The organism is Mycobacterium sp. MUNTM1, assembly GCF_054660795.1.
Map to the genome: position 1 here is coordinate 1 of NZ_BAAGDE010000018.1, position 98,738 is coordinate 98,738.

The 98,738-nt window shown below is 67.4% G+C and carries 100 protein-coding genes and 2 pseudogenes; 39 read left to right on the plus strand and 63 right to left on the minus strand.

What is annotated here, in order from left to right:
* Positions 1-225: 225 nt before the first annotated feature.
* Positions 226-1,821, minus strand: coding sequence for a fatty-acid--CoA ligase FadD5 (fadD5, locus tag ACYQ8K_RS12495; RefSeq protein ID WP_459969491.1), 1,596 nt, complete (start codon positions 1,819-1,821; stop codon positions 226-228).
* A 184-nt stretch (positions 1,822-2,005) separates the two neighbouring features.
* On the opposite strand from fadD5, the gene ACYQ8K_RS12500 reads away from it, so the two are divergent.
* Positions 2,006-2,686, plus strand: coding sequence for a GntR family transcriptional regulator (locus ACYQ8K_RS12500; RefSeq protein ID WP_459969332.1), 681 nt, complete (start codon positions 2,006-2,008; stop codon positions 2,684-2,686).
* A gap of 52 nt (positions 2,687-2,738) precedes the next feature.
* Here the strand turns inward: ACYQ8K_RS12500 and ACYQ8K_RS12505 are convergent, their stop codons facing one another.
* Both ACYQ8K_RS12505 and ACYQ8K_RS12510 read right to left on the minus strand, forming a co-directional pair.
* Positions 2,739-3,179 carry an SRPBCC family protein gene (locus tag ACYQ8K_RS12505; protein ID WP_064884258.1) on the minus strand — a complete coding sequence of 147 codons (441 nt, stop codon included), beginning with the start codon at positions 3,177-3,179 and terminating at the stop codon, positions 2,739-2,741.
* Between the two features lie 96 nt (positions 3,180-3,275).
* A complete protein-coding gene (locus tag ACYQ8K_RS12510; protein ID WP_459969334.1) occupies positions 3,276-3,752 on the minus strand; it encodes an acyl-CoA thioesterase in 477 nt (158 codons plus the stop codon).
* A 14-nt stretch (positions 3,753-3,766) separates the two neighbouring features.
* On the opposite strand from ACYQ8K_RS12510, the gene ACYQ8K_RS12515 reads away from it, so the two are divergent.
* A complete protein-coding gene (locus tag ACYQ8K_RS12515; protein ID WP_459969335.1) occupies positions 3,767-4,879 on the plus strand; it encodes an alcohol dehydrogenase catalytic domain-containing protein in 1,113 nt (370 codons plus the stop codon).
* Here ACYQ8K_RS12515 and ACYQ8K_RS12520 read toward each other — a convergent pair.
* The 10 genes from ACYQ8K_RS12520 to ACYQ8K_RS12565 all read right to left on the minus strand — a co-directional run bounded on the left by ACYQ8K_RS12520 (position 4,876) and on the right by ACYQ8K_RS12565 (position 13,994).
* Positions 4,876-5,814, minus strand: coding sequence for an alpha/beta hydrolase (locus tag ACYQ8K_RS12520; RefSeq protein WP_459969336.1), 939 nt, complete (start codon positions 5,812-5,814; stop codon positions 4,876-4,878). The genes ACYQ8K_RS12515 and ACYQ8K_RS12520 overlap by 4 nt on opposite strands.
* Positions 5,811-7,322: a flavin-containing monooxygenase gene (locus ACYQ8K_RS12525; protein WP_459969338.1), complete on the minus strand. Its 1,512-nt coding sequence runs from the start codon at positions 7,320-7,322 to the stop codon at positions 5,811-5,813. Before ACYQ8K_RS12525 ends, ACYQ8K_RS12520 begins: the two co-directional genes overlap by 4 nt.
* Positions 7,304-8,032 carry an SDR family NAD(P)-dependent oxidoreductase gene (locus ACYQ8K_RS12530; RefSeq protein ID WP_459969339.1) on the minus strand — a complete coding sequence of 243 codons (729 nt, stop codon included), beginning with the start codon at positions 8,030-8,032 and terminating at the stop codon, positions 7,304-7,306. The genes ACYQ8K_RS12525 and ACYQ8K_RS12530 overlap by 19 nt, the downstream gene beginning before the upstream one ends.
* Positions 8,029-8,427, minus strand: coding sequence for a nuclear transport factor 2 family protein (locus ACYQ8K_RS12535; protein WP_459969341.1), 399 nt, complete (start codon positions 8,425-8,427; stop codon positions 8,029-8,031). Before ACYQ8K_RS12535 ends, ACYQ8K_RS12530 begins: the two co-directional genes overlap by 4 nt.
* Positions 8,424-9,176: an HpcH/HpaI aldolase family protein gene (locus ACYQ8K_RS12540; RefSeq protein ID WP_459969343.1), complete on the minus strand. Its 753-nt coding sequence runs from the start codon at positions 9,174-9,176 to the stop codon at positions 8,424-8,426. The genes ACYQ8K_RS12535 and ACYQ8K_RS12540 overlap by 4 nt, the downstream gene beginning before the upstream one ends.
* A 7-nt stretch (positions 9,177-9,183) precedes the next feature.
* Positions 9,184-10,152, minus strand: a complete 969-nt coding sequence (locus ACYQ8K_RS12545) for a zinc-binding dehydrogenase (RefSeq protein WP_459969345.1) — start codon at positions 10,150-10,152, stop codon at positions 9,184-9,186.
* A 1-nt stretch (position 10,153) separates the two neighbouring features.
* A complete protein-coding gene (locus ACYQ8K_RS12550) occupies positions 10,154-11,329 on the minus strand; it encodes a cytochrome P450 (RefSeq protein WP_459969493.1) in 1,176 nt (391 codons plus the stop codon).
* Between the two features lie 62 nt (positions 11,330-11,391).
* Complete coding sequence (locus ACYQ8K_RS12555; protein WP_459969346.1) at positions 11,392-12,096, minus strand: NIPSNAP family protein; 705 nt, start codon at positions 12,094-12,096, stop codon at positions 11,392-11,394.
* 3 nt (positions 12,097-12,099) lie between these two features.
* A complete protein-coding gene (locus tag ACYQ8K_RS12560) occupies positions 12,100-12,663 on the minus strand; it encodes a hypothetical protein (protein ID WP_459969348.1) in 564 nt (187 codons plus the stop codon).
* 161 nt (positions 12,664-12,824) lie between these two features.
* Positions 12,825-13,994 (minus strand): CaiB/BaiF CoA transferase family protein, encoded by a 1,170-nt coding sequence (locus ACYQ8K_RS12565; protein ID WP_459969349.1) that lies wholly within the window; start codon positions 13,992-13,994, stop codon positions 12,825-12,827.
* A gap of 113 nt (positions 13,995-14,107) precedes the next feature.
* Here ACYQ8K_RS12565 and ACYQ8K_RS12570 point away from each other — a divergent pair, with 113 nt between their 5' ends.
* A complete protein-coding gene (locus ACYQ8K_RS12570) occupies positions 14,108-14,794 on the plus strand; it encodes a DUF427 domain-containing protein (RefSeq protein ID WP_459969351.1) in 687 nt (228 codons plus the stop codon).
* On the opposite strand, the gene ACYQ8K_RS12575 is transcribed toward ACYQ8K_RS12570, so the two are convergent.
* The 3 genes from ACYQ8K_RS12575 to ACYQ8K_RS12585 are packed head-to-tail and all read right to left on the minus strand — an operon-like array spanning position 14,778 to position 17,788.
* Entirely contained in the window at positions 14,778-15,953 is a 1,176-nt protein-coding gene (locus ACYQ8K_RS12575; protein ID WP_459969353.1) for an acyl-CoA dehydrogenase family protein, read from the minus strand. The genes ACYQ8K_RS12570 and ACYQ8K_RS12575 overlap by 17 nt on opposite strands.
* 18 nt (positions 15,954-15,971) lie before the next feature.
* Positions 15,972-16,892 carry an LLM class F420-dependent oxidoreductase gene (locus ACYQ8K_RS12580; protein ID WP_459969354.1) on the minus strand — a complete coding sequence of 307 codons (921 nt, stop codon included), beginning with the start codon at positions 16,890-16,892 and terminating at the stop codon, positions 15,972-15,974.
* Between the two features lie 5 nt (positions 16,893-16,897).
* Positions 16,898-17,788, minus strand: coding sequence for an acyl-CoA thioesterase (locus tag ACYQ8K_RS12585; RefSeq protein ID WP_459969356.1), 891 nt, complete (start codon positions 17,786-17,788; stop codon positions 16,898-16,900).
* 131 nt (positions 17,789-17,919) lie between these two features.
* On the opposite strand from ACYQ8K_RS12585, the gene ACYQ8K_RS12590 reads away from it, so the two are divergent.
* The 4 genes from ACYQ8K_RS12590 (at position 17,920) to ACYQ8K_RS12605 (ending at position 20,741) form a co-directional block, all read left to right on the plus strand.
* Positions 17,920-18,405 carry an SRPBCC family protein gene (locus ACYQ8K_RS12590; RefSeq protein ID WP_459969357.1) on the plus strand — a complete coding sequence of 162 codons (486 nt, stop codon included), beginning with the start codon at positions 17,920-17,922 and terminating at the stop codon, positions 18,403-18,405.
* 73 nt (positions 18,406-18,478) lie between these two features.
* Positions 18,479-19,297 (plus strand): SMP-30/gluconolactonase/LRE family protein, encoded by an 819-nt coding sequence (locus ACYQ8K_RS12595; RefSeq protein ID WP_459969359.1) that lies wholly within the window; start codon positions 18,479-18,481, stop codon positions 19,295-19,297.
* A 15-nt stretch (positions 19,298-19,312) separates the two neighbouring features.
* A complete protein-coding gene (locus tag ACYQ8K_RS12600; RefSeq protein ID WP_459969360.1) occupies positions 19,313-20,143 on the plus strand; it encodes a thioesterase family protein in 831 nt (276 codons plus the stop codon).
* Positions 20,144-20,195: 52 nt separating this feature from the next.
* Entirely contained in the window at positions 20,196-20,741 is a 546-nt protein-coding gene (locus ACYQ8K_RS12605) for a TetR/AcrR family transcriptional regulator (RefSeq protein WP_065056844.1), read from the plus strand.
* 93 nt (positions 20,742-20,834) lie between these two features.
* On the opposite strand, the gene ACYQ8K_RS12610 is transcribed toward ACYQ8K_RS12605, so the two are convergent.
* The 3 genes from ACYQ8K_RS12610 to ACYQ8K_RS12620 all read right to left on the minus strand — a co-directional run bounded on the left by ACYQ8K_RS12610 (position 20,835) and on the right by ACYQ8K_RS12620 (position 24,130).
* The gene (locus ACYQ8K_RS12610; RefSeq protein ID WP_459969362.1) at positions 20,835-22,175 is read right to left on the minus strand and encodes an FAD-binding oxidoreductase; all 1,341 of its coding nucleotides are present in this window, start codon (positions 22,173-22,175) and stop codon (positions 20,835-20,837) included.
* Positions 22,176-22,271: 96 nt separating this feature from the next.
* Complete coding sequence (locus ACYQ8K_RS12615; protein ID WP_459969364.1) at positions 22,272-23,012, minus strand: glucose 1-dehydrogenase; 741 nt, start codon at positions 23,010-23,012, stop codon at positions 22,272-22,274.
* A gap of 17 nt (positions 23,013-23,029) precedes the next feature.
* Positions 23,030-24,130, minus strand: coding sequence for an NAD(P)H-dependent amine dehydrogenase family protein (locus ACYQ8K_RS12620; RefSeq protein WP_459969366.1), 1,101 nt, complete (start codon positions 24,128-24,130; stop codon positions 23,030-23,032).
* Positions 24,131-24,243: 113 nt separating this feature from the next.
* On the opposite strand from ACYQ8K_RS12620, the gene ACYQ8K_RS12625 reads away from it, so the two are divergent.
* Positions 24,244-25,134, plus strand: a complete 891-nt coding sequence (locus ACYQ8K_RS12625) for an alpha/beta hydrolase (protein ID WP_459969368.1) — start codon at positions 24,244-24,246, stop codon at positions 25,132-25,134.
* On the opposite strand, the gene ACYQ8K_RS12630 is transcribed toward ACYQ8K_RS12625, so the two are convergent.
* Positions 25,131-25,766: a TetR/AcrR family transcriptional regulator gene (locus tag ACYQ8K_RS12630; protein ID WP_459969370.1), complete on the minus strand. Its 636-nt coding sequence runs from the start codon at positions 25,764-25,766 to the stop codon at positions 25,131-25,133. The two genes, ACYQ8K_RS12625 and ACYQ8K_RS12630, sit on opposite strands and share 4 nt — an antisense overlap.
* Before the next feature lie 158 nt (positions 25,767-25,924).
* On the opposite strand from ACYQ8K_RS12630, the gene ACYQ8K_RS12635 reads away from it, so the two are divergent.
* On the plus strand, positions 25,925-26,050 hold the full coding sequence (locus ACYQ8K_RS12635; RefSeq protein ID WP_003874194.1) for a hypothetical protein: 126 nt from the start codon (positions 25,925-25,927) through the stop codon (positions 26,048-26,050).
* Positions 26,051-26,077: 27 nt separating this feature from the next.
* On the opposite strand, the gene ACYQ8K_RS12640 is transcribed toward ACYQ8K_RS12635, so the two are convergent.
* From ACYQ8K_RS12640 to ACYQ8K_RS12655, 4 genes are all read right to left on the minus strand, one after another.
* The gene (locus ACYQ8K_RS12640; RefSeq protein WP_459969372.1) at positions 26,078-27,502 is read right to left on the minus strand and encodes an NAD(P)(+) transhydrogenase (Re/Si-specific) subunit beta; all 1,425 of its coding nucleotides are present in this window, start codon (positions 27,500-27,502) and stop codon (positions 26,078-26,080) included.
* Complete coding sequence (locus ACYQ8K_RS12645; protein WP_064950966.1) at positions 27,499-27,828, minus strand: NAD(P) transhydrogenase subunit alpha part 2; 330 nt, start codon at positions 27,826-27,828, stop codon at positions 27,499-27,501. Before ACYQ8K_RS12645 ends, ACYQ8K_RS12640 begins: the two co-directional genes overlap by 4 nt.
* Positions 27,829-28,917 (minus strand): Re/Si-specific NAD(P)(+) transhydrogenase subunit alpha, encoded by a 1,089-nt coding sequence (locus ACYQ8K_RS12650; RefSeq protein ID WP_459969375.1) that lies wholly within the window; start codon positions 28,915-28,917, stop codon positions 27,829-27,831.
* 245 nt (positions 28,918-29,162) lie between these two features.
* On the minus strand, positions 29,163-29,624 hold the full coding sequence (locus ACYQ8K_RS12655) for a nuclear transport factor 2 family protein (RefSeq protein WP_459969377.1): 462 nt from the start codon (positions 29,622-29,624) through the stop codon (positions 29,163-29,165).
* Between the two features lie 115 nt (positions 29,625-29,739).
* On the opposite strand from ACYQ8K_RS12655, the gene ACYQ8K_RS12660 reads away from it, so the two are divergent.
* Both ACYQ8K_RS12660 and ACYQ8K_RS12665 read left to right on the plus strand, forming a co-directional pair.
* Complete coding sequence (locus tag ACYQ8K_RS12660) at positions 29,740-30,960, plus strand: acyl-CoA dehydrogenase family protein (RefSeq protein WP_459969495.1); 1,221 nt, start codon at positions 29,740-29,742, stop codon at positions 30,958-30,960.
* Positions 30,953-31,777 (plus strand): tyrosine-protein phosphatase, encoded by an 825-nt coding sequence (locus tag ACYQ8K_RS12665; protein ID WP_459969379.1) that lies wholly within the window; start codon positions 30,953-30,955, stop codon positions 31,775-31,777. The genes ACYQ8K_RS12660 and ACYQ8K_RS12665 overlap by 8 nt, the downstream gene beginning before the upstream one ends.
* Before the next feature lie 27 nt (positions 31,778-31,804).
* Here the strand turns inward: ACYQ8K_RS12665 and ACYQ8K_RS12670 are convergent, their stop codons facing one another.
* The 9 genes from ACYQ8K_RS12670 to ACYQ8K_RS12710 all read right to left on the minus strand — a co-directional run bounded on the left by ACYQ8K_RS12670 (position 31,805) and on the right by ACYQ8K_RS12710 (position 41,234).
* Positions 31,805-32,668 carry an SDR family oxidoreductase gene (locus tag ACYQ8K_RS12670; RefSeq protein ID WP_459969381.1) on the minus strand — a complete coding sequence of 288 codons (864 nt, stop codon included), beginning with the start codon at positions 32,666-32,668 and terminating at the stop codon, positions 31,805-31,807.
* A 55-nt stretch (positions 32,669-32,723) separates the two neighbouring features.
* The gene (locus ACYQ8K_RS12675; RefSeq protein WP_459969383.1) at positions 32,724-34,148 is read right to left on the minus strand and encodes an aldehyde dehydrogenase family protein; all 1,425 of its coding nucleotides are present in this window, start codon (positions 34,146-34,148) and stop codon (positions 32,724-32,726) included.
* Between the two features lie 107 nt (positions 34,149-34,255).
* Positions 34,256-35,818, minus strand: a complete 1,563-nt coding sequence (locus tag ACYQ8K_RS12680; protein ID WP_459969384.1) for an LCP family protein — start codon at positions 35,816-35,818, stop codon at positions 34,256-34,258.
* Positions 35,819-35,925: 107 nt separating this feature from the next.
* Positions 35,926-36,867, minus strand: coding sequence for a class I SAM-dependent methyltransferase (locus ACYQ8K_RS12685; RefSeq protein ID WP_459969385.1), 942 nt, complete (start codon positions 36,865-36,867; stop codon positions 35,926-35,928).
* Between the two features lie 24 nt (positions 36,868-36,891).
* A complete protein-coding gene (locus ACYQ8K_RS12690) occupies positions 36,892-37,833 on the minus strand; it encodes a class I SAM-dependent methyltransferase (RefSeq protein WP_459969387.1) in 942 nt (313 codons plus the stop codon).
* A 73-nt stretch (positions 37,834-37,906) separates the two neighbouring features.
* On the minus strand, positions 37,907-38,542 hold the full coding sequence (locus ACYQ8K_RS12695) for a TetR/AcrR family transcriptional regulator (RefSeq protein WP_459969389.1): 636 nt from the start codon (positions 38,540-38,542) through the stop codon (positions 37,907-37,909).
* Positions 38,543-38,544: 2 nt separating this feature from the next.
* Positions 38,545-39,537, minus strand: a complete 993-nt coding sequence (locus tag ACYQ8K_RS12700) for a pirin family protein (RefSeq protein WP_459969391.1) — start codon at positions 39,535-39,537, stop codon at positions 38,545-38,547.
* A 148-nt stretch (positions 39,538-39,685) separates the two neighbouring features.
* Positions 39,686-40,234 (minus strand): Dps family protein, encoded by a 549-nt coding sequence (locus ACYQ8K_RS12705; RefSeq protein ID WP_459969393.1) that lies wholly within the window; start codon positions 40,232-40,234, stop codon positions 39,686-39,688.
* 88 nt (positions 40,235-40,322) lie between these two features.
* Positions 40,323-41,234, minus strand: coding sequence for a DNA-3-methyladenine glycosylase family protein (locus ACYQ8K_RS12710; RefSeq protein ID WP_459969395.1), 912 nt, complete (start codon positions 41,232-41,234; stop codon positions 40,323-40,325).
* A gap of 60 nt (positions 41,235-41,294) precedes the next feature.
* Between ACYQ8K_RS12710 and ACYQ8K_RS12715 the strand changes: the two genes are divergently transcribed.
* Positions 41,295-41,696, plus strand: coding sequence for a nuclear transport factor 2 family protein (locus tag ACYQ8K_RS12715; protein WP_459969397.1), 402 nt, complete (start codon positions 41,295-41,297; stop codon positions 41,694-41,696).
* On the opposite strand, the gene ACYQ8K_RS12720 is transcribed toward ACYQ8K_RS12715, so the two are convergent.
* From ACYQ8K_RS12720 to ACYQ8K_RS12735, 4 genes are all read right to left on the minus strand, one after another.
* Positions 41,690-42,070, minus strand: coding sequence for a DUF427 domain-containing protein (locus ACYQ8K_RS12720; protein WP_459969399.1), 381 nt, complete (start codon positions 42,068-42,070; stop codon positions 41,690-41,692). The genes ACYQ8K_RS12715 and ACYQ8K_RS12720 overlap by 7 nt on opposite strands.
* Positions 42,071-42,117: 47 nt before the next feature.
* Positions 42,118-42,912 (minus strand): class I SAM-dependent methyltransferase, encoded by a 795-nt coding sequence (locus ACYQ8K_RS12725; RefSeq protein WP_459969497.1) that lies wholly within the window; start codon positions 42,910-42,912, stop codon positions 42,118-42,120.
* Between the two features lie 111 nt (positions 42,913-43,023).
* Positions 43,024-44,043, minus strand: coding sequence for an NAD-dependent epimerase/dehydratase family protein (locus ACYQ8K_RS12730; RefSeq protein ID WP_459969401.1), 1,020 nt, complete (start codon positions 44,041-44,043; stop codon positions 43,024-43,026).
* Complete coding sequence (locus ACYQ8K_RS12735; protein WP_459969403.1) at positions 44,040-44,546, minus strand: nuclear transport factor 2 family protein; 507 nt, start codon at positions 44,544-44,546, stop codon at positions 44,040-44,042. Before ACYQ8K_RS12735 ends, ACYQ8K_RS12730 begins: the two co-directional genes overlap by 4 nt.
* Before the next feature lie 128 nt (positions 44,547-44,674).
* On the opposite strand from ACYQ8K_RS12735, the gene msrA reads away from it, so the two are divergent.
* Entirely contained in the window at positions 44,675-45,190 is a 516-nt protein-coding gene (gene msrA / locus ACYQ8K_RS12740) for a peptide-methionine (S)-S-oxide reductase MsrA (RefSeq protein ID WP_459969405.1), read from the plus strand.
* Positions 45,191-45,674: 484 nt separating this feature from the next.
* Positions 45,675-46,652: a quinone oxidoreductase family protein gene (locus ACYQ8K_RS12745; protein ID WP_459969407.1), complete on the plus strand. Its 978-nt coding sequence runs from the start codon at positions 45,675-45,677 to the stop codon at positions 46,650-46,652.
* On the opposite strand, the gene ACYQ8K_RS12750 is transcribed toward ACYQ8K_RS12745, so the two are convergent.
* The 4 genes from ACYQ8K_RS12750 to ACYQ8K_RS12765 all read right to left on the minus strand — a co-directional run bounded on the left by ACYQ8K_RS12750 (position 46,641) and on the right by ACYQ8K_RS12765 (position 51,627).
* On the minus strand, positions 46,641-46,853 hold the full coding sequence (locus ACYQ8K_RS12750; protein WP_459969409.1) for a hypothetical protein: 213 nt from the start codon (positions 46,851-46,853) through the stop codon (positions 46,641-46,643). The two genes, ACYQ8K_RS12745 and ACYQ8K_RS12750, sit on opposite strands and share 12 nt — an antisense overlap.
* 381 nt (positions 46,854-47,234) lie before the next feature.
* A complete protein-coding gene (locus tag ACYQ8K_RS12755; protein ID WP_459969411.1) occupies positions 47,235-49,097 on the minus strand; it encodes an FAD-binding oxidoreductase in 1,863 nt (620 codons plus the stop codon).
* Positions 49,098-49,142: 45 nt separating this feature from the next.
* Positions 49,143-50,759: a benzoylformate decarboxylase gene (mdlC, locus tag ACYQ8K_RS12760; RefSeq protein ID WP_459969412.1), complete on the minus strand. Its 1,617-nt coding sequence runs from the start codon at positions 50,757-50,759 to the stop codon at positions 49,143-49,145.
* 40 nt (positions 50,760-50,799) lie between these two features.
* Entirely contained in the window at positions 50,800-51,627 is an 828-nt protein-coding gene (locus ACYQ8K_RS12765) for an alpha/beta hydrolase (protein ID WP_459969414.1), read from the minus strand.
* 176 nt (positions 51,628-51,803) lie between these two features.
* On the opposite strand from ACYQ8K_RS12765, the gene ACYQ8K_RS12770 reads away from it, so the two are divergent.
* Positions 51,804-52,928: a PucR family transcriptional regulator gene (locus ACYQ8K_RS12770; protein WP_459969416.1), complete on the plus strand. Its 1,125-nt coding sequence runs from the start codon at positions 51,804-51,806 to the stop codon at positions 52,926-52,928.
* Between the two features lie 84 nt (positions 52,929-53,012).
* Positions 53,013-54,314, plus strand: coding sequence for a cytochrome P450 (locus ACYQ8K_RS12775; protein ID WP_459969417.1), 1,302 nt, complete (start codon positions 53,013-53,015; stop codon positions 54,312-54,314).
* Here ACYQ8K_RS12775 and ACYQ8K_RS12780 read toward each other — a convergent pair.
* Positions 54,289-54,537: a hypothetical protein gene (locus ACYQ8K_RS12780; protein ID WP_459969419.1), complete on the minus strand. Its 249-nt coding sequence runs from the start codon at positions 54,535-54,537 to the stop codon at positions 54,289-54,291. The two genes, ACYQ8K_RS12775 and ACYQ8K_RS12780, sit on opposite strands and share 26 nt — an antisense overlap.
* Before the next feature lie 53 nt (positions 54,538-54,590).
* On the opposite strand from ACYQ8K_RS12780, the gene ACYQ8K_RS12785 reads away from it, so the two are divergent.
* The gene (locus tag ACYQ8K_RS12785; RefSeq protein WP_459969420.1) at positions 54,591-55,550 is read left to right on the plus strand and encodes a 2-hydroxyacid dehydrogenase; all 960 of its coding nucleotides are present in this window, start codon (positions 54,591-54,593) and stop codon (positions 55,548-55,550) included.
* Positions 55,551-55,700: 150 nt separating this feature from the next.
* On the opposite strand, the gene ACYQ8K_RS12790 is transcribed toward ACYQ8K_RS12785, so the two are convergent.
* Positions 55,701-57,026, minus strand: coding sequence for a cytochrome P450 (locus ACYQ8K_RS12790; protein ID WP_459969422.1), 1,326 nt, complete (start codon positions 57,024-57,026; stop codon positions 55,701-55,703).
* Between the two features lie 143 nt (positions 57,027-57,169).
* On the opposite strand from ACYQ8K_RS12790, the gene ACYQ8K_RS12795 reads away from it, so the two are divergent.
* Entirely contained in the window at positions 57,170-57,775 is a 606-nt protein-coding gene (locus tag ACYQ8K_RS12795) for a TetR/AcrR family transcriptional regulator (RefSeq protein WP_459969424.1), read from the plus strand.
* 105 nt (positions 57,776-57,880) lie between these two features.
* On the plus strand, positions 57,881-58,093 hold the full coding sequence (locus ACYQ8K_RS12800) for a TOBE domain-containing protein (protein ID WP_067834587.1): 213 nt from the start codon (positions 57,881-57,883) through the stop codon (positions 58,091-58,093).
* Positions 58,094-58,115: 22 nt separating this feature from the next.
* Here the strand turns inward: ACYQ8K_RS12800 and ACYQ8K_RS12805 are convergent, their stop codons facing one another.
* Together ACYQ8K_RS12805 and ACYQ8K_RS12810 are read right to left on the minus strand one after the other, a co-directional pair.
* Positions 58,116-59,003 (minus strand): alpha/beta fold hydrolase, encoded by an 888-nt coding sequence (locus tag ACYQ8K_RS12805; protein WP_459969425.1) that lies wholly within the window; start codon positions 59,001-59,003, stop codon positions 58,116-58,118.
* A 29-nt stretch (positions 59,004-59,032) separates the two neighbouring features.
* Positions 59,033-60,262: a sulfotransferase family protein gene (locus ACYQ8K_RS12810; protein ID WP_459969427.1), complete on the minus strand. Its 1,230-nt coding sequence runs from the start codon at positions 60,260-60,262 to the stop codon at positions 59,033-59,035.
* 28 nt (positions 60,263-60,290) lie between these two features.
* Between ACYQ8K_RS12810 and ACYQ8K_RS12815 the strand changes: the two genes are divergently transcribed.
* Both ACYQ8K_RS12815 and ACYQ8K_RS12820 read left to right on the plus strand, forming a co-directional pair.
* Positions 60,291-60,866 carry a TetR/AcrR family transcriptional regulator gene (locus ACYQ8K_RS12815; protein ID WP_459969429.1) on the plus strand — a complete coding sequence of 192 codons (576 nt, stop codon included), beginning with the start codon at positions 60,291-60,293 and terminating at the stop codon, positions 60,864-60,866.
* The gene (locus tag ACYQ8K_RS12820) at positions 60,863-61,966 is read left to right on the plus strand and encodes a DUF1214 domain-containing protein (protein WP_459969431.1); all 1,104 of its coding nucleotides are present in this window, start codon (positions 60,863-60,865) and stop codon (positions 61,964-61,966) included. The genes ACYQ8K_RS12815 and ACYQ8K_RS12820 overlap by 4 nt, the downstream gene beginning before the upstream one ends.
* A gap of 52 nt (positions 61,967-62,018) precedes the next feature.
* On the opposite strand, the gene ACYQ8K_RS12825 is transcribed toward ACYQ8K_RS12820, so the two are convergent.
* Genes ACYQ8K_RS12825 through ACYQ8K_RS12840 form a run of 4 tightly spaced genes read right to left on the minus strand, consistent with a single transcriptional unit; the run spans position 62,019 to position 65,891 of the window.
* On the minus strand, positions 62,019-63,065 hold the full coding sequence (locus tag ACYQ8K_RS12825) for an LLM class flavin-dependent oxidoreductase (protein ID WP_459969433.1): 1,047 nt from the start codon (positions 63,063-63,065) through the stop codon (positions 62,019-62,021).
* The gene (locus ACYQ8K_RS12830) at positions 63,065-63,589 is read right to left on the minus strand and encodes an SRPBCC family protein (RefSeq protein ID WP_459969435.1); all 525 of its coding nucleotides are present in this window, start codon (positions 63,587-63,589) and stop codon (positions 63,065-63,067) included. The genes ACYQ8K_RS12825 and ACYQ8K_RS12830 overlap by 1 nt, the downstream gene beginning before the upstream one ends.
* A gap of 44 nt (positions 63,590-63,633) precedes the next feature.
* Positions 63,634-64,749 (minus strand): fatty acid desaturase family protein, encoded by a 1,116-nt coding sequence (locus ACYQ8K_RS12835; RefSeq protein ID WP_459969436.1) that lies wholly within the window; start codon positions 64,747-64,749, stop codon positions 63,634-63,636.
* 38 nt (positions 64,750-64,787) lie between these two features.
* Positions 64,788-65,891 (minus strand): ferredoxin reductase, encoded by a 1,104-nt coding sequence (locus tag ACYQ8K_RS12840; RefSeq protein WP_459969438.1) that lies wholly within the window; start codon positions 65,889-65,891, stop codon positions 64,788-64,790.
* A gap of 70 nt (positions 65,892-65,961) precedes the next feature.
* Between ACYQ8K_RS12840 and ACYQ8K_RS12845 the strand changes: the two genes are divergently transcribed.
* Positions 65,962-66,636, plus strand: coding sequence for a TetR family transcriptional regulator (locus ACYQ8K_RS12845; RefSeq protein WP_459969440.1), 675 nt, complete (start codon positions 65,962-65,964; stop codon positions 66,634-66,636).
* A gap of 34 nt (positions 66,637-66,670) precedes the next feature.
* On the opposite strand, the gene ACYQ8K_RS12850 is transcribed toward ACYQ8K_RS12845, so the two are convergent.
* Entirely contained in the window at positions 66,671-67,024 is a 354-nt protein-coding gene (locus ACYQ8K_RS12850) for a hypothetical protein (protein WP_459969442.1), read from the minus strand.
* A 64-nt stretch (positions 67,025-67,088) separates the two neighbouring features.
* Positions 67,089-67,694 (minus strand): GNAT family N-acetyltransferase, encoded by a 606-nt coding sequence (locus ACYQ8K_RS12855; RefSeq protein ID WP_459969444.1) that lies wholly within the window; start codon positions 67,692-67,694, stop codon positions 67,089-67,091.
* Between the two features lie 51 nt (positions 67,695-67,745).
* Between ACYQ8K_RS12855 and ACYQ8K_RS12860 the strand changes: the two genes are divergently transcribed.
* From ACYQ8K_RS12860 to ACYQ8K_RS12870, 3 genes are all read left to right on the plus strand, one after another.
* Complete coding sequence (locus ACYQ8K_RS12860) at positions 67,746-68,840, plus strand: F420-dependent hydroxymycolic acid dehydrogenase (protein WP_459969445.1); 1,095 nt, start codon at positions 67,746-67,748, stop codon at positions 68,838-68,840.
* A 53-nt stretch (positions 68,841-68,893) separates the two neighbouring features.
* A complete protein-coding gene (locus tag ACYQ8K_RS12865; protein ID WP_459969447.1) occupies positions 68,894-69,595 on the plus strand; it encodes a GAF and ANTAR domain-containing protein in 702 nt (233 codons plus the stop codon).
* A gap of 96 nt (positions 69,596-69,691) precedes the next feature.
* On the plus strand, positions 69,692-70,984 hold the full coding sequence (locus tag ACYQ8K_RS12870) for an acyl-CoA dehydrogenase family protein (protein ID WP_459969499.1): 1,293 nt from the start codon (positions 69,692-69,694) through the stop codon (positions 70,982-70,984).
* A 10-nt stretch (positions 70,985-70,994) separates the two neighbouring features.
* Here ACYQ8K_RS12870 and ACYQ8K_RS12875 read toward each other — a convergent pair whose 3' ends face one another.
* Positions 70,995-71,450, minus strand: coding sequence for a MaoC family dehydratase (locus ACYQ8K_RS12875; protein ID WP_459969449.1), 456 nt, complete (start codon positions 71,448-71,450; stop codon positions 70,995-70,997).
* Positions 71,451-71,598: 148 nt separating this feature from the next.
* On the opposite strand from ACYQ8K_RS12875, the pseudogene ACYQ8K_RS12880 reads away from it, so the two are divergent.
* Both ACYQ8K_RS12880 and ACYQ8K_RS12885 read left to right on the plus strand, forming a co-directional pair.
* Positions 71,599-71,715 (plus strand): annotated as a pseudogene (locus ACYQ8K_RS12880) (alpha/beta hydrolase); the annotation flags it as partial.
* Positions 71,716-71,797: 82 nt separating this feature from the next.
* Positions 71,798-71,968: a hypothetical protein gene (locus tag ACYQ8K_RS12885; protein ID WP_459969451.1), complete on the plus strand. Its 171-nt coding sequence runs from the start codon at positions 71,798-71,800 to the stop codon at positions 71,966-71,968.
* Positions 71,969-71,995: 27 nt separating this feature from the next.
* Here ACYQ8K_RS12885 and ACYQ8K_RS12890 read toward each other — a convergent pair whose 3' ends face one another.
* The 3 genes from ACYQ8K_RS12890 to ACYQ8K_RS12900 are packed head-to-tail and all read right to left on the minus strand — an operon-like array spanning position 71,996 to position 73,421.
* Positions 71,996-72,397: a DUF302 domain-containing protein gene (locus tag ACYQ8K_RS12890; protein ID WP_459969501.1), complete on the minus strand. Its 402-nt coding sequence runs from the start codon at positions 72,395-72,397 to the stop codon at positions 71,996-71,998.
* Positions 72,398-72,454: 57 nt separating this feature from the next.
* Positions 72,455-73,069: a mycothiol-dependent nitroreductase Rv2466c family protein gene (locus ACYQ8K_RS12895; protein WP_459969453.1), complete on the minus strand. Its 615-nt coding sequence runs from the start codon at positions 73,067-73,069 to the stop codon at positions 72,455-72,457.
* A 31-nt stretch (positions 73,070-73,100) separates the two neighbouring features.
* A complete protein-coding gene (locus tag ACYQ8K_RS12900) occupies positions 73,101-73,421 on the minus strand; it encodes a metal-sensitive transcriptional regulator (protein WP_459969455.1) in 321 nt (106 codons plus the stop codon).
* Positions 73,422-73,536: 115 nt separating this feature from the next.
* Here ACYQ8K_RS12900 and ACYQ8K_RS12905 point away from each other — a divergent pair.
* The 6 genes and pseudogenes from ACYQ8K_RS12905 to ag85C all read left to right on the plus strand — a co-directional run.
* A pseudogene (locus tag ACYQ8K_RS12905) lies at positions 73,537-73,629 on the plus strand (MMPL family transporter); the annotation flags it as partial.
* A gap of 41 nt (positions 73,630-73,670) precedes the next feature.
* Entirely contained in the window at positions 73,671-74,147 is a 477-nt protein-coding gene (locus ACYQ8K_RS12910; protein WP_459969457.1) for a metallophosphoesterase family protein, read from the plus strand.
* Positions 74,148-74,202: 55 nt separating this feature from the next.
* A complete protein-coding gene (locus tag ACYQ8K_RS12915; RefSeq protein WP_459969459.1) occupies positions 74,203-74,655 on the plus strand; it encodes a MarR family winged helix-turn-helix transcriptional regulator in 453 nt (150 codons plus the stop codon).
* Positions 74,652-75,491: an ATP-binding cassette domain-containing protein gene (locus tag ACYQ8K_RS12920; protein ID WP_459969461.1), complete on the plus strand. Its 840-nt coding sequence runs from the start codon at positions 74,652-74,654 to the stop codon at positions 75,489-75,491. Before ACYQ8K_RS12915 ends, ACYQ8K_RS12920 begins: the two co-directional genes overlap by 4 nt.
* The gene (locus tag ACYQ8K_RS12925; RefSeq protein WP_459969463.1) at positions 75,481-76,299 is read left to right on the plus strand and encodes an ABC transporter permease; all 819 of its coding nucleotides are present in this window, start codon (positions 75,481-75,483) and stop codon (positions 76,297-76,299) included. Before ACYQ8K_RS12920 ends, ACYQ8K_RS12925 begins: the two co-directional genes overlap by 11 nt.
* A gap of 234 nt (positions 76,300-76,533) precedes the next feature.
* Positions 76,534-77,559, plus strand: a complete 1,026-nt coding sequence (ag85C, locus tag ACYQ8K_RS12930; protein WP_459969465.1) for a diacylglycerol acyltransferase/mycolyltransferase Ag85C — start codon at positions 76,534-76,536, stop codon at positions 77,557-77,559.
* A gap of 57 nt (positions 77,560-77,616) precedes the next feature.
* On the opposite strand, the gene ACYQ8K_RS12935 is transcribed toward ag85C, so the two are convergent.
* The 4 genes from ACYQ8K_RS12935 to ACYQ8K_RS12950 form a co-directional block, all read right to left on the minus strand.
* Positions 77,617-78,303 carry a YoaK family protein gene (locus ACYQ8K_RS12935; RefSeq protein ID WP_459969467.1) on the minus strand — a complete coding sequence of 229 codons (687 nt, stop codon included), beginning with the start codon at positions 78,301-78,303 and terminating at the stop codon, positions 77,617-77,619.
* 46 nt (positions 78,304-78,349) lie between these two features.
* On the minus strand, positions 78,350-79,699 hold the full coding sequence (locus ACYQ8K_RS12940) for a maltokinase N-terminal cap-like domain-containing protein (protein WP_459969469.1): 1,350 nt from the start codon (positions 79,697-79,699) through the stop codon (positions 78,350-78,352).
* A 55-nt stretch (positions 79,700-79,754) separates the two neighbouring features.
* Positions 79,755-81,527: a maltose alpha-D-glucosyltransferase gene (treS, locus tag ACYQ8K_RS12945; protein WP_459969470.1), complete on the minus strand. Its 1,773-nt coding sequence runs from the start codon at positions 81,525-81,527 to the stop codon at positions 79,755-79,757.
* Between the two features lie 121 nt (positions 81,528-81,648).
* The gene (locus ACYQ8K_RS12950; protein ID WP_459969472.1) at positions 81,649-82,731 is read right to left on the minus strand and encodes a S1C family serine protease; all 1,083 of its coding nucleotides are present in this window, start codon (positions 82,729-82,731) and stop codon (positions 81,649-81,651) included.
* 173 nt (positions 82,732-82,904) lie between these two features.
* On the opposite strand from ACYQ8K_RS12950, the gene ACYQ8K_RS12955 reads away from it, so the two are divergent.
* Both ACYQ8K_RS12955 and ACYQ8K_RS12960 read left to right on the plus strand, forming a co-directional pair.
* The gene (locus tag ACYQ8K_RS12955) at positions 82,905-83,321 is read left to right on the plus strand and encodes a TIGR03668 family PPOX class F420-dependent oxidoreductase (RefSeq protein WP_459969474.1); all 417 of its coding nucleotides are present in this window, start codon (positions 82,905-82,907) and stop codon (positions 83,319-83,321) included.
* A gap of 143 nt (positions 83,322-83,464) precedes the next feature.
* Positions 83,465-85,633 carry an elongation factor G-like protein EF-G2 gene (locus ACYQ8K_RS12960; RefSeq protein WP_459969476.1) on the plus strand — a complete coding sequence of 723 codons (2,169 nt, stop codon included), beginning with the start codon at positions 83,465-83,467 and terminating at the stop codon, positions 85,631-85,633.
* An 11-nt stretch (positions 85,634-85,644) separates the two neighbouring features.
* Here ACYQ8K_RS12960 and ACYQ8K_RS12965 read toward each other — a convergent pair whose 3' ends face one another.
* A complete protein-coding gene (locus tag ACYQ8K_RS12965) occupies positions 85,645-87,264 on the minus strand; it encodes a FadD7 family fatty acid--CoA ligase (protein WP_459969478.1) in 1,620 nt (539 codons plus the stop codon).
* A 240-nt stretch (positions 87,265-87,504) separates the two neighbouring features.
* Between ACYQ8K_RS12965 and oxc the strand changes: the two genes are divergently transcribed.
* Positions 87,505-89,256, plus strand: coding sequence for an oxalyl-CoA decarboxylase (oxc, locus tag ACYQ8K_RS12970; protein ID WP_459969479.1), 1,752 nt, complete (start codon positions 87,505-87,507; stop codon positions 89,254-89,256).
* On the opposite strand, the gene ACYQ8K_RS12975 is transcribed toward oxc, so the two are convergent.
* A complete protein-coding gene (locus tag ACYQ8K_RS12975) occupies positions 89,240-90,172 on the minus strand; it encodes a LysR family transcriptional regulator (RefSeq protein ID WP_459969481.1) in 933 nt (310 codons plus the stop codon). The genes oxc and ACYQ8K_RS12975 overlap by 17 nt on opposite strands.
* 387 nt (positions 90,173-90,559) lie before the next feature.
* Here ACYQ8K_RS12975 and ACYQ8K_RS12980 point away from each other — a divergent pair, with 387 nt between their 5' ends.
* Positions 90,560-91,315, plus strand: a complete 756-nt coding sequence (locus ACYQ8K_RS12980) for a L,D-transpeptidase (protein WP_459969482.1) — start codon at positions 90,560-90,562, stop codon at positions 91,313-91,315.
* 130 nt (positions 91,316-91,445) lie between these two features.
* Positions 91,446-95,027 carry a carboxylic acid reductase gene (gene car, locus ACYQ8K_RS12985; RefSeq protein ID WP_459969483.1) on the plus strand — a complete coding sequence of 1,194 codons (3,582 nt, stop codon included), beginning with the start codon at positions 91,446-91,448 and terminating at the stop codon, positions 95,025-95,027.
* A gap of 12 nt (positions 95,028-95,039) precedes the next feature.
* On the opposite strand, the gene ACYQ8K_RS12990 is transcribed toward car, so the two are convergent.
* A complete protein-coding gene (locus ACYQ8K_RS12990; protein WP_459969485.1) occupies positions 95,040-95,651 on the minus strand; it encodes a hypothetical protein in 612 nt (203 codons plus the stop codon).
* Positions 95,652-95,832: 181 nt separating this feature from the next.
* Between ACYQ8K_RS12990 and ACYQ8K_RS12995 the strand changes: the two genes are divergently transcribed.
* Positions 95,833-96,777, plus strand: a complete 945-nt coding sequence (locus tag ACYQ8K_RS12995; protein ID WP_459969486.1) for an NADP-dependent oxidoreductase — start codon at positions 95,833-95,835, stop codon at positions 96,775-96,777.
* Here ACYQ8K_RS12995 and ACYQ8K_RS13000 read toward each other — a convergent pair.
* On the minus strand, positions 96,769-98,565 hold the full coding sequence (locus ACYQ8K_RS13000; RefSeq protein WP_459969487.1) for an NRAMP family divalent metal transporter: 1,797 nt from the start codon (positions 98,563-98,565) through the stop codon (positions 96,769-96,771). The two genes, ACYQ8K_RS12995 and ACYQ8K_RS13000, sit on opposite strands and share 9 nt — an antisense overlap.
* Between the last annotated feature and the right edge of the window lie 173 nt (positions 98,566-98,738).

Consider the following 98,738-nt stretch of genomic DNA (forward strand, 5'->3'; position numbering starts at 1 on the left):
GGTCCCCCCACTGCGGCCGGGGGTGCCCCCACCTCGCCCCGGCATGATGCCTGTGACCATCGGCTCCCTACTGGCAAGTAGTAACGGAGACCACAGGAATGTACCCGATGGCCAAGCACGTGTGAACCGCATCTGCACAATTAACCCTTCGCCAACAGCTGGCAAACGTTACCGCTCCGGTGAACTTTCCTTCCTGCTCCTAAAATCTCTTGCCCTAGAATGGATTTAGTCGATTTCTCCGACGCCGTAGCGAACCCGCAGTTCAGTCTTGAGCACCTTCCCGGCCGGGTTGCGCGGCAGCGCGTCGACGATCTCGAGCGCCTTGGGGTGCTTGTACCGCGCCAGCCGCTCGGTCAGAAACTCATCGAGGTCGTCGAGCCGTAAATTGTCGCCCGCGACAGCGGCGACCGCGATCGGCACCTCACCCCACTTGTCATGGGCACGGCCGATCACGGCGACCTCGACGATGCTGGGATGGCTGGCGAGGACGTTTTCCACCTCCGCGCAGTAGATGTTCTCGCCACCGGAGATGATCATGTCCTTCTTGCGGTCGACCACCCACACGTAGCCGTCGGAGTCCATGCGGACGAGGTCGCCGGAATGGAACCAGCCGCCGGCGAACGCCTCCGCCGTGGCCTCCGGGTTGTTCCAGTAGCCGCTCATCAAAGTCGGTGCGCGGTAAACGATTTCGCCGACCTCACCGATCGGTACATCGTTCATGTTTTCGTCGACGACGCGGGCGGCCACGGTGGGGATCACCTTGCCGACCGAGCCGCGTTTACGGATGGCGTCCTCGCCCAGCAACATGCACGTGACCGGCGACATCTCCGTCTGGCCGAACGCGGCCAGGATCTGGGTGCCGGGGAACCTCGCCGACATCTCCCGCAGCAGCGCATCGGGAGCCGGCGCGGCGCCCCACGAGATGACCCGCAACTTCAGGTCACGCGGGCGGGCCTGCTGTTCGGCGCAGACCGCCTGCCACTGGGCGGGCACCAGAAAGATGCCGGTGACCTTCTCCGCCGCGAGCACGTCGAGCAGCTGCCCGGGCTCGAACGCCCCGAGCGGGTAGATCACTGTCGGGATGCCGAGCAGCACCCCGGTCAGCAGATTGCCGATGCCGGCGATGTGGAAGAACGGCACACCGATGAACCCGACGTCGTTGTTGATGTCCGCGCCGTTGGTGTACAGCCCGGTCATCGTCTGGCCGGTCAGGTTGGTGTGGGTCAGCACCGCGCCCTTCGACCGGCCGGTGGTCCCCGAGGTGTACATGATCAGCGCGGGCGAGTCGTTCGGGATGTCGACGGGCTGGTGCTGTTGGCCGGGCTCGTTGATCAGGTCCTCGTAGCCGAGCACAGTGTCGTCGGTCGGGCCGCCGGCCACCACGATGGTGGCCAGCAGCGACTCGATGTCGCGGACTCCGGTGGCCACCGGCGCCAGCACGGGTTCGGTGATGATGACGCGGGCTTCGCAATCCCGGACCAGGAACGCGATTTCGGGCGGGGTGAGCCGGAAGTTCAGCGGGACCGCGATGGCGCCCAGCATGTTGACGGCCAGCACCGATTCGACGAACTCGGTGCGGTTGAGCATCAGGATCATGACCCGATCGCCGAAGCCGACGCCCCGGCGGCTCAGCGCGTCGGCCAGCGCCGCCACCCGGTCGCGCAGGCCGCCCCACGTCGTGGTTTTGCCCAGGAAGCGCAGCGCCGTCGCCTGCGGCTGCATCAGCGCGTGCCGCTCCAGCTGGTTCACCCAGTTCTGTCGCCGGGCGAGGTACGGCTGCTCGTTCGCCTGTGTCGGATGGTTCGCCAATTGCGCGGTCAAACTCAAACACTCCCCTTCACTCGCGCACCGCTTGCGCCAGGTTGATATTTGATAAAACTTGGTGTTGTGTGGGTCACACTATGGCGTTGACGGTCTACTGACAAGTCCCGGTTAACGCCCGTCAAAACTTAAACCCCGTCCCGCCAAGCCCACGAAAGCCCTGGCAGCCCCCGTGAACGCACCGATGTCAATGCAGCCGAGGAGTCGGCGGCCGCTACGCCGGGCGCAGTTGTCCGATGAGGTGGCCGGTCATCTGCGGGCGGCGATCATGTCCGGCAGCCTGCGGCCGGGGACGTTCATCCGGCTGGACGAGACCGCGGCCGAGCTCGGGGTCAGCGTCACCCCGGTGCGCGAGGCCCTGCTGAAGCTGCGCGGTGAGGGCATGGTGCAGCTCGAACCGCACCGCGGTCACGTCGTGCTGCCGCTGACCCGGCAGGACATCGAAGACATCTTCTGGCTGCAGGCATCGATCGCCCGCGAGCTGGCGGCCGCGGCCACCGACCACATCACCGACGCCGAGATCGACGAGTTGGACCGGATCAACGACTCGCTGGCCGCCGCCGTCGGATCCGGCGACGCGGAGACCATCGCGGGCATCGAGTTCGCGTTCCACCGCGTCTTCAACCAGGCCAGCGGCCGGATCAAGCTGGCATGGTTCCTGCTCAACGCCGCGCGCTACATGCCGGTGCTGGTCTACGCCGCCGACCCGCAATGGGGAGAGGCGGCGGTGGACAACCACCGCCAGCTGATCGCCGCGCTGCGCCGCCACGACACCGCCGCGGTGATCGAGCACACCGTGTGGCAGTTCACCGACGCGGCGACCCGGCTGACCGAGATGCGCGACCGCACCGGGATCTTCGAATAGCGGCGATCGCGAGCGCGGCGAAGCCGGGCGAAGCGGGTCGCCGCCATCAGGACTAGCTCGAGGCCAGCTGCTCGGCGCGCCGCTTGAGGCTTTCGGCCAGATGGTCGAGCACGTTGTTGAGGAGTTGCTTCACCATCGGCGCCGGGACCGGCATCGAGGTTTCGACGTCGAGGTCCACCGTCAGCAGGCTCGAGGCCCCCATCGACACCACGCTGAACAACTGCTCCTGCTTGGTGAACAGGTCACCCTGCTGCAGGACCGTCTGGATCTGGTTTTCGCCCGGGTAGTACACGGCCTGGATGAACATGCTCTGCATGCCTTGGTAATCGGTGTCGAGCCGCAGCTGGCTGGGGCGCCCGTCGTCATAGCGGGCAAGCACCCAGAGGCCCTTGATCTCCTCGTTCCACTGCGGGTAGGCCTCGAAGTCGCCGACGATCTTCATGATCAATGCGGCGTCGGCGTCCACCTCGACGGTCTTGCTCATGACTGGCATGCGCGAAGCATAGCCGGGCCTGCGGCGCGGCCATGCGGTGCCGTCGTGGCCCCGTTCGGTGACGAAAGCCCTGGTGCCAGGCCGTTATTGGTCGACTTATCGGTCGACGGCGGCGGTGGCCAGCAGCCCGCGGACGGCGTCGGGAATCGGGACGGACTTGCGGGTGACCCGGTCGATGTAGACGTGCACCCAGTGACCCAGCGCGGTGATGGGTTGCGCCGTGCTTTGCATGGGGTCGGTCCGGAACACGCCCAGCCGGTAGGTGACGCTGCTGCGACCCAGCCGCGTGACGGCCAAGCCCACGGTGAGGGCCTGCGGGAATTGCAGTTCGGAGAAGTAGCGGCAGCCCGATTCGGCGACGATGCCCAGCGCCGGCGTGGTGATCGGGTCCAGCCCGGTGCTGGTGTTGATCCAGGCGTTGATCGCCGTGTCGAACAGTTGGTAGTACACGGCGTTGTTGAGGTGGCCGAACATGTCGTTGTCGGCCCACCGGGTTCCGACCGGCCACAGCACCGGAAAGTCGTTGCTGGTCAGCCCGTCCGGTGCGGGCGGAACTACGGAAGCCGACGCCATGGTTGTATTCCAACATGCCTTCAATCCGGGGCGCGGTACTGGAGCACATCGGGTCACCTCGGCCCTTCGCGCAGTCGCGGCCGATCGCCGTCACCGAACTCGACCTGGCGCCCCCGGGGCGCGACGAAGTCCTGGTCCGGGTCGAGGCGGCCGGCGTCTGCCACTCCGACCTGTCGGTGGTCGACGGGAATCGGGTGCGGCCGACGCCGATGCTGCTCGGCCACGAGGCCGCCGGGATCGTCGAGCGGGTCGGTGAGGGCGTCGACGACCTGGCCGTGGGGCAGCGCGTGGTGCTGGTGTTCTTGCCGCGGTGCGGCCATTGCGCGGCGTGCGCGACCGACGGCCTGACACCGTGCGAACCGGGCAGCGCGGCGAACGGCGCGGGCACCTTGCTCGGCGGCGACATTCGGCTCAGCCGCGCCGGGCACCCGGTGTTTCACCACCTCGGCGTCTCGGGTTTCGCGACGCACGCGGTCGTCAATCGGGCCAGCGCGGTGGCGGTGCCGGGCGACGTGCCGCCCGACGTCGCCGCGCTGCTGGGCTGCGCGGTGCTCACCGGCGGTGGCGCGGTGCTCAACGTGGGACATCCGCGGCCCGGCCAGACCGTCGCCGTCGTCGGGCTCGGGGGTGTCGGGATGGCGGCGCTGCTCACCGCGCTGACCTATGACGACGTCCGTGTCATGGCCGTCGACCAGCTGCCGGAGAAGTTGGCGGCCGCCCGACGCCTGGGCGCCCATGACGCCTACACGCCGCAGCAGGCCGCCGACGCCGGGGTGAAGGCCGCGGTGGTGGTCGAGGCCGTCGGTCATCCGGCCGCGCTGGAGAGCTCGATCGGCTTGACCGCGCCCGGCGGGCGGACCATCACGGTGGGCCTGCCGCCGCCCGCCGCGCGAATCAGCGTGTCGCCGTTGGGTTTTGTGGCCGAGGGCCGGTCGTTGATCGGCAGCTACCTCGGCTCGGCGGTGCCCAGCCGGGACATTCCCCGTTTCGTCGAGCTGTGGCAGTCGGGCCGGTTGCCGGTGGAATCGCTGGTGTCGTCGACGATTTCGCTGGAGGGCATCAACGAGGCGATGGACAACCTGGCCGACGGCGTCGCCGTGCGGCAGTTGATCAGATTCGACGGTTAGACGTGGTGCAACGCGCCGGCCAGGACATGGCCCTGCAGGGCGAACAGTCGTTGCGAGCCCGCCCAATCCGGCAGCAGCGAGTCGAACCCATGACAGGCGCGCGCGAAGACGTGCAGCTCGGTCGAGACGCCGGCGCGCAATAGCCGCAGCGCGTAGTCGACCGCCTCGTCGCGAAACGGGTCGATCTCGGCGCACGTGATCAACGCCGATGGCAGTCCGGCGAATTCGTCGCGCCGGGCGGGCACCGCGGATTCGGGCGCACCGGCCGGGCCCTGGTAGTGCCGCCACATCAGATCGGCACCCTCGGCGTCGAACGCCGGGCTGGCGCGGAACTGCGCCTTCGACGGGGTGGGCCGGTCGTCGAGTACCGGTTGATGCAGCAGCTGGAACACCACCGGCGGTGCTGCCCCATCGGCGGCACGCTGCGCCAGGCCCGCGGCCAGGGCGGCGCCGGCGCTGCTGCCCGCGACCGCCAGCCGTGCCGGATCCACCTCGAGCGCAACCGCATTCGCGGCCACCCAGGCCAGCACCGCGCCGGCGTCCTCTAGCGCCGCGGGGTAGGGGTGTTCGGGGGCGAGCCGGTAGTCGACCGACACCACGGTGCACCGGCCGCGGCGCGCAAGCTCCACGCACTGCACGTGGTCGGTGTCGAGGTTACCCAGCGCAAAACCGCCGGCATGGCAGAACACCACGGCCGGCGCCGGGCCGGCGGGCCCACCGCGATAGATGCGCACCCCGACGGCACCGGATTCCGCCGGAACGCTGTCCTCGACGATCCGGACACCGTGCGCATCGGTTCGCTCGGCGGTCAGCCGGCGGCGTTCGTTGAACGGTTCCCGGGTGAGTTGGATTGCGGCAACGGAGAAATCGGTTCGCGTGGTCGCGACCTCACGCAGCGCCCGATCCAGGCGATCGGCGCCATCCAGCCCCGTCACCGCACGCCCTGCTCCGGCGCGCTGACCGTGTCGGGCACCCGGGCGACCGGCGCGGTGAACAGGAAGTCGGCTGGGGTGAATTTGCGCGTCATGTTCCAGAAGGCCCGCGCGCTGCGCGGCCACTGGGTGACCACGCGCCCATTGGGGGCGCGGAAGTAGTTGCTGCACTGGGTGGTCCACACCGTACCGACCATCCATCGATCGATCTTGGCGACGAAGTCGGCCAGCGCGGCGGGCCGCACCGCGACGTAGCGCTTGCCCTTGCGCCGCAGGTATTTCAGCGCCCGCACGATGTAGCGCGCCTGCGCCTCGAGGATGAAGATGACACTGTTGGAGCCGACATTGGTGTTGGGTCCGTACAGCATGAAGAAGTTCGGGAATCCCGGCACGGCCATGCCGAGGTAGGCGTGCGCGCCGTCTTGCCACACCTCCCGCAGGGTTATTCCCTGCTCGCCGGTCACGTCCAGCTCCGCGAGGTAGTCGGCCGCCGCGTAACCGGTGGCGCAGACCACCAGGTCCACCTCGTACGCGGTGCCGTCGTCGGTCACCAGCGATCGGCTGCGCAAGGCGCGCGCCGGGCTGGTCACCACCTCGACGTTGGGCTGGGTCAGCGCGGCCAGATAGTCCGAGGAGAACACCAGACGTTTGCAGCCCATCGGGTGCTGCGGGGTGAGCTTGCGGCGCAATTCCTCGTCGTCGACGGTCTTCTCGAGCAATCCGAGCGCGACGGCCTTGAATTGCTCGGTCTTTTGGCTGCCGTGCTCGATCACCGCGATGTTGGATTCGCTGCGCAGCCACAGCCGCGCCCGGTAGAGCTTTTTGGCGAACGGAAGGTGGGCGAACATCCAGCGTTCGCGCCGCGTGTAGTGCCGGTCCGGCTTGGGCAGGATCCAGGTCGGCGACCGTTGCACCGAATACACCCTCTCGGCAACCTTGGCCAGCTCGGGGATCAGCTGGGAGGCCGTCGAGCCGGTGCCCAGCACGGCGATCCGCTTGCCCTCCAGCGGTATCGAGTGGTCCCAGCGTGACGAGTGCATGACCGTTCCGGTGAACGGCTCCTCCTCGGTGAGGTCGGGCAGCAGCGGCCGGGTGAACAGCCCGACCGCCGACACGACGACGTTGAAGTGGTGCTGCTCGCCGGACGCGGTGGTCAGGCACCACAGCTGGCTGGCCGGATCCCATTGGGCCGCCGTGATTTCGGTGCGCAGCCGCAGGTGTGGCCGAAGGCCGTACTTGTCGGCACAGCGCTGAAAGTAGTCCAGGATCTCGGGTTGGCCCGACCACAGGCGCGACCAGTCAGCGTTCAGGTCGAACGAGTAGGAGTAGAGGTGTGATTTGACGTCGCACGCCAGGCCCGGATAGGTGTTGATTCGCCAGGTACCCCCGACCCCGTCCTCCCGGTCGAAGATGGTGAACCGGTCAAACCCGGCCCGTGACAGCATGATTCCCAGCGCCAGGCCACCCGGGCCGGCACCGATGATGCCGACGTTCATCGAATCTGCAGGCATTGGCCACCGTCGATGACGAGTTCGGAGCCGGTGATGAACGACGCCTCATCGGAGACCAAAAACGCCACGGCGTCGGCCACTTCACCGGGCTCGCCGATCCGCCCGAACGTCGACGCCTCGGCCAGCCGTGCCTGGGTCACCTCATCGAGCATCGATGTGGCGATCGGCCCGGGGAAGACGGCGTTGACCCGGATCCCGGCGGGCGCGAGTTCGGCGGCGACGGTCTGGGTCAGTCCGCGCAGCGCCCACTTGGACGCCCCGTAGGCGCTGTGCTGCGGGAAGGGGCGGATCGCACCGGTGCTGCAGATGTTGACGATGGACGCGCTCGGCGCCCTTCGTAGTTGTTCCAGCGCCGCCCGCATGCCCAGGAATGGCCCCAGACAGTTGACCCGCCAAGCAGTTTCGAAACCGTCGGTCGTCTCCTCGCCCAGCGGCGCCCGATGCAGTACGCCGGCACAGTTGACCAGTGTGCTCAGCGCCCCGAAGCGCGCGACGATCTCCGCGATCACGGAGTCCCACTGCTCCGGCGAGGTGACGTCGAGCTCGAGGGCGATCACGCCGTCGTCGCCCGCCTCGCCGACCGCGGCGCGAAGCTCGTCGATCCGCCGATCGCAGGCGGCCACCGAGAACCCCTTGCCGCGCAACCGTTTGGCGATGGCCAGGCCCTGTCCGCCGGCGGCGCCGGTCACCAGTGCGACGCGCTGGTTCATGCTGGACTCACCTCGGGACTGTTGGCCAAGCCGGCGCTGGTGACGAAGCGGCAGCGGCGCCGCGCAAAGCGCCACCGCCCGGCGGTGCGGGTCAGCTCGTCGTCGTAGATCGCGGGCCGCAGTTGCAGGTCGCCCGCGCGGACGAACAGCACCTGCGATCTGGCGGTGGCCCGCTCCCCCACGACCTCGATCCGCGCGCTGCCGTTCAGGTGCAGGCCGCGGGCCGCGGAGCGGAACATGCCCGCGATTGCGTCATGGCCGGCAAAAGTCTTGCCGTAGACCAGGAATTCGCCGTCGGGCGCGAACAGCTGCACGCACTCGTCGACGTCGCCGACGTCAAGCGCGAGGGCGTAACCGGCGAGCAGTTCGCGGATCGCGGCCTCGTCGCCCGTCATTGCGTCGCCTCACGCAGGTGCTCCGCCGCGCCGCGCCGCAGCGCCTGCGACTCCGCGGCCAGGGTGATCATGCCGAACCCCAACTGCGCCATGGCATGTCCCGTCTTGCCGTCCCCGGCGTGGATGCCGCTGATCAGGCCGGCGTCCGTCGCCGCGCGGTGGATGCGCACGATCGCCTCCAGCACATCGGGATGCCGGGTGGCGCCGACGACGCCGACGCCCAGCGAAATCGCGAGATCGGCCGGGCCGACATAGATTCCGGTGAGCCCGTCGACGGCGCAGATCTCGTGGATGCCGGCGAGCGCGGCCGCGGTCTCGATCATCGCGAATACGCCGACTCGCGACTCGTGGGCGGCGGCGTCGTGCCCCAGGCTGGCGCGCAGCGGGCCGAAGCTGCGCACGCCGCGCGGCGGGTAGCGGGTGGCGGCCACTGCCGCGGCGGCCTGGTCCGCCGACTCGATCATGGCAATGACGACGGCGTCGGCGCCGGCGTCCAGCACCCGACCGATCGGTCCCGCGTCGGCGTTGGGCAGGCGCACCACGGTGCCTACGGGCACGTGCTCGGTGCGGCGCAAGAGGTGGGCGATATCGGCGTCGTCGAGATAGCCGTGCTGCGCGTCGAAACCCACGTAATCGTAACCGGCGCGGGCGAATTCCTCGGGCCCCAGCGCCGTGGGGCCGGTGATCCAGCCGCCGAAGATCGGGGCCTTGCGGCTCAGCGCCCGCTGCAAGTTGCTCGGCGAAGTCACGGTCGACTCATTCGGCGATCGCGATCTTGATGCGTGTGGGGTCCGGCCGGCAGGCCAGCTCGAAGGCGTCCTGCACGGCGTCGATGCCGAACGTATGCGTGAGGTAGGCGCCCAGCAGCCAGGGGTGCTCGGCGGTGAACTTGCCGGCGAGCTCCAGCATCCGCCGACGGTCCAGCGTCACACCGGATTTCAGGGTCAGGTTGTTGCGCAGCATCACCCGCATGCTGATCGGATACATTTCGTCGTCGGCGACCCCGAAGTAGAACACGGTGCCGCCGGGGGCGGCGGCGTCGATGGCGTGGTTCAGGGTGGCGACCTGGTGGCCGACGGCCTCGATGACGACGTCCGCGCGGTCGCCGGGTGCGAGCTGGCTCACCCAGCGGTCGCTGGTGGCGCGCACCGGATCATCGACCCCGAATGCCCGTGCCAGATCGCGGCGATCGATCGGGTCGACTCCGGTGACGCGCCGGGCGCCCGCCGCCTTGGCGACGTAGGAGAACAACAGGCCGATCGATCCCTGGCCGATGATCGCGACGTGCCGGCCGGCCAGGTCACCGAGCTGCTCGCAGGCGTAGAGGACGCACGCCAGCGGTTGCAGCCCGACCGCCTGGGCGGGGGTCAGCGCCGGATCGTATGGCGCCAGCCCATCCCCGTTGCTGACGATGCGTTCCATCAGGCCGTCGAACCCGGACGCCCAGCCGACCACGTGGTCGCCGGGGCGGTGTGCGGGGTGCCGGCTGGCGATCACCTCACCGGCGACCTCGTGGACGGGGAAGCCGTCCTTGTCGGGTCCGCTGCGGCCGTCGTCACCGGGAATCCGTCCCCTGGCGCCGCGAAAGGCCGGCAGATCGCTGCCGCAGACACCCGCTGCCGAAAACCGCAGCAGCACCTGCCCATCGGCCAGACACTCGGGGGTCTTGTCGTCAATCGTGGTGCGCTCGAACAGGTACGGGGCGATGATCCGGTGGGACCACACGTCAGACCTCCACCGGGATGTTGTTCCAGCCCCACTGGAAGCTGGACGGCAGCCGCGTGGCGGCGTCGCCCTGGATCGCATAGTCCGGCACCCGGCGCAGCCATTCCTGCAGCAGCACAGCCACTTCCAGCCGCGCCAGGTGGTATCCGATGCAGAAGTGCTGGCCGCGGCCGAATGCCAGCGAGCGGCGGATGGGCCTGTCCCAGACGAATTCGTCGGGCTCGGGGTATTCCCGCTCGTCGCGGTTGGCCGAGGCGAGCAGGGTGATGACGCGCTGGCCCGGATTCAGGGTCTGGCCGTGGATCTCGAAGGGCTTGCGGACCGTTCGGGCGAACCACTGCGCCGGCGCGCAGAATCGGATCATCTCGTCGCGCGCGACGAGCACGTTGTTGTCCAGGTCGGCGCGCACGGCGGCGAGTTGGTCGGGCCGCCGGCTGAGCTCCCAGAGTCCGTGCGCGACGATTTTGGGCACCGTCTCGGTCCCCCCGATGAAGATGCACAGCATCTGGGTGGCGACTTCCATGTCGTCGAGCGCGCTGCCGTCGGGCAGGTGATAGCCGAGCAGGCCATCGACTACGTCGAGCGGTCCGCCGGATTGATCGGCGCGACGGCGCTGCACCGCGGGCAGCAGATATTCGAAGTAGTTGGGCCGCGCCTGGCCGGTGTCCACGCCTTCGCCGGGCTGCGCGAGACTTCCTGCGTTGACGGTCGCGAGGACCTGCGGCGCGAGATCGGTGGGTATACCGCACAATTCGCAGACGATGGCGGCCACCACGATGCCACCGTAGTCCTGGGTCAGGTCGAACGAACCGCCCGGGAGCAGCGCGTCGAGGCGTTCGTTGGCCAGCGTGCGGATCCGGCCCTCCAGGTCGGTGACCGATCGCGGCCGAAACGGCCGCGAGTGGGTGCGCCGGATCTCGCCGTACAGGTCCGCGTCGAACATGGCGTGGAACGGCAGCGGGTGCAGCGGCGGGTCGTCGACCGGACCGCTGTTGTGCTGCGCGAGAACCGATGCCGGCGGCAGTGTGCCTTCCGAGGCGACGAACGTGCCGTTGTTGACTTCCAGCACCGTCCAGATGTCCTCGAAGCGCGACAGCGCGAAGGTGTCCCACTGCGGCATGTAGTACACCGGGTGGTAGTCGCGCAGGATCCGGTAGTACGGCAGCGGGTTAGCCATCACCGCCGCGTCAAAGGGGTCGTAATGAAAGTCAGTAATGTTCAAAGTGTTTCGTCGCTCCGTCATTGCAGTGGCGATGGCGGGAGGGCCTGCAGAATGGAGTCCTCCCAGCCGTCGCGCAACGCGGGAGCCACGCTCATCCACGTGACGATCTCGGCCGGTGGGCTCTCCTTCCAGGAGGGATAGTGTTCGGCGAAGCAGTCCCAGCCGCCGTCCAGCGCCCAGTAGTGGATGACCTCGTTGTACCGGAAGGTCGTGGTGAACGAACCGAGCCAGCGCTTGCCGGTGCGTTCCGACCACGGAACGTACAGCCGTTCCAGTTCCCGGATGTAGTCGTCCTGACGCCCCGGCTTGGTCTGCATGATCTCTTGAATCACCAGCGGCGCAGTGAAATTCGCATCGCGAAGCTGGGCGAGCGTCTTGTTGCTGGGGCCGGGGTACATGATGCGGCCCTCCCCCGAGGCGCCGATGTCGGCCAGGAACGCCGACCATTTGCCGGATGCGGCCTCGTGGCTGCCGCCGCGGCCCTGCGCGGCGCCGATCCTGGCGTAATCGGCGAAGCCGTCGATCTCCCAGATGACGGTCACCTGTGGCCAGTGACCGTTGTACGGCGTGGATTCCCAGATCGCGAACAGCCGCGCGCCGAGTTGTTCCATCATCGGCTGATAAGTGTCGGTGAAGATTTCGGTGAAGCGGTCGCTTCGCCCGGATCCCAGCGAAATCGTCTCGTGCAAGTAGAGCAGTGTGTGGCCGAAGTATTTCTTCATGGGCTAGTCGAGCCGGACCAGCTCTGAGTCGACCCCCGAGCCCACGTCGCACAGCAGCGTCTCGGTGGCATCGACCGTCGCACCCGGAATGCCCGCCGCCGCAAGCGCATAGCCCTTGAACATCCGGGCCGCGCCGCTGAGCAGGTGCTGCGCCCGGGTCGTCGCACGGTTGACGCCCAGAGGCCATCCCTCACCCCACAACGCGACCTCGATCAGCCGGTTGTCCAGCGACTCGAGCACCGCGTCGCGCACCCGGGCGTCGGCGGTGAACGCCTCGGCGCTGACGGCCAGGCTGGTCGAGCCCGTCCCCAGCCCGGCGAGCTCCGGCTCGAGCTCGGCCGCCCGCACCCCCAGGATCCGCAGCGGCCGGGTGTCGCAGCCCCGCGGCAGCAGCACGGTCACTTCCCAGCCGGCCATGGCCCGGTCGTAGAGCCAGCCGCCGGCCGATTGCACGACATCGACGGCATTGGCCGCGACGACGTCGAGCCGGTAACGCAGACCCTCGCCGTTCGCGCGGGTTGCTTTCGCGGCGCCGGTCTTGCTGATGTCGAACGTCGGAGCGACCATCGATCCATTCCTCACCACCACCCGCCGCCGGTCGGCCGGCGGGTCTCAAGCGCTTGTCATGGGCTTTCTCAAGGGCTGCAGCCGCGTCACGCGTCGGGCGATGCGACTCACCGGACAGCGTGACACTTCTAGCGAAATTTGTAAAGGTCCCCGGCGTCTCGTCAGGACCCGCGGCGCGCCTCGAGGTCGGCCAGGACTTCCTCGGTGTGCTGCCCGAGTTCCGGTGCCGCAGAACGCGGTGCCCACGGCGTCCCATGGAAATCCGCGGGTGTGGCCACCATCGGCACGACGGCGTCACCGTCGGGGACGTCGACGATGCCGCCCGCGGCGTGGAACTGTTCGTCGGCGACGACGTCCTCGAGGGTGTTGATCGGTGACCAGAAGAAATCCGGTTCGCCGGCGAAGACCTGCGCCCACTCCTCGAGCGGCCGTGTCGCGAAGATCTCGTCCAGCGCGGCGATCAGCACGGTCGAGTTGACGGCGCGGGCGCGGGCGTCGGCGAACCGGGGGTCGTCGCGCCAGTCGGGCCGGCCCACCGCACGGCACAGCGCCGGCCAGTGCCGCTCAGGCTCCAGGCCGACGATCCAGAACCGCCGCCCGTCGGAGGCCGCGTAGTTGTTCATGCACGGGTTGCCCATCGTTTCGCGCTGGCCGATCGCGATCGGCTGCCCGCTCATCAGATAGGTGTTGAGGTCGAAGCTCACGGTGTAGGCGCCTTGCCGGTAGAGCGAGGTGGTCACCAGCTGGCCCGACCCGGTGCGTTCGCGCGCGAGCAGGGCCGCGCACACGGCCGCCGCCATCGTCATCCCGGCGGAGTGGTCGCCCATGCCGCCGCGCTGAAACGGTGGTGTGTCGCCGGGCCGGGTGAGCAGGTGGGCGACCCCGGCCCGGGACCAGAAGGCGGCGACATCGAAGGCGGCGCGGTCGGCGTCGGGCCCGTCTTCGCCGTATCCGGTGATGAGCCCGTAGACCAGCCGCGGGTTGGCGGCCGAGACCGTCTCGAAGTCCAGGCCGAGGCGGCGCAGCGCGCCGGGGCGCACATTGGTCAGGAAAACGTCTGCGCCGGCGAGCAATTCGAACGCGGTGCCGCGGCCCTCGTCGGTCCCCAGGTCCAGCACGACGCTGCGCTTGGACCGGTTGTCCATCTCGAACGGCGGGTTGAGGCCCAGATCGCAGCCGAGCATCCGGCCGAACATCCGCGCCGGATCACCGGTGGGCGGTTCGACCTTGATCACGTCGGCGCCCCAGTCCGCCAGGATGCCGCCGGCGGCCGGTCCGGCCACCCAGACCCCGAGTTCGACGACTTTGACGCCTGCTACCGGTCCCGCCATGGGTGATTTCCCACCTTCTGCCGTTCGAGCGTCCCGCCATCGTGACGCCGTGTGTCGAGTGTCACGCTAGCGTGGCGTCCAGCGGCGTTTGCGTGCGCCGGAGGGAGGAACGCATGACTCTGGTGGCCGGGCGTGGTCCGCTCAGCAGCGATCCCGCGGGGCGCTTCTCGCCCGCGATCCCCGACGACGTCGTCTACATCGAACCGCATCCCCGCCGCGTGCAGGCCGTCAAGGACGGCCGGGTGGTGATCGACACCGAACGGGCACTGATGGTGCACCGGCGCGGCCGCCCGCTGAGCTACGCCTTCGCGGCCGACGAGGTCGGCGACCTACCCAGCGAACCGGAGCCCGAGGCGCCGGGTTTCGTCCAGGTGCCCTGGGACGCGGTCGACACCTGGCTGGAAGAGGGGCGCAGGCTCGTACATTACCCGCCGAACCCCTACCACCGCGTCGATTGCCGGCCGACCCAACGCCGCCTGCGCGTCCGCGTCGGCGACACCACGCTGGTGGATACCGACGACACGGTGATCGTGTTCGAGACCGCGCTCGCCCCAAGGCTTTACGTCGATCCGGCGCACGTGCGCACCGATCTGTTGCAGCGCTCCGAGACGGAGAGTTACTGCAATTACAAGGGCTTCGCGACGTATTGGTCGTTCGTCTCGGGCGAGGATGTCGTCCCTGACGTCGCGTGGTGCTATCCCGGCCCGCCGCCGGAAAGCCTGCCCATCAGGGGATTCCTGAGCTTCGACGATACCCGCGTCGAGATGACGGCCGAGCTGCCGCTCAGCGACCGTAGCTAGGACGCCCCAGCCCCAGCTCGTGCTGGGCGATCATGTTGCGGAACACCTCCATGGTGCCGCCGTAGATGCCGGCGGGCACGCCGTGCCGGAAGATGAACTCGATGGCGCCGTCGTCCGCGGAACCCGTTGTGTCGGTGGGCAATGCCGATGCCGTGCCCAGCAGGTCCATGAATTCTTGGGACACGTCGCGCATGGTCTGGATGAGCGCCACCCGCCCGTACATTCCGGGCGTCGACATGGCCGCCTCGATGCGGGCCATGCTCCGCCCGAGCCGATATCTCGTGGCGTCGTCGTCGATCGGGCGCCGACCGGCCGCGTCGGGTGTGGCCAGGATCGCAGCGACCCCATCTGCCGCCTCGGCCATCAGGTGGCCGTGTTCCGACAGCATCGAAATGTTCTGCAGGCCATGGTCTTGCGCGTCGGTGATGCCGTGTTCGGCGTCGAGGGCGAACCGCATCACCGTCCAGCCGCCGTTGACCTCACCGATCCGATACAGGTCATCGACCCGCACGTCGCTGTAGTACACGATGTTGGTACGGTCACCGTCCACCGTGCGGATGCCCTGGATCTCGATGCCGTCGGAATCCAGCGGCACCAGAAACATGGTCAGGTTCTTGTGTTTACGCCCCTGCGGATCGGTGTTGGTCAGCAGGAAGACGTACTTGGCGTTCTGCGCGTTCGAGGTGAACATCTTGGAGCCGTTGATCACCCAGCACGACCCGTCCCGCACGGCCCTGGTTTTGCAGGTGGCGACGTCGGAGCCGCCTTCGGGCTCGGTGTAACCCAGGCAGAGCCGGATCTCGCCGGACAGCACGCCCGGCAGGATCGCGTCGGCGAGTTCGGCCTTCCCGAATTGCTTCACCAGCCGCGCGACGACCGCGGTGGTGCCCCAGTGGAACCACGGGGTGTGCGCGCGACCGATCTCGAGGTGGAAGATGCGCCGGCGCACCGGATCGAATCCCCCTTCGGACTCCTGGTGCCAGTCCGAAGTCAGGTAACCCTCTTTACCGAGCGCCAAATGCACGGGCTCACTGAAGTTTTCGCCGGTCTCGCGGTCGCGGCGACGTACTTCGTCCGTGACGTGTTCGGCCATGAAGGCCCGGGTCTCGTCGAGGAATTTCTGATCCTCGGGTGAAAGTTCGACGCGGGAGAAGTCCATGAAACGCCTTCGATCCGACTAGGCCGCGTCGACGACCAGGGTGCGGAACCGGTCGAGGGTCTCGAGCGCGTGCGTCATGCTGTCGCCGGGCAGGTGGATGCTGACCCACGTGACGCCCAGCTTCGCCAGCTTGTCCAGGCCCTCCAGGTAGGCGTCGGCGTTGAAGTCGTCGCTCGCGGGGCTGCCGCCCTCGAAGTTGGTGAAGGTGATGTCGATGGCCGACCAATCCCGCTGGGCCGCATCGCATCTGCGCCGCAGATCGTCGATGCCGGCGGTGAGTTTCTCCAGCGAGTCGATGACGGCCGTGCCGGCGGTTTGCGCCAGCTGCGGCGGCGCGGGGAATGGGCACCAGCCGTCGCCGTACTGGGCGACCCGCTGCCGCGATGACGACGTGTTGCCGCCGATCCAGATCGGCGGATGCGGATCGCTGACCGGTCGGGGATGCGCGGTGATGCCTCGCGCGCTGAAATGCTTGCCTTCAAAGGAGACATCGTCGCCGGTCCAGATGGCCCGGATCACCCGAAGGGATTCCTCGAACAGCTCGGCGCGCTCGTCGTAGCTGACGCCCAGCGCCGCGAACTCGCGCTTGAGGTAGCCCACGCCCACCGCGAGGGTGAAGCGGCCACCGGAGAGCAGGTCCAGCGTGGCGCCGGACTTGGCCACCACGAACGGGTTTCGGTATGGCAGCACCACGATGTTGGGGATCAACCGCAGCGTGGAGGTCGTAGCGGCCGCGAAACCCAAGGCGACGAAAGGGTCTAACGCGTCGTGCCCGCCGGCCTCCAGCCAGCGTTGCGAGGGCGCCGGGTGATCGGTGAAGCCGAAACCGTGGATCCCGGCCGCCTCGGCCGCGGCGGCCACCTTGCCGATGCCGTCCCCGCTCACCAGCTCCGGGTTGTACGGATGGCTGTGCATCGGGTGGGTGATGGTGAAGCGCATGGCCGTTAGAACCGCGCGCGAGAGTCGATCGCCGTGTCGCTGGTGCGCAGCGGGCGGATCAGCGCCTCCTGGGCGAACGAGGCGAGCAGCTCACCCTCTTCAGAGTGCACGGTGCCGCGCACGTACGACATGCCCGCGCCGACCTGGGTGCTCTCGTGTGTGTAGAGCAGCCACCCGGTCCAGTCCACCGGTTCGTGGAATGCGACGGAGATGCTCATCGGCGCGGTCGACACGGTCAGGTGCGCCTGGGCGGTGCCGATGCCCTCGTGCGCCCGCATCGTGGTGGAGATGCCCAGATGGCCGGTGAAGTATGCGAGCAGCGCCTTGGCCAACTCGTCGCGGGTCGGGATCGGGTCGTAGTGCAGCCACGCGTACAGCTCCGGCGGGCCGACCTCGTCGGGGCTGTTGACGTCGACGACGTCGACCAGGCGTAGTTCGCGGCCGACCATCGGCATCGGCGAGTGGTTGGCGTCCGCCGGGGCGGCCACGTCGGGGCGCGGCAGGTGGTGCCGGATCACGTCGTCGGTCGGGACGTCGGCCAGCACGGTGATGCTCAGGCAGCGCCGGCCGTTCTGGTGCACCGCGACCACCGCGGTGGCGGTGGACCGGCCTTCGGACACGACGTCGAGGACGAGTTCGATCGGCGGACCGACGACCACGGCACGGGAGAAGACGGCGTGCGCCGAGCGCACCGACTTGTCGGCGAACCGCTTCGCCACCGCGACGATCGCCTGCGCGAGCACCTGGGTGCCCTCCACCACCTGGCGTTCGTCGCCCACCGCGATGCCGGTCTCGCCGGTGAACCGGTCGTCCCCGTCGGCCTGCACGTCGAACAGATCCAGCAGGCCCTGCACGGTCCATTCGGTCTGCGCGGATTCCTCAGACGCCTTCGTCAACCCAGTCCACCTCTCGCGCTCGCGGCTCAGCGCTCAGCGTGACACTTTGAGTAGGATTTGTAAAGCTCGGCTAACAAGACGGCGGCCCCGCCGATCGACGGGACGGCGGAACGCACAGGGAGGCAACACCATTGGGCATCGTGACCACCACCTCAGAGACCGCCTTCACGCAGTCCGCGGAGACGGTGTACGACTTCGTGACCAACCCGCAGAACTGGACGAAGACCTACCCGGGCAGCGCGCACATCGGTAGATTGCCGGAACTCCCGCTGAAGGTCGGCGACACCTGGGAGGAAGCCGGTCCCGACGGCGACCGCGTGTTCAGCTGGCAGCTGGCCGCCGCGGTGCGCCCGACCCTGTTCGTGTTCACCTCGATCGGCCGGCTGGGCCACGACCGGGCGGGCGGTATGTTTCAAGGCGGCATGGAGGGCCGCATCACGGTCTCGTACCACTTCACCAGGCCCGGGCAGGACATCACGCTGTTCTCCCGGACCATGACGATCGAGGCGTACAAACACGCCCCGCTGCCCGATCAGCTCTTTCTCCAGGCGAACCCGGCCAAGATCGACGCCTACCACGAGGCCGTGGCACGGGAGCTCGCCCGATCGGCAGATTGACACCGGTACCCGCGGTGCATGACACTTTTTCGGTGTTTTGTAACGCGGACCGATTTGCCGAAGGCGGGGACGAATGATTCCCCAGCCGGTGGCCAACGGATTCTGCTTCGGCGAGGGCCCGCGCTGGTTCGAGGGCCTGCTGTGGTTCTCCGACATGCTGGGCGAGGCCGTCCACACGGCGACCATGGGTGGCTCGCTGACCACCCTGGCGCTGCCCGGGCATTCGCCGTCGGGTCTGGGCTTCCGGCCCGACGGGTCGCTGCTGATCGCCTCGACCGAGGACCGGCAGGTGCTGCGCTATGACGGCGAAACCGTGGTCACCATCGCCGATCTCGCGGACCTGGCTCCGGCCAGCCTCGGCGACATGGTCATCGACGACGCGGGCCGTGCCTACATCGGCTGCCAGGCGCTCAGCGGTGGGGTGATCCTTCGTCTAGACCCCGACGAGGGCGTCACCGTGGTGGCCGACGAGCTCGACTTCCCCAATGGCATGGCGATCACCCCGGATCGCAAAACGCTGATCGTCGCCGAATCGACGGGCCGGCGGCTAACCGCGTTTTCGATCGCCGACGACGGCGCACTGTCCGACCGCCGGGTTTTCGCCGACGGCCTGGACGGCCCGCCCGACGGCATCGCGCTGGACGCCGAGGGTGGGGTGTGGACGGCGATGACGCTGGCCCACCAGTTCGAGCGGATCGTGGCGGGCGGCACCGTGACCGACCGCATCGACATGGGCGACCGGGTCGCGGTCGCGTGCGCCCTCGGCGGCCCGCAGCGCCGGACCCTGTTTCTGTTGTCGAGCACGGAGGCCTATCCTCAGCGCCTGATCGGCACCCGGCTTTCCCGGCTGGACGCCGTCACGGTGACCACTCCCGGCGCCGGCCTGCCCTGACCCGAGAGGTTGACGATGACCGACGCCTATTACGAGCTGATCGACTCGGCCGGCGACGACGCCGGGTTGGGCGAGAAGTTCCGGGCGACCGATCTGGCGCGCGGCACCTGGTCTGCGGCCATCCAGCACGGGGGTCCGGTGTCGGCGCTGCTGGTCCGGGCGCTGGAGCGGTGCGAGCAGCGCGACGACACGCGTCTGTCCCGGGTCGTCATCGACCTGCTGGGCGGGGTACCGGCCGAGGGCGATCTGTGGGTGCGTGCCGAGGTGCAACGCCCGGGCAAGCAGATCGAGCTGCTCGGCGCCGAGATGCTGGCCCCCGGCCCCGACGGCACACCGCGCCCGGTGGCGCGCGCCACCGGGTGGCGGCTGCAGCACCAGGACACCGAGCCGATCGCGCACGCCGCGGCGCCACTGCCGCGGCCGCGCGCCGAGGCCTTCAACCGCAACCTCAAGGCGCGGGACTGGGACCGCAATTACGTGCACAGCCTTCAGTGGCTGTGGCTGACCGAGCCGCTCAGCGAGGGGCCCGGCGAATCCTGGATCAACCCGACCGTCGACCTGGTCAACGGCGAATCCATGACGCAGCTGGAACGGCTGTTCGCGGTGGCCGACTGCGCCAACGGCATCGGCAGCAAGCTCGACATCACCAAATGGACTTTCCTCAACACCGATCTGGCCGTACACGTATTTCGTGTTCCCGACGGCGACTGGATCGGGATTCGGGCGGAGACCAGCTACGGGCCGGACGGTATCGGGACCACCATCGGCACGTTGTTCGACGAGCAGGGCGCGGTCGGCGCCATCCAGCAGTCGGTGCTGGTGCGCCGGCGCCCGCCTCGGGCCTAACGTGGGAGCGAATGACCATGACACCTCGGCGACACTTCGTAAAGTTTGAATCATGAGCCAGCCGGCCCGGGCGACGACGATCGCCGACACCGACACCTCGACGCGCCAGCGCATCCTGGCGGCCACCGCCGAGGTGCTCGGCCGCAACGGCAAAACCAAGCTCAGCCTGTCCGACGTCGCCACCCAGGCGGGCGTCTCCCGCCCGACGCTGTACCGCTGGTTCGCCTCCAAAGAGGAGCTGCTGTCGGCCTTTTCGGCCTATGAGCGTCAGATCTTCGAAAGCGGTCTGGTGAAGGCCACCGCCGGCCTGAAGGGCGTGGACAAGCTCGACGCCGTGCTGCGGTTCATCGTGGAGTACCAGCATTCGTACTCCGGGGTGCGGATGGTCGACGTCGAGCCCGAGCACACCATCGCCCAGTTCTCCTGGGTCATCCCGCAGATGCGCGAGGGCTTGCAGCGCCACCTGCCCGGGCCTAACGCGGCGGTGAAGGCCGCGACGGTCATCCGGATTGCGATTTCGCACTACATCGTGCGCAGCGATGATGCCGAACAATTTCTGGCGCAGCTGCGCCACGCGGTGGGCATCAAGGGCAGCTAGTCGGATCCACTCCTCCTGCGAGCGTGCGGGTCTGCACGGCGACACGCCGGATGGGGCGTACAAGTGCGCACTCTCGTGCACGCAAAGCGCCGATCAGTCGAAGAGCACCGCGGCGTTGAGATAGCCGGACGGGTCCAGGGCGGCCTTGACCGTGCGCATCGCGGCGATGTCGGCGGCATCTCGTGACATTCCCAGGTAGGGCCGCTTGCGGCTGCCGACGCCGTGTTCGGAGCTGACGTTGCCGCCGGATCGCGCGATGAGGTCCATCATCGGCTCGTACAGCGCCCGCTCGCGGTCGGCCGGGCAGCGCAACACGTTCAGGTGCAGGTTGCCCTCGCCGATGTGACCGAACAGCACCGGCAGCGCGTCGGGGGCGTGCGTGTGCACCAAATCGACGGCGTGCCTTTCAAATTCGCTGATCGCCGACAGCGGCAGCGAGACATCGAATTTCAGCGGGGGCCCATACACGCCGAGCACTTCGGCCAGCGATTCGCGGACCTGCCACAACCGTTGCTGCGCAACAAGATCCACGCCGACCGCGGGATCGGCGCGCATCGGCACGTCGTCGAGCAGCCCGGCGAGCCGCTCGGTCTGGTCGTGATCGGCGGCCAACTCCACCAGCAGCAGCCACTCGCCGGCGACCGGGGCTCCGACGCCGCGGTGCTCGCCGGTCAGCGCGGCGGCCCGGCCGTCGATCAATTCCAGGGCCGCGATGCCGTCCACGTCGCGGAAGGTGCGCCCGGCGGCCACCAGCGCGTCGAGGTCGGCGAACCCGCAGATCGCCGTCACCCGATGCGTCGGGGTGGCGTGCAGCCGCAGGTCGAGCTCGGTGATGACGCCCAGCGTGCCCTCGGCGCCGACGAACAGCGCCGGCAGGTCGTAACCGGTGTTGTCGCGGCGCACCCGGCTGTGCCGGCGCAACAGCGTGCCGTCGGGCAGCGCCACCTGGACGCCGACCACCTGCTCGCCCATGTTGCCGTAGCGCACGGTGCGCAGGCCGCCGGCGTTCGTCGACGCCATCCCGCCGACGGTCGCGGTGTCGCGGGCCGCCAGGTCCACGCCGAACACCAAACCTGCTGCGCCCGCGGCCCGTTGCACCGCGGCCAAGGTGGCTCCGGCGCCGGCCTCGATGCGTCGTTCGACGGTGTCGACCTCGCCGACGGCGTGCAGCCGCTCGGTGGACAACAACACGTCGTCGTGCTCGGGAACGGTGCCGGCCACCAGTGAGGTCCGGCCGCCCTGCACCGTCACATGCGCCCCGGCGTCCCGGCACACCCGCAGCACCTCGGCGACCTGCTCGGCCGTGCCCGGTCGCACCAGCGCGCTCGCCGTGCCCCGGTACCGGCCGGTGTGGTCGACGCTGCGCGCCGCTAGCACATCAGGATCGGTGACGACATGGTTCGATCCGACGAGACCCGCCAGAGTGCGCAGCATCTACACCATCCCCTACGTCGAACGTGCACTGACGGCGGAAAATAAACCCGATTGTCGCAGTGAGTGCACGCTCGGCGTCAAACCGCCCGCACCGCCCTAGAACTCCTTGTGATTGACGTCGGTGACCAGGCCGCCGTCCATCACGTACTCGCTGCCGGTGGAGTAGGACGACTCGTCGCTGGCCAGGAAGAGGACGAAGGTCGCGACTTCCCGGACCTCGCCCGGACGCCCGAGCGGAATGGTCACCATGTCCTCGGGCAGGTGGGCGGTCATCGGGGTGCGGATGAAGCCGGGGTGCACCGAGTTCACCCGAATGTTGTGCGGCGCCAGCTCCAATGCCGCCGACTTCGCCAGCCCGCGCACTCCCCACTTGGACGCGACGTAAGGGTGCACCATGGGCGCGCCGCGCAGGCCCTCGATGGACGACACGTTGATGATCGAGCCGCCCCCGGCCGCGATCATCGGCTCGACCGACGCGCGCATGCCCAGGAACGTCCCGGTCAGGTTGACGTCAATCACCTTCTGCCACTTGGCCAGATCGAAGCTCTTCAGCGGGCCGAGCGCGACGGTGCCGGCATTGTTGACGAGCACGTTGAGCTTGCCGAATTCGCCGACCGCGGTGGCGACGGCGGCGTCCCACTGGTCGGGCTGGGTGACGTCGAGGTGCACGTAGCGCGCGGAGTCGCCGATCTGGTCGGCCAGCGCCTTGCCCTGGTCGTCCAGGATGTCGCCGATCACGACCTTGGCGCCCTCCTCGACCAGCAGCCGGGCGTCCTCGGCGCCCATCCCGCCGGCGCCGCCACTGATCAGCGCTACCTTGCCGTCTACCCGACCCACGTGGGTCTCCTTTCGATTTAGGTGGTCACCAAAGTGCTTGGTGCGTATAGGCCTTTGCCCGTTACCAGCGGCAAATCAAGTGTGGTCCGGATGCCCGGCGGCGCCGCGATCACGGCGGGGATGGCGTTGACGACGCGGCCCGCGGCGCCCGCGATCGCCGCGTGGTTGTGGTCACCCTTGCGGCTGCTCGGGATGATGTCGACCGCATACGACGGCTCGCCGGTGATCTCGACGCGGTAGGAGCCGTCGCCGGAGGCGGGCTGGGGCAGGTCGGGGCGCAGATCCGGCCGCAACCGGGTGACGTGCTCGATGACGATGGCGGGGTGGCCCTTGACCATGCCGCGGATCTCGAACTGCAGCACGGCCACGGTGCCCTTGGCGACGTGGCCGACCGCGATGTCGAAATCCTCGGGCGCGGGCTCGCGCTGGTAGGACTCGGTGATCTCGTCGACCTCGATGCCGAGGCCGGCCGCCAGCTGGCGGATCGCGGTGCCCCAGGCGATGCTGAGGATGCCCGGCTGCAGCAGCATCGGGATTTCATCCATGGGCTTGGCGAACCCCATGTAGTCCATGACTTCAGTCCCGTTGTACGACGCGTAGTCGTGAATCTCCATGCAGCGCACCTGCTCGATGCGCTGACAGGTGCCGGCGAGCGCGAACGGAATGAGGTCGTTGGCGAATCCCGGGTCGACACCGCTGATGAAGACGCTCGAATTGCCTTGCTTGGCAGCGTCTTCCACGCGGGCGATGTACTTGTCGGGCATAACGCCCCACGGGTACTGCAGCAGGCCCGGCGACGAGCCGACGACGTTGATGCCGGCGGCCAGGATACGCATGACGTCGGCCATCGCCTCGGGCAGCCGGGTGTCGCCCATCGCGCAGTAGACGACGCAGTCGGGCTTGGCGGCGATGATCGCGTCCAGGTCGTTGACGGCCGTGACGCCGGTGACGACGCCGGTGTCCAGGCCGACGCCGCACAGCTCGCCGGCGTCCTTGCCCACCTTCTCCGGCGTCGAGACGCACACCCCGGTCAGCTCGAACTGGGGGTTGGTGATGAGCTCGGCGAGGGCCAGCCCTCCGACATTTCCGGTACCGACGTGCGCGACGCGGATCGCCATGAGAGTCTCCGTCCCTGTAAAACCTGGACAACTTTTCTAGACAGTAGTCCATAAATTTTGGGCAGCATACCTACCCCGCGGGCCGCGGCCCGCGGGGGCAGAATCAATCGCTGATGACAAGACGCGAAGACCTTCGGTTCGCCTCCGGCGACGACCTGATCAGCGCCTGGCTCTACCGGCCGCCCGGCGACGGGCCCGCCCCGCTGCTGGTGATGGCGCACGGCCTGGGCGCGGTGCGCGGCATGCGCCTGGACGCGTACGCGGAGCGTTTCAGCACGGCCGGCTACGCCTGCCTGGTGTTCGACTACCGCAACTTCGGCGACAGCGAGGGCCGGCCGCGTCAGGTGCTCGACGTCGGCATGCAGCTCGCCGACTGGGCCGCGGCCGTCGAGTACGCCCGCACCATCCCGGGGATAGACCCCCAGCGAATCGCGTTGTGGGGCACCTCTTTTGCCGGCGGCCACGTGATCGCCACGGCGGCGCGGCTGCCGGGCATCGCCGCGGCCGTCGCCCAGTGTCCCTTCACCGACGGCCTCGCGTCGGCGCGCACCATCACCAACCCGTTGATCGCCGCGCGCATCACCGCGCGGGTGGTCCGCGACCTCCTCGCGCGCCGGCTGGGCCGCCCGCCGGTGATGGTCGCGACGGCCGGCAAGCCCGGCGAGGTCGCGTTGATGAACACCCCCGACGCGTATGCGGGCTACCTGCGGTTGGTGCCCGACGGGCTCGACTTCCGCAACGAGGTCGCCGCCCGAATCGCGTTGCAGGTCTTCAGCTATCGCCCGGGCCGCTGCACGCCCGAGATCGCCTGCCCGATCCTGTTCTGCGTGTGCGAGGCCGACTCAGTGGCCCCCGCGGCGGCGACGCTGCGGCACGCGGCGAAGGCGCCCCGCGGCGAGGTCAGGCTGTATCCCGAGGGTCATTTCGCGATCTACGTCGACGACGCCTTCGACCGGGTCGTGGCCGACCAGCTCGCATTTCTCGACAAGCACCTGCGCGCTTAGGGTCCCAGCGGGGACGTCGTGCGGATCGCTTCGTCGCGGATCAGCCCGCGCAGCAGCGCGGTGCTGAACTCGGCGGCGATCTCCTTGGCCGAACGCCGGCCGCTGGGCCGCAGCCAGCGGTAGCTGCCCAGCGTCATCCCGATGTAGCCCAGCGCCAGCACGTGCGAGTCGCACGGGTAGAACTCGCCGTTGGCGATCCCGCGGTCGATCAGTCCGTGCACATGTTGGTAGACCTGAGTTTCCTTCTCGCGGACCTCGGCGACCTGCTCGCTGGTGAACCATTCGGTGATGTAGGGCGCCTCCTGGAAGTACACCGCGGCCCGCTCGGGATCGCTGGCGATGCCGGTGAGCAGCCGAACGGTGTACTGGTAGAGCGCCTCGCGCGCCGTCCAGGACGGGTCGTCGTGCACGGCGGCGAGCGTGCCCTCGGCGGCCTGGCGGTAGATGTCGTACAGGATCAGCGACTTGCTGGCGTAGTAGTGATAGACGGTCGCCTTGTTCAGGCCGATCACGTCGGCCACATCGTCCATCCGAGTCCCGTGATAGCCGCGCGCAGCAAACAGCTTGGTGGCGACCGCCAGCAGCTCTTCGCGGCGGGTCAGCCCATTCGGGGTGATGCTGTCGGTGGGCATCTGCTCTCACTATCGTCGGTATGGCCAGGCCAGGGCCGGTTCGGCCAGAATAGCTATCAATCAACTGGTTGGACAGTTTATGCAAAACGCCGGGTGTCACGTGCACGCGTGTGCGACTAGACTCCTCATCGAACGCGATGAGTCGAGAGGTGGGGCCGATGGATCCGAGTCCGGATTACGACGGAAGCGACGAGATCGAGTTCTTCATGCGGTACCTGACCTGGGGGCTGCGCGGGGTCACCGACGGAAACGGATACCCGCCGCCGGCGTACCCGCCCGTCTAAACTCCCAGCGCACAGGCGCTTTTGTCGCTACAGCGCCTTGAGTTCCTCGGCGACCTCGGTCACCGATTTCTTCGCGTCACCGAACAGCATGCTGGTGGCTTCGCCGTAGAACAGCGGGTTGTCGATGCCGGCGAAGCCGGAGTTCATCGACCGCTTGAGCACAATCACCGACTTGGCCTTGTCGACATTGAGGATCGGCATGCCGTAGATCGGGCTGGACGCGTCGTTGCGCGCCGCCGGGTTGGTGACGTCGTTGGCGCCGATGACGATCGCGACGTCGGTGCGGCCGAATTCGTCGTTGATGTCGTCCATGTCCTTCATGGCGTCGTAGTCGACCTCGGCCTCGGCCAGCAACACGTTCATGTGCCCGGGCATCCGGCCCGCGACCGGGTGGATCGCGTACTTCACGGTGACGCCCTTGTTCTCCAGCAGGGCCGCCATGTCCTTGACGGCGTGCTGGGCCTGCGCGACCGCGAGGCCGTAGCCGGGCACCACGATCACCTGGTTGGCGTAGGCCATCTGGATCGCGGCGTCGGCCGCCGAGGTGGCCTTGACGGTCTTGTCGCCACCGTCGCCACCGCTCGGGGCGACCCCGCCGCCGCCGAAGCCCCCGGCGACGATCGCCGGGATCGAGCGGTTCATCGCCTTGGCCATCAGGTTGGTCAAAATCGAACCGGACGCGCCGACGATCATGCCCGCCACGATCATCGCGGTGTTGTTCAGCGCCAGCCCGGCGGCCGCGGCCGAGAGCCCGGTCATCGCGTTCAGCAGCGAGATGACCACGGGCATGTCGGCGCCGCCGATCGGCAGCACCACCATCAGGCCCAGCACACCCGCGGCGGCCAGCAACCCGAGCATCCACCACAGCGGCGCCCCACCGGTGCCGGGATGGGCGTGCAGACCGATCACCACCGCGGCGGCCACGGCGGCGGCCAGCAGCAGCAGGTTGATCGGCTGCTGCGCCTTACCGAAGCCGATCGGCGATCCGGAGATGATCTCCTGCAGCTTGCCGAACGCGATGATCGATCCCCAGAACGAGATCGAGCCGATGATCGCGGCGAACAACGACGCCACCACGATGTGCACGGTCGGCGACTCGCCGTGCTGGAAGGCCGAAAAACCGCTCGTCTCAATGAATTCCGCCAGCGCGATCAGCGCGACCGTGCCACCGCCGACGCCGTTGAAGAACGCCACCAGCTGCGGCATGGCCGTCATCTTGGTGTAGCGGGCCGGCGGGACACCGAGCACCACGCCCACCACCAGGCCGGCGATGATCAGCACCCACTGGTCGGTGTGGCGGATCTTGATCAGGGTGGCCGCCACCGCGATGGCCATGCCCACCGCGGCGATCAGGTTGCCCCGCACCGCCGTCTTGGGCCCGGTCAGGCCCATCAGACCGTAGATGAACAGGGCGAAGGAAATGATGTAGAGGCCGATTACCAGGTAGTTCATTTGGCCGCCGGCTCCTCACTCTTCGCGGGCACAGGTTTCTTCTTGCCCTTGAACATGCCCAGCATCCGGTCGGTGACGATGAACCCGCCGATGACGTTCAGGGTTCCGAACACCACCGCGACGAACAGGATGATCTGCACCGCCAGCGACGGGTGCTCGACCGAGCCGAACACGACCAACGCGCCCAGCACCACGATGCCGTGGATGGCGTTGGTACCCGACATCAGCGGCGTGTGCAGCGTGTTGGGCACCTTGGAGATGACCGCAAACCCGACGAATCCGGACAGCACCAGGATCGCCAAGTTGGCCAACAGTTCGTCGTACATCTAGGAGACCTCCCGGGTCACGCATGAGTCCGCGATGACCTCATCGTCGAAGTCCGGCGCCAGCGTGCCGTCTTTGAGCAGCAGGTCCAGCAGTGCGGTGATGTTCTTGCTGTAGAGCTCGCTGGCGTGTTCGGGCATGGTGGCCGGCAGGTTCAGCGGCGAGGCGATGGTGACGTCGTGGCGGACGACCGTCTGCCCGGGCTCGGTGAGCTCGCAGTTGCCGCCGGTCTCCCCTGCCAGGTCGACGACCACGCTGCCGGGCTTCATCGCCTCCACCGCGGCCGCGGTGACCAGACGTGGCGCCGGGCGCCCGGGGACCAGCGCCGTGGTGATCACGACATCGAATCCGCCGATCGCATCTTCCAGGGCCTTCTGCTGCTGGGCGCGCTCCTCGTCGGTGAGCTCACGGGCGTAGCCGCCCTCGCCCGCCGCGTCGATCCCGATGTCGAGCCACTGCGCGCCCACCGAGCGCACCTGGTCGGCCACTTCGGGGCGGACGTCGTAGCCGGTGGTGCGCGCGCCCAGCCGCTTGGCCGTCGCGAGCGCCTGCAGCCCGGCCACGCCGACCCCGAGCACCAGCACGGTCGCCGGCTTCACGGTCCCGGCCGCCGTCGTCAGCATCGGGAAGAAGCGGGTCGACTCCGAGGCCGCCAGCAGCACGGCCTTATAGCCGGACACGTTGCCCTGCGACGACAGCGCGTCCATCGCCTGGGCGCGGGAGATCCGCGGGATGGCCTCGAGCGCGAACGCCTGCACACCGGCCTGCTTCAGTGCGCCGATCGAATTCTCGGCGTTGCGCGGCGCGAGGAAACCGATCAGCGTCTGGCCGCTGTGCAACTTGGCGACCTCGGCCTGGGTCGGGGGCGCGACCTTGACCACCACCTCGGCGCCCCACGCGTCCCCGATGCTGGCCCCGGCGTCGGTGTAGAGCGCGTCGGGCAGCAGCGCCCGCTCACCCGCACCGGACTCGACCACCACCGCCACGCCGCTGCTCACCAGCGACGCGACCGCCTTCGGCACCAGCGCGACCCGCCGCTCGTCGGCGCCGGATTCGGCGACCACTCCTACCGTCGTCTGCGCATTTGTCATGGCGCGTACATCTACTTTCCGTACTTTCCCGTACTGTCCCTGCCGATGGGCGTGGCGCCGGCTCGGCCGCGCGCTTCGCTACCTTAACCAGGTTTCACCAAGGACGCGCGAACGCCCAGGGCGGGATACCCCCGCCCCCGGCGATCGATGCTCCGGTCGATGGTTCGCCACCGCCGGGCGATGCAGTAGCGCCCGTGCCGTTGTGGCGTCACAAGACGGCGTTGTGCGCGGGCAAGTTCGCGTGGCTACCAGAGCGGGATCTCCTGGCCGTGTTCGGACTCCGGGCGCGGCCCGAAGTAGCGGCGCTGCGATTCGTCGATGCGCACGTCGTTGATGCTGGCTTCGCGGCGCGCCATCAGTCCCGACGCGGTGAATTCCCACAGTTCGTTGCCGTAGCTGCGGTACCACTGGCCGGACTGGTCATGGCACTCGTATTGGAACCGCACCGCGATGCGATTGCCGTTGAAACTCCACAGGCTCTTGCGCAGCGAGTAATCCAGCTCGCGCTCCCACTTGCGGGTCAGGAACGCGACGATCTCGTTGCGGCCGACGATGTGCTCGTCCCGATTGCGCCAGTGCGAATCGACCGTGTAGGCCAGGCTGACGCGTTCAGGGTCGCAGCTGTTCCACGCGTCCTCGGCCGCCTGCACCTTCTGCAGCGCGGTTTCGTGGGTGAATGGAGGCAACGGGGGGCGGGATTCACTCATGGCCTTTATCGTGCCGCCCGGGCTCGCGGGTTTCACCGCGGCGTAAGCATCGCGCTGACGACCGGAAACGCAGCGACTCGACACGTGTCCTATCGTGACGGGCATGGACTTCGCGATGTCGGCCAAAGCCAGCGACTACCACAAGCGACTGTCCGACTTCATGACGGAATTCGTCTTTCCGGCCGAGGCCGAATACGACAAGTACCGCGAGGAAGCCGGCCCCAACGACCACACGGTCCCGCCCGTCATCGAGGAACTGAAAACCAAGGCCAAGGAGCGCGGCCTGTGGAACCTGTTCCTGCCGGCCGAGTCGGGGTTGACCAACCTCGAGTACGCCCCGCTGGCCGAGCTGACCGGCTGGAGCCTGGAGCTCGCCCCCGAGGCGGTCAACTGCGCGGCCCCGGACACCGGGAACATGGAGACGCTACACCTGTTCGCCACCGAGGAGCAGCGCAAGCAGTGGCTGGAGCCGTTGCTGGCCGGCGAGATTCGCAGCGCCTTCTCGATGACCGAGCCGGCGGTCGCGAGCAGCGACGCCCGCAACATCCAGACGGCCATCGTGCGCGACGGCGCCGACTACGTCATCAACGGGCGCAAGTGGTGGACGTCGGGCGCGGCCGACCCGCGCTGCAAGATCTTGATCGTGATGGGCCGCACCAACCCCGAGGCCGCGAGCCACCAGCAGCAGTCGATGGTGCTGGTGCCGATCGACACCCCGGGCGTGAGCGTGCTGCGCTCCACGTCGGTGTTCGGCTGGCAGGACCAGCACGGGCACTGCGAGATCGTCTACGACAACGTCCGGGTGCCGGCGACCAACCTGCTCGGCGAAGAGGGCGGCGGCTTCGCCATCGCCCAGGCCCGGCTCGGACCGGGCCGCATCCACCACTGCATGCGCGCGCTCGGCGGGGCCGAACGCGCCCTGGCGCTGATGGTGCACCGCGCCAACAACCGCATCGCCTTCGGCCGGCCGCTGGCCGACCAAGGTCTGGTGCAGCAGGCAATTGCCAAGTCCCGCAACGAAATCGACCAGGCCCGACTGCTCTGCGAGAAGGCGGCGTGGACGATCGACCAGCACGGCAACAAGGCCGCGCACCTGCTGGTCTCGCAGATCAAGGCGGTGGCGCCGCAGGTGGCCTGCGACGTCATCGACCGCGCGATCCAGGTGCACGGCGCCGCCGGCGTCAGCGACGACACCGTGCTGGCCCGCCTCTACGGCTGGCACCGCGCCATGCGGATCTTCGACGGGCCCGACGAGGTGCACATGCGGACCATCGCGCGCTCCGAGATCGGGCGCGAACAGTCGACCTTCGCCGCGGCGGTCACACCGAATGACTGAGGCCCTGCGAGAACTGTCCGGCGCGTGGAACTTTCGCGACGTCGCCGACGGAGCGCCTGCGCTGCGGCCCGGGCGGTTGTTCCGGTCCGGTGAGCTGAGCCGCCTCGACGACCAGGGCCGCACCACGCTGCGCGAGCTGGGCATCACCGACGTCGCCGACTTGCGCGCGAACCAGGAAGTCACCAAACGCGGACCGGGTCTGGTCCCCGACGGCATCGAGATCCACCGGCTGCCGCTGCCCGACCTCGGCGACGATCAGCCCAGCGACGACGACGCGCCGCACGAGACCGCGTTTCGGCGGCTGTTCGAGGGCGACGCCGGCCAATCCGACGAAGAGGTCAACCAGGCCGCCATCCGGCACATGATCGACGAGTACCGGCAGTTCCCAACCCGCAACGGGGCGCAACGCGCTGTGCGGCAAGTCTTTTCGATGCTGGCCGCCGGACGGTCGGTGCTCACGCACTGCTTTGCGGGCAAGGACCGCACGGGTTTCGTGATCGCCACGGTGCTCGAGGTGCTCGACGTCGATCGCGACACCATCGTCGCCGACTACCTGCGCAGCAACGCCGCGGTGCCCCAGCTGCGCGACCACATCTACGAGATGATCCAGAAACGGTCCGACGTCGAATTGACCCCGGAGGTCGTCACGTTCACCAAGGCCCGGCTGGCCGACGGTGTCCTGGGCGTGCGTCCCGAATACCTCGACGCCGCCCGCCAGACCATCGATCAGGAATTCGGTTCGCTGGACGCCTATCTGCGCGACGCGGGTATCAGCGAGGCGGACGTAGACCGCTTGCGCGGCGAGCTGCTCGCCTGACTCGCTGACCACCCGGTCGCGACTGGCTTACCCCAGCTTGAAGTCGGCCTGCTTGGCCGCGGACAGGTCGGTGATCTCGCCCCACTGCGAGGCGATGTCGTCCACCGTCGGCGGCTTGTCGTAGTTGACGCCCTTGTTCTGGAACAGCGCGACCCGCTGCACCTTGCCGCCACCGACCACGAAAACCGAAGCGCTGTTGGGGTTTTCCTCGGTGCACAGGTAGGCCACCACCGGGGCGACGTACTCGGGCGTCAGCTTCTCCAGCACTTCCTTGGGAAGGATGTCCTCGGTCATGCGGGTCGCCGCGATCGGCGCGACCGCGTTGGCGTGGATGTTGTACTTCGCACCCTCCAGCGCCAGGCTGTTGATCAAGCCGACCAGGCCGAGTTTGGCCGCACCGTAGTTGGTTTGGCCGAAGTTGCCGAACAGCCCGCTGGTGGAGGTGGCGACGACCACGCGGCCGTAGCTCTGCTCGCGGAAGTGCGGCCACGCGGCGCGGATGACGTTGTAGCCACCGTAGAGGTGCACCTTGAGCACGGCGTCCCAGTTCTCGAAGGACATCTTGTGGAAGGTGCCGTCGCGCAGGATGCCGGCGTTACTGACCACGCCGTGCACGGCTCCGAATTCGTCGAGCGCGGTTTTGATGATGTTCTCGGCGCCCTCCGGCTCGGCGACGCTGTCGTAGTTGGCGACCGCCCGCCCGCCGGCGTCCTTGATCTCCTTGACCACCTCGTCGGCCATGTTGTGGCCGGCGCCGGTGCCGTCACGGGAACCGCCGAGGTCGTTGACGACGACGCTGGCGCCCTCCTTGGCGAGGGTCAGGGCGTAGTCACGGCCCAGTCCTCCACCGGCTCCGGTGACGATGATGACGCGATCCTGCACTCCGGGCATAAGTTTCCTCTCTATTCTGAAAAACTCGGTCTAGCAATCGAATTGGAGCAATCGGTCAGAACATCCGGCGGGCCATCTTGAAGGCACGCTCGGTGTACGGAGGGTAGATGAAGCTCGACAGGTCGGGCCGAGTGGGTTTGGTCAGGACCGACTTGCGGTGGCTGAACTCGTCGAACCCCCACTTGCCGTGGTAGGCGCCCATTCCCGAAGCGCCCACACCGCCGAACGGCAGCTTGGCCGTCGAGACCTGGAAGGCGACGTGGTTGACCAGCATGCCGCCGGCCGGCACCTCCTTGATCACCCGCTCGCGGGTCTCGCGCCGCTTGGTGAACAGGTAGGCCGACAGCGGCTTGGGCCGTGAGTTCACGAAACGTATTGCCTCGTCCAGGTTTTGGACGGTGATCACCGGCAGGACCGGACCGAAGATCTCGTTCTGCATCAGCGGCCCGTTCGGGTCGGGGTCCACCACGACGGCGGGCTGGATGCGCAGGCTCGACGCGTCGCAGGCCCCGCCGACGGTGACCTTGCCGTCGCCTCCGGAGAGGTAACCGCTGATCCGGTCGAACTGGCGCTGATTGACCACCCGCATGCCGTCCGGCTTGTCGGAGGTGAATTTCGTGATGGCGGCACCGATCTTGTCGACCAGGTCGTCGCGAATCGTGGCATCCGCCAGGACGTAATCGGGTGCGACGCAGGTCTGTCCGGCGTTGAGCAGCTTCATCCAGGCGATCCGCTTGGCGGCCACCTCCACGTCGGCGTCGGCCGCGACGATGACCGGGCTCTTGCCCCCGAGCTCCAGCGTGCAGGGGGTCAGGTGCGGCGCCGCGCCCTCGTAGACCTTGCGGCCGATCTCGGTTCCGCCGGTGAACAGCACGCGGTCCAGGCCCTGCGCGATCAGTTCCTGGCTCGTCGCGCCGTCGCCCTCGACCACCGCGATGGCGTCGTTGTCGAGGTACTTGGGCACCAGCTCGGCCATCACGTGCGCGGACGCCGCCGCGATCTCCGAGGGCTTGAGGATGACGGCGTTTCCTGCGGCGATCGCTCCGACCGCGGGGCCCAGCGTCAGGTAGTACGGGTAGTTCCAGGCGCCGATGATCAGCACGGTGCCGTAGGGCTCGTACTCCACCCAGCCGCGGCCGGGCAGCTGCGGAAGCTCGAGCAGTTGATACTTCCGGCGCGTCCACCGGCGCACCCGCTTCGCCGCGTATTTGGCTTCACCGGCGGTGGTGGCGATGTCGGCGATGTAGGCCTCGAACGGGCTGCGGTCCAGATCTTCGGCGAGCGCCGCGGCGAGCGCGGCCTCGTTCTCCTCCATCAGCTTCACCAGTTGCAGCAGTTGGCGCTTGCGCCATTCGATGTCGCGGGTGCGCCCGGTGGCGAAGGTTTGGCGAAGCCGGGCAACCGTGGCGGGGATGTCTGTCGGTGCGGTCCCGTTCGTGGAGTCCGAAGTCTTCGAGGCAACCGATTCGGTGGTCATCATTGTCCTTCCCGAGCAAGGTCCCGCCGCATGGCGGCCGCTCATCGGTGATAACCGCGATACTAACCATCCGGTTGGGAGAGCAATAGGAAGGATCCGGCCAACCCCGGTTACTTGACGCAGGGAACGTTCGCGGCGGTCATCTGGCTGAGATCGGTCGGTGCCGGGGCGCGGTCGCCGGTGCCGGTGGCGGCCACGGCGCTCACCTGCCCGGACCCGGACGGGTCGGCCGTCGCGCCAGGGTGGGCCAGGTAGTCCCCTGCCGGGAACTGCGTTCCCACGGTCAGCCGCACCGTGCCGGCGGCCACGGCGTTGTTCGCCGTCGCCGGCACATGCAGCTGATCGGCCAGAACCTGTGCGGCCCGGTCGGCTCCGGGGCCGTACTCGATGGCGCTGTCGTCGGCCGGGATGGCCGCGGTCGTGGCGCTGCCGCGGGTGAAGCCGCGGCCGGCGAAGGCCTCCTCGATGGCGGCCGCGAGCCCGTCCCGTGAGGTGGCGTTGACGACGTCGAGAATCGCGGGTTCGGCCAGCACCGGCGGCGGGGCGGACGGCGACGCGGCCTGTAGCGCCACCGGTGTGTCCGACATGAACCGCTCGTTGACGATGCGCCGGATGGTCGGCAGGTCGACCTGGTTGATGTCGGACCCGTTGGCGTCTTTGCCGAAGCCGGCGATCGGCAGGGTATAGAGCGACAGCGGCCGCTCGCTCAGTTGCGAGGCGCGCGAAGCGAATTCCATCATGTCCAGTCCGTCGTCGACGGCGACGTTGTCGCGGGCGACCTGCAGCAGTTTGCGCAGTCCGCTCACGCTGGACAGCGCGCCGCCGCTGCGAGCCGCGTTGACCAGCGACACCAAGAACGCCTGCTGTCGCCGCGTGCGGTCGAAATCGGTGAAGGAGCCGTCGTTTTCGTCGCGCCGCTGCCGTACGAAGGCCATCGCGTCCGCGGCGTCGATGCGCTGCACCCCTTGGTGAAAGTCCGCACCCGAATAGTTGTCCCGCGTATCGGCGTTGAGGCACACCGTGATCGGCTCGACGGCCTTGGCGATTTGGAAGAACGCGCCCAGCGTGACCTCGACGAAGTGGTCCACCGAGATGCCCAGAAAGTCGTTGACCGCGTTGATTTCGGCCTTGCGGCCGGCCTCGCGCGCGGTCTGCTCGCGAGCCGTCAGGTTGTTGGCGCCCGCCCCGCCCGAATTCCCGGCCGCCTGCGAATTCAGCGACTGCTGGTAAGCCAGCCCGTACGCCTGCTTGATCTTGCCGGCGCACACCGATCCCGGGCAGCCCGGTAACTCCGCGTAGTCGTCACGCGGGATCGATATCGCGGTGACCGGGCCGTCGCCATCCGAAATGTGAACGACGATAAGAACATTGGCATTGTAGCCGCCCGAGCTCTCGTCACCGGCGTGCAGCGCGTCGTAAACGTCTTGGGGCAGCGGCTTGCCGTTCTGGTCCAGCCGGCTGTCCAGACCCATCAGCAAGATGTTCTGGTTGCCGTCCAGCGTCGTCGCCGCATTCGGTAGCGCATGAGAAATGATGATCTTGCCCAGCGCGGTGTGATAGCCCGTCCAGCCCATACCGGTGATCGCCATGACCGCGGCCGACGCGATGGCGGCGACAAACCTGCCCTTTCGCAACGACCAACGGTGCGACTGAACGGATCCGCCTCTGGCCATAATGAGTGACCATTGTTCCTGATGACCAGCCGAATTCCCGGTAACCGGGACCGCGAGCCAACGGTTGACGTGCAGCGGTTGCGCGCCGTCTCTGCGCGCTGCGGCCTTTACAGGCGCTCGGCGACGACGAAGTCCGAGAAGGCGTCCCGGTCTTCGTCCACCTCGGAACTCTGCACCCCGCGGCCCAGGCGGTGCATCTCGTCGATCGAGTTCTGTGCCGTGGCGCGCCAGCCGTTTTCGTTGAGCCAGTCGGCGAGGTTCGCGCGGTGCTCGTCGCGGTACATCAGCTCGCCGACGTCGACGGTCTCCTCCAGCCCGAGCTGGTCGGCCACCTTCTTGAACCGTTCCCGCATCTGCTGGCGCCGCTCCTCGGCGTGCATCGGTGCGGTTTCGGCGGAGACACGGCTGCCCGCCGGGCTCAGCTCACCGATCTGGGTGAACAGCTTGTCCTGCGCCTCGGCGGGCAGGTACATCAGCAAGCCCTCGGCCAGCCAGGCGGTCGGCTGGGCCGGGTCGAATCCGGCGGTGCGCAGCGCGGCGGGCCAGTCGTCCCGCAGGTCGATCGCCACCTCGCGACGATCGGCGGACGGCTTGGCGCCACTTTCGGCCAGCGTGGTGGTCTTGTAGTCCAGCACCTGGGGCTGGTCGATCTCGTACACCGTGGTGCCGGCGGGCCAGTCGAGGCGGTACGCCCGCGAGTCCAGCCCCGACGCGAGGATCACCACCTGCCGGATCCCGGCGGCAACGGCGTCGGCGAAGTACGAGTCGAAGAAGTGGGTCCGCACCGCCTGGTAGCCGCGCATGTGCTGCATGCGGGCGGCGGATTCCTCATCGATGGCTTCGATCCTGGCCACGACGTCCGGGTCGAGCATGGCCTCCCACAAGACTTCGGCCCCGGCGTTGTTGACGAGCAGCCGGGCGTAGGGGTCGCGGATCAGCGCGTCGGGCTGCTCGGTCTCGATCGCCCGGGCGGCGGCGACCATGACCGCGGTGGTGCCGACGCTGCTCTTGATGTCCCAGGTGTCGTCGTGGGTGCGCAGTGAACTCATGGTGCTCCTTGGATGGATCCTCGGTCAGGCGGTGGGCTTGCCGAGGCGCGCCCGCAGCAGTGTGCTGCGGACCGCCTCGTCGGTCAGGTCGTCGGGTACCGGCCGGCCCAGTCGGGCCATCTCGTCGCGGTTGCTCACGCTGTGCACGTGCCAGCCGTGGTCGGCCAGCCATGCGGCGGCGTCCGAGCGGTCCGGCTCGTGGTAGGTCAGCGCCTGGACATTGACGTCCAGGCCGAGCCGGTCGCGCATCCGCAGCCAGCGCTGCGAATTGCTCCGGGAATTCAGGCCGAACATTTCGATGGCGATCTGGCTGTCCGGCGCGCTGAGCGCGGTGACCTTCTCGAAGAGCCGGTCCTGCGCGTCGCTGGGCAGGTACGGGAGCAGCCCTTCGGCCAGCCAGGCAGTCGGTTGGGTGCGGTCGAATCCAGCGTCGGTCAGCGCCGCGGGCCAATCGTCACGCAGGTCCACCGCGACGGGGTGTCGGATGGCGGACGGCACGGCGCCGTGCTGCTGCAGGATGCCGGTCTTGTACTCCAGCACCTGGGGCTGGTCGATCTCGTAGACGGTGGTGGCGGCCGGCCAGTCCAGCCGGTACGCCCTGGAGTCCAGCCCGGCGGCCAGGATCACCACCTGCCGGATTCCGGCGGCGACGGCGTTCGCGAAGTACTCGTCGAAGAAGTGGGTGCGCACGGCCTGGTAGTCGATGCCGCAGCGGTGGGAGCGCTGTCCGTGCTCGTCACCGTCGAGCCAGCCGAGCTCGGGGTCGGCCAGCCGCGCCCACGCGGGACCGGCCGACGAGACCAGCAGGCGCGCGAAGTCGTCGCGGATCAGCGGATCGGGTCCGGCGGTTTCCGCGGCGCGCGACGCGGCGACGCCCAGGGCGGTGGCGCCGACGAGTTCGGTGATGGTCCAACTGTCGCCGGCGGACCGTACGGACGGTGGCAACGAGGCATCCAGGTCAGTCATATCCCGTCCATGGTACCGGGATAAGTTAGTTAGCCTATGCGCTTTGTGCGCAACTTCACTGCGCGGCGGCGGTCTATTCCTCGCGCCCCTGGAATGCCCCTTCCAGCAGCCCGCGCATCACACCGACGAGCGCCAGCAGGTTTTCCGGGCTCTCGACGTAGCCCGCATACAGGCCCACCCCGCAGACGAGCACCAGCAGCGCCTCGGCCAGCACCGTCGGCTCGACGTCGGTCACGATCTCGCCGCGGTCGATCGCCTCATTGATGACACGCAGCAGAAATTCTCGACTCATTCGCACTGAATCGTTATCGGTACCTGTCAAATCCGGATGCCGCTGCGATTCGAGGACACCGCTGATGAGAAACGCGGATCCGGCCGGGTTCTTCGAATTGGCTCTGGTCGCTTCGGAGATGAATGCGGTCAACTGCGCTACCAGCGTGGTCTCGCGTTCGGCTTGTTTGATGCCGGCCCCGATCACGAATTCGTTGGTGTCATCCAGGACTTCTCGATAAAGCGCCCGTTTACTCGAGAAATAATGGTTGATCGCCGGCCGGGTCAGGTCCGCGCGCGCCGCAATGGCTTGGAACGTCGCGCCGTCGTAGCCGCGTTCACTGAAGACCAAACGGGCAGCTTGGATAATCCGCTGCCGCGTCTCGTCGGCCTTGGCGGCAGGCGGCCGTCCCGGCCGGCGATTCCCCCGAGGAAGCATTGCTAGAGTGTGCCACCCCCGTGGTGTGGCATTAGCGCATTTGGCGGAATGCTGCCAAATTTTCCGGCCTGGTAGTCCTCGAGCGCCTCGATCAATTCCGCGCGGGTGTTCATCACGAAAGGCCCGTAGTGGAATACCGGCTCGCGAATCGGGCGACCGCCCAGAAGTAGCAAATCAATGGCTCCGGGGACGGCTGTCGGGCCGGAATCCTGAACCTGCCGCGCCCCCACGGTGATCCGATCCCCGGGGCCCAGGACCGCCAACTGGCCCTGGTGGATCGGATGAGCGACCGGGCCGACGTACCCGCTGCCGGACAACGCATAGACCAGCGCGTTGAAGTCGCGCCGCCATGGGATGTTGAGCTGGGCCCCGTTCTGGATGGTCGCGTGCGCCATGGTGATCGGGGTGTGGGTGACGCCGGGGCCCCGGTGCCCGTCGATGTCGCCCGCGATGATGCGGATCAGGGCTCCACCGTCCTCGGATGCGAGCAACGCGGCGTCGCCGCCTTCGATGGACTGATACCGCGGGACCGCGAACTTGTCTTTCTTGGGCAGGTTCACCCAGAGCTGGACTCCGTGGAAAAGCCCGCCGCTGTCGACCAGTTCGGCCGGCGGCGTCTCGATGTGCAGGATGCCCGAGCCGGCAGTCATCCACTGCGTCGCGCCGTCGGCGATCAGGCCACCGCCACCGTGCGAATCCTGGTGCGCGAACTTCCCGTCGAGCATGTAGGTGACGGTCTCGAAGCCGCGGTGCGGGTGCCAATCGGTACCCCGAGGCTCGCCCGGCTGGTACTCGACCTCGCCCATCTGGTCCATATGCACGAAGGGATCCAGCGCGGCCGTGCTGACTCCCGCGAAGGCGCGCACCACCGGGAAGCCCTCGCCCTCGTAGCCACGAGGGCCGGTGGTGATCGATCGGACCGGCCGCTCGGTATCGGCGGGGCCGGGACCGCTGACTCGTGGCAACGTGAGCGTGTTAGCCGTGACTGCAGGCATCTGGCCTCCTCATATAGTGGATGCCCTATATAACCGGACTAGAGTCCACTTATTCCGGAGGACCGACGGCATCAGCCCGCGAGCAAGGCATTCGCCCCGGCGTGCGGGTTACCGGGGCGAATGCACGAAGTTCACGCGGAGAGGCCGCTCAGGATTTGCCACGAGCGCTGCTGGCGGCCTCCTTCTCGGTGCTCTTGCCCGTGTGCGCCAGCTCGCCGCCGGCGCTTTCCAGGTGCGCCCGGACGAACCATTGAAACTTCTCCAACTGACCCGCCTGGCCGATCAGCAGGTCCTGGGTCACCTGGTCGAGTTCGTCTGTCTCGTCGATGTATTGGCGAATGTCCTCGATGACCCCGTTGTAGACGAGGTCCAGCGCGGCCAGGTGCGCCTGCACCGTGTCGCGGCCCACCGAGTAGTCATCCCACGAGCGATCGTTGATGATGGCGCCGGGCGTACCTTGCGGCGAAGCACCAAGGGCCGCAATGCGTTCCGCTACATCGTCGGCGAATCCGCGGACGGCGTCCACCTGCGGGTCGATCATCTCGTGCACGCCGATGAAGTTGGGGCCAACCACGTTCCAGTGAATGTGCTTCAGCGTCAGATGAAGATCGTTGTAGGTGCTCAGTTGTTTTTGCAGCAGCTCGGTGAGCCGCGCCGCCTGCTTGTCGGTCAATCCCGGAATTGTGAACTGAGTCATCGCTTCTTTCCTAGCTTCCTTCCATGGGGTTCACACACGGTTACTGTCCCGTTGGGTACCCGATGGCCAGGCTGAAAAACGCGACGGATCAAAGCGAGTGGATTTGCTGCACCGGCAGGCGCGGCCCGCGGCGGGGCTCGTATGCCAGTCCGCTGGCTTCGAGCAGCCGCACCACGCGCTGGCGGTGGGGCCGCATCGGCTCGAGCAGTTCGAGCATGCCCGCGTCGTCGACGGGCCGGCCCAGCAATGTCCAGCCGATCATTTTGGGAATGTGGTAGTCGCCCACCGACACGGCATCCGCGTCGCCGAATGCGCGCTGCGCGGTCTCGGCGGCGGTCCACTCCCCCACCCCCGGTACCGCCATCAGCGCCTCACGCGCCTGCACCGTCGGCCGCGTGACCAACCGCTCCAGCGACAAGGCCCGCCGCGCACAGGCCACCACGGTCTGCGCCCGCCTCGGGTCGACGTTGGCGCGGTGAAACTCCCACGACGGGATGTGCCGCCACACGTCGGCCGGCGGCATGACCCGCATCCCATCGGGTGCGGGGCCCGGTGCCGGCGTCCCGTACTTCGACACCAGCACCCGCCACGAGCGAAACGCATCGGCGCCGGGCACCCGCTGCTCGATGATCGCCGGGAGCAAAGCCTCCAGCACCTGTCCGGTGCGGCCCAGCCGCAGGTGCGGAACCCGTTGGTGGGCGGCGGCAACCGTCGGATGCCGCGGTACGAAGTCCGAGTCGTCGTCGTCGAAACCCAGCATGGCGGGCAGCATTTCGAGGAACTCCTGCGCACCGCTACCCCACGCCGCACCGCGGGCGGCGCCGGGCCCGACGCGGCTGATCCGGGCCGTGACGGGCCCGCTGGGCAGCAGGCTGGTGCGCCAGATCGAGCCGTCGCCGGGAGCCCGGAAGCAGGGATCCCCGAGGCCGCGGCGAAGGGGCGCCAACGTGTGTCCGAAGCTGACCGCTCCGGGAAACACGACCGTGCGCGCGGTCTGCACCTGATGACTCCCCGACTGCTCTGATTGACCGTGAACTGCGTGCCAAGTCAATATTGCGTTGTGATGACGCCGTTCGATGACCCGCAGGGCGAACTGGCCTGGATGTTCTTGCAGAGCACCAGCGACGGCGGCGATTTGGACGAGGGCTTCGCCCTGCTCAGTGACGACTTCACCTACTGGACGCTCTACACACGCACGTCCTGCGACAAACACGTACTCCGGCGATCCATCGAGCGACGCAAACAAGACCTCGAGCTGACCATCGATTTGGTGCGTTGCGTCAACGAGGGAGAGACCGTCGTCGTGGAGGCGCACGCCACCGGCACCACGTCCGACGGCGTCGAGTATGACAGCCCGTTCGTGTGCATCTTCGACACCCGCGACGGGCTGATCGTCTCGATGCGCGTGTACAGCGACACCCGTGCGGTGGCGGCCGCGCTTCCCGGATGGATGCCCTACTGAGCCGAGATGCTGATGTCGGCCTTGTTGGGGTAGAACGCGACGTGCCCGGCTATCTGTTCGACCGCCGGATACGGCTGCTTGTAGGTCCAGATCACGTCGTCGACGGTGTCACCGGCCGAGGTGGTCACGCTGTAGTAACTCGCGTCGCCCTTGAAGGGGCAGTACGTGCTGGTGTCCGTCGGGGTGAGCCGGTCCTGCACCACGTCGGCGAGCGGAATGTATTGCACCGCAGGCAAAGTGGCTTCGCGTAATTCCAGCGCGGCCGTGGTGTCGGCGACGAGCTCGCCGTTGACGCGTACCTGCACCCGCCCCCTGGTCGGCTCGATGGTGATCGGGTGCCCAGCGCTGGGTTCTTTGATTTCCGGGTGGGCCATGGTGGTTCCTCCTTAACGCCTCAACGTCATGCAACGCGCGGCCGCGGTCAAGGCTTCCCGTCCGGGCGACCGAATGCGTAGCGGTGGTATTGCGACATGTTCGCGACCGCTTGGACTTGGGACATGACCTTGCCCAAGGCTCGCGATGAGCGGGGCAACTGCGCGAAGGTGTACGACTCAAACCATCGCTCCCAGGCCAGCAGCCGCACCCCCGGCACGGCTTCGATGATGTCGTCGGGCCCGTTGATCGCCCAGCGCAGCGTGGATCCGGACCGTCGCACCACCGTGTTCAGCCATTGCGACTTGATCCCGAGCCAATTGAACGCGTCGAACTGCAGCTCACCCGAAACGAACCGGCCGACCACCCTGCGCAATAGCGCGATGCCGTCCTGCTCGGTGAGGTACATGGTCAGCCCCTCCCCGATCATCAGCGTGGGACGGTCGGCCGGGATCTCCGCCAGCCACGCCGGGTCGGTGACCGAGCCGGCGACCACGCGATAGTGATCGCGGCTCGGGTAAAGCTGGGTGCGCAGCGCCACGACCTCGGGGTAGTCGACGTCGTACCACTCCACGTCCGGGCCCGGCTGCAGGCGGAAAAAACGGCTGTCCAGCCCGCAGCCCAAATGCAGCACGACCGAATGTGGATGCGCGGCAAGGAACTTGCGCGTCCATTGGTCGAAGTGCGCCGACCGGGTGGTCACCGAGGGCGCCCGCCGCGGGGTGATGGTCGTTTTCTTCCAGTCGTAGTCGATGCGCTCGACGATCTCCTTCGCATACCGATCGCCCAGGATCGGCTTCTCGAAATCGGCGTCCAGCGCCTTGGCGTAGAAGGTCGCCAGCATGGTCTGCGGCGCCCCGCTCAGATCGACGGGAACTCGCGAGGTAGTCACACCGCGAGGCTAGTCCCACACCAAGTGCCCGTGCCGCGTCCTGAACAGCGATGGGCGTGGTGTTCAGCCAGGAGTTGCGCTCTTGCCTTTGGCATCTCGCATCGCGGCCCAGAACCGGGCCGCCTCGCGGATGGATTCCTCGACCGGGCGCGGCTCCCAGCCCAATTCGCGCCTCGCCTTACCGGCATCCACCGGTGCTTCCGCACGCATCATCCGCACCGACGCGAGGCTGAGCTGGGCGTCGGTGCCGGTGAGCTTGGCTTTGAAGCTTCCCGCCGCGGCCAGGGTGTAGAGCATCGGGACGGAAATGGCGCGTTGCGGCGGCGCGACGCCGGCCTCCTCGGCCGCGATGCGGATCGAATCGTTCAACCGCATCATCTTCTCGGAGACCAGGTAGCGCTCGCCGATGCGGCCGTGTTCGGCGGCCAGGATCATGGCCCGGGCGGCGTCGTCGACGCCGACGACTTCCAGCTGGATGCCGTTCATCAAAAACGGCAGCTTGCCGAAGACCGCGCCCGCGATGAACGCGCCGTGCGGGGTGCCGCCCCAGTCCCCGTCGCCGTAGGTGGTGGACACGCACATCGCGACGGCGGGCAGGCCGGCGTCGGCGACGTAGCGCATAACCAGGTTTTCTGCCTGGACGCGGGATTGGACGTAGGGCGTCTGCCCACGCGAGGCGATCACGTCGTCTTCGGTCGCCACGCGACCGTGCTTGCGGCCGACCGTCGCGTAGGTGCTGGTGAAGATGAAGCGGCGCAGGTCGGGTTGCGCGACGGCCACATCGAGGACCTTGCGCAGTCCTTCGACGTTGGTGCGAAACAGCGGCGCCGTGTCACGCAGCCAGGCGCGGGTGTCGACGACGCAGTAGTACACGTCGTCGACACCGTCCATCGCCTCGCGCACCGTGTCGGTGTCGAAGACGTCGCCGTGGAAGCGGGTGACGGCGAGGTCGTCGATCGAGCGGGTGTTGGCGCCCTCGCGCACCATCGCTCGCACCTGGTGGCCGTCGGCGACGAGCTGCCGGGTGACGTGTGAGCCCAGAAAACCGTTGGCGCCGATGACGAGTTTGGGTTTGGTGCTCACTGACCGCCTCCGTATTGCTCCATGAATTGCGCGCCGGCTTCGTCGAGCGTGCCGAGTTCCTGCGCCTTGCGGCACCACTTCAGCGTCGCCTGCACGAACCGCAGCGGGTTGTAGATGTCTTCCTGCTGACGCCACAGGCCGTCGCCGGCGTAGGTGATGATCGAGATGTTCGTGGCGCCGATGACGGTGCCGTCGCCGGGATCACGCATCGGGTTGTCGAGTTCCATGATGACGCGGCCCGTCGGCTCGTCGATCACCGACCACAGCGACGGGAACGCGACCATGTGGCTGCCCGGAAAGCTGCCCATCGTCCGGCTGATCCACTCGCGGACCTCATCGCGGCCGTGCATGGTGCCCGCCGCGTGTTCGATGTACAAGACGTCGGGTGTGTAGTGCTGGACCCAGGCGTCCCAGTCGTGCGATCGCGCCGCGGCATCGACTGTCGCTTCGAATTTCGCGAAGGCATCGACGAGCTCGCTACGGGAGAATTGCCGGCTGCTCACGCCAAAACTAGAACACGTTCTACTGCAGTTTGTCGAGAGCCTTGCCTCGTGGGTGTATCCGATGACGAACGTCAGGATAATCGGAGGGAGACTGCGACCATTCGGCCAGAGCGAAACGAGGCAATGACATGACCAACACGCACAAGGCGATCCTTGCCGGCGGCTGCTTTTGGGGGATGCAGGAACTCATCCGCAAGCAGCCGGGCGTGGTTTCGACCAGGGTCGGCTACACCGGCGGCGACGTCCCCAACGCGACTTACCGCAACCACGGCACCCACGCCGAGGCGATCGAGATCGTCTATGACCCGGCGGTCACCGACTACCGCACGCTGCTGGAGTTCTTCTTCCAGATCCACGATCCGACAACGAAAGACCGGCAGGGCAACGACCTAGGGCCCAGTTACCGGTCGGCCATCTTCTATCTCGACGACGAGCAGAAGCGGATCGCGCTGGACACCATCGCCGACGTCGAGGCGTCCGGACTTTGGCCCGGCAAGGTGGTGACCGAGGTCAGTCCGGCCGGCGACTTCTGGGAAGCCGAGCCCGAACACCAGGATTACCTGCAGCACTATCCCAACGGGTACACCTGCCACTTCATCCGCCCGGGCTGGAAACTGCCGCGCCGGGCGACCGCGGACCAGTAACGACGCAGGGCTCGTTTTCCGGCACTGTGCGGCGCCACCGTTACCGGTCCGCAACGATGTCGCCGACAACATCGACAAAGGCGATTCCGCGGGCGCAAGATCTAACGGATCAGACGCAGTGCTCTTGTGCCCCAATACAAACTTGTCAACCGTTTCGCTGGGCTGAAAACCGTTGCGGGACACATTGCGCCTAGCGAGGATGGTCACGGTGACGACGGCTACTCAGACCATCCTTCTGGTTCAGCGGCCGTGGGAGCGCCCGTCTCGTGCAGGAAATGGGGCGCCGCAATGCTGCGCGTGTCGCTTTACCTCGCTGAGATCGATCGGCGCTCGCCCAATTCCCACGTGGTCGATGTCGACACGATTGATACGCCGTACCCGTTTATGCGGAAGCATCCCCGCGGCCGAAGACCCCATCGTCGTCGTTAGCTAACCAAGACCAAACGGCTACATCAGCCGATCAGCTCGACGGACGGAGAAAGCTGTGCACGCCATTGAGATCAAGAAGACCGGCGGGCCGGAGGTGCTCACCTATGTGGAGGCGCCCGTTCCCGTGCCAGGGCCGCGGCAACTGTTGATTGAAGCCGAAGCCATCGGTGTCAACTTCATCGACACTTATTTTCGCACCGGCGCTTACCCACACCCACTGCCGTTTATCCCGGGCTTGGAAGTTTGCGGCATCGTCACCGATATCGGAGCAGACGTCACCGGATTCGCTGTCGGCGACAGAGTGGCCACCGCTGATACGGACGGCACTTACGCCGAATATTGCCTGTCCCACGTCGATCTCACCGCTCACGTACCCGAGGGCATCACTGCCGAGGTCGCCGCCTCGGCGATCCTGAAAGGCGAGACCGCGCAGCTGCTCATCAATTCCGTCTACAAGGTCAAGGCCGATGACACTGTGCTGGTTCACGCGGGAGCCGGCGGAGTGGGCCTGATCCTTACCCAGTGGGCCACCAGCAAGGGAGCCCGGGTCATCACCACGGTATCCACCCCGCACAAGGCCGAATTGTCGCGGCAGGCCGGCGCCGTGGAAGTTTTGGACTATCCCACCGACCCCGCCGGATTCGGCGATCAGATCCGTGAACTCACCGACGGCCAGGGAGTCGCCGCCGTCTACGACGGTGTCGGAAGATCCACCTTCGAGGCCAGCCTGGCTTCGTTGGCGATCCGCGGCACACTTGCTCTGTTCGGCGCGGCCAGCGGACCAGTGCCCCCGGTCGACCCGCAACGCCTCAACGCCGCCGGGTCGGTGTACCTAACGCGCCCTTACCGCAGTCACTTCAACCGCACACCAGACGAATTCGCTTGGCGCGCAGGAGAACTCATGGACGCGATTGACTCCGGCGTCATCAACATAACCGTCGGCAACCAATACCCCCTTGAAGACGCGGGGCAAGCCCATCGTGACCTGGAGGCCCGCAAAACCCAGGGCTCATCCATCCTGTTACCCCGCTAGCTCGCCGGTCACTGTTGGAGGCTTGCGCACCACCGTCTGCTTGGACCGGGTCTCGCGGACCATCGGGTGGTTGGGGCGCCAGCGAAACGCCTGGTAACGAATGGCGTAGCCGTGGTAGCGCACGCCATGCGGCAATTCGGCCAGCGCGGAAGGTGAGTATTCGAATACGTGGCAGCCATGCCCATCGATACGAAGCGGCATGGTCAGTACTCCGCCAGCGCCATGAGCTATGGGCAAGTGATCTGGTGCGGCGCCACGCCAAGTGTGTAGGTAGTCGAGCCGGTGTCGGCCACCGCCCCGCTGAGTGAGCCCCACGCTCCTGACAGTCACGGCTTCGGATCCGTTGTTGATCAACGTCAACAGGACCACGTCGCCGGCGTCAGAAGCGCTGCCGCCGACCGCTGTACGGGACGAATGGCCGTCGTGACGGACCGCCACTTCGACAACGATGCGAGGCCATCTGAGCCACATCAAGATCAGGTTCGACAATAGAGCCGTTAGGGAAATGCAAAGCGCCGAGGCGGCAATCCAGGCAGTCGGCCCCAGCAACTGTGCCTCCTCGGCGAGCGAGCCACGCGGTGATCAGGTGGATTGTCGCACGACACTGATCTTGAAGATGGCGGTGGTGATGCTTCCGAAGGCGTGGTGGCTACCAATGTAAAGCCGTTTGGTGTCGTAGCCGGCGACGTCCTTCATGTTCTCGCCGCCAAAGCATGCCGGGGTTTGGCCGTCGGGCAGTACGACCTGTAGGCCCAGGAGGGCATGGCGCACGGCCAGACGCTCATCGCCGCTGGCATTGGCGACGAGCTCGCCGACGGTGCGTTCGGTTCTCGCCGAGGGGATTGCATGGCAAATCACTCCCCGCTCGCGCAGGTGGCGGGAAAGTTCGGCGAGGGTGACTGCCGCGCCGACCACCAGGTTGAGATTTCCGGTGTTGACCTTGATGGTGGTGTCACTGGCGCTGCTGGATTCCGCGATGGCGTCCAGCGCCGCAGGTGATGTGCCGCCGTGACGGTGCAGCGCTGAGCGCAGCGCCGCCTCGAACTCGTCGAGCACGGGCTCTTCGGGCGATATTTCGGGCAGCATGATGCCGGGGTTGAAACGTTGTTCGGGGTCAAAGACGCGCTTGATGGTGCGCTGGGCGGCAATCTCAGCCGGGGTGAACCGCTTCGTCATGAATTGGATCTTTTCGGTGCCCACTCCGTGTTCGCCGGTGATGGTGCCGCCCAATCTCAGTGCTGCTTCGATGATTTCGTTGTTGGCGGCCTCCAGCGCAGCGGCCGCACGCGGGTTGTCCTTGTCGTAGAACGTGGTCGGGTGCAGGTCACCGTCGCCGGCGTGACCGGTCACCGCAATGAACAGCAATGCGTCGGAGTGCCGCGCGGCGGCGTCCTGGATCGCTTGCTGCATTTCCGGAATTTGCTGGCGAGGAACCGTGACATCTCCGATGAAAAAGCCCTTCCCGCTGTGCACTACGGCGTCGGGGGCGTGTAGGCGCCCGTACCACAGCTGGGCGCGGGCGGCGTCGTCGTCCGCACGGCGCACCTCGGCCGCGCTTTGCCGCAACACTTTCTCGACGATCTCGGAGTCGTGTTCGACCTCTTCGGCGGTGCCGTCCACGTCGATGAGCACGATGGCGTCGGCGTCGAGGGGATAGCCGGTGTCGGTGAATTGCTGGAGTCCGGCGATGCCGACTCGGTCGAGCCATTCCACCGCGGCCGGAACCGTCCCCGTCTGGATGATCGCGGCGATGGTCTGCGCAGCTTCCCCGGCTGTGGTGAAGCTGCCCATCAGGCTGCGGGTCACGGGCGGGATAGGCCGCAGCGCCACGGTGGCCTCGGTGAGGATCGCTAGGGTGCCTTCGGATCCGATCAGCACGCCCAGCAGGTCGGGGCCGTCGTCGCTGGCGCTGAGCGTGATGACCGTGCCGTCGGCGAGCACGGCCTCGACCGACAGGACATGGTTGTAGGTGACGCCGTATTTGAGAGCGTGTGGGCCGCCGGCGTTTTCGATGATGTTGCCGCCGATGGTGGCCAGGTGGGCCGACACCGGGTCGGGCGAGAAGACCAGATCGTGCTGGGCGAGCTGCTGCTGCAGATCGGAGTTGATGACGCCGGGCTGGACCCGGGCGGTGCGCGCTGCCGGGTCGACATCCAGGATTTTGTTCATCCGGGATAGGTCGAGCATGACCCGGTCGGGACCGGCCATCACCCCGGCGCTGCAGTTGGACGCTCCGCCACGGGTTACGACTGAGACCTGGTGTGCTGCTGCGGTTTGCACGATCGCGACGACCTCGTCGCGGGTGCGTGGCCGCAGCAGCAGCCCAGGTGTATCGCCGAAACCCCAATAGTCGTGTCCACTTTCGGCCAGCCTTGTAGCGTCGGTTACCACCGCGTCCGGGTCGTCGAGCACCGCAGCGAATGCCGCAGCGATAGACCGGTCCATCACATCCTCCTGAAAGGAAAGCAGACAGTTGCTGAAAACTGTTATCTAGCCAGTGAATCCGCCGTCGCCGACCGGGATGGTCCGGGCGTTGATCAGGGTCGGCCGTTGCCGGTCGGCGATGCCGGCTTTGACCAACTCGACGACTTCGTCGGTGGTGTTGGCTTCGTGGGCGTCCACGCCATAGCTGGCGGCGGTGCCCACGATGTCAAGTCCGGGCAGGTCGAGGCCGGGAACGTTCGGGGTTTTCTCCCAGACACCGAACTCTTTGACCACAGCGTATTCAGCGTTAGAGGCGACGACGACGGTAAGCGGGATCTGGTAGCGGGCGGCGGTCCACAACGCGGTGATCGCGTAATGGATGGACCCGTCACCCATCAAGGCGACCACGGGACGGTCCGGCGCCGCGACCTGGGCGCCGACCGCGGCAGGCAACCCGAAGCCGAGACCGCCGCCTGCGGCCGACAAGTGCGAGAATCGTTGGGCCGGACGGATGCTGTTGGTGAGCGGAATCTCGTTGCTGCCAGCCTCGCTCACCCACAACGTATCCGCGGGAGCAGCGTGGCCGACCGCGGTCCACAGCGCCTCGGGTTTCAGCGGTGCTTGAGCGTGCTCCAGCTCGGGGATCGCCGCACGCGGCGACGGGGCCGGCCGCTGTGTTGGCTTCACGACATCGAGCAGTCCACCGACCGCGCTGCGGAGGTCGGCGACGATCGCATCCCCGACCGGTGCGCGGGCGGCCTCGTCGGGATCGTTGGTCAGATGAATCAGGCTCGCGCCTTGCGGGAGGTAAGGACCGGGAACCAGCGGGTAGTACCGGAAGACGGGAGTCCCGATGGCCAGCAACAGGTCGTGTCCGGCCAGAATTTGCGAGATCCAGCCCGCACCGGGCGGCAGGGCCCCGTGATAGAGGGGGTGGTTCTCGGGAAAGCCGCTCCACCCCGTCAACGGTGCGGTCCACACCGGTGCCTGCAGGCGTTCGGCAAGCTCGATCACCGCGTCCCAAGCCCCGTAGCGCTCGACGTCGCCGCCCACGACCAGTGCCGGTGAGGTCGCCGACCCAAGTCGAGCGCCCAGTTGTTCGGCCAGTTCGGCGGGGAACCCGTAAGCGTGGGTCACGGTACGCTCACGCACGACGGTGATGTCGGCGTCCTGGGCATCGTTGAGTTCGACTGGCATGTCGTCCATCGGCAATGAGACGAACACCGGACCCATCGGTGGGGTCGTGGCCAGATGGATGGCGCGCGCCAGCACGGCGGGCGCCTCGCTGGCGACGGCCGGTTCGGCCGCCCACTTCACGAAAGGCCGCGGGACGGTGGTGGGTTCGATGTTGGTCAGCAAGCAGTACTGGTTTTGCATATTGCGTCGCTGATTTCCGGCTGTGACGATCAGCGGGGTTTTGTTGCAGTAGGCGTTGTAGAGCTGGCCTTGTGCGTTGCCCATGCCCGGGGCGGTGTGCAGGTTAACCACAGCCGGCCTACCGGTGATCTGGGCGTAGGCGTCGGCCATCCCGACCGGAATCATTTCCTGTAACCCGAGGAAATACCGGAAATCGTCCGGAAAGTCCTGCAGCAGAGCAAGTTCGGATGATCCCGGGTTGCCGAAAAAAGTCGTCAGGTCGTGCTTGCGGAACAGGTCCAGGATGGCTTCTCGGACGGTAGTCATCTGCGGTGCTCGCTTTCGGTTCGCATGGGGTGGGGTGGCGCTAATCTAATTCACCGGGCCGCGGATCGAGAGCCCAAGTCAAGGCGAAGTCCGCGATCGTTTCCCAACCTGGCGCGCCGCAGGTGAAGTGATCTCTACCGGGGAAGAGCTTATGGGCGGTGACAGCGGTGGAGTGCTTGGCGTTTTTTTGGAAGTTCTCCCATTGCACCGCAGGGGGCAGGATGTGGTCGTCGCCGCCGGCGATGAACAACAGGGGGGCCCGATCGTCGTTGGCGAAGTTGTAGGCCGTGGCCGCGTCGTGGGTGACGTTGGCCAGCCCGCCCTGGAACAGTATCCGCCCCGGAACGGCTACCGCGTAGCGGTCATAAGCCGCCTGGGATTCGGCCTCGGTGAGGGTGTTGGTGAAGGCGTAGTGAAACTGCTCGGGCGTGATGGGCACCGCCCGGTGTAGGTTGGCCGGATTTTTCAGCACCGGGAAGGTGGCCCGGATCTCCGAAAACGGAAGCGCCTTGATGCCCTTGACCGCCGCGCCGTCGATGGATACGCCGGCTCGCCCGTACCCGGCGTCGAGCAGTAACTGCACGAACGTGCCCCCGAACGAGTGGCCCATCAGGATTGGGGGTTCAGGCAGATCGCGAACAACAGACGCAAGGTGATCCAGGACCTCCCGCACACCGAGACCGGCCAGCGGTGAAGGATCCTCGCGCAACGCCGCGACCCCGGCTGGGCCGCCCGCGATCCCCGGATAGCCAGGCGTCAGCACCGTGAACCCGCGCGCCTGATAGCGGGCCACCCAGTCTTCCCACGCCAGGGGCGTCATCCATAGCCCGTGGATCAACACGATCGTCTCAGAACCGGATGGCGTCACGCGGACCATGCTGATGAATCGGCTGGCACGGGCACAACGGTTCGCAGCCCAAAACAACAATTCACGCGATTGTGCCCGCGCCCAATCACGCTGAGGCTGGTTACCATCACGATGTGTCGTCCCAGCACCCCCTGATGCTCCTGTCCAATCGTGCGCGTGGGCGATCAGAAGCGATCGTGACGCAGGTCGCGGCGGCCTTCCGCGCCGAGATTCCCGGCTACGGGCGCGGCGAAGGGCTCACTGATGAAGAGATCCGAGGCAACATCGGCCAATACCTCGACGAGATACTCGACCGTATCGGTGGCGGTCCCGAACCGAGGCCCGAGGGACTCGACGTCTTTATGCGCGGACGCCTCGATGCGGGTATCACGCTGACCAGCCTCCTGCACGCTTACCGCCTGGGAGCGGCGGTCATTTGGGACGCGCTAGCCGCCCTCGCACGGGGTCATGAAAGACAGAAGGACGCGCTGATCGCCGCGACACCAGCGCTCTTCGGGCTATTGAATATTTATTCCATACGGGCGCATGCGATCTATCGTGAGATCGAGATCCGAGACGCACGCCGCAACGAACAAGTCCGAGCCACGATGCTCGACACGGTGCTGTCGGAAAACTCCAGTGTCGGGGCGGACTTCTGGCATGCGGTCGCAACTTTGGGCATTCCCCGCACTGGGCAGTTCGCAGTCCTGGTCGCGATCACCAACTCCGATCAGGCCCACGATGAGGCGCCCGCCGATATCGAGGCCCTCGTCTCATCACACACCGGGGTCGAAGAGGCGTGGTTTCGACTCAGCCCGCGCTCGCAGCTTGGGCTTGTCTCCTTCCGCCGCAACAGGATCGGCACCCTGGACGATGTCGGAGACAAAGTGACCGCACGCGCCCCGGTGTGTGTGGGCATCAGCATTCCGTTCACATCGGTAGCCGACTGCGCCAAAGCACGGGCCCAAGCCCAGGTCGCTGCCGCGGCCGCATCCCCTACCCGACCGGCTATCCGATACAACCGCGACGTGTTGCCCGTCCTCATGGCCAGCTCTCCAGACGCCGCCTCCACCGTCATCGCCACCACGCTGGGCCCCGTCCTCGAACTTCCCGCGGAGCGACGTGATCTGCTCATCAACACGGTTCGCACCTGGCTGCAACTTCGGCAATCCATCTCTGCCACCGCCACAGTCCTGCACTGCCATCGAAACACCGTGAATTACCGCCTACGCCGCTTCGCCGAGCTCACCGGAGGATCCCTGGCAGACAACACATGGCTTTCCCAAGTGGTATTAGCCGTTGAAGCTCCGCCACTGGCCTGAGACACCAGGGCGACATGGTGAGAACGCTAAACATTGTGCGCCAGCACGAGGACACCCGGTTGCTCGTGTCCATATCGTCATCGTGTGCCGCGCCCTGCCGATTTCCCCCGATCGTCGCGCGCCGAAGGACTGGCGTTCACGGCGGTGGTCGCACTCCCCAACGTCGCCCAGGGACTGTTCCGCCGCCGACATAGAGTTGCTGCGGTCCTCGACCGCTTCGGCGTGACGGCCGGTGGCCATCGACTATTGGCGTCGCTACAACGACGCTACGGCGACGGCCCGATCTGGATGTCAGTGGGCCAAAAACCAATCCTGCTGGTATACGGCCCAGAGCAAATCCGGTTCGCATTGTCCAACGCGCCGGATCCCTTCGCTTCCGACCCCGAACCCAAACGATCGGGAATGCTGAAGTTTCAGCCGCATGCGCTGACAATCTCGCGCGACCCCGACTGGTCAGACCGTCGCCGTTTCACCGAGGTGGTACTCGGCCGCGCGCGTTCGGATCCGGCGATTCAACGTCGTTTTACCGCTATTGCGGCTGCCGAAGCGACGGCACTGCCCGAAGAAATGTCTTGGACAGACTTCAACGGGGTGGTGCGACGGCTGGCGCGTCGGATCATCCTGGGGCAGAGCGCATCCGGCGACGATCAGCTATCCGAACAGTTGGCGACACTGATGGCCAAGGCAAACCCACCGGGCAAGGGAGGTCCGGAACTCTATCGCAAGTTCATCAGCACGCTTGAGCGATACGTCGCGATCGGCGAAGAAGCAAGCCTGGTAAGGCTTTTCGAAGGCGCGCCGATAACAGAAATCACTGACCCGGCAGGCCAGGCCATCCACTGGTTGTTCGCGATGGGTGACACCCTTGCCATCAACACCTGGCAATGCCTTGCGCTCTTAGCCACCCACGGCGACATTCTCGCCAAGGTTCATCGGGAGCTGGACGAACTCCACGACACCACCTACCTGGCCGCCTGCCTGCAGGAGGCGATGCGGCTATGGCCCACAACGGCAGTGCTAGCGCGAACCATCATCCGGGATATTGACTGGGACGGAGTACACGTCCCGGCGGGCACGTCGGTCATGATCGTCAACACTTTCAACCACCGCGACATGGACCGTTTCGTCTATGCCGACCGCTTCGAACCCGCGCAGTGGCTCAACGGATGTGCCGCCCGTTCATGGTCGTTCAACTCATTCAGCCATGGCCCGCAGGTTTGCCCGGGGGCCGATCTGGCCGTCCTGCTCGGTACGACGCTCCTAGCGGCGGTGCTGCGCAGGGCCGAACCCGTGGCGTCCGCCGTCTCACTTAATCCCGACGCGCCCTTGCCACGAACGTTCCACCACAGCCGTTGTCGCATCACGCTCCGGCCTCGAGCACCGTGAAGACAAGATCGAAACAGCCGAAGATAAGGCGTTGGGATGCACGATAGGCCTGCATGCGGCTCGATACCTTGGGGACTGTGGATTCGATGAACTGACAAAGCCGCAGCACCTGTTCAGCATGGGCACTGTCCACTTTCCGGAACCGACGGTGACGGTTTTCTCCTGGCGTCTTTACGGCCATGCGATCGACGCGCAGAACGTCGACAATTTCACCTGCGACCATCCCGGGCCCAAGCGATGGGCTCTTTTCCAGCGACTCAGGAGATGATGCGAAGCATGACTGCGCACAAGACCAACGCGGTGCTACGGGTCGGGATGCTGGAGCCGACATTCCACGCCGAGCTGACTGCACGCTACGACATCCCCACGCTCCCCGAGGGCCCACAGCGGGCCGAGTTCTTGTCCGAGCACTCGGCCTGCGTTCGCGCGGTCGCGATGTCGGGCTACGGAAGCGTCGATGCCGACCTCATAGAAAAGCTGCCCAACCTGGGGGCGATCGTCATGAACGGCGTCGGGGTGGATTCGATCGATCTAGACAAGGCCCAGCGCCGCGGCATCGGCGTGAGCAACACTCCCGACGTGGAAACAGGCACGGTCGCCGACACGGCACTAGGGCTGATCCTTATGGCACTGCGCCGATTCGGCGCCGCCGACCGATTCGTGAGGGCGGGCCGGTGGGGCCGCGACGGACAATTCCCTTACGCCAGGGACGTCACCGGCCTGCGGATCGGCATCCTGGGGTTGGGCCGCATCGGTTCAGCGATCGCGACCAGGCTAGTCGGCTTCGGTTGTGACATCGCCTATCACAATCGCCACCGCGTCGACGGGTCACCGTACCGTTACGCGGAATCGCCGTTGGCATTGGCCCAGTCCGTCGATCTTCTGGTGGTCGCCGCGGCGGGCGGTGCACGACACCTCGTCGACCGAACAGTGCTTGAGGCGCTGGGCCCAGAGGGTTATCTGGTCAACATCGCCCGCGGCAGCGTCGTAGATCAGGATGCGTTGGTGCAACTGGTGGCGAACGGCGGACTGGCCGGAGCGGGTCTCGACGTCTTCGCCGACGAACCGCATGTGCCCGCCGAACTATACGACCTGGACAACGTAGTGCTCTTACCGCATATCGGCAGCGCCACCGCCCGGACCCGTACGGCGATGGCGCTGCTGGCGATCCGCAACCTCGAAAACTACCTGTCCACCGGCGAACTCGTAACACCCGTCCTGCGACCGCGTCGCTGACTTGTTTACCTCCTCGAGCCCATACATCACGGATCCGGACCCCACCGTCCGAACTTCGTCGGTATAGCGGCCACCGCGCGCCGCGGCGGAACTGTGTATCGCGCTGGAAACCACCCGCCGCGCGGCAAAACCGGAGCCCTAGTGCCGAATTCAGCGTCGGTGCACCACGATCCGGCCGCCGTCCTTCGGGGTGAATGCGACCCCGCGGCAATGCCACGGCTCGCCCGGCGCGTCCGTCGTCGCAATGGTCAAGCGCCGCAACACCGTCCGGAGCACAACGTCCATCTCCATGTTGGCGAACGCCGCCCCGACACACCGGCGCGTTCCCCCGCCGAACGGGATCCACGACAACGCCGACGGTTTCGTGTCGATGAAGCGCTGCGGGTCGAACCGGCCAGGATCGGGGAACACGTCGGGGTTGTCGTGTATCTGCGCGATGCCGACGATGATCGAATAGCCGCGCGGGATCACCCATTCGCCCAGCCGGAAGGTCTCGGGGTAGACGTGGCGACCGGCGAAATCGATGACAGTCCTCGCCCGTTGGACCTCCAGGATCGTCGCCTGGCGCAGCTCGCCTCCGCCCGCGCCGGTCCCGTCGGCCTCCTCGACGAGCGCCCTGAGCAGGTCGGGGTGCCGGCTGATCCGCTCGAACGCCCAGGCCAGCGTGGATGCGGTGGTTTCGTGGCCAGCGGCCAGCAAGGCCAGAAGCTCGTCGCCGATCTCCCTGTGCGACATTGCCGCACCGTCGTCGTAGGTGCTGCGCAGCAGCAGCGCGAGCACGTCGGTCCGCTCGGCGAAGTCCGGGTCGGCCCGCTCCGCGGCGATCAGCTTCTCGAGGACCTCGTCGTATTGGCGCCGCCACTTGTCCAGCCGGCCCCACGGGCCGAACCGGGGATAGCGCTTCGGCTTCGGCAGCGCGGCAAGGCGTGAGCCCAGGGTGACCCACGGCGGGATGAGCCGGCGCAGCTCGTCGAGCTCGGCGCCTTCCGCGCCGAACACCGCGCGCAGGATCGCGTTGAGCGTGATTCGCATCATCGGCGGCAACGTCGCGAATGACTCGCCCTCCGGCCAGCCGGCCATCTCGCGCAGCGTCTCTTCTTCGATGATGCTCTCGTAGTTCTTCATGCTCTTGCCGTGAAATGGCGGCGCCAACAGACGTCGCCGGCGGCGATGGGCGTCGCCCTCGAGGCCGAAAACCGAGCCGGAGCCGAACAGCCGGCTCAAATTGGGCTGGATGTTGCCGAGCTCGTCTGGGCTGGTGGTGAAGATCTGCTTGGCCAGCTGGGGGTCACTGACCATGATGACGCGTCCCCACATCGGCAGGCACAGCGTGAAGACGCTGCCGTAGCGACGCGACAGTCGTCGCATCATCGTTCGTCGGGACATGGCAAAGCCCATGCCCTGCAACAGCTTCGGACTTCGGGCCGCAGGAGGCAGGCGGACCGCGGCCGGTGGGGCGGTGGCTACTTCACTCATGGCGTCATTGCTCCCAACATCTGCCCCGGGCCGGGGTTGGTACTGCGATGTACCACAGATCTTTCCGAATACGGTACTCTGCAGTACCAAAGCTGACAAGACGCGTTTCGAACCGGAAGGGGGCGCCGGCCGTGAGCTCAGCAATGACAGCAACGGATTGCGACCCCGATGTCGGCGAGATCGATCCATTTCGACTCCGGTTGCTCGACGGTCTCGCCACCTCGATCACCGAGCGCGGCTACCGCGCCAGCACGGTCGCCGACGTCGTCCGCTCCGCGCGCACGTCCAAGCGCACCTTCTACGACCACTTCGCCGGCAAGGAAGAGTGTTTTCTCGAACTGCTGGCCGTCGACATCGAGAAACTGGGCGCCAAGATCGCGGCCACGGTCGATCCCGAGGCCGATTGGCACGTACAGATCCGCCAGGCCGTCGAGGCGTATGTCGGATACATCGAGGCCCGCCCGGCCATCACGCTGAGCTGGATCCGCGAACTGCCCTCGCTGGGTGCGGCCGCTCGCCCGGTCCAGCGCCGCGGGCTGCAGTTGCTGACCAGCCTGCTGATCGACCTCAGCGCCAGTCCCGGATTCCGGCGCGCCCAGTTGCCCCCGTTGACGGCCCCGTTGGCCGTGATCCTGTTGGGCGGCCTGCGGGAGCTGACCGCACTTGCGGTCGAAGACGGCAAACCGGTCCGAGAAATCGTGGAACCGGCCGTGGATGCATCCGTAGCTCTGCTCGGCCCGCGCCATTAGGTCCGCACACCGCCGTAAGTGAAAGTCTCACAAGCCATTCCGGCCCCGGGCTGGTAGGGCTAGGCTCACCGCAGACCCACCCGTTCCGACTTGGAGGATCCTACGATGCGGCTCTCGACCCGAAACCAGCTCAGGGGGACCATCACCGAGGTCGAACTCGGCACCGTGATGGCCGTGGTGAAGGTGACGCTCGACGGCGGCGATCAGGTCGTCACGTCGTCAGTCACCAAGGATGCCGCGACCGACCTCGGCCTCAAGGTCGGGCAGCCCGCTACCGTGTTCATCAAGTCGACCGAAGTCACCATCGGCGTCGACTAGGGCCGAAAACCCCTTACCCGCTTTACTTTACGGTGAGAAACGCGCGAACCCGGTCCAGGACCAGATCGGGCCGCTGGTCGACGATCCAATGGCCGACGTCATCGACCAGCTCGACCTTGAAATCTTCGATGCGGTCGGCATATCCGTCGGTGAGGTCCGGCGTGATCACCGGGTCTTTGGTTCCGGTCAGCCAGCGGACCGGCACGTCGACGCGAGCATCGTTGTACTGGCCGCGCATCCACTTGCGCATCTCTTTGGTCTGGAAGCTGCGGTACCACCGCGAGCCGGCCTCCGCGTGGCCGGGCTGTTGCATGCACTCGAGGTACATGCGGGTGTCGTCCTCGGGCAGGGTGTAACCACCGCCGACCCAAGACCCGAGCATTCGGACGAACCGGGAGTTGGGATCGCTGATCACTCGCGGCCCGATGACCGGCAGCGAAATCGGGACCTGATACCAGAACCGCCAGATGTTACGCAGCGTCGACAGGCTCGGCTTCACCCACGGCGCAACGGTATTCACCCCGAAGAACCCGGTCACCCGGTCCGGGTGGCGCAGCATCATGATGAACGCGACCGGCCCGCCCCAGTCGTGGGCCACCAGCTTGACCGTCGCGACACCCAAGCGATCCAGCACCCCGGCCAGATCGTCTGCCATCTCGTCCTTGGTGTAGCTGGTGCGCGGCGCCGAGCTCCAGCCCGAGCCGCGCAGGTCCGGACACAGCACCCGGTAGCCGTCGGCGGCCAGCGGCCCGATCAGCTCGCGCCATTCCCACCAGTTCTGCGGGAAGCCGTGCACCAACATCACCACCGGCCCGCTCGCCGGCCCCGCGTCCGCGACATGGATCGTCACGCCGCTTCCCAGATCGACGTACCTGTGTTCCACACCGTCCAGCGCGGGCATAGTGACCATGAATTGAGAACGTAGCCGCTCGGTAAGTCTTAGGCCAGAAACCGCTCGACGTACGGCGCGAAGCGCTCGCGCAGGTCGCCCTCGTCCAACCCGAACATCTCGTACGACGTCTCGACACTGCCGAGTCGCCCGCGGCGGTGGCCCGCGAGGTAGTCGCCGAGGGCGGCGCGCGCCTCGTCGGTCAACGGTTCGCCGGCCAGCGCGTATACCCGTTCGGCGACGCCGAGTTCGTCCGCCATGAAGTCGTCGAACCGGATGTCGATCGAGCGGTCCGGACCGATGGTGCTGCGGTCGCGGACGAGCGCGGTGAGCATCTGGTCGAGGCGGTCGATCCAGGAGTTGGCGATCTGTTCCACCGGCACCGGCGAGCGGTGCATGCGGGCGGAGTAGGTGATCATCGCGATCATCGACAGGGCCACCGGCACCGGGTCGCGATGGGTGAACACGACGATGCTGTCGGGGAACACCCGATTCAGCACGGGCACCTGCTCGAGATGCTGTGGCGATTTGAGCAGCCAGCGCCGCCCGCCGCGCAGGAACTGCATCGCCCGGAGCTGCGTGGCCAGGTATTGGTAGTGCGGCGTCTGATCGTGGGCCTGGTAGTAGTCACGCCAGCGGGGTACGTCGGCGAGCGTCTCGAGCAGCATCGTGGACACGTCGTTGGCCAGCAGCTGGATCTCTTCGTGGACGTGGTCGGTGGTCATTTCGTGCATGAGCGGGAAATGCGGCATCACCATGTTGATCACGCCGACCGCGACGTCCATTCGGGTTCGCCGCGGATCCGGTTGCACGCCAACTTCATTCGGCATCGGGAACGGTTCGTTGCTTTCCCAGTACGGCATGGTGCGGAAGGTCGGCGGCGCGGCCAGCAGGTTGTGCAGGTGCGTGGTGCCGGTGCGGGGCAGCCCGGCGATGACCACCGGCGAGCGCAGTTCGATCCGGTTGATCTCGGGATGGCGAGTCAGCAGGTCCGTCAGCAGCAACCGGTTCTTGAGGACCTGCAGCAGCTGCCCGTAGAAGTTGACCACCCCGGCGTCGTGCAACCCGTCGATCTCACGCAGCGCGGCGAGGTAGACATCGAGGCGCTCGCGGTAGTCGTCGGGACCGAAATCGCGCAGGCCGGTGTCGGCGCTGGCCTTGGCGTGCAGCGCGTCGGCATCCAACGGGCACTCCGGGGCCATCGCGGCCATCATGTCCAGAATCTGCTGGCCCTGGGCGCTGAATTGGGGCTGGGCGAGGTCGTCAAGGCGAACGTTCACGCCAACTTATGTTACTCTGAGTTTCGTAATGGTAGTAGACTTTGGACGACCTCGTGATCCGCGTATCGACGGTGCGGTGCTCACCGCCACCGTTGAGCTTCTCGCCGAAACCGGCTACGCCTCGTTGTTGGTCTCCGCGATCGCCGAGCGCGCCGGCACCAGCAAACCCGCCATCTACCGGCGCTGGCCGAGCAAGGCGCACCTCGTGCACGAGGCGGTGTTCCCCATCGGCGCCGCAACGGAGCTTCCGGATACCGGGTCACTTCCCGAGGATCTGCACGAAATGGTCAGTCGCTCAATGGCTTTCCTGAGCACGCCGCCTGCCCGGGCGGCGCTCCCGGGTCTGGTCGCCGAGATGGCGGCCGACCCGACGCTCCACTCGGCGCTGCTGGAACGGTTCGCCGACGTCATCGGCGGCGGCCTCACCGAGCTGCTGCAGCGCGCCGCGGCCCGTGGCGAGGTTCGCGCCGGCGTGACCGCCGCCGAACTCACCGAGGCCATCGCCGGCATCACGTTGATGGGCCTGCTCACCCGTCCCGACGAACTCGACGACGCGTGGGTCGATCGCACCACCAGGTTGCTCCTGAAAGGAATCAGCGCATGACGCACCAATCGACCGAGGCATGGCAGGACCTACTGAAAACCCTTGGCGAACTGGGGCACTCATTCCTCGAGGGTGACCGCGCCGTCACGGACGACCGCCACATCGCCGACGGCTACCGCATGCTGGCCGCCACCCTGGGCGTGGCCCTGGATACCTACCTGTTCCCCGAGCCGGGCCGGCCGCAGTTCGTCGCGGTCAACACGCCCTTTCGCCGCGATCGCCGCTGGGGCGGGGACAACACCGACGCCTACTACTTCATCTGCCCGGTCGATCCCACGCGCCGATACCGGATCAGCGGGAACAAGGGTGACAGCGTGTACTTTTCGGTGACTGCCTACAACGAGCCAACACCGGGCGCCTGGTCGGATCGGGTCGTCGCGATCGTCCGCGACACCGACCTCGATATCGACGCCGACGGCAACTTCACCTTCGAATTTCCCGCCACGCCCGACGCGGCCGTGCTGATGACCCGCGACTATCAGGCCGATCCCCTGACCGGCCGCCCGGTGACCTGGCACATCGAGGCGCTCGACGAGCCCGACCCGATCCGGCACGGTGACGCCGAGACCGCGGCGAGCCTGCGCGCGGCCGACGCCTGGTTGCGGACAATGTTCGCGATCGTGCCGCTGGCCGTGGGAAACCGGGTCGACGATCAGCATGCTCTGGGCCACGAAACCGCCCATGCCGCCAACGCTTTCGCCGATCCCTATCAGGTGCCGGACGCCAACTTCGGCTGGTCGGCGCGCGACGCCTGCTACTCCTACGGCAGCTTCGTGCTCGACGAGGACGAGGCGCTGGTGATCACGCACCGGCCGCCGTCGTGCCGGTTCTGGAACCTGGTGGTGTGGAACCAGTTCATGGCGACGGTCGGCCCGGAGGACGCCCGATGCTCGCTGAACGGCCACAGCGCCGTCCTCAACGGCGACGGTTCCGTGACGGTCGTCTTGTCCGCCGGCAAGACGGCGCACCCGAATTCGCTTACCACGCTGGGCTATCCGCGTGGCAACCTGGCATTTCGGTGGTTCCTCGCCGACGGCGTGCCGCAGCGGCCCGAGGTGAAACTCGTCAAGGCGGCCGACGCCCCCACCGACGTCAGCTAGGTTGGATGGCGCCGACCCGCTTTGCCCGGCAACGCCGCCCTCGCGATCGCCACTAGACCTGGCGGACCAGTTCGATCGCCCGGCCCAGCGTCTCCAGCTTGGCCTCCAGCGTCGCGCCAGCGGGATACAGCCGCACGGTGTTCACGCCGGCATCGCGCCACACCGCCAGGCGTGCGGCGACCATCTCCTCGGTGCCGATGAGCGTGGTGGCCAGCACCATCTCGTCGGTCACCAGGCCGGCGGCCCCGTCCCGGTCGCCGCGCTGCCAGCGCTCGTGCACCTCGGCGGCGACGTCGGCCCAGCCCTGCCGGCTGTAGGCCCGGTTGTAGAAATTCGTGCTCGACGATCCCATGCCGCCGAGGCTGAAGGCCAGCTCCTTCTTGCGGCCCGCGACCATGCCCAGCAGCTCGTCCTCGTCTGCGGCAAAACCGACTTCGGCGCCCTGACAGATGTCGATGTCGGCCCGGGTGCGATTACCGGCGGCCAGCCCGTCGTCGAGGTGGGAGAAGTAAGCGTCGCCGGCGCCCTCGGGGACGAAGCTGGTACCCAGCCACCCGTCGGCGACCCGTCCGGTCAACCGCAGCATCGCCGGTGACAGGGCGGCCAGGTACACCGGAATGGGATGCTCGGGGCGGTTCGACAACCGCATGGGTACCGCCTCGCCGGGCCGGGGGATCTCGAATTCCTTTCCGGCATAAGAGATTTTCCCGCCCGCGAACGCCTGCCGCACGACGTCGATCGTCTCGGCGACGCGCGCCAGCGGTCGGCTGAACGAGGCGCCGTGCAGGCCCTCGATCACCTGCGGCCCCGATGCGCCCAACCCGAGCAGGAATCGCCCGTTCGACAGGTTGGACAGCGTGATCGCGGTCTGGGCGACCATCACCGGCGAGCGGGTGCCGACCTGCAGCACGCCGGAACCCAGCAGCATCCGCTCGGTGCGGGCCGCCAGGTAGCCCAGCGCCGACGGCGCATCGGCGCCCCACGCCTCGGCCACCCAGCACACGTCCAGACCCAGCTTCTCCGCCTCGACGGCCAACGCCACCACCTCGGCGGCCTCGCTCCCGGCACCGGAGAGCTCGACCGTCGTGGCGCTCCGCATCAATGCACTCCGTGTTCGGCCAGCCGTTTGATCGCCGCCAGGGTCTTACCGATCGCACCCTCGAATTCGCGCAACCGCACGAACACGATCTTCTGCTCCTTATCGGGCATCGACTCGATCGCCACCGACAGGCCCGAGCGGCCCGGTCCCATCTGCATCCAGTAACTCAGGACGGTGCCGCCGTCGCGGGGCGCCAGCCGGAATCGCCACATCGCCGCGGGGTTGTCGGGTTCCCCGACGGCCCAGGTGAATTCGTGCGGCCGATCGCAGGCGACGATCTGCGACGTGCTGCTCCACTGCCCGAACGCGTCGTGCTCGTTGTGTCCGATGAAGCGAGCGCCGACCCGGGGGCCATCGCATCCCTGCGCCCATTCCACGGCCTTGAGCTCGCTGCTGAACGCGGGCATCAGGGCGATATCGGAGACCAGGCTCCAGACCCGGGCCGGGTCGGCGTCAATCCACGTCGAAGCTTCCACTGTCGGGGTATCCGCATAACGCGCGCCGGTCCATTCCACGGACCTCATTGTCCCCCCGTCGCGGCGCGAGGCAATGCCCGCCCGGCGTGGATTTACGCGGCGACCGGCTCGGGCTCGGGCGACTTCTCGGCGCCGGCCTTCCGCACCCAGGAGTCCGGGAAGGTCAGCCGGACGATCTTGCGGACGACGGTACCGAACTGGCGCAGCAGCGGGCCGCGGTTGTAGGGGATGCCGTAGCGTTCACAGATCTCCTGCACCTCGGCCGCGATCTCGGAGTACCGGCGGGCCGGCATGTCGGGGAACAGGTGGTGCTCGATCTGGTGCGACAGGTTGCCGGAGAGCAGGTGAAAGAGCTTGCCGCCAGTGAGGTTTGCCGAGCCCAGCACCTGGCGGAAGTACCACATTCCGCGCGATTCGTCCTTGGTCTCCTCGACGGTGAATTCTTGTGTGCCGTCCGGAAAGTGGCCGCAGAAGATGATCATGTACGACCACACGTTGCGCATCAGGTTGGCGGTGAGGTTGCCGGTGAAGACGAAGGGCGCGATGGGCCCGGCCAGCAGCGGGAAGGCGACGTAGTCCTTGAGGGTCTGGCGACGGGTCTTCTTCCAGATGGCCCGCAGGACTTCGCGCTTGTCCTCGAGCCGGATCTCACCGGAGCGGATGCGCTCGGTTTCCAGCTCGTGCAGCGCGACGCCGTACTGGAACAACACCATCAGCAGGAAGGCGTAGATCGGGTTGCCGAGAAAGTACGGCTGCCACCGCTGGTCCTCGCTCATCCGCAAAATTCCGTAGCCGATGTCGCGGTCCATCCCCACGATGTTGGTGTGGGTGTGGTGCATGTAGTTGTGCGAGTGCCGCCATTGATCGGCCGGGCACGCCGTGTCCCACTCGAAGGTGCGCCCGGAGATGGCCGGGTCGCGCATCCAGTCGTACTGGCCGTGCATGATGTTGTGGCCGATCTCCATGTTGTCGAGGATCTTCGACAGGCCCAGCATCGTGGTGCCGGCCAGCCATGCCGGCGGCAGGAACCCGGCGAACAACAGCGCGCGGCCGCCGACCTCTAGGGCGCGCTGCGTCTTGATGACGCGGCGGATGTAGTCGGCGTCCTGCTCGCCGAGTTCCGCCATCACGCGTTCCTTGATGGCGTCGAGTTCACGGCCGAACGCGTCGGCCTGTTCGCGTGTCAGGGTGATCTTGTCGTTCGACATTGCTTGTCCTCCAAGCGGTTTATGAGCTGAGTTGGCTTTTACAGCGACAGGTCCACGTCACCGACCGGAACGGACACGCAGATATGCACGTCCTCATCGGGAGCGGTCGAGACCGCACCGGTGACCAGGTTGCGCACGGTGCCGGCGGTTTTGCGCCGCGTGCAGGTGTGACAGATGCCCATCCGGCATCCGTTTTCGGGCGTCAGGCCCGCCGATTCGGCCTGCTCCAGCAGCGGCCGCCCATCGTCGACGATGTCAACTCCGCTGTCGGCGAAGGTGACTCGCCCACCCGACGGATTTGCGGGCGCACCGAAGACCGGCGGCACGAAGCTCTCGGTGTAGACGTTGTCGCAGTTCTTTTGGACGGCCTCGACCAGAGGCGTTGGCCCGCAGACGAATACCGCGTCGGGTGACGGCATCGCGGCGGCCAGATGCTCCGGCCCGAATCGCCCGGCGAGGTCGCCGTCGTCGGACCGGGTATAACCGTGCAGCACCCGCACCGAGGCCATCGCGGCCAGCTCGTCGCGGTAGCACGCCTCGGCGGGCGTGCGGGCGTAGTGGATGAATGCGATCTCGCCCGGATGGCCCTGCGCGACCAGGGTGCGCGCCATCGACAGCACGGGGGTGATACCGCTGCCCCCGGAAATGAAGAGGATGCGCTGCGGGCTTTGCGGTCCGCGCGCCGGCAACGTGAAGTCGCCGCCGATGCCCGTCAGACCGACCACCATGCCACGGTGGGCGTGTTCGTACAGATAGTTCGAGACGAGGCCGCCGTCGTGGCGGCCGATGGTCAGCTCAAGGCCGGCGGTCCCTTCGGCATTGGCGGGTGAATAGCAGCGGGTGTGCCGGCGGCCGTCGATCTCGACGGTGAGGTTGACGTACTGGCCGGCCTTCAGGCGGTGGGCGGACAGGAAGGTGTCGTTGGGGGTCAGGGTCAGGGTGACACTGCGCGGGGTGCTCCGGCGCACGTCGGCCACTTTGGCGCGGGCTTCGCCCAGCGTCCAGGTCGGCGCCACCAGCTCGGTGTAGCGATCGACGCCGTGTGGACCGGTCAACAGGTCTAAGAGCTCTGAACCCAACACGCGCTGCCGAAGGGTCCGCGCGAGGACTCGGCCAGAAGCTTGAGCGGTTTGAGTGAACATATGTACACCGTGCGTCCGCAACGCCCATGCCGTCAAGGGTTTACTGCCTCGCTGTGGTAGGGTTCACACAGTGAACAGCCGTACTCCTAGCTCACGCGGGCGCGGCTCTGGTCGCGAGCGCTCGCGGGAAAGCCCGTCGCGGGAGGAGCGCAAGGAGGCGACCCGTCGGGCCATCATCGCGGCGGCGCTCAAGCTGTTGCAGGACCGCAGCTTCTCCAGCCTCAGCCTGCGCGAGGTGACGCGCGAGGTCGGGATCGTTCCAGCGGCGTTCTACCGGCATTTCGAATCGATGGAGGCCCTCGGCCTGGTCTTGATCGACGAGTCGTTCCGGAGCCTGCGCGACACGCTGCGTGATGCCCGTGCCGGCAAGCTCGACCCGAACCGGGTGATCGAGTCGTCCGTCGAGATCCTGGTCGCCAGCGTCGCCGACAGACGCGAACACTGGCGGCTCATCGGCCGCGAACGCAACAGCGGGTTGTCGGTGCTGCGGTACGCGATCCGCACGGAGATCCGGCTGATCACCTCCGAACTGGCGACCGACCTGGCGCGATTCCCCGGGCTGAACAAGTGGACCACCGAGGACCTCAACGTGCTGGCGACCCTGTTCGTCAACGCCATGATCGTGATCGCGGAGGCCATCGAGGATTCGCAGAGCACCGAGGCGACCGAAGACATTCGCCGGCTCGCGGTCAAGCAGCTGAGGATGATCGCCACGGGCATCGCCGGCTGGCAAAGCACACCCTGAGTGCGTCGGCTGGAGTAAACAGCCGAGCACTGACTTACTCGTCGACGACGTCGTACAGCGAGTCGCCGTCCTCGGGGGTGCCGTCGATCTGGCCCCGATGGGCGCGCCGCGGTTTGTCGTCCACCGGCTCGATGTCATCGGGAACGTCGGGCTCCTCGGCCGCCAACCGAGCGTCGAGGGATTCGCCCTCGCGCTCCTCGCGGGCCGTCACGCCGAACCGGTTGGCCTCGCTCCAGCCCTCGGGCGGGTCGACGACGATGTCGCCGTCGTCGTTGCGCAGCTCGTCCGAGTCGGTGCCTTCGCTCGCGTTCAGGGTGTCACCGGGGCCGCCCTCTGCGGGGAAGTCCGCCGGATCAACCAGCTCGTCCGGCTGGGGGTTATCGCTCATGCCAAAACGGTTGCCCGCGCCATCGGGGGGTTAAACGCGGGCAGGACGCCATTCCGTTTATCCGCTAGCGCGGCGGCCGCCACATGGCCCACAGGGTGGGGCCATCGTCCGGCAGGGCGATCTCCCGGGTGACCGTGAAGCCGAATCGCTCGTAGTAGGGCACGTTTTCGGGCTTGCTCGACTCGAGGTAGGCCGGGCAGTACTCGGCGTCGCAGCGGTCCAGCCGCGACCTCATCAACGCCTGACCGAATCCCTTGCCACGGACGTCCGGATCGCTGCCGATCACGGCCAGATACCAGTGCGGTTCGGCGGGGTGCACGCTCTTCATCAGGTCCTGGATTGCGCGTCCACGCATCGAGCGCAGGCCGAACACCCGGATGAACGTCGGGGTCATCGCCAGCTGCGCGCGAGACGTCTCCTGCCACTGGTCGGGCGGATCCCACAGGGCCGCAGCGCCGATACCCGCGTCCGCGCAGGCCACCTCCACGCCGCCGCGGGCGAGGTGGTGGTGGCGCGTCATCGTCGCGAACAGGCGGGCCAGGTGCGCGGTCCGCTTGTCCTGATCGGGAATCAGCCAGATCATCACCGGATCGTCGAAGAATGCGCGCGCCAGCGTGCGCGACAGCGCGCGGACATCGGCTTTGACGGCCGGTCGGACCTGCGGGGTCATCCGCAACACGCTAGTGCGTGTGAGGCCCGGTGGTACGGGTATGCCGATCCGGTGACCGGCATCTCGCGGCGAGCGTTCGGGCGGGTGGCGGCCGGCGCGGGCATGCTCGGGTCCGTCGGGCTGGCCGACGGATGCGCCAAACCGGCGGGTGAGCATGGCAAGTCCAGCGGTCCGCCACCGGCGGGCAAGGGCGTGGGATTCGTGCTCTCGCACGAGCAGTTCCGCACCGATCGGCTGGTGGCACAGGCTCAGGCTGCCGAACAGGCGGGCTTTCAATACGTGTGGGCCAGCGATCACATCCAGCCCTGGCAGGACAACGAAGGCCACGCGATGTTTCCCTGGCTGACGCTGGCGCTGGTGGGCAGCGGCACCAGCCGCGTTTCGTTCGGCACCGGGGTGACGTGTCCGACCTACCGGTACCACCCCGCCACGGTCGCCCAGGCGTTCGCCTCCCTGGCGATCCTCAACCCGGGCAGGGTCTTTCTCGGGGTGGGCACCGGCGAGCACCTCAACGAACAGGCCACCACCAACACCTACGGCAACTACGCCGAGCGCCACGACCGGCTTGCCGAAGCGATCGACCTGATCCGGCAGCTGTGGAGTGGCGCGCGAATCTCCTTCTCCGGCCGGTATTTCCAAACGAATTCGCTGAAGCTCTACGACGTCCCGGCCACGCCCCCACCGATCTTCGTGGCCGCCGCCGGCCCGAAGAGCGCGAAGCTCGCCGGACAGCGGGGCGACGGCTGGATCACCCAGGCCCACGATGTCACGAACCCAAAACTGTTGGCGGCCTTCGCTGCCGGCGCGCAATCCGCCGGGCGTGACGCCGCCACGCTGGGCAAGCGCGCCGAACTGTTCGCGGTCGTCGGCGATAACGCCGAGGCCACTCGGGCCGCCACGCTGTGGCGCTTCACGGCCGGGGCCGTCGATCAGCCCAATCCCGTCGAGATCCAGCGCGCGGCCGAGTCCAACCCCATCGACAAGGTGCTCGCCGGCTGGACCGTCGGCACCGACCCCGCCCCGCACATCGACGCCGTGCAGCGGGTCCTCGACGCGGGCGCCATCCCGTTCCTGCACTTCCCCCAAGACGATCCCGTCGTCGCCATCGAGTTCTACCGCAGCAACGTCTTGCCGAAATTGCGCTGAACGGCGCCACGCGGGTTACACGTAATAGGCGGATCATGCACAATCGGGATCCTATGGACGTTTCAGATCCCGGTTCCCGCCACCAGCTGGCCATGCGGATGGCCGAGCTCGCCCGCGGTATCGCCGCGCCGCGCCGCCTCGATCGGGTGCTGGCCGAGGTGACCACGATGGCCGTCGAGCTGATACCGGGCGCCGACATCGCGGGTGTGCTGCTGGTGAAGAAAGGTGGCGAGTTCGAATCGCTGGCCGACACCGACGGCCTGGCCGCGCAGCTCGACAAGTTGCAGCACGATTTCGGTGAGGGGCCCTGCGCCGAGGCCGCTCTGCGGGAGACGATCGTGCGCAGTGACGACCTGCGCAACGAGTCGCGCTGGCCCAAGTACGCGCCCGCCGCGGTAGAGCTGGGCGTCCTCAGCAGCCTGTCCTTCAAGCTGTACACCGCGGACCGCACCGCCGGCGCCCTGAACCTGTTCGGCCGTCAAGCCAACGTGTGGGACACCGAAGCCGAGACCATCGGCTCCGTCTTCGCCGCGCACGCCGCCGCGGCGATCCTGGCGGGAAGCCATGCGGAACAACTGTATTCGGCGGTATCGACGCGGGACCGCATCGGTCAGGCCAAGGGCATCATCATGGAGCGCTTCGGCGTGGACGACGTGCGGGCCTTCGACTTGCTCCGGACGCTCTCGCAGGAGAACCAGATGAAACTGGTCGACATCGCCCAGCGGATCATCGACACCCGCGGTGCGCACGAATAGGTCCTTGGCGGAACCGGGGTGAACGCCCCGCTCTAGGATGGGATGGCTTTATCAACGAGTCCGGCGCGGCGTTGCGCCGGGGATTGGTCGGCCACCGTGTGGGACTTCGAAACGGACCCCGAATACCAGGCAAAGCTGGACTGGGTCGAAAAATTCATGACCGACGAGCTGGAACCGCTCGACCTGGTCGCGCTTGATCCGTACGACAAGAAGAATCCCGAGATGATGGCCATCCTGCGGCCCTTGCAGCAGCAGGTGAAGGACCAGGGTCTGTGGGCCGCGCACCTGCGCCCCGAACTCGGCGGTCAGGGCTTCGGCCAGGTCAAGCTCGCCCTGCTCAACGAGATACTCGGGCGCTCCCGTTGGGCGCCTTCGGTTTTCGGCTGCCAGGCGCCGGATTCCGGCAACGCCGAGATCCTTGCGCTGTTCGGCACCGACGAGCAGAAGGCCCGCTACCTGCAGCCGTTGCTGGATGGCGAGATCACCTCGTGCTACTCGATGACCGAACCACAGGGCGGCTCGGATCCCGGGATGTTCGTGACGAGCGCGACCCGCGACGGGGACGACTGGGTCATCAACGGGGAGAAGTGGTTCTCCAGCAACGCCAGGCACGCGTCGTTCTTCATCGTCATGGCGGTGACCAAGCCCGATGCCCGCACGTACGAGAAGATGTCGCTCTTCATCGTTCCGGGCGAGACGCCGGGGATCGAGATCGTTCGCAACGTCGGAGTGGGCGGCGAGTCGAAGCACGGTTCGCACGGCTACGTCCGTTACAACGACGTCCGGGTGCCGGCCGATCACGTGCTCGGCGGCGAGGGTGCGGCGTTCATGATCGCACAGACCCGGCTGGGCGGCGGCCGCATCCACCACGCGATGCGCACGATCGCGCTGGCGCGCAAGGCCTTTGACATGATGTGCGAACGCGCCGTGTCACGTAAGACCCGGCACGGCCACCTGTCCGACTTCCAGATGACGCAGGAGAAGATCGCCGACAGCTGGATTCAGATCGAGCAGTTCCGGCTGCTGGTGTTGCGCACCGCCTGGTTGATCGACAAGCACGACGACTACCAGAAGGTGCGCCGCGACATCGCGGCCGTGAAAGTCGCGATGCCCCAGGTGCTGCACGACGTCGCGCAGCGCGCGCTGCACCTGCACGGCGCGCTCGGCGTCTCCGACGAGATGCCGTTCGTCAAGATGTTGGTGGCCGCCGAGTCGCTCGGCATCGCCGACGGCGCCACCGAGCTGCACAAGATGACGGTCGCCCGCCGGACCCTGCGTGAATACGAGCCGGTGACAACGCCTTTCCCGTCGGCCCACATCCCGACCCGGCGCGCCGAAGCGCAGGCTCGGCTGGCCGAGCGGCTGGAACACGCGGTCGCCGAGTTCTAGGGACGCTGCGTCAGGCGACGAAACGAACCACGCTTTCGGCCACACACGCCGGCTTGGCCGAACCGTCGATCTCGACGGTGGTCGAAAGCGTCGCCTGCACGGCGCCGTTGCCCACGTCGTCGACGCTGACCAACGAACTCTGCGCGCGCACCCGGGAGCCGACCGGGACCGGGGCGGGGAACCGAACCTTGTTGAGGCCGTAGTTGATTGCGAGCTTGATGCCGTTGACGGTGTAGATCTGGTGCTGCAGTTGCGGCAGCAACGCCAAGGTCATGAAACCGTGGGCGATGGTCTTGCCGAACGGACCTGACGCGGCCCGCTCCGGATCGACATGGATCCACTGGTGATCGCCGGTCGCATCGGCGAACAGGTTGACGTCGTCCTGGGTGATGGTGACCCAGTCGCTGTGCCCGAGGGTTTCACCCGCGGCGGCGGCGAGTTCGGTGACTGATTCAAAGGTGCGCATTGACGTTTCTCCTTGGCTTCGGCTGCTAACAATAGCGCCGGGCGTCCACGCCCCGGCCATCCGGCCGATCCGCGGCACGGTTTGTCCACGGCCGTCGCGGGTAGTAGCCGGAAGGCGACTCGACCCCAACCTCGCGGAAGGCCACTGCATGCCCGATGTGATCGCGCACCACGGCATTCTCAAGGACACCCACCTGCACGTCGACGACACCGGCGGCACCGGTCGACCGGTGTTGCTCATGCACCCCTGGCCGCTGTCGGCACGCTAGCCGACCCTGCCCGCCCGTTACACGTAAGGCGTCGCGGGAATCCCTCCGGAACCTTGCCTCCACAGAAAAGGAAGCCATCATGTCAGATCACAAGGGCCACAAAGCCGAGGAAGACGTGGACCCTGAGACGCACCAGACCCAATCCCGCGCCGCCGCGGGCGAGGAGGACGGCTCGTATGTGGGCGCGGCGGGTTCGGATGATTCCTTCGACGCCGGTGAGTCGGGCGCCGAAGCCCGCAGCCAGGATTGACGCCGCTCACCGCCGCGGCCGCGGCATTTATCCGAGCGCGCCGATCGCGGCTTGCAGCTTGGCGGTGGCCTGGTCGGCAACCTCCTGCAGCGCCGCCTGGTCTCCGGTCAGCTTGACCATGAGCTGGGGATCCATCGCCTCCACCAAAACCGCATCGGCATCGCCGGCGGGGTCGGACCGCACCACCACGTTGCACGGCAACAACTGGCCGATCTGGCGGTGGACGCCCAGCGCGCGATGCGCAAGCGTCGGGTTGCAGGCGCCCAGGATGAGATAGTTCTCCATCTCCTCGCCGAGCTTCTGCTTCAGCGTGGCCTTCACGTCGATCGTAGTCAGCACGCCAAAACCTTGTTCCGCCAACGCTTTTGTGGTCCGTTCCACCGCGTCCTCGAACGAGGTGTGTAGCGTGGTGCTCAATGCCGATCTCACTCTTTCCTCCTCATTTTCACCGTTGAACCGGCCCATGCCTCGTCGCCGCGTGCCCGGCTAGGCCGCGGTGCGCGGCCGCTGCAGCTGGGCGAACTGCGGAGTTGCGGCCAAAGTGGCAACCGCGTCGAACACAGCGGTCGCGGCCTGCGCATCCGGCAGCGCCTTGAGCACCGGCCCGAAGAATGTGTGTTCGCCGATCCGCAGTATCGGGCTGCCGCCGGTCTCGCCCAGCGCCTGTTGGCCCGCCTGATGTTGCGCCCGGACGACGTCGTCCAGGGATGCGTCGGAGACCGCCGACGCCGTGGCGCCCCGAGCCCCGGCCGCCATCAGAAGCTGCGCGACGAGGTTGGCGCTGACGGGTTCTGAGCGGTCGAAATATCGCTCGCCGAAGGCGAAATACGCGGCAGCCCATCCCGCGACGCCGTGCTCGCGCGCTACGGCGGCCATCAGCCGGCCGATCTGCTGCGAGTCCCGCATGCGCGCCTGCTGGGCGGGTGGCAGTTCGCGCCCCTCGTTGAGCACCGCCAGGCTCATCAACTGCCAGTCGATCACCAATCCGGTCGTCTCGGCCACGGCGCGCAGCCATCGGGCGGTGTTCCACGAGAACGGACACACCGGGTCCAGCCACAGCGTCACGGTCGGGTCGGTGCGATCACTTTCGGTGGAGGACATCTGCCCTTCCCCTTCCTCAAATCCTGGGCCGTCAGGCCAGGCTCAAAAACAGTCTTTCCAGCTCGTCCATCGACAATGGCGCGGCACCGTCGGACTGGTTCTCCGACGGCATGATGCAGTCGCGCAGGCCGGACGCGATGATTTTGAAGCCCGCGCGGTCCAGGGCCCGTGATACCGCCGCCAGCTGGGTGACGACGTCTTTGCAGCTACGCCCCTGCTCGATCATCGAGATGACGCCACCGAGCTGACCCTGCGCCCGGCGCAACCGAGCCAGGACGGCATCGATGTCGCCTTGGTTGTGTCTGGCGACCTCGCCGTCCAGCGGAGAACTGCCGCGATCTTCGTTTGCCATAACTCCTTCATACCATACCCGGCTGGGTATATTTATGGTGCTAGACGATACCCCAGGGGGTACAGCATGGGGTATGAGTGGAGTTCGAGCCCGGACCGGTCGGTACCTCGTCACGCGCGCTTTCACGATGATGTCGATGGTCGCCAGCGACCTGCGTTCGATCGGCAAGGCCGGCAGCACGATTGGCCTCGGCCTGCTGTTCGACACGCACCGTCGCCGACGTGACGACCGCCGGCGCAAGATGGGGCTGTGAGGTTACTGCTGATCGCCGATACCCACATCCCCAAACGGGCCCGCGCCCTGCCCGCACCGGTCTGGGACGAGGTGGCCGAGGCCGACGTCGTCGTGCACGCCGGCGACTGGATAGCACCGGAGTTCCTCGATGAGCTGGAAAGCCGGGCGGCCCGACTGATCGGCTGCTGGGGAAACAACGACGGGCCGGCCTTGCGGGCGCGGTTGCCCGAACGCGCGGACGCGACGCTGGCGGGGGTGCGTTTCACCGTCGTACACGAGACCGGCGCGGCAACCGGACGCGACGCGCGGATGTCGCGGCTCTACCCCGACAGCCAGGTGCTGGTGTTCGGGCACAGCCACATCCCGTGGGACACCACCACCGGAACCGGGTTGCGCTTGCTCAATCCCGGGTCACCGACGGATCGCCGCCGCCAACCGTTCTGCACCTACATGACCGCCCGCGTCGACGACGGCGAGGTAACGGGTACATAAATGCAACACAGCTTGCGCATATAGATAGCTCGGCTACAGAGGTATTATGGTGCATATGCAATCGCGCATTGATGTGGCAGGCCAGCTGTTCGGTGTGGTCGGCAGGTTCCGCCGGCAACTCCGCAGGTCGGCCGGCCGTGGGTTCGATGCGTCGCGGCTTTCCGAGTCGCAGTCGGAGCTGTTGTGGCTGGTCGGGCGCCGGCCGGGGATTTCGGTCAGCGCCGCGGCCGCCGAGCTCGGGCTGGTGCCCAACACCGCCTCGACCCTGGTCACCAAGCTGGTGTCCGACGGCCTGCTGCTGCGTACTGCGGGCGATACCGACCGCCGGGTGTGTCAGCTGCGGCTGGCCGAGCCCGCCCAGCAGATCGTCGACGCGTCCCGCGCCACCCGGCGGGCGTTGCTCTCCGAGGTGATCGACGAGCTCGACGACGGCCAAATCGAGGCTTTGACAAAGGGATTGGAGGTCCTCGACACGATGACCCGAAAACTGCGGGAGCGGCGATCATGAGCGGATCGCTGCCGATGGCGGTCGACGGCCGCAACCTGACCTATCGCTATGGCCAGTTCACCGCCGTCGACGATGTGACGCTGCAGGTGCGGCCCGGGGAAACCCTGGGCCTGCTGGGGCCCAACGGCGCCGGGAAGACGACCATGGTCCGGATGCTGACCACGCTGACCCCGGTGCAGCACGGCGAATTGCGCATTTTCGGAATGGACGCGCGCCGCCAGACCACCGACATCAGAAGCAATATCGGCTATGTGCCGCAACAGCTTTCGATCGAGCCCGCACTGACCGGGCGGCAGAACGTGCAGTGGTTCGCCCGCTTGTACGGGGTGCCGCGCAACGAGCGCGCCGATCGCGTCGATCAGGCGCTGGCCGCGATGGATCTCATCGACGTGGCCGACCGGCTGGCGTCGTCCTACTCCGGCGGCATGGTGCGCCGCCTCGAGGTGGCACAGGCACTGGTCAACCGCCCGTCGCTGCTGGTGCTCGACGAACCCACCGTCGGCCTGGATCCCATCGCGCGCGACGGCGTGTGGGCTCAGGTGCAGAAGATGCAGGCGCAGTTCGGCATGACCGTGCTGCTGACCACCCACTACATGGAGGAGGCCGACGCGCTGTGCGACCGGGTCGCCCTGATGCACCGCGGTCAGCTGCGCGCCGTCGGCACCCCCGACAAGCTGAAGGCCCGGGTTTCCAAGGTGTCGCCGGACGCCACCCTCGAGGACGTGTTCCGCCACTACGCGGCATCAAGCCTGGACGAGGAAGAGGATTCATCGGAGGCCAACGGGTCCATCCGCGAAATCCGTTCCAGCAGAAAGGTGGCGCGCCGTGTCGGTTGATAACGCCGTGGCGGGCACCCTGATTCGCGCACCGCGCGGCTGGCAACGAGTAGGCGCGCTGTCCAGCCGCATCGGAGCGTTCGCGATCGTCGAACTGCAGAAGCTGCAACACGACCGGACCGAGCTGGTCACCCGGATGGTCCAGCCCGCGCTGTGGCTGTTGATCTTCGGGACCACGTTCAGCCACCTCCATGTCATCCCCACCGGGTCCGTGTCATACCTGGCGTTTCTGGCGCCGGGGATCATCGCCCAGTCGGCACTGTTCATCTCCATTTTCTATGGGATACAGATCATTTGGGATCGGGACGCCGGGGTGCTGGCCAAACTCATGGTGACGCCGGCTCCGGCGTCGGCGCTGATCACCGGGAAGGCGTTCGCCGCCGGGGTCCGTTCGGTGGCCCAGGTGGTCGGGGTGCTCGCACTGGCGTACGTGATGGGTGTCGGCCTGACGGTCAATCCGCTGCGGATCGTGGCGGCGATGGCCATCGTCATGCTCGGCTCCGCGTTCTTCGCGTGCCTGTCGATGACGCTGGCCGGCCTGGTGCGCAGTCGCGACCGCCTGATGGGCATCGGCCAGGCGATCACCATGCCGCTGTTCTTCGCGTCCAACGCGTTGTATCCGGTCGACATCATGCCGGCATGGCTGCACGTGCTGAGCAAGGTCAATCCACTGAGCTACGAGGTGAACGCGCTGCGCGCGCTGCTGATCGGCACGTCCTTCAACCCCGCGGACATCGTCGTGCTTGCGGTGGCGGCCGTGCTCGGAATCATCACGGCATCAACGCTTTTGCGCCGCCTGGTCGCCTGATACATCGGGGCGGCGATAGCGCATCCGCTCGCGCACCGCAAGACGATCGCATCGATCCGAGAGCCGATCGTGACCCGACCGTGACGATTTCCGGGCGAGGCCCAATCGTTAGCTAACCGCGATCTGACAACCCGGCCACGACAACCGAATTCGGCCGTCCCGTTGTGTTTCACTCCCCGAGAACAGATTCGACCGCACCATGCGGCAGATGAGAGTTGGGATGGGTAGAGAGCTATGTCGTTCTTCGAAAAGTTGCGTGGCGCAGCGGCTACCATGCCGCGCCGACTGGCGATCGCGGCTATGGGGGCCTCCCTGCTGTCCGCTCTCGCCGTAGCCTCCGGCGGGTCGCCTGTCGCGGGGGCCTTCTCCAAGCCCGGACTTCCAGTGGAGTACCTCGAGGTGCCGTCGCCGTCGATGGGCCGCAACATCAAGGTCCAGTTCCAGGGCGGCGGATCGCACGCCGTGTACCTGCTCGACGGCCTGCGTGCGCAGGACGACTACAACGGCTGGGACATCAACACCCCCGCCTTCGAGGAGTTCTACCAGTCCGGCCTGTCGGTGATCATGCCGGTCGGTGGCCAGTCGAGCTTCTACAGCAACTGGTATCAGCCGTCCTCGGGTAACGGGCAGAACTACACCTACAAGTGGGAGACGTTCCTGACCCAGGAACTGCCGATGTGGATGCAGTCCAACAAGCAGGTTTCGCCGGCCGGCAACGCGGCCGTGGGCCTGTCGATGTCGGGCGGTTCCGCGCTGATCCTGGCCGCCTACTACCCGCAGCAGTTCCCGTACGCCGCCGCGCTGTCGGGCTTCCTCAACCCGTCCGAGGGGTGGTGGCCCACTCTGATCGGGCTGGCGATGAACGATGCGGGCGGCTACAACGCCAACAGCATGTGGGGTCCGTCCAGCGACCCGGCGTGGAAGCGCAACGACCCGATGGTCCAGATTCCGCGACTGGTGGCCAACAACACCCGAATCTGGGTCTACTGCGGTAACGGCACCCCCAGCGACCTCGGCGGCGACAACATGCCGGCGAAATTCCTGGAGGGCATGACGCTGCGCACCAACGAGCAGTTCCAGAACAACTACGTGGCCGCGGGCGGACGCAACGGGGTGTTCAACTTCCCGGCCAACGGGACGCACTCCTGGCCCTACTGGAACCAGCAGTTGGTCGCGATGAAGCCCGACATCCTGCAAACCCTCAACACGGTCAACGCCGCCCCGGCTAGCGCGCCCACCGCTAACCCTCCCGCGGCCTGAGGCCAAGACCAGCATCGGCAGTAGCGCACCGGTCAGCGCTACTGCCGATGCTCCTTTTCACGCCTCGTCGAGCAGAGCCCGGCGATCGGAGTGGAAGTACGTGTAGCCGGTGGTCAGCGCGCACACGACGGTGGCCACCACCAGCATCCACGTCCCGTTGACCAGCGTGCTGATGAAGCCGCCGGCCGTCGCGCCCACCGTGAAGCTGGCGAACAGCAGGAAATAGCCCAGCCAATCTGCCGCGGATCCGCCGGCGATGTGGCGCTCGATCCCCTGGCCCATCTTCACCAGCGTGCCGGTCACGTAGCTCAGCGGGACCGACACCTCGCCGTCCTTGACGAACGACGTGTTCAACGCGCCAATCCCGAAGGCCACCAACATGATCGGTGCGAAGTCGAGCAGATTTTCTTCCCAGCCCTCGTCGATGACGTCGACAAGGGTGGCCGCCGCCAGGCTGAATGTCGTCAGGACGGTCGGGCCGTGCGGGTGGGCCACCCAGAAATGCCGCCGGCAGACCGACGCAACCACCACGCCCGCGACGAAGCAGACGATCAACACGCCCGCCGTGGCCGACAGCAGCACGTCGCCGCGGAAATACCCGAGCACCGCGCGCTGGGCGTTGCCGGTCATGAAGGTCACGAAGTAGCCGGCGGAGTGGGTGAAGGCGGTGGCCCCCAGCACGCCCGCGAGCGCCGCAAGCACCCACGACAACCGCGACTCGCTGTTGTAGATCTCACTCGGCACACGCACATGCTTCCAGACGGCCGCGGCGCGCGCAGCGGACGCGAGGCTAGCCCGCGAGACGAGCGATGGAGCGCAACGGAATTGGTAGCCAACCCGGCCGGTGCCGCGCCTCGTAGCCGGCCTCGTAAACGGCCTTGTCCAACTCGTAGGCGGCCAGCAGCAGCGCGGAGTCGCGCGGGTCGATCCCGGAGGCGGCCGCATAGCCGTCGCAGAACGCCGTCCGGTTGCGCTCGACCCATTCGCGGGCCCGCGCGGCCAACTGCTTGTCGTCCGCCTGGTCCACCAGCGGCCCGTAAGCGGCGTACTCGAACGACCGCAGCACGCCGGCCACGTCGCGCAACGGCGAATCGGGCGCGCGTCGCTCCTCGAGCGGCTGCCCCGGTTCGCCCTCGAAATCGATCAGCAGCCAACTCTCCGGCGTGCGCAGCACCTGGCCCAGGTGCAGATCGCCGTGGACACGCTGCACGGTGATCTGCTCGGTGACCAGCTTCTGGAACCGCTCCTCGATCGTTGCCGCGTGCTCCCTGAGCTCGGGAACGAGGGCCACGGTCGCCGACAGCCGAGCGAGCACGTTGTCCACCGGAAAAGCGGCCTGCGAGGTTCCGAGCGTTTCGGCCAGGGTCGCGTGCACCGACGCCACCGCCTCGCCGAGGCGGTAGGACTCACCGGCGAAGTCGCCGCCGACCTCGTACGCGTACAGGTCACCCTCGGCGAACAGGTCACGGACGCTGGCGGTGGCCATCGCCCAGCCCTCGGCGGCGTTCGCGGCGAACGCGGTCACCATGCCCAACGGCCACGCCGCGTCGGCGCCGCCGTCCGGACCCGTCATCTCGTAGGTGCCCAGCAGCCGCGCGACGTGCGGGTTGCCGGCCCGGCCGAGCACACGGTTCAGCTCGATGTCCGGGTTGATCCCGCTGCTGACCCGACGGAAGACCTTGAAGATGGCGTCTCGGTCGAAGATGACGCTGGTGTTGGACTGTTCGGCGTCCGATACGTGCGCCATCGCCTGCAGCGGCAGCACCGCATCCGGCTCCTTGGCGAATTTCACCTCGATGCCCGACGCGTCACCGCGCGAGGCCGACGTGTCGATGAGCGAGAGCAGAAACTGCGGCGCGTCGGCGTCGTACATCGCGTCGAAACCGGTCCGGTCATCGGCGGCGCCGATGGTCGCGACGCTGCTGTACTCGGAAACCGGGGCGGCATCCCACCGCACGATCACCTGGTATCGGTGGCGGGAGCCGTCGGCGTAGTCGCAGTCGACGAGCACCAGGTCGAGGCCGTCGTCGAGCGGAACGACCACGCTCGCCTCGGCCCCGGTCAGTTCGCGATTGCGTCCGGCGTACCAGCGTTGCTGTGGAAGCCACTCAGACCAGGGCAGCTTGGCCGGCTGAGTCATTTGCGCCACTCCTTATCATCGGCTCCGCTGCGCATCGTCGCCGGCTGTGTCGTCGTCATGCGTCCTCCTCACATCCGGTCAGCTGGAACCAGTAGAACCCGTGTCCCGGCAGGGTGAGCAGGTAGGGCAGGTGACCGATGCGCGGGAACTCCACCTGCCCGGTCAGCTCGACCGGCGTGCATCCGCTCCACTGCTGCAGATTCAGCTCGATCGGCTGAGGGAAACGCGAGAGGTTGTTGACGCAGAGCACGGTGTCACCGTCCTCGGACACCTGCCGCACGAAGGCCAGCACCGACGGGTTCGAGCCGCCCAGCTCTTCGAAGGACCCGATCGCGAAGGCCTCGTGACGGCGCCGCACGGCCAGCATCGTCCGCGTGAAGTTGAGCAGCGACGTCGAGGTGTCGCGCTGGGCCTCCACGTTGACCGCCTGATATCCGTAGACGGAGTCCTGGCTGGGCGGCAGGTAGAGCCGGCCGGGGTTGGCCTTCGAGAAGCCCGCATTGCGGTCCGGCGTCCACTGCATCGGCGTGCGCACCCCGTCGCGGTCACCCAGCCAGATCACGTCGCCCATGCCGATCTCGTCGCCGTAATACAGCACCGGCGAGCCGGGCAGCGACAGCAGCAGCGCGGTGAACAGCTCGATCTGGTTGCGGTCGTTGTCCAGCAGCGGCGCCAGCCGGCGGCGGATGCCGACGTTCGCCTTCATCCGCGGGTCCTTGGCGTATTCGGAGTACATGTAGTCACGCTCTTCGTCGGTGACCATCTCCAGCGTCAACTCATCGTGGTTGCGAAGGAAGATCCCCCACTGCGCCATGTCCGGGATCTCGGGCGTCTGGGCCAGGATCTCCGAGATCGGAAAGCGCGATTCCCGGCGCACCGCCATGAAGATGCGCGGCATCAGCGGGAAGTGGAACGCCATGTGGCATTCGTCGCCGCCGGTGGTGGCGTCGCCGAAGTACTCGACGACGTCGGCGGGCCACTGGTTGGCCTCGGCCAGCAGCACCCGGCCCGGGAACTCGTCGTCGATGACCTTGCGGACGCGCTTGAGGAAGGCGTGCGTCTCGGGCAGGTTCTCGCAGTTGGTGCCCTCGCGCTCGAACAGGTAGGGCACCGCGTCCAGGCGGAACCCGTCGATGCCCAGCTCAAGCCAGAACCGGAGCACGTCGATCATGGCTTCCTGCACGGCCGGGTTGTCGTAGTTCAGGTCGGGCTGGTGCGAGAAGAACCGGTGCCAGTAGAACTGCTTGCGCACCGGGTCGAAGGTCCAGTTCGACTCCTCGGTGTCGATGAAGATGATCCGGGCGTCGGTGTACTTCTCGGCGGTGTCGCTCCACACGTAGTAATCGCCGTACGGGCCGTCGGGGTCGTGCCGCGACTCCTGAAACCAGGGGTGCGAGTCCGAGGTGTGGTTCATCACCAGGTCGGTGATGACGCGAATGCCCCGCTCGTGCGCGGCGTTGAGCAGCGCGACGAAGTCCTCGACCGTCCCGAACTCGGGCAGCACCTTGTAGAAGTCCCGGATGTCATATCCGCCGTCGCGCAGCGGCGAGTCGTAGAAGGGCGGCAGCCAGATGCAGTCGATGCCCAGCCATTGCAGGTAGTCCAGCTGTGCCAGCAGGCCGCGCAGGTCACCGGCACCGTCGGCGTTGGCGTCGAAGAACGCCCGGACCAGGACCTCGTAGAACACCGCGTGCTTGAACCAGGTGGGGTCGGTGGGCAACGCGGCGGCGTTGTTGAAGTCCTCGGCGTCAGGGTGTTCGACCACGCCGTCTTGGACGTGACTGCCACCTTCGGGATGGTGCTCGACAGCTTCTCTTGCGTCGTTCATCAAATCCACGATGCCACGGGTACCCTGGGGGCGACTTTCGGAATCACACCCCCACGCTTACGACGAAACACGCCCGCCAGCAAATGAATTCGCCACCGGTAGCGTCCTGTCGGCGCGGATGTCAGGCCGGTGGTCCCTCCGCCAGGGTGATGTTGGCGGTGCGATCGCCACCGTCGTTGGACCGGTAGTGCACCGTGATGGTGTCCCCGGGGTGATGCGGGACGAGCACCTCGGTCATGGATGTCGCGCCGGTGATCGCGACATTGTCGACGCCGGTGATGAGGTCGCCGGGCGCGATCCCGGCGGCGCCGGCGGGACCGGTGTTGACCACCCGTTGCACGCGCGCGCCGGTGCCGTTGTTGTCCATCACACCCAGGCCGAGGAAGGCGGTGGGACCGATGTGCACCGTGTTCGAGCCGGCGCCCGAGCGGATCTGTCCGGCAACTCCCATCGCGCGCCCGATCGGAATGGCGAAGCCCTGCCCGCCCGACATCTTGTAGCTGTCGGTGGCGGCAGTGTCCACGCCGATCACCTGGCCGGCGTTGTTCACCATCGGCCCACCGGAGTCGCCCGGCTTGATCGGGGCGTCCGCCTGGATCAGGCCGCCCAGGCTTTCCTGCGCGCCGGTCAGCGTGTCGGTCGCCGAGACGCTCTGGTTCAGCGCGACGACCTTGCCGGTCACCGCGTTGGGCGTGCCGCCCTGGCCGTTGACGTTGCCGAGCGCGACGATGGGCTCCCCCACCGTGGCCTCGCCCCCGATCGCGGCGGTGGGAAGGCCGCTCGCGCCGCGCAGTTGCAGCACCGCGATGTCCTGCGTGCGGTCGTAGCCGACCACGTCAACGGCGTAGGTCTGCCCGTTGCCGACATCGAATGCGCTGATGTCGGTGGCGCCGGAGATCACGTGGTTGTTGGTCAGGACGACGCCGTTGGGATCGATCACGATGCCGGTTCCGGCGCCGACCGCGTTGTTGTAGCCGAATTTGGTGTCGATGTTGACCACCTGCGGCCCGACTTGACCGACCATCGCCGACGGGTCGAGCGGCGCTTGGGGACGGTCGGTGAACCGGTCGAGCACGAAATTCGACGGCGCCGCCGACGCCGGCGCGAGGCCCACCCCGGACCCCAGGCCGAGGCCCAGTGCAACCACGGTCAGCACGCTGAGCAACCATGACCACAAGACCGGGCGGTGCTGCGATTTGCTCATCGGTGTCACCCTCCTGCTTCGCGGTAAAGAACAAACTGTCCCGGCCTCAGGGATCTGGCGGCACATTTGTGTGTATATAACCGTAATGCAGGTAGCTATGCACGGCATGTGCCAGGTCTGACGCGCCTCATCGGCTTCCCGTCGCTATTTGCCGCTCGTCCTAAGCTGGCCCGGTGGGCGAATTCGACCCCAAGGCCAGCTTCACCCGTTCCCCGGTAGCCCGGCTGGCCACGGTCGCGCCCGGTGGCGTGCCGCACCTGGTGCCGGTGGTCTTCGCGGTCGCCGCCGGCGCGCAAGACGTGGTCTACACGGCCGTCGACGCGAAACCGAAAACGACGCGGCGGCTGCGCCGCCTGGCCAACATCGACGACAACCCCCGGGTCAGCCTGCTCGTCGATCACTACGCCGACGATTGGACCCAGCTGTGGTGGGTGCGCGCCGACGGCCTCGCGACCGTCCACACCGACGGGGACACCATCGAGCTCGGCCGCCGCCTGTTGCGCGCGAAATACCCTCAATACCAATCGGTTTCGCTGGACGGCCCGGTGATCGAGGTCGCGGTGCAGCGTTGGTCCAGCTGGCATTACTGAGCGGCGCCCCGACAGCCGCGGCCTGGCCCCGGGTACCTGATCTGGCCCGACGGTCTTGTGGTCGACCGAAGTTGGGTGAATGGTAGCTAGATAGGTGCTAACCAGGTCCGCAACGGCGCGCCTGGGCAACCTGGAGGAAAGCCATGGCCGACAGGACAAATACGTCCCAAGGAGCGGGGAGCGCTCCCACCGCCGACGGTCCGGACCAGATTCGCAACGTCGTGCTGGTGGGTCCGTCGGGTGGCGGCAAAACCACACTCGTAGAAGCGCTGTTGGTCGCCGCCGGCGTGCTGACCCGGAGCGGCTCGGTCGCCGACGGCAGCACGGTCTGCGACTACGACGACGCCGAGATCCGCCAACAACGATCGGTGGGCGTGGCCGTGGCGTCCCTGTCGCACGCCGGCATCAAGGTGAACCTGGTCGACACCCCCGGATATGCCGACTTCGTCGGCGAGTTGCGGGCCGGGCTGCGCGCCGCGGATTGCGCGCTGTTCGTCATCGCGGCCAACGAGGGCGTCGACGAGCCGACCAAATCGCTGTGGCAGGAATGCAACCAGGTCGGCATGCCCCGCGCCGTGGTGATCACCAAGCTCGACCACACCCGGGCGAACTACTCCGACGCGCTGGCCGCCGCTCAGAATGCGTTCGGCGACAAGGTGTTACCGCTGTATCTGCCCACCGACCTGCCGTCCTGCCACGGCCTGATCGGACTGCTGTCGCAGACCCGTTACGAGTACAGCGACGGCACTCGCACCGTAGTGCCACCGAATCCCTCCGACGCCGGGCAGATCGAGGAGGCGCGCGGCGCCCTGATCGAGGGAATCATCGAGGAGTCCGAGGACGAGTCGCTGATGGAGCGCTATCTCGGCGGCGAGGCCATCGACGAATCCGTGCTGATCCAGGACCTGGAGCGCGCCGTCGCCCGGGGGACGTTCTTTCCGGTGATCCCGGTCTGCAGCAGCACCGGCGTGGGCACCCTGGAATTGCTGGAGGTCGCCACACGCGGCTTTCCGTCGCCGATGGAACACCCGCTGCCTGAGGTCTTCACACAGGTCGGCGCGCCACACGCCAGCCTCAAATGTGCACCGGACGCGCCGTTGCTCGCGGAGGTGGTGAAGACGACGTCGGACCCGTACGTGGGCAGGGTCAGCCTTGTCCGGGTGTTCTCCGGCACCATCAGGCCCGACGCGACGGTTCATGTGTCGGGCCATTTTGCGTCGTTCTTCGGGGCGCGCAACGGCTTCGACTCCACCGGCCACGCGCATCCCGACCACGACGAGGACGAGCGCATCGGGGTGCTGTCCTTCCCGCTGGGCAAACAGCAGCGCCCCGCCGCGGAAGTGGTGGCGGGAGACATCTGCGCGATCGGCAAACTGAGCCGCGCCGAAACCGGTGACACACTCTCGGACAAGTCGGAGCCGCTGGTGTTGAAGCCCTGGACCATGCCCGAGCCGCTGCTGCCGGTCGCGATTGCGGCGCACGCCAAGACCGACGAGGACAAGCTGTCGGTGGGACTGGGGCGGTTGGCCGCCGAGGATCCGACGCTGCGGATCGAGCAGAATCCCGAAACGCACCAGGTCGTGCTGTGGTGCATGGGCGAGTCGCACGCCGGTGTCGTGCTCGACGCGCTGGCCAATCGGTACGGCGTCACCGTCGACACCGTGGAGCTGCGGGTTCCGCTGCGAGAAACGTTCGGCGGCAAGGCAAAAGGGCACGGCCGTCACGTCAAGCAGTCGGGCGGGCATGGCCAGTACGCGGTGTGCGACATCGAGGTGGAGCCGCTGCCGGAGGGCTCCGGGTTCGAATTCGTCGACAAGGTGGTCGGCGGAGCGGTGCCGCGGCAGTTCATTCCGAGCGTGGAGAAGGGTGTGCGGGCGCAGATGGAGAAGGGCGTGCATGCGGGCTATCCGGTGGTCGACATCCGCGTCACCCTGCTCGACGGTAAGGCGCACAGCGTCGACTCGTCGGACTTCGCATTCCAGATGGCGGGCTCGCTGGCGCTGCGCGAGGCCGCCGCGGCGACCAAGGTGGCACTGCTCGAGCCCATCGACGAGATCTCGGTTTTGGTGCCCGACGATTTCGTCGGTGCGGTGATGGGTGACCTGTCCAGCCGGCGCGGCCGGGTGCTCGGCTCCGACACCGCGGGCAACGAGCGCACCGTGGTCAAGGCCGAGGTGCCGCAGGTGGAGTTGACCCGCTACGCGATCGACCTGCGGTCCCTGGCGCACGGCGCCGCCTCGTTCACCCGCTCGTTCGCCCGGTACGAACCCATGCCGGAATCCGCGGCCGCCCGGCTGAACGCGACCGTCTAGAACCCCGTCGTTCAGGCCGTGCCCGATGGCGGCGACCCGCTAGGGCCGAACCGCTCGGCCACCGCGCGGCGGTCCAGCGACCCCTTCGCGGTGTGCGGCAGCTCGTCGGCGAGCTGGAACGCCGCCGGCACCTCGAAGGGCGCCAGCCGGTCACGGCAAAACGCCGTCAGCTCCTCGGCCGTGGGCGCGGCCGATCCCCGCGCGACCACGACCGCGGCCACGGTCTCGCCGTACAGCTCGTCCGGCATGCCGAACACGCCCACCTCGAGCACGTCGGGGTGGGTGGCCAGGATGCCCTCGACGCGCTCCGGCGAGATCTTCTCCCCGCCCCGGTTGATGAGTTCCTTGATGCGCCCGCGGATCACGAGGTCGCCGGCCGGCGACAGGGTGCCCAGGTCGCCCGTGTGCAGCCACCCGTCGGTGAAGTTGGCCGCGGTGATGGACGGATCGCCGAGGTAGCCGCGCACCACCGTCGGTCCGTGCAGCCACACCTCGCCGACGGTCTCCGCGGACAGCGCCTGGCCGTCGGGCCCGACGATCCGGATCTCCGGACCTGACGAGCGGCCGACGAGACCCGGTGTGGCACCGGGGTTTTCGCTGCTGCCCGCGCCGCCGATGGCGGTCGTCGCCACCTGGTGGGTCGACTCGGTCATCCCGAATGCGCACACCACCGGCGCCGAGAACGTGTCGTGCAGTGCCTGCGCGGTCTCGGCGGTCAGCGGCGCGCTACAGCTGCGGATGAACCGCAGGGCGTGCGTCCCGCCCGGCTGCTCGGTCCGGGCGCGCTCCAGCAAGATCTGGTGGATCGTCGGGACGGCGGTGTACCAGGTGGCCCCGACGGCCTCGATGTCGTCCCAGAACGTGTGCGCCGAGAACTTTCCGCGCGCGGGCAGCAGCACCGCTCCCCCGGACACCAGGGTGCCCAGCAGCGCGGCCAGCAGCCCGTGCCCGTGGTAGAGCGGCATCACCGCCACCGTCGCGTCCCGCGGGCCCAGCCCGTAGCCGGCGATGATGGCCGCCACCGAGCGGGCGACGTTGTGCCGCGTCCAGGGCACCATCTTGGGCACACCGGTGGTGCCGCCGGTGAACATGATCATGGCGTCCTCGTCGCGCAGCCCCTCCGGCGTGGACACGTCGCGCGCGGGCGCCGCGGTGACATCCAGGCTGACCGCCGCGGCACCGCCATCGGAGGAGACGGTCACCGCGATCGGCCACCACGGCAAGCCATCCGGCGCGGCGCTCTCCACGCCCGCGGCCTGGTCGACGAGCACCGCCCGGGCGCCCACCGCCGCGCTGCGGGCGCGTTGCTCGGCGACGGGTAGGGCCGGATCCAGTGGGACCACAACGAGATCCGCGCGCGACCCGGCCAGCAGACCGATGACGAATTCGGCGTTGCTGCCGGCGCGCAGCGCGACCCGGTCGCCCGGGCGCAAGCCACCGGCCTTCAGCTGGGCGGCCAGATCGTCGACCAACCGGATCACCTCGCGGTAGCTGACGGGGATGCGCTCGGCGGTGACGACCAGGGCCCGCGCCTCCGGCGCCCGGTGGGCCGCTGCCTCGACCAGATCGGCGATACCGGGGCTCGCGGAACCCGTCGACCCCTCGCCGGTGGTGATCGTGTCGGTTGTCATCGCCGCGCTCCTTTCACTCCTGCTACCGATGCCACCCTGCCGGGCGGCCTTTCGGTGCGTCCAATATCGATTCGCTCACGATCGATAACCGATGACTATTGACTCGCGGTGGCATCGCGCTGATCTGCAACGATAGACGCTGTAAATCGTTGGATAGTGGCCTCGTCTTGGACACCCGGGGTGCGCTGGGGTCACAGTGATGGCCAAGGCAGTACCGCACAGCATTCGAGGAGTCGCCCCATGTCCACCGCTTCGGCATCTCCGAACCCGACGGGCCTGATCGACGGCTTTCACCTCGTGGTGGACGCGCTGAAGGCCAACGACGTCGAGACGATCTACGGCATCGTCGGCATCCCGATCACCGACCTCGCCCGCGTCGCGCAGGCGTCGGGAATCCGCTACATCGGCTTTCGGCAGGAGGCCTCGGCCGGCAACGCCGCGGCCGCCGCCGGATTCCTCACCCGGCGTCCCGGCGTCTGTCTCACCACCTCCGGGCCCGGATTCCTCAACGCCCTGCCCGCCCTGGCGAACGCCACGACGAATTGCTTTCCGATGATCCAGATTTCCGGCTCCAGCAACCGGGCGCTGGTGGATCTGCAGCGCGGCGATTACCAGGACCTCGATCAGCTCAGTGCCGCAAAGCCATTCGCCAAGGCGGCCTACCGGATCGGCCGGATCGAGGACATCGGGCGCGGTGTCGCGCGCGCCGTTCGCACCGCGGTCTCCGGCCGACCGGGCGGCGTCTACCTGGACATCCCAAGTGAGGTCCTGAGCCAGGCGATGGACGTCGCCGCCGCGGCGGCGACGGTCTGGCGGGTGATCGATCCCGCTCCCCGGCAGCTGCCGGCGCCGGACGCGATCGACCGCGCGCTCGGCCTGCTGGCCCAAGCGCGGCGGCCGTTGATCGTGCTCGGCAAGGGCGCCGCGTATGCCCAGGCGGACAACGTGATCCAGAAGTTCGTCGAGGCCACCGGGATTCCGTTCCTGCCGATGTCGATGGCCAAGGGCCTGCTGCCCGATTCACATCCCCAGTCAGCCGGGGCCGCCCGCTCGCTGGCGATCTCGCGCGCCGACGCGGTGCTGCTGGTCGGCGCCCGGCTGAATTGGCTTCTGGGCCATGGAGAGTCGCCGCAATGGGACCCGGAAGCCAGATTTGCGCAGGTAGACATCGCCGCGTCCGAATTCGACAGCAACCAGCAGATCGCCGCGCCGCTGGCCGGCGACATCGGCTCGGTGATGTCCGCGCTGTGCGACGGTGTGGCCGCGCGTCCGATCACCGCGCCGCCGGAGTGGATCGGCGAACTGGCCGAACGCACCGCGCGCAACGACGCCAAGATGAGCGAGCGCCTGGCCGAGGATCCCCACCCCATGCGGTTCTACAACGCGCTCGGCGCGATTCGCTCTGTGCTACAAGACAACCGCGACGTGTATCTCGTCAACGAAGGGGCCAACGCGCTGGATCTCGCCCGCAATGTCATCGACATGGAGCTGCCGCGGCACCGGCTGGACACCGGCACCTGGGGCGTGATGGGCATCGGCATGGGCTATGCCATCGGCGCCGCTGTCGAGACCGGCAAGCCGGTGGTCGCGATCGAGGGTGACAGCGCCTTCGGCTTCAGCGGAATGGAGATCGAGACCATCTGCCGCTACCGCCTGCCGGTGACCGTTGTCATCCTCAACAACGGCGGCGTCTACCGCGGCGACGAGGCGACAACCGGCGCGGCGGCGACGGGATCCGATCCGGCCCCGACCGTGCTGAGCGCCCGGGCTCGCCACGAGCTGCTCGCGGAGGCGTTCGGCGGCAAGGGATATCACGTCACCACGCCATCGGAGCTGCGCACGGCGCTGACAGAGGCGATCGGCTCCGGGGCGCCGTCGCTCATCGACTGCGAACTCGACCCGGCGGCGGGCGTGGAAAGCGGGCACCTATCCAACCTGAATCCGGCCAGCGCGGCCACCCGTCCGCCGGTCGCGGTCAGCGCCGGCGAATAAGGCCCAACAGCTGCGCGTCGAAAAACGCGTTCAGCGAAAGCTGTCCGGCGGACGTAGCCAGCGCCCGGGCGATCGGCGATCCGGGCCCGCTGGAGTTGGTGGCCAGGGCGACATCGGCTTTGAGCACCGGATCGACCATTTCCACCGCCCGGATGTCGGGCCCCAGCGGCGACGTCCACAGCCACGTGTGCGGCACGATCGATGCCCAGTTACCCGCCGATGCCTGCGCGAATAACGATGCGACGGAATCGGTTTCGACCTGGGGTCTGATTGCGATCGACTGGTCGGCGAACGCTTTGTCGATGATCTGCCGATCACGCATGTCCGGTGTGAGCAACGCCAGCGGCAGCTGCGCGGCCTCGGCCCAGGTCATCGTCGCCACGGCGGATCCCACCATGTCCGCGGGAGCCAACAAGACGTAGCGCTCCTGATACAGCGGAACCAGGTTCACCTCGTGGGCCTCGTCGGGCGCCGCATGCACGATGGCGGCATCGATCTCGAACTCGCGCAGGCGCCGGTACAGTTCGGTGGCCGCGAGCCGGGACAGGATGTGCACCTTCACCAACGGGTGCGCCGAACAAAACGACGAGAGCACCAGTGACGCGGTCGTGGACGCGGTGGGAACGGTGCCCAGCCGCAGGGTTCCGGTGATGCCCGAGCGCACGGCGTCCACTTCGGACTTGAACGCGTCGTGCTCGGCGAGAATCCGCCTGGCCCACACCACCAACCGCTCGCCTTCCGGCGTGAGGCCCTCGAAGCTGTGCCCGCGATTGATCAGCGTGACGTTGAGTTCTCGCTCCAGCTTGGCGATCGCGGCCGACAGGGCCGGCTGGGAGACAAAGCATTTCTCGGCCGCTCGGGCGAAGTGCCGCTCGGACGCGACGGCGACGAAATACTCCAGTTGGCGGAAGAGCACCCGCACTCCTCGGGTTCGGGCTCGGCGCTGGGGCACCGGTCCCGCTGAGGCTAACCCGTCGCCGGCGGGCGGGCCAGCCCGAACGTTTGGCCCACGACTTCTGCGGTTATTCCAATCAATTCGGTCGATCAGCTGGACCGCGCGGGTCCGGCCGCGAAAACCCCGGTATCTCTGCCGGTTTCACGCGAATTGTGGCCCCGAGTCAAGCAATGGGCGACCCGCAGGGTGTTACCCATTTCGCCGCCCCCGCGAGGTTGAACCCAATCGGTGATCGGATCGTGACCGTGGCGGCCAGGCCGACCTGTCATTGTTTGCTGAAACCGGTGACGAGTGGGTAACCAGTAGAATATCGGTGTGTTGATCGCACCATCTCGAAGGGTGGACGCTATGCGTCGGGGTGTTCGTTATCTATTTGTTATGGTCGCGATCACGGCTGCGGGCCTGGTGGCGCCGGTCGGCCGCAGCACCGCCGCCATGCCGTTGCCGCAACCCAGCCCCGCGGTCGCCTCGATTTTGCCCGCTGACGGCGCGGTAGTGGGCGTGGCCCACCCGGTGGTGGTCACGTTCACCGCTCCGGTGGCCGACCGGGCCGCCGCCGAACGGTCGATCCACGTCACGTCGCCCAGCGGCACCACGGGACACTTCGAGTGGCTTCACAACACCGTCGTGCAGTGGGTGCCCAACCAGTATTGGCCGGCCCACAGCCATGTGTCGGTCGGCGTGCAGGCCTTGTCGACGGGCTTCGACACCGGCGATGCGCTACTCGGGGTCGCCAGCATCTCCAAGCACACCTTCACCGTCAGCAGAAATGGTGAGGTGCTGCGCAGCATGCCGGCGTCGATGGGCAAGCCGAGCCGGCCCACCCCGATCGGCAGCTTCACCGCGCTGGAAAAGCAGCGCACCGTGGTGATGGACTCGCGAACCATCGGCATCCCGCTCAGCTCCCCCGAGGGATACAAGATCACCGCCCAGTACGCCGTCCGCGTCACCTGGAGCGGTGTCTACGTGCATTCCGCCCCATGGTCGGTCGATTCCCAGGGCAACGCCAACGTCAGCCATGGCTGCATCAACCTCAGCCCCGACAACGCCGCCTGGTACTTCAACGAGGTGAACGTGGGCGACCCCATTCAGGTCGTGGCCTGAGCGCCGACGACGTATCCGCGGCGGCCCTCCGACATCCGCCGCCGTGTGACGACCGTCACAGCCATTGAACGGAAGCGTCACCCGCGGGGGTTCGTTCAGGTAGACGAACGCTCTGAACGAGAGGCGGGCAATGACCGATGACGCGACGCGCGCGAAAGTTAGCTCCACAGGCCCGATCAGCGCGGCGCGCCAACGCGTAGCCGACCGCATCCGCGACCTGGATGCCCGCGACGAGGAGTTCCGCACCACCAAGCCCGACGCCGCTGTGCAGGTCGCGGCGCGTGAACCCGGCCTGCGGCTGCCGCAGATCCTGGAAATCTTCGCCGAGGGCTACGCCGACCGGCCCGCCCTGGGCTGGCGGGCCCGCTCGTTGACCACCGATCCCGCCACCGGCCGAACCGACCCACAACTGCTGCCCCGATTCGACACCATGACCTACCGCGAGCTGTGGGCCAACGTCCGCGCCATCGCCGGCGCATGGCGACACGACGCCACCAATCCCGTTGCGCCCGGCGACGTTGTCGCCACCGTCGGTTTCGCGAGCGCCGAATACCTCACCATCGATTTGGTCTGTGCCTACCTCGGGCTGGTGACCGTGCCGCTGCAGCACAACACGACGGCCTCGCGGCTGAGGCCGATCATCGAGGAGGTCGAGCCCGCCACGTTGGCCGCCGGTGTCGGCTATCTCGACCTCGCCGTCGAGGCGGCACTGGGTAGCCCGTCGTTGCGCCGGGTCGTGGTCTTCGATTACCGGCCCGAGGTCGACGAACAGCGCGCGGCCGTCGATCGTGCGCAGGCGAAGCTGGCGAATGCCGGCATCGCCGTCACCATCGAGACCCTCGATGGTGCGATCGAACGCGGCCGGACCCTACCTCCGGAGCCGACGTTCACCGGTGACACCGACGAGCGGCTGGCCATGATCATGTACACCTCGGGCAGCACCGGGTTGCCCAAGGGCGCCATGTACACCGAGCGGATGCTGTGCAGGCTGTGGACCAACGAGCTGATGCCCGACTTCCCCGACACCCCGGTGATCAACGTGAATTTCATGCCGCTCAATCACCTGGGCGGCCGGATACCGTTGTCGACGGCGTTCCAGGCGGGCGGCACCAGTTACTTCGTCCCGGAGAGCGACCTGTCCACCCTATTCGACGACTGGAACCTGGTGCGCCCCACCGAAATGGGGCTGGTGCCACGGGTGGCGGAGATGCTGTACCAGCGCTACCAGAGCGCGGTCGATCGATTCGAGGTTGCGGGCGTTGACACTGCCGCGGCACAGGCGCAGGCGCGGGTGGAGCTGCGCGAGCAGGTCCTCGGTGGACGCATCGTGACCGCCTTCTGCGGCACCGCGCCGCTGGCGTCCGAGATGCGCGCTTTCATCGAAACCTGTTTGGACGTCCACGTTCTCGATGGATATGGGCTGACCGAGGTCGGCATGGTGACCAAGGACGGCCGGATCACCCAGCCGCCGGTGTTGGACTACAAGCTGATCGATGTTCCCGAGCTGGGCTACTTCCTCACCGACAAGCCTTATCCGCGAGGCGAGTTACTGGTGAAGTCGCTGACCGCCACGCCCGGATATTTTAAACGGCCCGATGTCACCGCCAAAGCCTTCGATCCCGAGGGCTACTACCGCACCGGTGACGTGATGGCCGAGCTGGAGCCGGGCCGGCTCGCCTACGTCGACCGGCGCAACAACGTGCTGAAGTTGGCCCAGGGCGAGTTCGTTGCCGTGGCGCGCCTGGAAGCGCTGTTCTCCACCGCGTCCCTGGTGCGCCAGATCTTCGTCTACGGCAACAGCGAGCGGCCCTACCTGTTGGCCGTTGTCGTCCCGACCGACGACGCCGCGGAGAGGTTCGCCGGCGACGCCGACGGCCTGAAGGCCGCCCTGGGCGAATCCCTGCGCCAGTCGGCCAGACTCGGCGAGTTGCAGTCCTACGAGGTGCCCGTCGACTTCGTGGTCGAGACGGAGCCGTTCAGTGAGGACAGCGGTCTGCTCTCCGGGGTGGGAAAGCTGCTGCGGCCCAAGCTCAAAGAGCGCTATGGCGCCCGGCTCGAACAGCTGTACGGGGAGCTGGCCGAAAATCGGGCGACCGAACTGCGCGCCCTGCGTGAAGGCGCGGCCGAGCACCCGGTGATCTTCACCCTCAGCCGCGCCGCCGAGGCGCTGCTCGGCCTGGCCGGCGGGCCACCGTCGCCGGACGCGCTGTTCATCGACCTCGGCGGCGACTCCCTGTCGGCATTGACGTTTTCCAATCTGCTGCGTGACATCTTCGACGTCGAGGTGCCGGTCGGGATCATCACCGGCCCGGCGACCGACCTCGCTCAGCTCGCGGAATACGTTGAATCCGAACGCCAATCGGGCTCGCGGCGGCCGAGCTTCGCGACCGTGCACGGGCGAGGCGCGACGCAGGTCCGCGCCGCCGACCTCACCTTAGACAAGTTCATCGACGCGACCACCCTGGCCGAGGCGCCGGCGCTGCCGCGCGCGACGGGCACGCCGCACACCGTCCTGCTCACCGGCGCCAACGGCTACCTCGGCCGCTTCCTGATCCTGGAGTGGCTCGAACGGCTCGCCGAGACCGGCGGAAAACTCATCTCCATCATCCGCGCCGCGGATGTCGCGGCCGCCGCCAAACGACTGGAGGCCGTCTTCGACAGCGGCGATCCGGGGTTGCTGGAGCGATTCCGCGCGCTGGCCGCGGATCACCTCGAGGTCATCGTCGGCGATATCGGTGAGCCGAATCTCGGCCTGGGGCAAGGCACCTGGGAGCGCCTCGCGCAGACCGTGGATCTGATCGTGCATCCGGCCGCTCTGGTCAACCACGTGTTGCCCTACGATCAACTGTTCGGCCCGAACGTGGTGGGCACCGCCGAGTTGATTCGCCTGGCGATCACGACCCGGATCAAGCCCGTCACGTACATGTCGACCGTCGCGGTGGCCCTGTCGGTCGATCCGGCCGCGTTCGCCGAGGACGGCGACATCCGTACCGTCAGCGCGTTGCGGCCGGTCGATGACAGCTATGCCAACGGGTACGCGAACAGCAAGTGGGCCGGCGAGGTGCTGCTGCGCGAGGCGCACGACCTGTGTGGCTTGCCGGTCGCTGTGTTCCGGTCCGACATGATCCTGGCGCACAGCCGGTATGCCGGCCAGCTCAATGTTCCAGATGCGTTCACCCGCTTGGTATTCAGCTTGTTGACCACCGGTATCGCACCGGCCTCCTTCTACCAGACCGATCCGCACGGAAACCGGGCGGTCGCCCATTACGACGGCCTGCCCGCCGACTTCGTGGCCGAGGCGGTGACCACGCTCGGTGAACAGATCGCCACGGCCGCCGAGGAATCCGGCACTTACAGGTCCTTCGACGTGATGAACCCGCACGACGACGGCGTCTCGCTGGATGTGTTCGTCGACTGGTTGATCGCCGCCGGTCACGACATCCGGCGCATCGACGACTACGACGAGTGGCTGGGCCGGTTCACGACCGCCCTTCGAGCGTTGCCCGACAAGCAACGGCAGCATTCGCTGCTGCCGTTGCTGGACGCCTACCGGAAACCGGAGACGCCGCTACGCGGTGCCCCGGCCCCCACCGACGTGTTCCGCAGCGCCGTCCGGGCCGCGAAAATCGGTGCGGACGACGACATTCCGCATCTGTCGGCGGCGTTGATCGACAAGTACGTCGCTGATCTGCGTTTGCTTGGCCTGGTGTAGCCGCAACCGGGGCTAGCCGGGCAGGCCGGCCTTGACCGCAGCATCCTGCTTGCGGGCGACGTCGAGGGCGACGCCCGGGTCGATCGGGTCGGTCGGCGCACTGTCGAATTCCAGGCTGATCAGCGCCTTGCCCTCGGTGAAGACCAAGACGGTCATCGCCTGGGAGTTGTCCGGCGAGGCGCCCGAGATCGTCACCCCGTGGGCACCGACGGCAAGCGGTTGCCAGCTCCCGGTCACCTTGCCGTTGTAACCGCCTTGGGTGGAAGCCAATTCGGCCGCGGCCGCCGCCGGATCCGCGGCGACCGTGATGGTGTCCCACAGCCGGCGGCTGCTGTCGGCGTTGGCGAACAGCTGGGCGACCCCCGGCGCGTTGTTGGGGTTGAGCATGGGCGACTGCGGCGCGGTGAGACCGCCGCCCACGTCGTTCGGTTTGATCAGCAGGAAGCCGTAATCCGACGGTTGGCCCGAGGGCGGGCCGGTGACCACGCTCGAACCGGTCGTAGCGGCGGTGCTCGACGCCGGCGGGGGCGCGGCCTTGTTGGCGCTGCCACATCCGGAGCTCGCGGCGCCGACCACGACGAGCGCAAGGATCCGGCCGGCGATGCCGATCCGATCAACTTCCACGCATGTTCCTTCCACGTGTCATCGGTATCCGGCTTTCACCGCGGCTTCCGACGCCGCCGGCGAAATGCTGTTGTGAACCAGGCTTCGTTACGAACATATGCCCACTCGGCGCCCGGTGGGTAGCACTTCGGGTGCCTATGCTGGCGTGGGTAGGAGCATCCTCACGCGGAAGGAGATCGGCATGACGGCTGCAGCGGCGCGCGGGGTACGGTTCGACCGTTATGGGGGACGCGAGGTGTTGTACGTCGCCGATATCGAGATGCCCTCGCCCGGGCCGGGCGAGGTCGTCGTGGAGGTTCGAGCCGCCGGGATAAATCCCGGCGAGGCCGGCATCCGGGCCGGCGCGATGCACGAGATGTTCCCGGCCACCTTCCCCTCCGGACAGGGCAGCGACCTGGCTGGCGTCGTCACCGCCGTGGGGCCCGGGGTCACCGAGTTTTCCGTCGGCGACGAAGTCCTGGGTTTCAGCATGCGCCGGTCCAGCCATGCCACCCACACCGCGGTGCCGGTGAACCAGCTGATCCGCAAACCTGCCGAACTCGGTTGGGCGGCAGCGGGTTCGCTGTACGTGGTCGGGGCGACCGCCTACGCCGCGGTCCGCGCGGTGGCGCCCCAACCGGGTGAGACGATCGCGGTGTCGGCCGCCGCGGGCGGGGTGGGCAGCCTGGTCGTGCAGCTTTTGGTGCTGCGCGAGGCGCGGGTGCTCGGCATCGCCGGGCCCGGCAACGCCGACTGGCTGCGCGCGCACGGCGTCATACCGATCGCCTACGGCGACGGGCTGGCCGAGCGGCTGCGCGAGGCAGCGCCGGACGGCATCGACGCGTTCATCGACCTGTTCGGTCCGGACTACGTCCAGCTCGCCGTCGATCTCGGTGTGGCGCCCGAGCGGATCGACACCATCATCTCCTTCCAGAAGGCGGGCGAAGTGGGCGCCAAAACCGAGGGCAGCATGGAGGCCTCGACGCCCGAGGTGCTCGCCGAGATGGCCGACCTGATCGTTTCCGGCGCCATCGACTTTGACGTCGCAGCGACCTACCCGCTGGACCGGGTAGCCGACGCCTATGCCGAGCTGGAGCAGCGGCACACCCACGGGAAAATCGTTCTGCTGCCCACTAACTCACAGTGAGGCGGCCGGTCCGACCACACCGGCCTGCACGATTTTGATGATGACGAAGGCGACGGCCACCGCCAGGTAGCCCCGCAAGGTGAACAGCCCCGCCCGGCGCATCGGCGACATCGCCGGCCGGTCCAGCAGCGCGAGGTTGGGGGCCTGCCAGGCGGCCCGGTCCTGGCGTCGTACGGCCCGGCGCTCGGCACGCGTCAGCGACGAAGCCTCGTCGAGTTCGTCGACCTCCTCCGGATCCAGGCCGCCGCCGAGCGTGCGCACGATGGCTTCGGCGTCGGTCAAATTGCGGTGCCGCCGGCCGGCGATGATCATCACCGCGCCGCCGACGATGCCCAGCACCGCTCCCCCGGCCAGCCCCTTCTCGAGCGTGGCGGTGGACAGGTCCGGGAAGAAGGTCGCGGCCGTCAACGCCAGCGACAGCAGCACCAGACACCACACGATGGTCCACGCAATGATGTTCTGCCGCACCGTGTTCACCCACGGGCCCAGCACCGCCCGGTCGTTGCACAACAGCACCAGAAAGACGGTGGCTGACGGAAGCAGGACCCCGGCGAGCGCCTGGACGCCCTGCGTCACCAGGCCCAGGATGTGATCGGGGCTGAACGAGACCGCCGCCGAGGCCCCGAGCAGTATCGCGTAGCCCCCGTAGAACAGCGGGGCCTCGCTGATCTTCCAATGCAACGAGTGCCGCTTGCCCATGGCATCGCCGACCGCATAGGTGGTCGCCAAGCCGACGGCGTTGGCGCCGATCAGCGACGCGTCCAGCAGGATGATCGCGAACAGCACGCCCAGCGTGCCGCCTTGGTGCTTCGACAATCCCGAGGCGACCGCACCCGCGTCGGTGAAGTGGCCCGCGGCGGCGGTGCCGGTCAATCCGAATGCCGCCACGGCCATCAACGCCGTCGCGCCCACCATGACCACGACGATTCCGATGGCCAAATCCGCTCGGCCGTACGGGATCCAGCGGGCGGTGATGCGCTTGTCCACCACGTTGGACTGCTGGAAGAACAGCTGCCACGGCGCGACCGTGGTGCCCACGATCGCGACCACCAGCAGCAGCACCGTCGAGTTGAGCCCACCCGGGAACTGCGGGATCAGGCCCGCCGCCGTCGCTTTCGGGGTCGGATGCACCAGCCACACCATCGGGAAGATCAGCACGTTCACCGCGATCAGCAGGAACATCAGCCGCTCCCAGCGGCGGAACGACCCGCCGGCCACCACCGCGAACAGCAGCACGGCCGCGGCCGGGACGGCGACAATCCTCGGGCAGCCCAGGAATCCGAGAGCCAGTGAGACGCCGATGAATTCGGTCACGATAGTCAAGGCGTTCAAGACCAACAGATCACCGACGCTGAAGGCGCCCCAGAACCTGCCGAACCGCTCGAATATCAAGCGCGCATGCCCAACCCGAGCCACGGCACCGAGCCGCAGCACCATCTCCTGGTTGACGTACAGCACCGGAATCAGCAGTGCCAGCGTCCACAACAGGCCCATGCCGTAGTTCTGGCCGGCCTGCGCGTAGGTCGCGACGCCGCCGGCGTCGTTGTCGCCCACCATGACGATCAGCCCGGGACCGGTGATGACGGCCAGGGTGCGCAGCCGACGCCAGCGTCCACTGAACGCCCCGTAGCCACCGTCCCCGTCGCGCCGGATGCGCCCGAACGCGCCGACGATGTCGCCGACGTGCGCGGAATCCAGCACCGTCGGGCTTTGCGCCTCGCGGCGCGCGTCTTCCGCTGCGGCCAACCCCGGGTCGCGGCGGCCGCCGCCGGTGTCGATGGAAGTCATCGAATCCTCGCTATCTCGAACGGTTCTCACCTCGCGGTGCGGCAGTCGTGGTTGCGGCACTCAATGCGCCCGCGGGGGCCGGGGGGGCGGTGGCGCCCCACGGCGCCCCCGTGGGTGGGGGGGGGTTGGGGGGCGCACCCCCGGCCCCGGCCCCCCCCCCCCCGGGGGCCCAA

What these genes read in the sequence shown, in the direction of transcription:
- ACYQ8K_RS12500 (WP_459969332.1), top strand. Translation starts at nt 2,006, where the DNA reads ATGTCAATGCAGCCGAGGAGTCGGCGGCCGCTACGCCGGGCGCAGTTG.
- ACYQ8K_RS12505 (WP_064884258.1), bottom strand. Translation starts at nt 3,179, where the DNA reads ATGCCAGTCATGAGCAAGACCGTCGAGGTGGACGCCGACGCCGCATTG.
- ACYQ8K_RS12510 (WP_459969334.1), bottom strand. Translation starts at nt 3,752, where the DNA reads ATGGCGTCGGCTTCCGTAGTTCCGCCCGCACCGGACGGGCTGACCAGC.
- ACYQ8K_RS12515 (WP_459969335.1), top strand. Translation starts at nt 3,767, where the DNA reads ATGCCTTCAATCCGGGGCGCGGTACTGGAGCACATCGGGTCACCTCGG.
- ACYQ8K_RS12525 (WP_459969338.1), bottom strand. Translation starts at nt 7,322, where the DNA reads ATGCCTGCAGATTCGATGAACGTCGGCATCATCGGTGCCGGCCCGGGT.
- ACYQ8K_RS12530 (WP_459969339.1), bottom strand. Translation starts at nt 8,032, where the DNA reads ATGAACCAGCGCGTCGCACTGGTGACCGGCGCCGCCGGCGGACAGGGC.
- ACYQ8K_RS12535 (WP_459969341.1), bottom strand. Translation starts at nt 8,427, where the DNA reads ATGACGGGCGACGAGGCCGCGATCCGCGAACTGCTCGCCGGTTACGCC.
- ACYQ8K_RS12550 (WP_459969493.1), bottom strand. Translation starts at nt 11,329, where the DNA reads ATGGCTAACCCGCTGCCGTACTACCGGATCCTGCGCGACTACCACCCG.
- ACYQ8K_RS12555 (WP_459969346.1), bottom strand. Translation starts at nt 12,096, where the DNA reads ATGAAGAAATACTTCGGCCACACACTGCTCTACTTGCACGAGACGATT.
- ACYQ8K_RS12560 (WP_459969348.1), bottom strand. Translation starts at nt 12,663, where the DNA reads ATGGTCGCTCCGACGTTCGACATCAGCAAGACCGGCGCCGCGAAAGCA.
- ACYQ8K_RS12565 (WP_459969349.1), bottom strand. Translation starts at nt 13,994, where the DNA reads ATGGCGGGACCGGTAGCAGGCGTCAAAGTCGTCGAACTCGGGGTCTGG.
- ACYQ8K_RS12570 (WP_459969351.1), top strand. Translation starts at nt 14,108, where the DNA reads ATGACTCTGGTGGCCGGGCGTGGTCCGCTCAGCAGCGATCCCGCGGGG.
- ACYQ8K_RS12575 (WP_459969353.1), bottom strand. Translation starts at nt 15,953, where the DNA reads ATGGACTTCTCCCGCGTCGAACTTTCACCCGAGGATCAGAAATTCCTC.
- ACYQ8K_RS12580 (WP_459969354.1), bottom strand. Translation starts at nt 16,892, where the DNA reads ATGCGCTTCACCATCACCCACCCGATGCACAGCCATCCGTACAACCCG.
- ACYQ8K_RS12595 (WP_459969359.1), top strand. Translation starts at nt 18,479, where the DNA reads ATGATTCCCCAGCCGGTGGCCAACGGATTCTGCTTCGGCGAGGGCCCG.
- ACYQ8K_RS12600 (WP_459969360.1), top strand. Translation starts at nt 19,313, where the DNA reads ATGACCGACGCCTATTACGAGCTGATCGACTCGGCCGGCGACGACGCC.
- ACYQ8K_RS12605 (WP_065056844.1), top strand. Translation starts at nt 20,196, where the DNA reads ATGAGCCAGCCGGCCCGGGCGACGACGATCGCCGACACCGACACCTCG.
- ACYQ8K_RS12610 (WP_459969362.1), bottom strand. Translation starts at nt 22,175, where the DNA reads ATGCTGCGCACTCTGGCGGGTCTCGTCGGATCGAACCATGTCGTCACC.
- ACYQ8K_RS12620 (WP_459969366.1), bottom strand. Translation starts at nt 24,130, where the DNA reads ATGGCGATCCGCGTCGCGCACGTCGGTACCGGAAATGTCGGAGGGCTG.
- ACYQ8K_RS12625 (WP_459969368.1), top strand. Translation starts at nt 24,244, where the DNA reads ATGACAAGACGCGAAGACCTTCGGTTCGCCTCCGGCGACGACCTGATC.
- ACYQ8K_RS12630 (WP_459969370.1), bottom strand. Translation starts at nt 25,766, where the DNA reads ATGCCCACCGACAGCATCACCCCGAATGGGCTGACCCGCCGCGAAGAG.
- ACYQ8K_RS12635 (WP_003874194.1), top strand. Translation starts at nt 25,925, where the DNA reads ATGGATCCGAGTCCGGATTACGACGGAAGCGACGAGATCGAGTTCTTC.
- ACYQ8K_RS12640 (WP_459969372.1), bottom strand. Translation starts at nt 27,502, where the DNA reads ATGAACTACCTGGTAATCGGCCTCTACATCATTTCCTTCGCCCTGTTC.
- ACYQ8K_RS12645 (WP_064950966.1), bottom strand. Translation starts at nt 27,828, where the DNA reads ATGTACGACGAACTGTTGGCCAACTTGGCGATCCTGGTGCTGTCCGGA.
- ACYQ8K_RS12650 (WP_459969375.1), bottom strand. Translation starts at nt 28,917, where the DNA reads ATGACAAATGCGCAGACGACGGTAGGAGTGGTCGCCGAATCCGGCGCC.
- ACYQ8K_RS12655 (WP_459969377.1), bottom strand. Translation starts at nt 29,624, where the DNA reads ATGAGTGAATCCCGCCCCCCGTTGCCTCCATTCACCCACGAAACCGCG.
- ACYQ8K_RS12660 (WP_459969495.1), top strand. Translation starts at nt 29,740, where the DNA reads ATGTCGGCCAAAGCCAGCGACTACCACAAGCGACTGTCCGACTTCATG.
- ACYQ8K_RS12665 (WP_459969379.1), top strand. Translation starts at nt 30,953, where the DNA reads ATGACTGAGGCCCTGCGAGAACTGTCCGGCGCGTGGAACTTTCGCGAC.
- ACYQ8K_RS12670 (WP_459969381.1), bottom strand. Translation starts at nt 32,668, where the DNA reads ATGCCCGGAGTGCAGGATCGCGTCATCATCGTCACCGGAGCCGGTGGA.
- ACYQ8K_RS12675 (WP_459969383.1), bottom strand. Translation starts at nt 34,148, where the DNA reads ATGATGACCACCGAATCGGTTGCCTCGAAGACTTCGGACTCCACGAAC.
- ACYQ8K_RS12680 (WP_459969384.1), bottom strand. Translation starts at nt 35,818, where the DNA reads ATGGCCAGAGGCGGATCCGTTCAGTCGCACCGTTGGTCGTTGCGAAAG.
- ACYQ8K_RS12685 (WP_459969385.1), bottom strand. Translation starts at nt 36,867, where the DNA reads ATGAGTTCACTGCGCACCCACGACGACACCTGGGACATCAAGAGCAGC.
- ACYQ8K_RS12690 (WP_459969387.1), bottom strand. Translation starts at nt 37,833, where the DNA reads ATGACTGACCTGGATGCCTCGTTGCCACCGTCCGTACGGTCCGCCGGC.
- ACYQ8K_RS12695 (WP_459969389.1), bottom strand. Translation starts at nt 38,542, where the DNA reads ATGCTTCCTCGGGGGAATCGCCGGCCGGGACGGCCGCCTGCCGCCAAG.
- ACYQ8K_RS12700 (WP_459969391.1), bottom strand. Translation starts at nt 39,537, where the DNA reads ATGCCTGCAGTCACGGCTAACACGCTCACGTTGCCACGAGTCAGCGGT.
- ACYQ8K_RS12705 (WP_459969393.1), bottom strand. Translation starts at nt 40,234, where the DNA reads ATGACTCAGTTCACAATTCCGGGATTGACCGACAAGCAGGCGGCGCGG.
- ACYQ8K_RS12720 (WP_459969399.1), bottom strand. Translation starts at nt 42,070, where the DNA reads ATGGCCCACCCGGAAATCAAAGAACCCAGCGCTGGGCACCCGATCACC.
- ACYQ8K_RS12725 (WP_459969497.1), bottom strand. Translation starts at nt 42,912, where the DNA reads ATGCTGGCGACCTTCTACGCCAAGGCGCTGGACGCCGATTTCGAGAAG.
- msrA (WP_459969405.1), top strand. Translation starts at nt 44,675, where the DNA reads ATGACCAACACGCACAAGGCGATCCTTGCCGGCGGCTGCTTTTGGGGG.
- ACYQ8K_RS12750 (WP_459969409.1), bottom strand. Translation starts at nt 46,853, where the DNA reads ATGCCGCTTCGTATCGATGGGCATGGCTGCCACGTATTCGAATACTCA.
- ACYQ8K_RS12755 (WP_459969411.1), bottom strand. Translation starts at nt 49,097, where the DNA reads ATGGACCGGTCTATCGCTGCGGCATTCGCTGCGGTGCTCGACGACCCG.
- mdlC (WP_459969412.1), bottom strand. Translation starts at nt 50,759, where the DNA reads ATGACTACCGTCCGAGAAGCCATCCTGGACCTGTTCCGCAAGCACGAC.
- ACYQ8K_RS12780 (WP_459969419.1), bottom strand. Translation starts at nt 54,537, where the DNA reads ATGGTCGCAGGTGAAATTGTCGACGTTCTGCGCGTCGATCGCATGGCC.
- ACYQ8K_RS12785 (WP_459969420.1), top strand. Translation starts at nt 54,591, where the DNA reads ATGACTGCGCACAAGACCAACGCGGTGCTACGGGTCGGGATGCTGGAG.
- ACYQ8K_RS12790 (WP_459969422.1), bottom strand. Translation starts at nt 57,026, where the DNA reads ATGAGTGAAGTAGCCACCGCCCCACCGGCCGCGGTCCGCCTGCCTCCT.
- ACYQ8K_RS12795 (WP_459969424.1), top strand. Translation starts at nt 57,170, where the DNA reads ATGACAGCAACGGATTGCGACCCCGATGTCGGCGAGATCGATCCATTT.
- ACYQ8K_RS12800 (WP_067834587.1), top strand. Translation starts at nt 57,881, where the DNA reads ATGCGGCTCTCGACCCGAAACCAGCTCAGGGGGACCATCACCGAGGTC.
- ACYQ8K_RS12805 (WP_459969425.1), bottom strand. Translation starts at nt 59,003, where the DNA reads ATGGTCACTATGCCCGCGCTGGACGGTGTGGAACACAGGTACGTCGAT.
- ACYQ8K_RS12815 (WP_459969429.1), top strand. Translation starts at nt 60,291, where the DNA reads ATGGTAGTAGACTTTGGACGACCTCGTGATCCGCGTATCGACGGTGCG.
- ACYQ8K_RS12820 (WP_459969431.1), top strand. Translation starts at nt 60,863, where the DNA reads ATGACGCACCAATCGACCGAGGCATGGCAGGACCTACTGAAAACCCTT.
- ACYQ8K_RS12825 (WP_459969433.1), bottom strand. Translation starts at nt 63,065, where the DNA reads ATGCGGAGCGCCACGACGGTCGAGCTCTCCGGTGCCGGGAGCGAGGCC.
- ACYQ8K_RS12830 (WP_459969435.1), bottom strand. Translation starts at nt 63,589, where the DNA reads ATGAGGTCCGTGGAATGGACCGGCGCGCGTTATGCGGATACCCCGACA.
- ACYQ8K_RS12835 (WP_459969436.1), bottom strand. Translation starts at nt 64,749, where the DNA reads ATGTCGAACGACAAGATCACCCTGACACGCGAACAGGCCGACGCGTTC.
- ACYQ8K_RS12840 (WP_459969438.1), bottom strand. Translation starts at nt 65,891, where the DNA reads ATGTTCACTCAAACCGCTCAAGCTTCTGGCCGAGTCCTCGCGCGGACC.
- ACYQ8K_RS12850 (WP_459969442.1), bottom strand. Translation starts at nt 67,024, where the DNA reads ATGAGCGATAACCCCCAGCCGGACGAGCTGGTTGATCCGGCGGACTTC.
- ACYQ8K_RS12855 (WP_459969444.1), bottom strand. Translation starts at nt 67,694, where the DNA reads ATGACCCCGCAGGTCCGACCGGCCGTCAAAGCCGATGTCCGCGCGCTG.
- ACYQ8K_RS12865 (WP_459969447.1), top strand. Translation starts at nt 68,894, where the DNA reads ATGGACGTTTCAGATCCCGGTTCCCGCCACCAGCTGGCCATGCGGATG.
- ACYQ8K_RS12875 (WP_459969449.1), bottom strand. Translation starts at nt 71,450, where the DNA reads ATGCGCACCTTTGAATCAGTCACCGAACTCGCCGCCGCCGCGGGTGAA.
- ACYQ8K_RS12885 (WP_459969451.1), top strand. Translation starts at nt 71,798, where the DNA reads ATGTCAGATCACAAGGGCCACAAAGCCGAGGAAGACGTGGACCCTGAG.
- ACYQ8K_RS12895 (WP_459969453.1), bottom strand. Translation starts at nt 73,069, where the DNA reads ATGTCCTCCACCGAAAGTGATCGCACCGACCCGACCGTGACGCTGTGG.
- ACYQ8K_RS12900 (WP_459969455.1), bottom strand. Translation starts at nt 73,421, where the DNA reads ATGGCAAACGAAGATCGCGGCAGTTCTCCGCTGGACGGCGAGGTCGCC.
- ACYQ8K_RS12915 (WP_459969459.1), top strand. Translation starts at nt 74,203, where the DNA reads ATGCAATCGCGCATTGATGTGGCAGGCCAGCTGTTCGGTGTGGTCGGC.
- ACYQ8K_RS12920 (WP_459969461.1), top strand. Translation starts at nt 74,652, where the DNA reads ATGAGCGGATCGCTGCCGATGGCGGTCGACGGCCGCAACCTGACCTAT.
- ag85C (WP_459969465.1), top strand. Translation starts at nt 76,534, where the DNA reads ATGTCGTTCTTCGAAAAGTTGCGTGGCGCAGCGGCTACCATGCCGCGC.
- ACYQ8K_RS12940 (WP_459969469.1), bottom strand. Translation starts at nt 79,699, where the DNA reads ATGACTCAGCCGGCCAAGCTGCCCTGGTCTGAGTGGCTTCCACAGCAA.
- treS (WP_459969470.1), bottom strand. Translation starts at nt 81,527, where the DNA reads ATGAACGACGCAAGAGAAGCTGTCGAGCACCATCCCGAAGGTGGCAGT.
- ACYQ8K_RS12950 (WP_459969472.1), bottom strand. Translation starts at nt 82,731, where the DNA reads ATGAGCAAATCGCAGCACCGCCCGGTCTTGTGGTCATGGTTGCTCAGC.
- ACYQ8K_RS12960 (WP_459969476.1), top strand. Translation starts at nt 83,465, where the DNA reads ATGGCCGACAGGACAAATACGTCCCAAGGAGCGGGGAGCGCTCCCACC.
- ACYQ8K_RS12965 (WP_459969478.1), bottom strand. Translation starts at nt 87,264, where the DNA reads ATGACAACCGACACGATCACCACCGGCGAGGGGTCGACGGGTTCCGCG.
- oxc (WP_459969479.1), top strand. Translation starts at nt 87,505, where the DNA reads ATGTCCACCGCTTCGGCATCTCCGAACCCGACGGGCCTGATCGACGGC.
- ACYQ8K_RS12980 (WP_459969482.1), top strand. Translation starts at nt 90,560, where the DNA reads ATGCGTCGGGGTGTTCGTTATCTATTTGTTATGGTCGCGATCACGGCT.
- car (WP_459969483.1), top strand. Translation starts at nt 91,446, where the DNA reads ATGACCGATGACGCGACGCGCGCGAAAGTTAGCTCCACAGGCCCGATC.
- ACYQ8K_RS12995 (WP_459969486.1), top strand. Translation starts at nt 95,833, where the DNA reads ATGACGGCTGCAGCGGCGCGCGGGGTACGGTTCGACCGTTATGGGGGA.
- ACYQ8K_RS13000 (WP_459969487.1), bottom strand. Translation starts at nt 98,565, where the DNA reads ATGACTTCCATCGACACCGGCGGCGGCCGCCGCGACCCGGGGTTGGCC.